Annotated in this window: 102 protein-coding genes, 1 tRNA gene and 1 pseudogene (2 of these 104 cut by a window edge); 53 read left to right on the plus strand and 51 right to left on the minus strand. The window is 64.1% G+C overall.

Features of this window, described 5'->3' with window-relative positions; all coding sequences use genetic code 11:
* Positions 1–46, minus strand: partial view of an ABC transporter ATP-binding protein gene (locus CR105_RS08495; protein WP_099788014.1) — the 5' portion only. 734 nt of this gene lie to the left of the window's left edge; the window shows 46 of its 780 coding nt (coding positions 1–46); the start codon lies at positions 44–46; its stop codon lies beyond the left edge, outside the window.
* 18 nt (positions 47–64) lie between these two features.
* Between CR105_RS08495 and rsxB the strand changes: the two genes are divergently transcribed.
* The 3 genes from rsxB (at position 65) to CR105_RS08510 (ending at position 4,519) form a co-directional block, all read left to right on the plus strand.
* Positions 65–868, plus strand: coding sequence for an electron transport complex subunit RsxB (gene rsxB, locus CR105_RS08500; RefSeq protein ID WP_267873891.1), 804 nt, complete (start codon positions 65–67; stop codon positions 866–868).
* Positions 865–1,512 (plus strand): endonuclease III, encoded by a 648-nt coding sequence (gene nth / locus CR105_RS08505; RefSeq protein ID WP_099788016.1) that lies wholly within the window; start codon positions 865–867, stop codon positions 1,510–1,512. Before rsxB ends, nth begins: the two co-directional genes overlap by 4 nt.
* A gap of 67 nt (positions 1,513–1,579) precedes the next feature.
* Positions 1,580–4,519: a bifunctional diguanylate cyclase/phosphodiesterase gene (locus CR105_RS08510; RefSeq protein ID WP_099788017.1), complete on the plus strand. Its 2,940-nt coding sequence runs from the start codon at positions 1,580–1,582 to the stop codon at positions 4,517–4,519.
* Between the two features lie 15 nt (positions 4,520–4,534).
* Here CR105_RS08510 and proB read toward each other — a convergent pair whose 3' ends face one another.
* The 5 genes from proB to rplU form a co-directional block, all read right to left on the minus strand.
* Entirely contained in the window at positions 4,535–5,653 is a 1,119-nt protein-coding gene (gene proB, locus CR105_RS08515) for a glutamate 5-kinase (RefSeq protein ID WP_099788018.1), read from the minus strand.
* A 16-nt stretch (positions 5,654–5,669) separates the two neighbouring features.
* Positions 5,670–6,047: a DUF4345 family protein gene (locus CR105_RS08520; protein WP_229413760.1), complete on the minus strand. Its 378-nt coding sequence runs from the start codon at positions 6,045–6,047 to the stop codon at positions 5,670–5,672.
* A 10-nt stretch (positions 6,048–6,057) separates the two neighbouring features.
* Positions 6,058–7,170 carry a GTPase ObgE gene (gene obgE, locus CR105_RS08525; protein WP_099788020.1) on the minus strand — a complete coding sequence of 371 codons (1,113 nt, stop codon included), beginning with the start codon at positions 7,168–7,170 and terminating at the stop codon, positions 6,058–6,060.
* Positions 7,171–7,273: 103 nt separating this feature from the next.
* A complete protein-coding gene (gene rpmA / locus CR105_RS08530; RefSeq protein WP_099788021.1) occupies positions 7,274–7,552 on the minus strand; it encodes a 50S ribosomal protein L27 in 279 nt (92 codons plus the stop codon).
* A 40-nt stretch (positions 7,553–7,592) separates the two neighbouring features.
* Positions 7,593–7,904 carry a 50S ribosomal protein L21 gene (gene rplU, locus CR105_RS08535; RefSeq protein WP_099788321.1) on the minus strand — a complete coding sequence of 104 codons (312 nt, stop codon included), beginning with the start codon at positions 7,902–7,904 and terminating at the stop codon, positions 7,593–7,595.
* Positions 7,905–8,166: 262 nt separating this feature from the next.
* Between rplU and ispB the strand changes: the two genes are divergently transcribed.
* The gene (gene ispB, locus CR105_RS08540) at positions 8,167–9,156 is read left to right on the plus strand and encodes an octaprenyl diphosphate synthase (RefSeq protein WP_099788022.1); all 990 of its coding nucleotides are present in this window, start codon (positions 8,167–8,169) and stop codon (positions 9,154–9,156) included.
* 37 nt (positions 9,157–9,193) lie between these two features.
* A tRNA-Pro gene (locus CR105_RS08545) sits at positions 9,194–9,270 on the plus strand.
* A gap of 32 nt (positions 9,271–9,302) precedes the next feature.
* Here CR105_RS08545 and CR105_RS08550 read toward each other — a convergent pair.
* Entirely contained in the window at positions 9,303–9,890 is a 588-nt protein-coding gene (locus CR105_RS08550; RefSeq protein WP_099788023.1) for an SCO family protein, read from the minus strand.
* Positions 9,891–9,916: 26 nt separating this feature from the next.
* A complete protein-coding gene (locus tag CR105_RS08555; RefSeq protein WP_131021663.1) occupies positions 9,917–10,792 on the minus strand; it encodes a multicopper oxidase family protein in 876 nt (291 codons plus the stop codon).
* A 344-nt stretch (positions 10,793–11,136) separates the two neighbouring features.
* Here CR105_RS08555 and CR105_RS27750 point away from each other — a divergent pair, with 344 nt between their 5' ends.
* Positions 11,137–11,595, plus strand: a complete 459-nt coding sequence (locus CR105_RS27750) for a hypothetical protein (RefSeq protein ID WP_131021664.1) — start codon at positions 11,137–11,139, stop codon at positions 11,593–11,595.
* Between the two features lie 101 nt (positions 11,596–11,696).
* On the opposite strand, the gene CR105_RS08560 is transcribed toward CR105_RS27750, so the two are convergent.
* Positions 11,697–12,879 (minus strand): IS3 family transposase gene (locus tag CR105_RS08560; protein WP_218968677.1). Its coding sequence is split into 2 segments (ribosomal slippage): positions 11,697–12,617 and positions 12,619–12,879, totalling 1,182 coding nucleotides; the frame shifts between segments, so codons are not numbered across the junction.
* A 131-nt stretch (positions 12,880–13,010) separates the two neighbouring features.
* Between CR105_RS08560 and CR105_RS08565 the strand changes: the two genes are divergently transcribed.
* Both CR105_RS08565 and CR105_RS08570 read left to right on the plus strand, forming a co-directional pair.
* Positions 13,011–13,457: a hypothetical protein gene (locus tag CR105_RS08565; protein WP_131021665.1), complete on the plus strand. Its 447-nt coding sequence runs from the start codon at positions 13,011–13,013 to the stop codon at positions 13,455–13,457.
* 158 nt (positions 13,458–13,615) lie between these two features.
* On the plus strand, positions 13,616–14,089 hold the full coding sequence (locus CR105_RS08570; RefSeq protein WP_099788027.1) for a hypothetical protein: 474 nt from the start codon (positions 13,616–13,618) through the stop codon (positions 14,087–14,089).
* 161 nt (positions 14,090–14,250) lie between these two features.
* On the opposite strand, the gene CR105_RS08575 is transcribed toward CR105_RS08570, so the two are convergent.
* Positions 14,251–14,949, minus strand: a complete 699-nt coding sequence (locus tag CR105_RS08575; RefSeq protein WP_180288137.1) for a helix-turn-helix domain-containing protein — start codon at positions 14,947–14,949, stop codon at positions 14,251–14,253.
* A gap of 1,562 nt (positions 14,950–16,511) precedes the next feature.
* Here CR105_RS08575 and CR105_RS08580 point away from each other — a divergent pair.
* Together CR105_RS08580 and CR105_RS08585 are read left to right on the plus strand one after the other, a co-directional pair.
* Positions 16,512–16,739 (plus strand): hypothetical protein, encoded by a 228-nt coding sequence (locus CR105_RS08580; RefSeq protein ID WP_218968678.1) that lies wholly within the window; start codon positions 16,512–16,514, stop codon positions 16,737–16,739.
* Positions 16,740–16,892: 153 nt separating this feature from the next.
* Complete coding sequence (locus tag CR105_RS08585; RefSeq protein WP_229413762.1) at positions 16,893–17,099, plus strand: hypothetical protein; 207 nt, start codon at positions 16,893–16,895, stop codon at positions 17,097–17,099.
* Between the two features lie 120 nt (positions 17,100–17,219).
* Here CR105_RS08585 and CR105_RS08590 read toward each other — a convergent pair whose 3' ends face one another.
* Together CR105_RS08590 and CR105_RS28265 are read right to left on the minus strand one after the other, a co-directional pair.
* On the minus strand, positions 17,220–17,399 hold the full coding sequence (locus CR105_RS08590; RefSeq protein ID WP_099788029.1) for a hypothetical protein: 180 nt from the start codon (positions 17,397–17,399) through the stop codon (positions 17,220–17,222).
* A gap of 292 nt (positions 17,400–17,691) precedes the next feature.
* Complete coding sequence (locus CR105_RS28265) at positions 17,692–17,865, minus strand: hypothetical protein (RefSeq protein WP_180288138.1); 174 nt, start codon at positions 17,863–17,865, stop codon at positions 17,692–17,694.
* Positions 17,866–18,339: 474 nt separating this feature from the next.
* On the opposite strand from CR105_RS28265, the gene CR105_RS08595 reads away from it, so the two are divergent.
* Complete coding sequence (locus CR105_RS08595) at positions 18,340–21,174, plus strand: M16 family metallopeptidase (protein ID WP_218968679.1); 2,835 nt, start codon at positions 18,340–18,342, stop codon at positions 21,172–21,174.
* Between the two features lie 68 nt (positions 21,175–21,242).
* Here the strand turns inward: CR105_RS08595 and CR105_RS08600 are convergent, their stop codons facing one another.
* Complete coding sequence (locus CR105_RS08600) at positions 21,243–23,684, minus strand: hybrid sensor histidine kinase/response regulator (protein WP_099788031.1); 2,442 nt, start codon at positions 23,682–23,684, stop codon at positions 21,243–21,245.
* Positions 23,685–23,907: 223 nt separating this feature from the next.
* Here CR105_RS08600 and CR105_RS08605 point away from each other — a divergent pair, with 223 nt between their 5' ends.
* Together CR105_RS08605 and CR105_RS08610 are read left to right on the plus strand one after the other, a co-directional pair.
* Positions 23,908–24,168: a hypothetical protein gene (locus CR105_RS08605; protein WP_131021666.1), complete on the plus strand. Its 261-nt coding sequence runs from the start codon at positions 23,908–23,910 to the stop codon at positions 24,166–24,168.
* 345 nt (positions 24,169–24,513) lie between these two features.
* Complete coding sequence (locus tag CR105_RS08610) at positions 24,514–26,868, plus strand: S9 family peptidase (RefSeq protein WP_099788033.1); 2,355 nt, start codon at positions 24,514–24,516, stop codon at positions 26,866–26,868.
* 81 nt (positions 26,869–26,949) lie between these two features.
* Here CR105_RS08610 and CR105_RS08615 read toward each other — a convergent pair whose 3' ends face one another.
* Positions 26,950–28,515: a catalase gene (locus CR105_RS08615; RefSeq protein ID WP_099788034.1), complete on the minus strand. Its 1,566-nt coding sequence runs from the start codon at positions 28,513–28,515 to the stop codon at positions 26,950–26,952.
* A gap of 353 nt (positions 28,516–28,868) precedes the next feature.
* On the opposite strand from CR105_RS08615, the gene CR105_RS08620 reads away from it, so the two are divergent.
* On the plus strand, positions 28,869–29,618 hold the full coding sequence (locus tag CR105_RS08620; protein WP_099788035.1) for a DUF6345 domain-containing protein: 750 nt from the start codon (positions 28,869–28,871) through the stop codon (positions 29,616–29,618).
* Positions 29,619–29,621: 3 nt separating this feature from the next.
* Positions 29,622–30,287 (plus strand): hypothetical protein, encoded by a 666-nt coding sequence (locus CR105_RS08625; RefSeq protein ID WP_131021667.1) that lies wholly within the window; start codon positions 29,622–29,624, stop codon positions 30,285–30,287.
* A 116-nt stretch (positions 30,288–30,403) separates the two neighbouring features.
* On the opposite strand, the gene CR105_RS08630 is transcribed toward CR105_RS08625, so the two are convergent.
* Complete coding sequence (locus tag CR105_RS08630; protein ID WP_099788037.1) at positions 30,404–31,633, minus strand: M20/M25/M40 family metallo-hydrolase; 1,230 nt, start codon at positions 31,631–31,633, stop codon at positions 30,404–30,406.
* 8 nt (positions 31,634–31,641) lie between these two features.
* The gene (locus CR105_RS08635; protein ID WP_099788038.1) at positions 31,642–32,844 is read right to left on the minus strand and encodes a urate hydroxylase PuuD; all 1,203 of its coding nucleotides are present in this window, start codon (positions 32,842–32,844) and stop codon (positions 31,642–31,644) included.
* Positions 32,845–32,964: 120 nt separating this feature from the next.
* On the opposite strand from CR105_RS08635, the gene CR105_RS08640 reads away from it, so the two are divergent.
* The gene (locus tag CR105_RS08640) at positions 32,965–33,900 is read left to right on the plus strand and encodes a LysR substrate-binding domain-containing protein (protein ID WP_099788039.1); all 936 of its coding nucleotides are present in this window, start codon (positions 32,965–32,967) and stop codon (positions 33,898–33,900) included.
* 37 nt (positions 33,901–33,937) lie between these two features.
* Positions 33,938–35,704, plus strand: coding sequence for an allantoate amidohydrolase (locus CR105_RS08645; RefSeq protein WP_099788040.1), 1,767 nt, complete (start codon positions 33,938–33,940; stop codon positions 35,702–35,704).
* Between the two features lie 36 nt (positions 35,705–35,740).
* Here CR105_RS08645 and CR105_RS08650 read toward each other — a convergent pair whose 3' ends face one another.
* A complete protein-coding gene (locus CR105_RS08650) occupies positions 35,741–36,901 on the minus strand; it encodes a zinc-dependent alcohol dehydrogenase (protein WP_099788041.1) in 1,161 nt (386 codons plus the stop codon).
* A gap of 286 nt (positions 36,902–37,187) precedes the next feature.
* Here CR105_RS08650 and CR105_RS08655 point away from each other — a divergent pair, with 286 nt between their 5' ends.
* The gene (locus CR105_RS08655; RefSeq protein WP_099788042.1) at positions 37,188–38,375 is read left to right on the plus strand and encodes an ammonium transporter; all 1,188 of its coding nucleotides are present in this window, start codon (positions 37,188–37,190) and stop codon (positions 38,373–38,375) included.
* Positions 38,376–38,393: 18 nt separating this feature from the next.
* Here CR105_RS08655 and CR105_RS08660 read toward each other — a convergent pair whose 3' ends face one another.
* The 7 genes from CR105_RS08660 to aptA all read right to left on the minus strand — a co-directional run bounded on the left by CR105_RS08660 (position 38,394) and on the right by aptA (position 48,232).
* The gene (locus tag CR105_RS08660) at positions 38,394–39,635 is read right to left on the minus strand and encodes a Zn-dependent hydrolase (protein WP_180288139.1); all 1,242 of its coding nucleotides are present in this window, start codon (positions 39,633–39,635) and stop codon (positions 38,394–38,396) included.
* Between the two features lie 14 nt (positions 39,636–39,649).
* A complete protein-coding gene (hydA, locus tag CR105_RS08665) occupies positions 39,650–41,050 on the minus strand; it encodes a dihydropyrimidinase (protein WP_099788044.1) in 1,401 nt (466 codons plus the stop codon).
* Positions 41,051–41,070: 20 nt separating this feature from the next.
* The gene (locus tag CR105_RS08670; RefSeq protein ID WP_099788045.1) at positions 41,071–42,549 is read right to left on the minus strand and encodes an NCS1 family nucleobase:cation symporter-1; all 1,479 of its coding nucleotides are present in this window, start codon (positions 42,547–42,549) and stop codon (positions 41,071–41,073) included.
* 138 nt (positions 42,550–42,687) lie between these two features.
* Positions 42,688–43,959, minus strand: coding sequence for an NAD-dependent dihydropyrimidine dehydrogenase subunit PreA (preA, locus tag CR105_RS08675; RefSeq protein ID WP_099788046.1), 1,272 nt, complete (start codon positions 43,957–43,959; stop codon positions 42,688–42,690).
* Positions 43,947–45,323, minus strand: coding sequence for an NAD(P)-dependent oxidoreductase (locus CR105_RS08680; protein WP_099788322.1), 1,377 nt, complete (start codon positions 45,321–45,323; stop codon positions 43,947–43,949). The genes preA and CR105_RS08680 overlap by 13 nt, the downstream gene beginning before the upstream one ends.
* A 76-nt stretch (positions 45,324–45,399) precedes the next feature.
* On the minus strand, positions 45,400–46,902 hold the full coding sequence (locus CR105_RS08685) for a CoA-acylating methylmalonate-semialdehyde dehydrogenase (RefSeq protein ID WP_099788047.1): 1,503 nt from the start codon (positions 46,900–46,902) through the stop codon (positions 45,400–45,402).
* A gap of 13 nt (positions 46,903–46,915) precedes the next feature.
* A complete protein-coding gene (aptA, locus tag CR105_RS08690; RefSeq protein WP_099788048.1) occupies positions 46,916–48,232 on the minus strand; it encodes an omega-aminotransferase AptA in 1,317 nt (438 codons plus the stop codon).
* A 176-nt stretch (positions 48,233–48,408) separates the two neighbouring features.
* Between aptA and CR105_RS08695 the strand changes: the two genes are divergently transcribed.
* The 9 genes from CR105_RS08695 (at position 48,409) to CR105_RS08735 (ending at position 54,450) form a co-directional block, all read left to right on the plus strand.
* Positions 48,409–49,878: an aminotransferase-like domain-containing protein gene (locus CR105_RS08695; RefSeq protein WP_099788323.1), complete on the plus strand. Its 1,470-nt coding sequence runs from the start codon at positions 48,409–48,411 to the stop codon at positions 49,876–49,878.
* A gap of 8 nt (positions 49,879–49,886) precedes the next feature.
* Positions 49,887–50,558, plus strand: coding sequence for a TetR/AcrR family transcriptional regulator (locus tag CR105_RS08700; RefSeq protein WP_099788325.1), 672 nt, complete (start codon positions 49,887–49,889; stop codon positions 50,556–50,558).
* Complete coding sequence (locus CR105_RS08705; RefSeq protein WP_370660677.1) at positions 50,551–51,105, plus strand: GNAT family N-acetyltransferase; 555 nt, start codon at positions 50,551–50,553, stop codon at positions 51,103–51,105. The genes CR105_RS08700 and CR105_RS08705 overlap by 8 nt, the downstream gene beginning before the upstream one ends.
* A 115-nt stretch (positions 51,106–51,220) precedes the next feature.
* Positions 51,221–51,469 carry a hypothetical protein gene (locus tag CR105_RS08710; RefSeq protein WP_099788049.1) on the plus strand — a complete coding sequence of 83 codons (249 nt, stop codon included), beginning with the start codon at positions 51,221–51,223 and terminating at the stop codon, positions 51,467–51,469.
* 2 nt (positions 51,470–51,471) lie between these two features.
* Positions 51,472–52,359, plus strand: coding sequence for a sensor histidine kinase (locus CR105_RS08715; protein ID WP_099788326.1), 888 nt, complete (start codon positions 51,472–51,474; stop codon positions 52,357–52,359).
* Between the two features lies 1 nt (position 52,360).
* On the plus strand, positions 52,361–53,137 hold the full coding sequence (locus CR105_RS08720; protein ID WP_099788050.1) for a LytR/AlgR family response regulator transcription factor: 777 nt from the start codon (positions 52,361–52,363) through the stop codon (positions 53,135–53,137).
* Positions 53,138–53,197: 60 nt separating this feature from the next.
* Complete coding sequence (locus tag CR105_RS08725) at positions 53,198–53,629, plus strand: VOC family protein (protein WP_099788051.1); 432 nt, start codon at positions 53,198–53,200, stop codon at positions 53,627–53,629.
* Between the two features lie 16 nt (positions 53,630–53,645).
* Complete coding sequence (locus CR105_RS08730; RefSeq protein WP_099788052.1) at positions 53,646–54,038, plus strand: VOC family protein; 393 nt, start codon at positions 53,646–53,648, stop codon at positions 54,036–54,038.
* Positions 54,039–54,057: 19 nt separating this feature from the next.
* Positions 54,058–54,450: a YybH family protein gene (locus CR105_RS08735; protein ID WP_099788053.1), complete on the plus strand. Its 393-nt coding sequence runs from the start codon at positions 54,058–54,060 to the stop codon at positions 54,448–54,450.
* On the opposite strand, the gene CR105_RS08740 is transcribed toward CR105_RS08735, so the two are convergent.
* The 7 genes from CR105_RS08740 to xapA form a co-directional block, all read right to left on the minus strand.
* Positions 54,447–55,661: a nucleoside deaminase gene (locus CR105_RS08740; RefSeq protein WP_099788054.1), complete on the minus strand. Its 1,215-nt coding sequence runs from the start codon at positions 55,659–55,661 to the stop codon at positions 54,447–54,449. The genes CR105_RS08735 and CR105_RS08740 overlap by 4 nt on opposite strands.
* Before the next feature lies 1 nt (position 55,662).
* Positions 55,663–56,067, minus strand: a complete 405-nt coding sequence (locus CR105_RS08745) for a cytidine deaminase (protein WP_099788055.1) — start codon at positions 56,065–56,067, stop codon at positions 55,663–55,665.
* 10 nt (positions 56,068–56,077) lie between these two features.
* The gene (gene deoA / locus CR105_RS08750; RefSeq protein ID WP_099788056.1) at positions 56,078–57,400 is read right to left on the minus strand and encodes a thymidine phosphorylase; all 1,323 of its coding nucleotides are present in this window, start codon (positions 57,398–57,400) and stop codon (positions 56,078–56,080) included.
* A 122-nt stretch (positions 57,401–57,522) separates the two neighbouring features.
* The gene (locus CR105_RS08755) at positions 57,523–59,901 is read right to left on the minus strand and encodes an aldehyde dehydrogenase family protein (protein ID WP_370660678.1); all 2,379 of its coding nucleotides are present in this window, start codon (positions 59,899–59,901) and stop codon (positions 57,523–57,525) included.
* Positions 59,902–59,919: 18 nt separating this feature from the next.
* Complete coding sequence (deoC, locus tag CR105_RS08760) at positions 59,920–60,876, minus strand: deoxyribose-phosphate aldolase (protein ID WP_099788058.1); 957 nt, start codon at positions 60,874–60,876, stop codon at positions 59,920–59,922.
* A complete protein-coding gene (locus tag CR105_RS08765) occupies positions 60,873–62,066 on the minus strand; it encodes a phosphopentomutase (protein ID WP_099788059.1) in 1,194 nt (397 codons plus the stop codon). Before CR105_RS08765 ends, deoC begins: the two co-directional genes overlap by 4 nt.
* Before the next feature lie 31 nt (positions 62,067–62,097).
* A complete protein-coding gene (gene xapA / locus CR105_RS08770; protein WP_099788060.1) occupies positions 62,098–62,940 on the minus strand; it encodes a xanthosine phosphorylase in 843 nt (280 codons plus the stop codon).
* Between the two features lie 281 nt (positions 62,941–63,221).
* Between xapA and CR105_RS08775 the strand changes: the two genes are divergently transcribed.
* From CR105_RS08775 to CR105_RS08815, 9 genes are all read left to right on the plus strand, one after another.
* Positions 63,222–64,349, plus strand: coding sequence for a carbohydrate kinase (locus CR105_RS08775; RefSeq protein WP_099788327.1), 1,128 nt, complete (start codon positions 63,222–63,224; stop codon positions 64,347–64,349).
* 2 nt (positions 64,350–64,351) lie between these two features.
* On the plus strand, positions 64,352–65,281 hold the full coding sequence (locus CR105_RS08780; protein WP_099788328.1) for a pseudouridine-5'-phosphate glycosidase: 930 nt from the start codon (positions 64,352–64,354) through the stop codon (positions 65,279–65,281).
* Between the two features lie 24 nt (positions 65,282–65,305).
* The gene (locus tag CR105_RS08785) at positions 65,306–66,211 is read left to right on the plus strand and encodes a LysR family transcriptional regulator (protein WP_099788061.1); all 906 of its coding nucleotides are present in this window, start codon (positions 65,306–65,308) and stop codon (positions 66,209–66,211) included.
* 326 nt (positions 66,212–66,537) lie between these two features.
* A complete protein-coding gene (locus CR105_RS08790; RefSeq protein ID WP_099788062.1) occupies positions 66,538–67,533 on the plus strand; it encodes a BMP family lipoprotein in 996 nt (331 codons plus the stop codon).
* 88 nt (positions 67,534–67,621) lie between these two features.
* On the plus strand, positions 67,622–69,151 hold the full coding sequence (locus tag CR105_RS08795) for an ABC transporter ATP-binding protein (RefSeq protein WP_099788063.1): 1,530 nt from the start codon (positions 67,622–67,624) through the stop codon (positions 69,149–69,151).
* A complete protein-coding gene (locus tag CR105_RS08800) occupies positions 69,148–70,248 on the plus strand; it encodes an ABC transporter permease (RefSeq protein WP_099788064.1) in 1,101 nt (366 codons plus the stop codon). Before CR105_RS08795 ends, CR105_RS08800 begins: the two co-directional genes overlap by 4 nt.
* 3 nt (positions 70,249–70,251) lie before the next feature.
* Positions 70,252–71,217, plus strand: coding sequence for an ABC transporter permease (locus CR105_RS08805; RefSeq protein WP_099788065.1), 966 nt, complete (start codon positions 70,252–70,254; stop codon positions 71,215–71,217).
* A 13-nt stretch (positions 71,218–71,230) separates the two neighbouring features.
* The gene (locus tag CR105_RS08810; RefSeq protein ID WP_229413763.1) at positions 71,231–72,094 is read left to right on the plus strand and encodes a metallophosphoesterase; all 864 of its coding nucleotides are present in this window, start codon (positions 71,231–71,233) and stop codon (positions 72,092–72,094) included.
* Positions 72,082–72,942, plus strand: coding sequence for an alpha/beta hydrolase (locus CR105_RS08815; RefSeq protein WP_099788066.1), 861 nt, complete (start codon positions 72,082–72,084; stop codon positions 72,940–72,942). Before CR105_RS08810 ends, CR105_RS08815 begins: the two co-directional genes overlap by 13 nt.
* 2,341 nt (positions 72,943–75,283) lie before the next feature.
* On the opposite strand, the gene CR105_RS08840 is transcribed toward CR105_RS08815, so the two are convergent.
* The gene (locus tag CR105_RS08840; protein WP_099788071.1) at positions 75,284–75,601 is read right to left on the minus strand and encodes a hypothetical protein; all 318 of its coding nucleotides are present in this window, start codon (positions 75,599–75,601) and stop codon (positions 75,284–75,286) included.
* Between the two features lie 190 nt (positions 75,602–75,791).
* Between CR105_RS08840 and CR105_RS08845 the strand changes: the two genes are divergently transcribed.
* Complete coding sequence (locus CR105_RS08845) at positions 75,792–76,778, plus strand: alpha/beta hydrolase family protein (RefSeq protein ID WP_131021668.1); 987 nt, start codon at positions 75,792–75,794, stop codon at positions 76,776–76,778.
* On the opposite strand, the gene CR105_RS08850 is transcribed toward CR105_RS08845, so the two are convergent.
* The 7 genes from CR105_RS08850 to CR105_RS08880 all read right to left on the minus strand — a co-directional run bounded on the left by CR105_RS08850 (position 76,779) and on the right by CR105_RS08880 (position 86,779).
* Complete coding sequence (locus CR105_RS08850) at positions 76,779–77,849, minus strand: MBL fold metallo-hydrolase (protein ID WP_099788072.1); 1,071 nt, start codon at positions 77,847–77,849, stop codon at positions 76,779–76,781.
* A gap of 101 nt (positions 77,850–77,950) precedes the next feature.
* On the minus strand, positions 77,951–78,523 hold the full coding sequence (locus CR105_RS08855; protein WP_099788073.1) for a TetR/AcrR family transcriptional regulator: 573 nt from the start codon (positions 78,521–78,523) through the stop codon (positions 77,951–77,953).
* Positions 78,524–78,634: 111 nt separating this feature from the next.
* Positions 78,635–79,474 (minus strand): MipA/OmpV family protein, encoded by an 840-nt coding sequence (locus CR105_RS08860; protein ID WP_099788074.1) that lies wholly within the window; start codon positions 79,472–79,474, stop codon positions 78,635–78,637.
* Positions 79,471–80,520, minus strand: coding sequence for a S1/P1 nuclease (locus tag CR105_RS08865; RefSeq protein WP_099788075.1), 1,050 nt, complete (start codon positions 80,518–80,520; stop codon positions 79,471–79,473). Before CR105_RS08865 ends, CR105_RS08860 begins: the two co-directional genes overlap by 4 nt.
* Positions 80,521–80,574: 54 nt before the next feature.
* Positions 80,575–82,272 (minus strand): bifunctional metallophosphatase/5'-nucleotidase, encoded by a 1,698-nt coding sequence (locus CR105_RS08870; protein ID WP_099788076.1) that lies wholly within the window; start codon positions 82,270–82,272, stop codon positions 80,575–80,577.
* 126 nt (positions 82,273–82,398) lie between these two features.
* Positions 82,399–84,783 carry a TonB-dependent receptor gene (locus tag CR105_RS08875; protein WP_099788077.1) on the minus strand — a complete coding sequence of 795 codons (2,385 nt, stop codon included), beginning with the start codon at positions 84,781–84,783 and terminating at the stop codon, positions 82,399–82,401.
* A gap of 496 nt (positions 84,784–85,279) precedes the next feature.
* Positions 85,280–86,779, minus strand: coding sequence for an amidohydrolase family protein (locus CR105_RS08880; RefSeq protein ID WP_099788078.1), 1,500 nt, complete (start codon positions 86,777–86,779; stop codon positions 85,280–85,282).
* Between the two features lie 319 nt (positions 86,780–87,098).
* On the opposite strand from CR105_RS08880, the gene CR105_RS08885 reads away from it, so the two are divergent.
* Complete coding sequence (locus CR105_RS08885) at positions 87,099–87,422, plus strand: hypothetical protein (protein ID WP_099788079.1); 324 nt, start codon at positions 87,099–87,101, stop codon at positions 87,420–87,422.
* Positions 87,423–87,428: 6 nt separating this feature from the next.
* Complete coding sequence (locus CR105_RS08890) at positions 87,429–87,794, plus strand: response regulator (protein ID WP_099788080.1); 366 nt, start codon at positions 87,429–87,431, stop codon at positions 87,792–87,794.
* 366 nt (positions 87,795–88,160) lie between these two features.
* Here CR105_RS08890 and guaD read toward each other — a convergent pair whose 3' ends face one another.
* From guaD to puuE, 5 genes are all read right to left on the minus strand, one after another.
* The gene (gene guaD / locus CR105_RS08895) at positions 88,161–89,483 is read right to left on the minus strand and encodes a guanine deaminase (protein WP_099788081.1); all 1,323 of its coding nucleotides are present in this window, start codon (positions 89,481–89,483) and stop codon (positions 88,161–88,163) included.
* A 28-nt stretch (positions 89,484–89,511) separates the two neighbouring features.
* Positions 89,512–90,510 carry a xanthine dehydrogenase accessory protein XdhC gene (gene xdhC / locus CR105_RS08900; RefSeq protein WP_099788331.1) on the minus strand — a complete coding sequence of 333 codons (999 nt, stop codon included), beginning with the start codon at positions 90,508–90,510 and terminating at the stop codon, positions 89,512–89,514.
* A complete protein-coding gene (gene xdhB, locus CR105_RS08905; RefSeq protein ID WP_099788082.1) occupies positions 90,510–92,849 on the minus strand; it encodes a xanthine dehydrogenase molybdopterin binding subunit in 2,340 nt (779 codons plus the stop codon). Before xdhB ends, xdhC begins: the two co-directional genes overlap by 1 nt.
* Positions 92,846–94,339 (minus strand): xanthine dehydrogenase small subunit, encoded by a 1,494-nt coding sequence (xdhA, locus tag CR105_RS08910; protein ID WP_099788083.1) that lies wholly within the window; start codon positions 94,337–94,339, stop codon positions 92,846–92,848. Before xdhA ends, xdhB begins: the two co-directional genes overlap by 4 nt.
* 76 nt (positions 94,340–94,415) lie before the next feature.
* On the minus strand, positions 94,416–95,366 hold the full coding sequence (gene puuE, locus CR105_RS08915) for an allantoinase PuuE (RefSeq protein WP_099788084.1): 951 nt from the start codon (positions 95,364–95,366) through the stop codon (positions 94,416–94,418).
* Positions 95,367–95,470: 104 nt separating this feature from the next.
* Here puuE and uraH point away from each other — a divergent pair, with 104 nt between their 5' ends.
* The 9 genes from uraH to CR105_RS08960 all read left to right on the plus strand — a co-directional run bounded on the left by uraH (position 95,471) and on the right by CR105_RS08960 (position 105,416).
* Complete coding sequence (uraH, locus tag CR105_RS08920) at positions 95,471–95,824, plus strand: hydroxyisourate hydrolase (protein WP_099788085.1); 354 nt, start codon at positions 95,471–95,473, stop codon at positions 95,822–95,824.
* A gap of 77 nt (positions 95,825–95,901) precedes the next feature.
* On the plus strand, positions 95,902–96,456 hold the full coding sequence (locus tag CR105_RS08925; protein WP_229413771.1) for an ATP-dependent Clp protease proteolytic subunit: 555 nt from the start codon (positions 95,902–95,904) through the stop codon (positions 96,454–96,456).
* Between the two features lie 221 nt (positions 96,457–96,677).
* On the plus strand, positions 96,678–97,931 hold the full coding sequence (locus tag CR105_RS08930) for a porin (protein ID WP_099788087.1): 1,254 nt from the start codon (positions 96,678–96,680) through the stop codon (positions 97,929–97,931).
* Between the two features lie 19 nt (positions 97,932–97,950).
* Positions 97,951–98,349, plus strand: coding sequence for a type 2 periplasmic-binding domain-containing protein (locus tag CR105_RS08935; protein ID WP_180288140.1), 399 nt, complete (start codon positions 97,951–97,953; stop codon positions 98,347–98,349).
* A gap of 88 nt (positions 98,350–98,437) precedes the next feature.
* Complete coding sequence (locus CR105_RS08940) at positions 98,438–99,988, plus strand: methyl-accepting chemotaxis protein (RefSeq protein ID WP_099788089.1); 1,551 nt, start codon at positions 98,438–98,440, stop codon at positions 99,986–99,988.
* Between the two features lie 378 nt (positions 99,989–100,366).
* Positions 100,367–101,656: an HlyC/CorC family transporter gene (locus CR105_RS08945; protein WP_099788090.1), complete on the plus strand. Its 1,290-nt coding sequence runs from the start codon at positions 100,367–100,369 to the stop codon at positions 101,654–101,656.
* A gap of 221 nt (positions 101,657–101,877) precedes the next feature.
* Complete coding sequence (gene pilB / locus CR105_RS08950; RefSeq protein ID WP_229413776.1) at positions 101,878–103,563, plus strand: type IV-A pilus assembly ATPase PilB; 1,686 nt, start codon at positions 101,878–101,880, stop codon at positions 103,561–103,563.
* Positions 103,564–103,574: 11 nt separating this feature from the next.
* Positions 103,575–104,804 carry a type II secretion system F family protein gene (locus tag CR105_RS08955; RefSeq protein ID WP_099788092.1) on the plus strand — a complete coding sequence of 410 codons (1,230 nt, stop codon included), beginning with the start codon at positions 103,575–103,577 and terminating at the stop codon, positions 104,802–104,804.
* A 213-nt stretch (positions 104,805–105,017) separates the two neighbouring features.
* A complete protein-coding gene (locus tag CR105_RS08960; protein ID WP_099788093.1) occupies positions 105,018–105,416 on the plus strand; it encodes a VOC family protein in 399 nt (132 codons plus the stop codon).
* Between the two features lie 19 nt (positions 105,417–105,435).
* Here CR105_RS08960 and CR105_RS08965 read toward each other — a convergent pair whose 3' ends face one another.
* Both CR105_RS08965 and CR105_RS08970 read right to left on the minus strand, forming a co-directional pair.
* Positions 105,436–105,891 carry a universal stress protein gene (locus tag CR105_RS08965; protein WP_099788094.1) on the minus strand — a complete coding sequence of 152 codons (456 nt, stop codon included), beginning with the start codon at positions 105,889–105,891 and terminating at the stop codon, positions 105,436–105,438.
* Positions 105,892–105,900: 9 nt separating this feature from the next.
* Complete coding sequence (locus CR105_RS08970) at positions 105,901–106,728, minus strand: universal stress protein (protein WP_099788095.1); 828 nt, start codon at positions 106,726–106,728, stop codon at positions 105,901–105,903.
* 241 nt (positions 106,729–106,969) lie between these two features.
* Here CR105_RS08970 and CR105_RS08975 point away from each other — a divergent pair, with 241 nt between their 5' ends.
* The 4 genes from CR105_RS08975 to CR105_RS08990 all read left to right on the plus strand — a co-directional run bounded on the left by CR105_RS08975 (position 106,970) and on the right by CR105_RS08990 (position 109,530).
* On the plus strand, positions 106,970–107,839 hold the full coding sequence (locus tag CR105_RS08975; protein ID WP_099788096.1) for a prepilin peptidase: 870 nt from the start codon (positions 106,970–106,972) through the stop codon (positions 107,837–107,839).
* Between the two features lie 25 nt (positions 107,840–107,864).
* Positions 107,865–108,512 carry a dephospho-CoA kinase gene (gene coaE / locus CR105_RS08980; RefSeq protein ID WP_099788097.1) on the plus strand — a complete coding sequence of 216 codons (648 nt, stop codon included), beginning with the start codon at positions 107,865–107,867 and terminating at the stop codon, positions 108,510–108,512.
* A 62-nt stretch (positions 108,513–108,574) separates the two neighbouring features.
* Positions 108,575–109,330, plus strand: coding sequence for a cell division protein ZapD (gene zapD, locus CR105_RS08985; RefSeq protein WP_099788098.1), 756 nt, complete (start codon positions 108,575–108,577; stop codon positions 109,328–109,330).
* A gap of 17 nt (positions 109,331–109,347) precedes the next feature.
* On the plus strand, positions 109,348–109,530 hold the full coding sequence (locus CR105_RS08990; RefSeq protein WP_099788099.1) for a DNA gyrase inhibitor YacG: 183 nt from the start codon (positions 109,348–109,350) through the stop codon (positions 109,528–109,530).
* Between the two features lie 77 nt (positions 109,531–109,607).
* Here the strand turns inward: CR105_RS08990 and CR105_RS08995 are convergent, their stop codons facing one another.
* The 4 genes and pseudogenes from CR105_RS08995 to argJ form a co-directional block, all read right to left on the minus strand.
* Positions 109,608–110,903 (minus strand): D-amino acid dehydrogenase, encoded by a 1,296-nt coding sequence (locus CR105_RS08995; protein ID WP_099788100.1) that lies wholly within the window; start codon positions 110,901–110,903, stop codon positions 109,608–109,610.
* A gap of 106 nt (positions 110,904–111,009) precedes the next feature.
* Positions 111,010–111,411 (minus strand): annotated as a pseudogene (locus CR105_RS09000) (NUDIX domain-containing protein); the annotation flags it as partial.
* The gene (locus CR105_RS09005) at positions 111,404–112,276 is read right to left on the minus strand and encodes an ATP-binding protein (protein WP_099788102.1); all 873 of its coding nucleotides are present in this window, start codon (positions 112,274–112,276) and stop codon (positions 111,404–111,406) included. The gene CR105_RS09005 and the pseudogene CR105_RS09000, both read right to left, overlap by 8 nt.
* A gap of 4 nt (positions 112,277–112,280) precedes the next feature.
* Positions 112,281–113,519: a bifunctional glutamate N-acetyltransferase/amino-acid acetyltransferase ArgJ gene (argJ, locus tag CR105_RS09010; protein WP_099788103.1), complete on the minus strand. Its 1,239-nt coding sequence runs from the start codon at positions 113,517–113,519 to the stop codon at positions 112,281–112,283.
* Positions 113,520–113,745: 226 nt separating this feature from the next.
* Between argJ and CR105_RS09015 the strand changes: the two genes are divergently transcribed.
* Positions 113,746–114,756: an acyltransferase gene (locus tag CR105_RS09015; RefSeq protein ID WP_180288141.1), complete on the plus strand. Its 1,011-nt coding sequence runs from the start codon at positions 113,746–113,748 to the stop codon at positions 114,754–114,756.
* Here the strand turns inward: CR105_RS09015 and CR105_RS09020 are convergent.
* A protein-coding gene (locus CR105_RS09020) for an esterase/lipase family protein (RefSeq protein ID WP_131021669.1) crosses the window boundary here: on the minus strand, positions 114,683–115,343 show its 3' portion. Its footprint extends 407 nt past the window's final position; the window shows 661 of its 1,068 coding nt (coding positions 408–1,068); its start codon lies off the right edge, out of view; the stop codon is at positions 114,683–114,685. The two genes, CR105_RS09015 and CR105_RS09020, sit on opposite strands and share 74 nt — an antisense overlap.

Here is a 115,343-nt window from a genome sequence, read left to right on the forward strand (position 1 = left end):
TCTTCGCCTGGCGGAAGCGCTTGAACAGGTTTTTAACTTCAATCATCGAGTTTTCACCATTGCAATAACGGAAAATAATTATAGCCCAGAGAGCAATCTTTCCAACCAACATCGTTACTTATATGCATTAACTTTTTGCCTTCTCCGCCACATCGGCTTTTGTCGGATAATGGCGTTTTGCGCCGATAGAATCACCGTGACCAAGACCCTCGCCGACCTGATCGAAGACGTACTGCCGCAGACGCAATGCACCAAGTGCGGCTACGCGGCGTGCCGGCCGTATGCCGAAGCGATCGCCATTGGTGCCGCCGACATCAACCAGTGCCCGCCGGGCGGCATCGAGGGCGTGCGCCGCCTGGCCGCCGTCACCGGGCGCGCCGTCATCCCGATCAACCCGGTCAACGGCATCGAGCGTCCGCGCCCGGTCGCCTACATCGACGAGGAGCTGTGCATAGGCTGCACCCTGTGCATCCAGGCCTGTCCGGTCGACGCCATCGTCGGCGCGGCCAAGCAGATGCACACCGTGGTGCCGAGCCTGTGCACCGGCTGCGACCTGTGCGTGGCGCCCTGCCCGGTCGACTGCATCGTCATGTACCCGGTCACGGAGGACCTGACCGGCTGGGACGCCTGGTCGCAGCAGCAGGCCGACGCCGCCCGCGCGCGCCACGACCTGCGCAGCGCACGCTTGCTGCGCGAGCGCGACGAAAACGACGCCCGCCTGGCCGCCAAGGCGGTGGCCAAGATGCGCGACGTGACGGCCGAAGCGACCAACACGCCCGAACAACTGGCCGAGAAGGAGCGCAAGCGCGCCATCATCGCCGCCGCCATTGAACGCGCGCGCCTGAAGGCGCTGCCTTCCGCCGAATGAATCCCGCCAAACGCCTCGAGATCTTCACCCGCTTTCGCGCCGCCAATCCGCATCCGACCACCGAACTCGAATACACCACGCCGTTCGAACTGCTGATCGCGGTGCTGCTGTCGGCCCAGTCGACCGACGTCGGCGTCAACAAGGCCACGCGCAAGCTGTACCCGGTGGCCAATACGCCGGCGCAGATCCTGGCGCTTGGCCTCGACGAACTGAAGACCTACATCGCCACCATCGGCCTGTACAACACCAAGGCGAAGAACGTCATCGCCACCTGCCAGATGCTGGTCGACCTGTACGGCGGCGAAGTGCCGCGCTCGCGCGAGGCGCTCGAAGCGCTGCCCGGGGTCGGCCGCAAGACCGCCAACGTCGTGCTCAACACCGCCTTCGGCGAGCCGACCATGGCGGTCGACACCCATATCTTCCGGGTGTCGAACCGCACCGGCATCGCGCCCGGCAAAACGGTCGAGGTGGTCGAGCACAAGCTGCTCAAGTTCGTGCCGAAGGAGTTTTTGCAGGACGCTCATCACTGGCTGATCCTGCACGGGCGCTATACCTGCATCGCGCGCAAACCGCTGTGCTGGAACTGCCTGATCGCCGACCTGTGCGAATACCGCCAGAAGACGCCGCCGCCGGATGGGCTGTAGCGCCATGAACTAGCCGCCGCCGAACCAGTCTTACAGTATTGCGGTAACAACGGCGTGACCGACCTCCATGCAGGGCTACGACACCATACCGACGGAGCTGGAAAAAGCCTGTGCCCAGGAACCGATTCACCTGCTCGGCACCGTGCAGCCGCACGGCTTTCTGATCGTCGCGCAGATCAGCGACGGGCGCATTGTCCAGGTCTCGAGCGGCATTGCGCGCCATTGGCCCGGGCTCACTGCCGAGTCGATGTTCGGCACGCCGCTGCTCGACTGGATCGAGCGCGGCGCGCCGTTCGACACGCTCGGCCTCGACGCGCTGCCGCCGGTGCGTCCGATGGCGCTGCCGTGGCGCGCGCGTTTCGAGCGCACCGCGCCGGCACAGCAGCAGGCGTCGGACGACTGGGCATGCCTTGGCCATCGCAGCGGCGACGTCGCCGTGCTCGAATGGCTGCCGCAGGCCACCAGCGCCGCGCGGCGCCGCGCCGAAGGCCGTGAGTTCGCCGACATCGCCTCGCTGATCGCGCGGCTGCGCCACGCCGACCGCATCGGCACCTTCCTCGACGATTGTGCCAAGGTGGTGCGCGGCTTTACCGGCTTCGACCGGGTGATGATCTATCGCTTCCTGCCCGACGGTTGCGGCGAAGTCATCGCCGAGCAGTGCGGCGAGCAGTGCGAGCAGCGCTTTGTCGGCCTGCGCTTCCCGGCCAGCGACATCCCGGCCCAGGCGCGCGCGCTGTACCTGACCAACCGGCTGCGCGTGCTGGCCGACGTCGAGGCGCCGGCCGACACACTGGTGCCGCCGCTGCTGCCCGACGGCGCCCTGCTCGACCAGAGCCACTGCCTGCTGCGCGGCCTGTCGCCGGTGCACCTGTCCTACCTGCGCAACATGGGCGTGCGCGCGACGCTGACGATGTCGATCGTCATCGACGCCAAACTGTGGGGCATGATAGCCTGCCATCACCACGCGCCAAAGGCGCCGCCGCACCAGGTACGCGAGGCGCTGCGCCAGCTGTGCGAACTGACGGCCGAAGTGGCCACCATGCGCATCGAAACGCTGACCAAGCTGGAGGCGGTCGACCAGCGCCTGGCGATGGGCAACCTGCTCAGCCAGTTCCACCAGTCGCTGCTGATGGGCGAAGACATCACCGTGCTGCTGCGCCAGCGGCTGCCCGACTTCCTGCAGGCGTTCAGGGCCAACACGCTCGGCGTGTACCTGAACTCGACCCACTGGGTCGGCGGGCCGGGCCGGCGCCACCATCCGGCCCAGCAGACGCTCACCGAGGTGCTCGCGCGGCTCGACCGGACCGGCCATGCGCCGGGGGTGCTGGTGTGGGACGACCTGCTTACGCCCGGCCAGCAGCGCATCGACGCGCTGCCCGAAGCGGCCGGCATGCTGCTGGCGCACCGCTTCGAAGACCATCCAATCTTCTGCTTTGTTACCCGGCCCGAGGTGGTGCAGCTGGTGCGCTGGGCCGGCGAACCGGTAAAAGAGCCAGTCCGCGATGAACCGGACGGGCGCGTCAGGCTCGAGCCGCGCCGCTCGTTTGCCGAATGGCGCCAGCAGGTCAGGGGGCGCAGCGAACCGTGGACCGACGTCGAGGCCGAAGGCCTGCAGTCGCTGCTGCAGATCCTCGCCGAAGTGCACAAGCTGCGGGTCAACCGCACGCTGCACGAGAAGCTGCACTGGCGCGCCCACCACGACCAGTTGACGGGACTGTACAACCGCCGCACGATGGAAGACGAGGTCACCCGGCGCCTGCAGGAAGGCCAGTACGATGCCGCGCTGATGCTGCTCGACCTCGACCACTTCAAGAAGATCAACGACGCCTACGGCCACGCCACCGGCGACCAGGTGCTGCTGCAGTTCGGCCGGCGCCTGGACGCCGTGATCCGCGATTGCGACCTGCTGGCGCGCCTGGGCGGCGACGAATTCATGCTGCTGTTCCAGATGGACCATCCCGATGCCGCCACCGCGCTGATGTTCGCCGAGCGGCTGCACCAGACGGTGACGCAGCCGTTCGACATCAACGGCCAGCAGCTGCGCATGGGCGTCTCGGTCGGCATTGCGCTGCCGCCGGCGCACGGGCGAACCGTCGGCGAGCTGCTGCGCCGCGCCGACTTGGCGCTGTACCACGCCAAGGCGCACGGCCGCGGGCGCAGTTCGGTGTTCGATTTTTCGATGGAGTCCGACCAGCTCGACCAGTACCTGCTCGAGCGCGACCTCGGCGAAGCGATCGAGCAGGACGAGCTGTCGCTGGTGTTTCAGCCCAAGGTCGACCTGGTGACGCGGCGCGTGGTCGGCATGGAGGCGCTGGTGCGCTGGAATCACCCCAGCCGCGGGCAGACGCCGCCGGCGGTGTTCATTCCGCTGGCCGAGCGCAGCGACCAGATCGTGCGCATCGACCGCTGGGTGATGCGCCAGGCGCTGCAGGCGCAGGCGCACTGGCGCGACCAGGGGCTGCCGACGCTGCCGGTATCGGTGAATTTGTCGATGGCCGACATCCTGTCGACCAACGTGGTCGACTACCTCGGCGCCCTGCTCGACGAGTTCAATGTGCCGGCCAGCGCGCTCGAGATCGAGGTGACCGAGTCGGCGGTGATGCGCGAACTGACACGCACCCGCAACGTGCTGGCAGCGCTCAACACGCGCGGCATCGGCACCGCGCTGGACGACTTCGGCACCGGTTTCTCGTCGCTGAGCTACCTGCGCCAGCTGCCGCTGCAGAGCATCAAGATCGACCAGTCGTTCACCCTCAGCATGCTGCAAGATTCGAACGCCGAGACGCTGACCCAGGCCATCGTCGCGATGGGGGTGGCGCTGAAGATGCTGGTGGTGGCCGAGGGGGTCGAGACAGAGCAGCAGATGGACTGGCTGATGGAGCACGGCTGCCACCTGGGCCAGGGATTTTTCTTCAGTCCGCCGGTATCGGGAGACGACATCCACGCCGTCATCCGCAACATCGAGCTGCGCCTGGCAAGCGCAGCGCCCGCCAGTTTAAGTCAGTGACACACCACTATGCGGCTACAGCAGCACCAGGTTGTCGCGATGGATCAGCTCCGGCCCCTCGAGGAAGCCGAGCACCTTCTCGATCTCCGACGACGGCTTGCGCATGATGCGCCGCGCCTCGCTGCTGGTGTAGTTCGACAGCCCGCGCGCGATCGCCACGCCGTCTTCGCCGACGCAGGTAATCACCGCGCCGCGGCCGAATTCACCGGTCACGCCGATCACGCCGATCGGCAGCAGCGACTTGCCCTCGCGGGTGAGCTTCTGCACCGCGCCGGCGTCGAGCACCACCTTGCCGGCCGTGTGCAGGTGATCCGTCATCCACTGCTTGCGCGCGGTCATGCGGCCGGTTTGCGCCGTCAGCTGGGTGCCGATCGCTTCGCCGGCGGCCAGGCGCGTGAGCACGTCGCTGTCGCGTCCCCACGCGATGATGGTGTGCGCGCCCGAGCGCGCGGCGCGCTTGGCGGCCAGGATCTTGGTCAGCATGCCGCCGCGGCCGATGCTGCTGCCGGCGCCGCCGGCCATCGCTTCGAGCGCCGGGTCGCCGGCCGCGCCCTCGGCGATCAGGGTCGCCGCCGGCTCCTTGCGCGGGTCGGCCGAAAACAGTCCGTGCTGGTCGGTCAGGATCACCAGCGCGTCCGCTTCGATCAGGTTCGCCACCAAGGCGCCGAGCGTGTCGTTGTCGCCGAACTTGATCTCGTCGGTGACCACGGTGTCGTTCTCGTTGATGATCGGGACCACGCCCAGGCGCAGCAAGGTGGTCAGGGTCGAGCGCGCGTTGAGGTAGCGCTCACGGTCGGCCAGGTCGGCATGCGTGAGCAGCACCTGCGCGGTGCCCAGGCCGTGCGCGCGAAAGCTCGACTCGTAGATTTGCGCCAGGCCCATTTGCCCTACCGCGGCGCAGGCCTGCAGTTCGTGGATATCGGTCGGGCGCGTGTCGAAGCCGAGGCGCAGCATGCCTTCGGCGATCGCGCCGGAGCTGACCAGCACCACTTCCTTGCCGAGCGCGCGCAAAGCCGATATCTGCGACGCCCAGCGGGCGATGGCGGCGTGATCGAGCCCGCGGCCGTCGTTGGTGACCAGCGACGAGCCGACCTTGATGATGATGCGGGAGGCATTCTGAATGACGGATTTCATCTGGCAGCGGCTCTTATCAACGCGGGCGCAGCGCCAGCAGCGCGATGCCGCCGGCCAGCTCCAACCCGCATACGACTAATAAAGATCCCTGGGGCAGGCCGATCGCGAAGGCCGCGATGAAGCGGCCGACCGGCTGCGCCAGGACGAACAATGCAGTGATATCGCCGAGGACAGGCGGTTCGCCCTGCCTTGCCGCTAACAGCGCCAGGCCCGCGGTAGCGAGCCTGGTGCCGACATAGATGGCGTAGAACTGGCTGTAGCCGTTCACGCCAACGAGAAACAAGCCCATGACGGTGGCCACGCGGTCCGGGTCCAGCATGGCCACGAGCGCGGCCAGCGAACTGGCACAGGCAACCAGTTGCAGCAGCTGCCTGCGCAGCCCTGCCCGCGTCACGGAGACCAACTCAGTCTTCGAGAATCTTGAAGCGTGGATCGTCCGGATCGATCGATGCGATGCCGCGCGCTTCCTCGGTCATCTGCGTCTCTTCGGCGCGGTGCTCCACAGCCTTCTTCGCTTCCAGGTGCTGGTAGATGGCGTTGACCAATTCCGGGCAGCCTTCGTGCGACAGCGCCGAAATCTCGAACACAGGACCCTTCCAGGCCATGCGCTTGACGAAATCCTTGACCAGCTTCTTGCGGTCTTCCGCCGGCACCACGTCCAGCTTGTTAAGCACCAGCCAGCGCGGCTTCTCGACCAGCGACTCGTCGTACTTTTCCAGCTCCTTGACCAGCGCCTTGGCTTCCTTGACCGGATCGACGTTCGTTTCGAACGGCGCCATGTCGACGATGTGCAGCAGCAGGCCAGTGCGCTGCAGGTGGCGCAGGAACTGGTGGCCGAGGCCCGCGCCTTCCGACGCGCCTTCGATCAGGCCGGGAATGTCGGCGATGACGAAGCTCTTCTCGTGCGACACGCGCACCACGCCCAGGTTAGGGTGCAAGGTGGTGAACGGGTAGTCGGCGATCTTCGGCTTGGCGTTCGAGACGGCCGTGATAAAGGTCGACTTGCCGGCGTTCGGCATGCCCAAGAGGCCCACGTCGGCCAGTACCTTCAGCTCCAGGCGCAGTTCGCGGCGTTCGCCTTCCTTGCCCTCGCCTTTTTGGCGCGGCGCGCGGTTGGTCGAGGACTTGAAGTGGATGTTGCCCCAGCCGCCCTCGCCGCCCTTGGCGAGCAGTTCCACCTGGCCGTGTTCGGTCAGGTCGGCAATGATCTCGCCGCTGTTGTTATCGACGATCAAAGTGCCCACCGGCATGCGCATGTGGATGTCGTCGGCGCCCTTGCCATAGCAGTCGGCGCCGCGGCCAGGCTCGCCGTCGCGCGCCTTGTGCATCTTCGAGTAACGGAAGTCGACCAGGGTGTTGATGTTACGGTCGGCCACGGCCCAGATCGAGCCGCCCTTGCCGCCGTCGCCGCCGTCCGGCCCGCCGAATGGACGGAACTTTTCGCGGCAGAACGAGGCGCAGCCATTCCCGCCATCGCCGGCGATGACTTCAATTTTTGCTTCGTCGATAAACTTCATAATTTTGTACCGCCATAAAACTAAAAAGGCCCTACCGTTGGCAGAGCCTTTCGATTGAAGGCTTGCGCCTTACAAAGTGTGCGCCGCAAGCGGCGCGTATTACTTAAGCAGCTACTGCAGCCACTTCGTTCGGGATCACGGTGACGAATTGCTTCGAGCCGGCGCCCTTGACGAGGAATTTTACCTTGCCATCGACCAGCGCGAACAAGGTGTGATCCTTGCCCAGGCCGACGTTTTCGCCTGCGCGCACCGGGGTGCCGCGCTGACGGATGATGATGCCGCCGGCGTTGATGGTCTGGCCGCCGTAAACCTTAACGCCCAAGCGCTTTGATTCTGAGTCGCGGCCGTTACGCGTTGTGCCGCCGCCTTTTTTGTGTGCCATTTATAGCTCCTTGATGACTGGATGTACCGGGCAACAGCGATTAGCCGTTGATCGAAACGATTTGGATTTCGGTGAAATTTTGACGATGGCCTTGGTGTTTCTGGTAGTGCTTACGACGACGCATCTTAAAAATCTTCACTTTATCGTGACGACCGTGTGCCACAACAGAAACGGTAACCGTTGCACCTTCAACCAATGGCGCACCAAACTTGATGGTGTCGCCCGCGCCTACTGCGAGAACTTGATCGATGGTGAGTTCGGAACCAATGTCTGCCGGTATCTGTTCTATTTTAAGTTTTTCGCCAGCGACAACTTTATACTGCTTGCCACCGGTTTTTATGACCGCGTACATGATAGGAAACCTCATCAAATGTTTAAAAGAATTTCTCCCGGCGACATCACGTCGAGCCTGTGCGGAACCGGGGGAACCTGTGATTATACATGGATTGAAATTTCTCGTCAAAAGGATGCACAAGTTCGGCGGTTCGTGGTATGTGCACAACGACAACACTATGCAAGCGCCACGGCGCCGGTGGCAGGCTGCTGTGCGTGCCGGACCGAAACGGCGGGGTTGTCGTATAATCCACGCACTTAACGCCACTCGCAGGTCAGCCTTGTCAGCCGCTATCTTACACGCCCAAACGAACACCATCGCCCATTCGATCGCTGCCGACGTGGAGGCAGTCAACGCGGTTATCCGCGAGCGCCTGCATTCCGAAGTGAGCCTGGTCAACCAGATCGCCGAGTACATCATCAGTGCCGGCGGCAAGCGCATCCGCCCGACCCTGGTGCTGCTGGTGGCGAACGCCTACGGTTACAAGGGCACCGCCCACCATGAACTGGCCGCGGTCGTCGAGTTCATCCACACCGCCACCTTGCTGCACGACGACGTCGTCGACGAGTCGTCGATGCGGCGCGGCCGCCAGACCGCCAACGCGCTGTTCGGCAACGCCGCCTCGGTGCTCGTGGGCGACTTCCTGTACTCGCGCTCGTTCCAGATGATGGTTGGCCTGAACAACATGCGCGTGATGCAGATCCTGTCGGACGCCACCAACGTGATCGCCGAAGGAGAAGTGCTGCAACTGCTGAACATGCATGACCCAGACGTCGGCCAGGACGCCTACCTGAACGTGATCCGCTCCAAGACAGCCAAGCTGTTCGAGGCGGCGGCGCAACTGGGCGCCCTGATCTCCGGCGCCAATGACGACCAGATCGACGCCGCCGGCGAATACGGCCGCTCGCTCGGCACCGCGTTCCAGCTGATCGACGACGTGCTCGACTATGCCGGCGACGCCGCAGCCATCGGCAAGAACGTCGGCGACGACCTGCGCGAAGGCAAGCCGACCTTGCCACTGATCTACCTGATGGAAAACGGCACGCCGGAGCAGCGCGACCTGGTGCGCAACTGCATCGAGAACGGCGACGAGCAGCATTTCGAGGCAGTGCTTGCGGCAGTAACCACCAGCGGCGCGCTCGACTACACGCGGCGCGAGGCCGAAGTTGCCGCCCAGCGCGCAGCGGCCGCCATTGCTGGCCTGCCGGAAAGCGAATTCAAGCGAAGCCTGCTGCAACTGTGCGTGTTCGCGGTTGACAGGGACCATTAAGCTTTTTACACTAAAACCTCACGTGAATCTCTAGCGTCGGGGTGTGGCTCAGCCTGGTAGAGCGCTGCGTTCGGGACGCAGAGGGCGGAGGTTCGAATCCTCTCACCCCGACCACTGGACCCTCAGATCTAGTTGCGGATCGGTACTTAGCTCGCAAGTTCCACAATCGACCTCGCCAGCTTGGCCGGGGTCAGCTGTGACGGCATCATCATCCAGCGGTCCAGTGCATGGTTTTCGATGCGGACCATGCCGGTGTGCTGCATCAGGTCGGCATCGACGTTCGGATCGGGGTCGAAGTACCCGAGCTTCCGCCGTATGGCGTCGATGCCCTGGCGATCCCCGGTAAGGAAGGTCCAACCTGGTCCTACGCCATGGCGCCGGGCATATGCATGCAGGTCGGCCGGCCGGTCGAGATCGGGCTGAAGCGTGAGGGAATAGAAGAATACGTCTCGGCCCATGCGGTGCCTCAACAGCTTCTGGACCTGGAGCAAGCCTGCCGTATTTGGCGGACAGATATTCCGGCAGCTTGCGTACATCATGTTAAATACCAGCACTTTGCTCCCTTTGACCACATCGTCGTAGAAACGCAGCCGTTGTCCCGTGTGCGTTGCCAGCAGCGGGTTCGGAAATTCGTTGGCGTGAAACTTGGCGGCGTACCGGGAAGCACCGGCCGGCAGCACGGGCAATGCCGCCCCAGCGACAGCGGAGGCTATAAAAAATCTTCTGGCAATCATTGCAAGCTCCTCATGGGTGAGGTGGTTCAGGGAACGACATCGAAGCGGATCATCATCGCGTGATCCTCATGCGCCTGCTGGTGGCAGTGCATCATGTAGTTACCCGTAAAGTCGCGAAATTCGACCAGGATTTCCGCCGCATCGCCAGGCAGCAGGGAAAGCACGTCCTTGCGGCCGCGCCATTCTGGCGGCGGTGGCTTGCCGTCGATGGACAGGATGCGGAAGTCGTCCAGGTGTACATGGATCGGGTGCGCCCAGCCGCCGCTATCGCTTTGCAGTTTCCAAATTTCGGGAACGTTCAGCTTGGGAGCCGCGTCGACGCGCTCGGGGTTCCAAAATTTGCCATTGATCGACCATTGCCCGTTGTTTCGCTCGAATCTGAACGATCGTATGATTTTGGCGGCATTGCGATCGATCGGCGTCAACGCCCGCAGGTAAGCCGGGATGACGCTGTTATCAGGCCTGCGCGGCCCAACCTCGAAACGGAGCATGCGGATTCCGGGATTGAGCAGTTTGCCGGTCGGTTTCCTGGGATCGATCTGCTCCAGCCTGTTGACCAGGTAGAGCTTGGTCCCGGGCGGATATTTGGAAAAATCAACGATGATATCGGCGCGCTCGGCCATGCCCAGCAGGATTCTCTGCAGCGTCAATGGCCGCTCGAGCAAATTGCCGTCGCTGGCAATGAAGGTAAAGTTGTGGAAACGATCGCTTTCGTCGCCGAGATACATTTCGAAGTAGCGTGCCAGGCTGCCGTTAATAAGCCGGAAGCGGTATTTGCGACCCTCTGCCTTGAAGTAAGGGTGGACTTTCCCGTTGACGAAGAAGAGGTTGCCGACAAAGCCTTCCGACTCGAACTGGTTATAGCCGAGATTAACGCCCGAATCGAATTTCTTGTCTTGCAAGATGAGCGGGATGTCATACCTGCCGACACCGCTCGGGAGACGCACTCTGCTTGGCGCCGTTGCAGCAAACTGCAACTGCTCATGCAGAAGGGTGTTGAGTGAAAATTACGTTTCATTCCCCTACTTCCGCAGTTCATCGCATCGCTTCGAGGATTCGCGTGCTGGGGCGGTATTGTCGAACAACTGCAGCAAGAACTCTTCGCGCGCACACAAATATCACATCAAGTAAGCGAACGCGCAGGGTGCTCAATGCACGTAATGGTTGCGACACAACCCTATCCTGCTCGCTTAAGTTGAGATTTTCGAATTATTACCTACACAACATTGTGAAAGCGATCTGAGCGATGCAAAAGAAAAACGGACGTTGGCCACTTCAGCTCGGTGGTGTCGTGATATTGGGAGCTGCCATTCTTCACGTAGTAGCACTTTTCTCAGGTCCAGCATTGGTAGAGGCATTGGGATCGCCTCCGAACATTGTGGAGTCAGCGATGCGGGGGACCTGGCTTGCTCCAGTAGTAATCTCGACTATTGCGATACTTCTCTTCATCGTTGGGTTTTCTGCGTTATCCATTGCTGGCAACATTCGCTCGTTACCGTTATCTCGGCCTTTGCTCTACGGCACAGCTGCGGTTCTCATTCTTCGTGCAGCGGCCTTGCCAACTATTCTCGTAATCGCGCCAACAGTGAGAGCACAGCTCAGCATTTTTGAGATAACGACGGCAATCCTGTGCTTCCTGCTGGGCGGACTGTTGTGGGTCGGCTTACGGCGGACCGGGGATCAAGCCGCCACTGTGAATGCTTGAAGCAGTTTCTCGGGAGGCCACAACGGCCGTGAGCTGCTTTAAAGTGAACGGCAGCAGCCGGCCAGAAGCGGTCGCCCAGGAAAGTCCGCTAGCTGCTGTGGTCAAGTAATTTCGGACACGACGATAGGTTCGCGTACTGCCATTTTCCGTTCGTAGACGGCGGGCGACAAATTGCCCAATGCTGAATTGATGCGTTTGCAGTTGTAGAAGCCGACGATGTAGTCGGTGATGTCGGCCTTGGCCTCGGCGTGATTGGCATATTGGCGCTGCCAGACACGTTCCATCTTGAGGTTCAAGAAGAAGCGCTCTGCGACTGCATTGTCCCAACAATTTCCCTTGCGGCTCATGCTGCAAACGAAGCCGTGTTCTGCCAGCAGGTCCTGGTAAAGCTCGCTCGCGTACTGGCTGCCCCGGTCCGAATGGACGACGAGCCCCGGTGCCGACTGCCGCTGTTGAATGGCCATGTTCAACGCGTCGCAGACCAGCTTGGCGGGCATGCTCGGCGCCATGGCCCAGCCGACCACCTTGCGCGCGTAAAGGTCCAGCACGGTGGCCAGGTACAACCATCCCGCGCCGGTGCGAATGTAGGTGATATCGCTGACGTAAGCCAGATTCGGCGCCGTCGGATTGAACTGCCGATTGAGCACGTTGGCGGCGATCGGCAAGTCGTGCTTGCTGTCCGTCGTGTGAACGAATTTGCGCTTCCAGACGGGCTTCAATGCCGCCTTGCGCATCAAACTGCGCACCTTGTAGCGCCCGATGTTGAAGCCTTCGTTGGTCATAGCCGTAACCAACCGACGGCTGCCGTAGCTCTGATGGCTTGCCATGAACGCGGCCTTCAGGTGCACGCTCGCCTTGCAGACGACCGGCTTGGCGGAACGACGCTGTGCCTCGTAAAAGCCGGACCGGCTGACGTCCAGGATGCGGCAGCTGTGCTGGACCGGGATGGCCTCCTTTTGCAGTTGGAGAATGAGCTGATGGATCATTTCATTTCGCGGGCAAAGAAGGCCGAGGCCTTTTTTTTAAGATGGTCACATCCTGTCTAAGTTGCAGATTTTCCGCTTCCAGTTGCCGGATCCTTTGCTGCTCTGCGGTGAGCGGTTTGCCGATACCTGGTTGGCCGCTCTGCTCAGCGCCGTACTGGGTCAGCCAGCGGCGGATCGCGGTCTGACCGATGCTCATGCTTTCGCTGACGTTTTGGATGCTCTGCCCTTGCTCTTTGATCATTCGAACGACTTCCAACTTCAGGATGGGGTCGAATGTCTTCCGTTTTCTTGTTGCCATGTATTACTCCTCAGATGGTGGATTTTCCACCTATTGAGGTGTCCGGGCAAATTAGACCACAGCAAGCAAGTTTTTAGTTTCGCCTTGAAACTCCGCACATCTTTACCTCAAACTTCTTGGTGGCTTGCACGATGAAGAATATCCATGTCCGCTTTACCTTCTTCTCGCTCGCGATTTCCCTGCTCGGCGTCGCAATCCACGTCGCAGCCATCATCGGAGGGCCCGCCTGGTGTGCGTTCTTCGGCGCGCCGCCTCAGGTCCTGGCTTCCGCACAAGACGGTACATGGTTGGCACCCCTCTCCACAGCTGGCATTGCGATTCTGATGGGTATCTGTGCCCTGTATGCCTGTTCGGCCCTCGGATTGGTGCCGCGCTTACCTTTGCTCCGGACGATGCTGGCAGGAATAGCGGCGGTTTGTCTGCTTCGCGCACTCGCACTCGTCCCTTTCGCGTTCATCCATCCTCAGCTGATCAATGTGTTTGAAGTCGTCGCCGCCTTAACCTGGGGAACTGCAGGGATTGGCTTCATCGCCGGATATCTGATGAGCAAAAGCACGCTAGCTGCCTCCCGTGCCTGACTTGCCCTCGGACCGCCAGCTGCGTTTCTCCCGATGGGACGTCGGCTACAGGCCAGTTCTGGTCTCGTCCGCGGCGACACGATCTACAGCGGATAGTTACAATTGAACAGCTGCTTTCGAGCAAACCTCAACTGTTCACCGCATAGGAATCAATAACAATGACAAATCGCAGCCTGCTCTATTCCGCTCTGATCGGCGCCGTCGCAAGCGCGCGCTCGATGACCCCGATGGCCACTATCGCGGCGGCACGGCTTGCCGACCGTCCGACCCCCGGGGGAGTTGTCCTCCTCGACCGCCCACTGTTCAAGTACGGTGCGATGGCCATGGGCGCCGCTGAACTGCTCGGTGACAAAATGAAGTCGGCGCCTGATCGCACCGTATTTCTGGGACTGTTGGCGCGCGTGATGAGCGCTGGCATCGCCGGCGCGGCACTGGCGCCAGCGGGCCGCGAGAAGGCTGGCGCGGCGGTCGCGATCGCAACCGCCGTTCCGCTTGCCTACCTGACACTTGCCGGGCGCAAGCAAGCCATGGCGCGTATCGGCCAGACCCGCAGCGGACTGATTGAAGACGCCCTGATCGTGGCCGCGGGTGCGACGGTCGTGGCGCTGGCAACGCGATCGCGACTCGGTTAGCCCGCGCGCCGGTAACAGCAGGGGTCTGACCGAACTCTGGGTCAGACCGAGGGCCAGACCGCGGATTTGCTGGCGCCACCACGGACTCCGGGGTCTGATACTAATGCCGTTGCGAGCCCCTGATAACGAGATGAGCTTGCCTAACCCGCACCTGCTGCGGTTCACGTTCCGGTCATGCACAACCTCGTGGCATCGACAGCGTTAGTTTTAGGATGCCAAGGCGCCGGTTCAACCGTCGGCGCGTCCCGAGCCACCATAGCTTGGAGAAACGGGCGATCTCGCAGTTCGACCATCCGTCCCTTGATTGATACCGCGCCTTGCTGGTTGAACCGCGCGACGAGCCTGCTGACGCTTGCCAAGGTGGTTCCAAGATAGCTGCCGATATCGCCCCGCGACATCCCTAATCGAAACGACTTATCCGAATACCCGAAGTGCGCATACTTTTCGCCTAGTGTCAGCAAGAAGCTGGCAAAGTGCTCTTCCATCGACGCCGTTGCTAACATGAAAGAACGGTCGTATTCATGGTTGAGCACCTCGCTGATGCGCCGGAAGAATTGACTTTGCATTGCCGGCTCACCACTCGTTACTCCAGCCATCGCCGCAACAGGAATTTCGCAAACCTCGCTATCTTCCAGTGCGGTGAGGCGAAAGCTGTGGCGCCCTGTCGCTATCGCATCCAAGCCCACCAGGTCGCCGGACATATGGAAACCCGCCACGCGACCCTCGCTGAGATCGCCACCGACAAGCTTGAACTGCCCGAAACGAACGACAAACAGCATTCCTAGCTTGTCCCCCCTGCGATACAAGCTCGCGCCGCGCGCGACACGACGCTTCCCTTGCACAAGCTGCTCAAATTCCATCACCTGTCGGGCAGTGAAATTACGAGGCATACATGTCTTGCGTAACGGGCAAGAACCGCAACCGCCACTGGGCGCTGTCTTTGTGTCAGCCTGCAAGAGATTAAACAACGATGTAGGAGTAGCCACATTCATATTCCCTCACAAATATATATACTGCAAGGTGCATTCAATTACCCGTTGACAAGAAGATTTCCTATCAACACTGAATGCACGATAAGTAATCAGATGAAATAGTGCTGGAGTTGGGCTTGGTTTTGCCCAGACGCTACTCGGCAGCACAGCTCTTTATAGGAGTGGCTTGCGTCATGACAAATATAGCGCATAAATACGCACTCTCTATCGCTTAATTGCAGAGGCACCGAAATGAGCGAAAATACAACCAAGTGTTACTATTTTTAACATATGAAGTTGACGCATGTTGGAATATACCCATTGCGAGCGGTTTTATTGCTCCGCGGGAATTTCGATTGTCATAGCCTAAAATTTCGATGCCGGAAAAAACGACATATTACTTTCGCTCAAATGCAGGCGTAATAAATTTGCTCATGGGACTCATAATTCTCGTTAAATTGCGTCTGGTCAAAAAAAATCGAACGTCAGAGCGATAAAATGATCCCCTGCTTGTGAGTAAGAGGAGACAAACAGAATTAACGTCCGCAGAGGCGTTACTACCGGGGCCGGCGGTCGGGAAATATACCGGCACCAACAACTTTATCGAAAAAATTTGCGCAATCCAAAAGTGTGCGCTGCTCGAAACGGGAAAGCGCCGGTATCCTGAATTGGCTCGCCCATTCGCAGCTCTGCCGATCGCGAGAACTATAGGAATACAAAACGCGTATAAAAAACGCGCACCGCTTGAGGCCGATAAATGACAGCATCAGCCGATCCTGCTAGCGAGGCGGCCTCAAGTATTAACTGCAAACTTGAGGTATTTGTTACCCACAATGTCCTCAAACCTGATCCTAATATGTAGGAATGGACTAAAATCTCGCCATTTATCCCCTGCCCCAGTTCCAAAAAACTGATGATGAAATTTTTGAGGCCCTGGTTGATTCCAAACGACTCGATTCCGAGACGGCACATGGTCAGCTTCTGAAACACCTCGCTGCAATTATGCTTTTGAGATCATCATCTGTCTTTTGCACGTTCGCAGGCCAACGGAAAGACGATGACCAGTGCAACAATCAAAGTTATCCGAATTAGTTGTTGTAGGTTGATGAATGGATGCATTTTTACGGTGGGATAGCTGATGTCGCTATTCCGGTAACTTATTACTGTAATGATAAACGGAACGCCGACTTCCAAGCCACGATAACCATTATCGATGCAAGTATCTCGGCAATTGATAATAGTGGCTGCAATTTGATAGCCGACGCGACGTTTACACCTGCATGACTCCTCGCAGCCTGCTTTTCCGCCCTGAACGGTACGGTTGCAAGCGCGCGGTCGATGTGCCGATGGCCACCATCGCCGCGGCTCGGCCATTGGGTCGCTGAATCGCTCGGTGACGAGATAAAGTCGGCGCCCGACCGCACCGTATTTCTCGGGCGTTGGCGCGCTTGATGAGTGCGGGGATCGCTGGCGCGGCACTGGCGCCAGCGGGCCGCGAGAAGGCTGGCGCGGCGGTCGCGATCGCAACCGCCGTTCCGCTTGCCTACCTGACACTTGCCGGTCGCAAGCAAGCCATCGCGCGTATCGGCCAGACCCGCAGCGGACTGGTTGAAGACGCGCTGATCGGGGCCGCGGGTGCGACGGTCGTGGCGCTGGCAACGCGATCGCGACTCGGCTAGCCGGCGCACCGGTAACAGCAGGGGTCTGCCCCGAACTCTGGGCCAGACCCCGGATCTGCTGGCGCTGCCAACTCCGGGTCCGACCCCAAGGGAAGAAACGGGTCAGCCCCCTTCGGCGCCCGGTGTTCCTGGGACTGCTGGCGCGCGTGATGAGTGCTGGAACCGCCGGCGCGGCGCCAAAAGGCCGGCGCAGCGGTCGCGGTAGCAACGGCGGTACCCCTTGCCTACCTGACCGTTGCCGCACGCAAGCAGGCGATGTCGCATATCGGTCAGACCAGGAGCGGCCTGATTGAGGACGCGCTGATCGTCGTCGCCGGCGCGACGGTGGTGGTGCTGGCAACGCGATCAACACTGGGCTAGTGTCCGCGGCGATCGCAGCAAGGCTGCCCGCTCGCAAAACGCCTTGCGATCAGCAGCGGAGGCCGGAAGGACATGGCCCATGTCGGCAGTAAAGCTGTCAGCGTAATTGAGCGCCAGGTTTTACAGCGGGTTACAAAGCATGTCGCGTAGCATGAATTCATACTCCGCCAGTGGGTCCGCGCCAGTGATGACGTCATTCGACTTGAACAAGCCGCCTTTCCAATAAAACCGGCAGAACTCCTCGGCGCCCAGGCCGCCGATGGTGCCGTTGACCTGGCCGATCTCCCCTTGATGCGGCAAGGCGAAAGGATTGGCAATCGTTCACCCTTGTAAGTTGACCGTTGTCGGCACGGTCGGTCTGGTCAGGGCGGTGGTGAATTCTCCCGACGTCACGGTATTGAAATCACGATAGAAGCCGACCGGATTTCCGGTTCCGCAAGTCAGGTCGCCGCCGCAATGCTCACCATTCTTGAAAATGACGTTGTAGAGATACGCAGTATTTTGAAGTCATAATTGAGCGTCGCCACCTGGGAAGCGCCAGTCACTGTGTTGCTTGCGGTGAATTTGTAGTCGCCAACCGGAAACACCGCATTCACCTGAGCTTGCGTACTGTGACGTCGGTACCGATCACGCGCGTAACGCCCAACCCGCCGGTATAGCTTCCACCCGAGTTTAACACCGGCACGATTGGGCGGACGATCGGCGCAGCCTGGCCGGGGATCTGGATCGACACAGTATTGAAATTATCCGCGGCGCGGGTCGCCATTGCAAAATTCAGTCCGGCGCTTCGGAAGGCAAATCCGGAGGCGGTCTGCTAATAGTTCTGGGACGCAGTCATACCGGTATAGACAATTTCCGCGCCGCAGGGGCGCTGGCGAAGAGGCATGCCGACCCTGTCACGGCCGCAATAACGGACAAAGATATTCTTCTCACTTGGATAACTCCCATTAAAAAGCACGCTTGGTGAAATCGCTCTCTGGCGCAGGAATACCCACCACACCGTCGCCGTGCTGTCTTCAAGCAATATTTACACCAGAGTTACATTAGCGATAATTATCAATCAGTTACGATATTACTTTCGATATAGCGCTGTCGGCGTGTAAAGTTCGCCGACAACCGCCGGCCGGATTCGGCAGAGTCACCCCTTCCTTTTGGCGTTGTCCTGATCAAGAAATTCCAATACTATCTGGAACGCTGCGGTCATCGCCGCCCGTCGTTCTACCTCTAAGGATCCGATTGCATGAAGACTGTTCCCTCTTCCCTCGTTCTGGCAGCGTGTATCGCGTCGGCCATGCTGGTGCCCGCCCACGCCGCGCCGGCAAAGGCAGCGCCTAACGCCGTGCTTAAACTGCCGTTCCAGAAATTCACGCTGCCGAACGGCCTCGAGGTGATCTTCCACATCGACCGGTCTGATCCTGTCGTCGCCGTCAACCTGACCGCGCACGTCGGCTCCGCCCGCGAAAAGGCCGGCCGCACCGGCTTCGCCCACTTGTTCGAGCATCTGCTGTTCCTTGAATCGGAAAACCTCGGCAAGGGCGGCCTCGACAAGATGAGCGCGCGCATCGGCGGCTCCGGCGCCAACGGCTCGACCTCGCAGGACCGCACAAACTATCTGCAGACGGTCCCCAAGGACGCGCTGGAAAAAATGATCTGGGCCGAAGCCGACAAGCTCGGCTGGTTCATCAACACCGTCACCGATCCGGTGCTGGCGAAAGAAAAGCAGGTCGTCAAGAACGAGAAGCGCCAAAGCTACGACAACGCGCCGTACGGCCACACGATGTACGTCATCAACAAGGCCTTGTACCCGGTTGACCATCCGTACAACTGGCAAGTCATCGGTTCGCTTGACGACTTGCAGAACGCGAAACTCAACGACGTCACTGAATTTTTCCGCCTCTGGTATGTGCCGAACAATGTGACGCTCGTGCTGGCGGGCGATTTCGATCCGGTGCAGGCGCGCAAGTGGGTCGAGAAGTATTTTTCCGAAATCAAGCGCGGCGAGCCGGTCAAGTCGATGGCCAAGCGTCCTGGCGTCATCAAGCAGACCGTGAAACTCGCGCACGAAGACAATTTCGCCAAGCTGCCGGAACTGACCATGGCCTGGCCAACGGTCGAGGACGTGCACCCGGACTCGTATGCGCTGGAAGTGCTGGCCGAATATTTGTCGGAGACAAAGCGCGCGCCGTTCTACAAGGTGCTGGTGGAAGACAGCAAGCTGACATCGAAAGTGCAGATCGCAAATTACACCTCGGAGCTGGCGGGCCAGTTCATGCTGAAGACGCGCGCTTTCGATGGCAAAACCCTCGACGAAGTCGCCGCCGCGGTCGACAAGGCGTTCGCCAAATTCGAAGCCGAAGGCATTCCGCAAAAGGACCTGAACCGGATCAAGGCGGGCTTGGAAACCAGGTTCTACAGTTCGGTCTCAAGCGTGCTCGGCAAATCGGCGTTGCTGGCCGAGTACAACTATTTGACCGGCAATCCAGGTTACGTCGAAACAAGCGTCAAAAAAACGCTGGCAGTCACCACGGCCGACGTGCGTCGCGTCTACGACACGTATATCAAAGGCAAACCGTTCGTGGCGACCAGCTTTGTTCCGAAAGGCAAACTGGCGCTGGCCTTGACCGGCTCCGGCAAGGCGCAAGTGGTCGAGGAAAAAGTCGTGCAAGGCGCCGAGGACGCAGTTGACCCAAGCGCGAATGCCGCGTACGCCAAGACGCCGTCCACGTTTGACCGCAGCAAGGAGCCCGGCTACGGCGCCTCGCCTACTGTCAAGGTGCCGCTGGTGTGGGACACCACGCTGTCGAACGGCATGCGCGTGCACGGCATCGAGAACAGCGAAGTGCCGCTGGTGCAGTTCGATATAGCGATCGACGGCGGGCAGCTGCTCGACAAGCTCGATAAGGTCGGCGTCGCCAACCTGACGGCACGCATGCTTACGCAAGGCACCGCCAAGCGAACCCCGCAAGAGCTGGAAGAAGCGATCCAGCAACTGGGCGCGACAATTAACGTGTCAGCCAACACTGAAGACGTCCGGGTCAGCGTCACGACGCTGGCGCGCAACTACCAGGCGACGCTCGCGCTGGTCGAGGAAATCCTGTTGCAGCCGCGCTGGGACGAGAAGGAGTTTGCGCTGATCAAACAAAGCGTGCTGAGCCAAATCCGTCAGCAGGAAGCCGATCCGAACATGCTTGCCAGCAGCAACTACAGCGCAATCATCTACGGCAAAGGCAACATCCGCTCGCGAAATATTCTTGGCACCGCCGAGACCGTGAACGCGATCGCCATCGACGACCTGAAGCAGTATTACAGCGCCCACCTGTCGCCGTCGGTGGCGCGCATGCATGTCATCGGGGCATTGCCGAAGGCGGCCATCGCCCGGTCGCTCGCGAACTTGAATCGCGAATGGAAAGCGAAGCCGGTCACGCTGCCGGCCACGGCCGCGGTGGCCGACGCGGTGGCCGCGAAGATCTACTTTGTCGATGTGCCGGATGCAAAGCAATCGGTACTGCGCGTCGGCTACCGCGCGCTTGCCGCGACCGATGCCGACTACTACCCGGCCACGGTGACAAACTACATCCTCGGCGGCGGCGGCTTCGCCTCACGCCTTACGCAGCAACTGCGTGAAGGCAAAGGCTACACCTACGGCATCAGTTCGAATTTCTCGGGCAGCAACAACGCCGGGCCGTTTACCATCGCCAGCGGCGTGCGCAGCAACGTCACGCTCGAGTCCACCCAGTTGGTGAAACAGATCTTGCAGGACTACGCGCCGGCGTACACGGAAGCGGACCTGGAAACCACCAAAAACTACCTAATCAAGAGCAACGCGCGCGCTTTCGAAACGTCCGCCGCCAAACTGGGCATGCTGGAAAACCTCAGCAAATACGGCTGGCGCGCCGATTACGTGAAGGACCGCGAACAGATCGTCAAGGCGATGACGGTGCCGAAGATCCAGTCGCTGTCGCAAAAGTATCTCGATCCGTCGAAGATGGTCTGGCTGGTGGTCGGCGACGCTAAAACACAGTTGCCGCGAATGAAGGAGCTGGGCTTCGGCGAGCCGGTGCTGATCAGCAGGTAAGGCGATCTCGGGGCGCAGAGGCCGGCCGTTGGATCCTCTCGCCCAGCTTGCCTTCAGCGGCGCATGGACTAAGGGGTGATGCCGAGCGCAATCTCGTCGAGCAAGCGGTCGATGGTCGCCCCATCTGCCGGCTTGGTCAGATGATGGTCGAAACCGGCCTGCTTCGACAGGATGCGGTCGCTTTCGTTGCCCCATCCGGTCAACGCAACCAGCACGCTACCCTCCATGCCAGCGAGTGTGCGCATCGCCCGCGCGGTCTCGTAGCCATTCATTTCCGGCATGCCAATATCGAGGAACGCCACCTCGGGCGAGAAATCGCGCGCCATGTCGATCGCCTGTTTGCCGCTGTGCGCCACGCGCGTCATGTGCCCCTGCAGCGCAAACATGGACGCCAGCGATTGCGCCGCGTCGACATTGTCGTCGGCCACGAGCAAGCGCAACTGCCGCCGTGCGGCAGTTGCGAACACCGCTTCCGGCGCCGGCGCGCTGCTGTTGTCGCGCGCCAACGGCAGCCGTACCGTGAAAGTGCTCCCGGCGCCGGCGCCGGCGCTGACCGCAGTGACCGCGCCGCCATGCATTTCCACCAGCCGTCTGACCAGCGACAGCCCGACGCCCAGGCCGCCCTGTGCGCGATGCAAATTGTGACGCACCTGGTTGAACATCAAGAAGATGGTCGACAGCGATTCGGCCGCGATGCCGACGCCGTTATCGGTAATCGACACGGTCACGTCGGCGCCGGCGCGTTGCACCACCACCTCGATATTGCCGCCGAGCGGCGTGTACTTGGCAGCGTTGTTGAGCAGGTTCGACAGCACTTGGGCGATCCGGGTCGGGTCGGCATGCAGCAGCAAAGGCTCGTCCGGCTGCCGAACAAGCAATGTATGGGCGCCGTGCTCGATGAACGGCTGGCTCGTTTCGATCGCCGCCGCCAGCACCGTCTTGATGTCGACCACCGCTTTCTGCAAATCGATCTTGCCGCCGCTGATGCGCGCCACGTCCAGCAGGTCATCGATCAGGCGCACCATCTGGGCGACCTGGCGCTCCATCATGGCGCGGATTTTGCCGACCGCGGCAGCATTGTCGCCACCAAGCTTGAGCACCGCCAGACCGGTGCTGATCGGCGCCAGCGGATTGCGCAGCTCGTGCGCCAGGGTTGCCAGAAATTCCGACTTGCGCTGGTCCGCTTCCGATAGGTCCGACGCGAGCTTGCGCAGGCTTTCTTCAACCTCGCGATCCTTGCTGATGTCGACAACGATGGCGACGATGCCCTCGAATTGCTGAACCGGACTGCGCACCGCGCTGACGCTGCTGCTGGCCCACATCAGTGAGCCGTCGCGGCGCCGGTATTGTTTTTGAACTACGACGCCGGCTTCGCCTGCGCCGACCTTGTCCAACGCCGCGCGGGTCACCCCCATCGATTCGGGCGCGGTGATGTCGCGCATGGTCAGGGCCAGCAGCTCGGCCCTGTCGTAGCCGAGCATGGCGCAGAACTTGTCGTTGACGACCTTGATCCGGCCGTCGGGGTCGACCTGCACCACCCCGGTGGCAGCCTGGCTGACGATTCGCTCGAAGCGCCCGCGGCTTTCCTTCAGTTCCACGTCGGCCATTTTGCGCGCCGTGATGTCGGCGACGACGCCGACAATCAGCGGCGGGGCACCGTCGCGCGGCGCCTGCGCCTTGCCGAAGAAATCGATCCAGCGCATCTCGCCATCGGCGCGGTGCACCCTGGCCTGGAGGTGGAATGCGGCGCCGCTGCGTACGGTCGAGGCGACCGCCTTGGCGAACGCCGCCACATCGTCGCGGTGCAACAGGGCGCGCATGAAGCGCTCGGCGTTGTAGCAGGCGTCGTCCGGCGCCAGTCCGAACATCTCGACGGCGCGGTCGTTTTCCCATGCCACCACGTCGCTGACAGGATCCCAGCTCCACACGCCGAGTCCGGCAGCATCCGTTGCGAGGCGGCTGCGTTCCTGCGCACCGAGCAACTCGGAATGCATGCGCTGCTGCGCGAGCAGCAGCTTGTCCTGCTCGCGCACAATCTTGCGCAATTCGAGCTGCGTCATTACTTGCTGGGCTAGCGTGCGCAAGGCCGCTGCCTGCAAGTCGGTCAAGCCGTGTGGACGCGGCGTGGTGTCGAGCACGCACAAGGTGCCTAGCGGTAAGCCTTCGGCGGATTTCAGCAACTCGCCGGCGTAAAAGCGCAAGCCGGGGGTGCCGGTGACCAGCGGGTTGCAGTTGAATCGCGGGTCGTCGCGGGTGTCGGTGATGACCATGCGCTGCTGTTCGAGCAGCACGAACTTGCAGATGGAGTCGTCCAGCGGCATCTCACGCGTGCCGAGGCCGATTTCAGCCTTGAACCACTGCCGGTGAGCATCGATGAGGTTGACCGCGACAATCGGTGCGCCCAGCAACTGCCCGGTCAGCACGACCAGGTCGTCGAAGGCACTCTCGGGATCTGTGTCGAGAATGCCGTAAGCGTGAAGCGCCGCGAGCCGCTCCGGTTCTGTCCACATCGGAGCTGAGCTCAATTCGGGCACGGGAGTTCACTTAGGAAATTGGATTGGCAAGTGTAGCATTTCGGCGTCTGTACGCAAACGCAGACGAGCGCGTGCGCGTCCGCCTCCGCCTCCGCATTATTCACATTTCATATGGCTGGCATCACAAATCAAAATTTTCTTTATTGGCGTAGGGCACTTATACTGCACTGCAACACGGGATATTAATTAAGGAAAAATGATGACTACCGCCACTTTCAATCAGCCAGCCGGCTCGCTCCGCCACTACTTCACCGACGTCAGCAACGCTGCGCGCGCGTTCGCCGAAGCTTTGTTCGCCGCCCAGGGCCGCCAGTTCGTCGCCCAGGAAGTGCGCTCGGCCAAGGTATCCGAACGCGCCAAGGTCGAAGGCCGCCGCCAGATTTTCGCCCTGGCCAAACAGCACGAGAGCTTGTCGCCGAACCTGGCCGCCGAGCTGCGCTTTTTCGCTTCCAAAGACTAAGTATGGAACTGGCTGAGTACGCCGTTGCAGGACTGTACGGCATCGCCATACTGGCGCGGTTCATCTGGTTCAACTCGGCCGCGTCGCAGCAGTACTAGTATTAAACCGGCCATGTCACCGTGAAGTAGGCGATCCCCTGCTTGACGGTGAAATGGCGCACCCTATCCCTCCGGGGGAGCTGCTCCGACTCCCCTCCCCGACTTGCCGGCCGCGTCCCCCGCGGCGGCAAATGCTTGCTCGCACTCCTCCCCTATTTACCGTTGGCACCGCGCCGCCTGGCTGAGCTAGAATGCCTGCTTGCAACTCTCATACGCAAGCCGATCCCTCCTTCTACTGCCCCTCTCGATGCGACTTTCCGCCCTTTCCTTCCTGGCCGCCGCTTTGCTGGCGCTGCCCGCCGCCGCTTCCACCCCCGTCAGCCTCGACCAGGCGATGGCCCATCCGGACTGGATCGGCGCCGCCGCCGAAACGGCCTGGTGGAGCTGGGATGGCAGGCAGGTGTTCTACAAACAGAAGCGCGCCGGCTCGCCGCTGCGCGACACGTTCGAAGCTGCCGCCGGCGCACCGCGCCTGATCGGCGACACCGAGCTGGCCAACCTCGATAGCGCCACCGTGGTCTACAACCGCGCGCGCACGCGCAGCATCCTGCTGCGTAACGGCGACCTGTTCGAGCGCGACCTCACCACCGGCACGCTGACGCAGGTCACGCGCGGCGCCAATGCGGTGGCGGCGCCGCAGTATTCGGCCGATGGCGGCAGCATCCAGTTCCGCGTCGGCCACGAGTGGCTGACCTGGAACCGCGCCGACCGCCTGCTCTCGCCACTGGCGATGGCGCGCGCGGCGAAAGACCCGGCCGCGCCGCCGGACGACGACACCATGCGCAGCGACCAGCTGCGCCTGATCGCCACGCTGCAGCGCCAGAAGGACGAGCGCGACGCCGGCCGCACGCGCGCCGAGCAGGAACGCCGCGCCGACGCCACCCGCGCGCCGGCGCCGATCTACCTCGGCGACAAGGTCGTCATCGACGGCAGCGCGATGTCGCCGAACGGGCGCTATCTGCTGCTGGCAACGGCGCCAAAGGCCGGCGAAAAGGGCCGCATCGGCAAGCTGCCGCGCTACGTCACCGAATCGGGCTACGAGGAATTCGACGACCAGCGCACCCGCGTCGGGCGCAACATGCCGGCGCCGCACACGCTCAAGCTGGTCGACCTTTCCACCGGCAAGGTGCGCGACCTGTCGTTCGACAGCCTGCCCGGCATCGGCACCGATCCGCTGGCGGCGCTGCGCGTGGCGCGCAAGATCGATCCGCTCAAGGGCAGCCGCGCGGTGCGCGTCGACGACGACGGCGCCGCCATCCAGTGGAGCGAGAACGGCGCGCGGGCCGCCGTGATGGTGCGCTCGGTCGACAACAAGGACCGCTGGATCGCCACCGTCGACCTCGATGGCGGCAAACTCAAGCCGCTACACCGCCAGACCGACACGGCCTGGATCAACAACGGCAACAACGATTTTGGCTGGATGCTTGATAACAGCACCCTGTGGTACCAGTCCGAAGAGAGCGGCTACGCGCACCTGTATACGATGAGCGCCGACGGCAAATCGCGCGCGCTCACGCAGGGCAAATGGGAAGCGACCAATATCGCCTGGTCGTCCGACGGCGCCACCGCGTACATGCTGTGCAACCGCCGCATGCCGGGCGATTACGAAGTGTGCGCCGTGTCTGCGCGCGATGGCGCCGTCCGTGAAGTGACGTCGCTCGGCGGCGTCGAGCGCTTTGCGCTGTCGCCGGACCAGGCCAGGCTGCTGGTGCACTACTCGTCGAGCTACGTGCCGGCGCAGCTGGCGACGGTGCCGGCGCGCGGCGGCGCGGCGGTAGTGCTGACCGACAGCCGCAGCGCCGCCTTCAAGGCGCGCCAGTGGATCGAGCCGCAATACGTGGCGGTGCCGTCGACCCACGGCGCCGGCACCATCTGGGCCAAGATGTACCGCCCGGCGCAGCTCGAACCGGGCAAGAAATATCCGATCGTGATGTTCGTGCATGGCGCCGGCTATCTGCAAAACGTCAGCAAGCGCTATCCGGTGTACTTCCGCGAGCAGATGTTCCACAACCTGCTGGTCCAGCGCGGCTACATCGTGCTCGACATGGACTACCGCGCCTCGAAAGGCTACGGGCGCGACTGGCGCACGGCGATCTACCGCCAGATGGGCTATCCGGAGCTGGAGGACTACATCGACGGCGTCAACTGGATGGTGGCCCACCAGCAGGGCGACATCAAGAACGTCGGCGTGTACGGCGGCAGCTACGGCGGCTTCATGACGTTCATGGCGCTGATGCGCGCGCCGGACATGTTCAAGTCGGGCGCCGCGCTGCGCCCGGTCACCGACTGGACCACCTACAACCACGACTACACCGCCAACATCCTCAACACGCCGGAACTCGACCCCGAGGCATACCGCAAGTCGTCGCCGATCGAGTACGCCGACCAGCTGCGCGGCAACCTGCTGATCGCGCACGGCATGATCGACGACAACGTGTTCTACCAGGACTCGGTGCGCCTCGCGCAGCGCCTGATCGAACTGAAAAAGGACAACTGGGAACTGGCCAGCTACCCGCTCGAAAAGCATGCCTTCGTGCAGCCGGAAAGCTGGTACGACCAGTACCGGCGCATCTATCAGCTGTTCGAACGAACGCTGAAATAATACTGACTACGGCGCCCGCCGGCAGATGCAAAACGGGGCGGCCTGGCCGCCCCGTTTTCGTTGCCCCCTTTACTGCTGCCTTTACTCCTTCAATGCCGCCGCCAGCGCAGCGACCTTGCCGGGGTTGGCGCCGACCGCTTTCACCAGACGGTTGCCGTAGTCGGCGTCGGCCTTCCAGAAGTGCGACAGCATCGTATCGAGACTGTCGACGTTCTTGACCGCCTTCAGGTCGCCCGACAGGTTGGCAATCAGGTCGTCGCGTTCCTGCGCGCTCAGCGAGCGGTAGAACTCGCCGGCCTGGCGGAAGTTCAGCGTCTTGGCGATGCGCGCCTGCTGGGTAGTGCCGGTCAGTGGCAAGTTGCTGCTGCGTGCCCGCGGGTCTTCCTTGAGCGGCGCCAGGCGGCTCGGCTCGTAGTTCACCAGGCCTTTGCGGTTACCGGTGCTCGCCGCACCGTCGATGTGATTGTTGTTCACGGCCACCAGCGGCTTGTTGATCGACAGCGACTGGAAGTTCGCGCCGAGGCGGTGGTGCTGGGTGTCGACGTAAGAGAACAGACGGCCCTGCAGCATGCGGTCTTCCGACGCTTCGATGCCCGGCACCAGGTTACCCGGCGCCATCGCGACCTGCTCGGTCGCCTCGAAGAAGTTTTCCGGCACCTTGTTAAGCACCATCGTGCCGACCTTGCGCTCGGGGATGCCCGGCCAGATCTTGGTCGCGTCGAGCGGATCGAAATCGAACTTGCCGAGGTCCTCCAGCTTGAGCACCTGCACCGTCAGGTCCCACTGCGGGAACTTGCCGGCATTGATCGCGCCGTACAGGTCGACGGTGGCGTGGCTGGTGTTCTTGCCCTGGATGGCCGGGATCTCCTGCGGGCGCAGGTTGCGCTCTCCCTGGCGCGAATTCCACGCGAATTTGGCGTACACGTAGTCGCCGCGAGCGTTGACGAGCTTCAAAGCATGCACGCTGCTGCCGTTCATTTCGCGGTAGGTCGCCGGCGTGCCGTAGTTCGAATACACGCGGGTGAGCATGTGGGTCGCCTCCGGTACGTGCGAGAAGAAATCGAAGACGCGCTCGGGCTCCTGCACGTTCGAGATCGGCGACGGTTTCAGCGCATGAATCATGTCCGGGAATTTAATGGCGTCGCGGATGAAGAAGATCGGCAGGTTGTTACCGACCAGGTCCCAGTTGCCTTCCTGGGTATAGAACTTGGTAGCGAAGCCGCGCGGGTCACGCGTGGTCTCGGCGCCGGAGCGGCTCGGGATCACGGTCGAGAAACGCACGAAGACCGGCGTTTTGGTGTTCTTGGCAAAGAGCTTCGCTTTGGACAAATCCGACAGGTCGTCGGTGACGGTAAATTCGCCATGGGCGCCCGTGCCGGTCGCGTGCACCACGCGCTCCGGAATGCGTTCGCGGTCAAAGCGCTGCAGCTTTTGCACCAAATGCACGTCTTGCAGCAGGGTCGGGCCGCCGGGACCGGCCGTCTGGCTGTTCTGGTTGTCGCCAACAGGGGCGCCATTATCTTTGGTAAGCGTTTGGGTCTGGGCCGGCGCCTGGGCCAGCACATCCTGCGAGAGGGCGATGACGCCGGAAGCCAGCGTTAAGGCGCAAGTGGTAAAGCGGCCGATGGCGTGCAATGACACATTCATAGTTATTCCCTATCTAAGTTTCTGATTGAATAGCTATCCTATCCGCCGGGTTTGCATACGGGAAATTAATTATCACTATGCAATTAATAGGTTTTGTCCATGCGGAAGCAAAATTGGCCGCTTTTACTCCGTTGAAATGAAGAGCAAGGCTTAAAGCACCGGTGCCCTTTTTTACCCCCAACGCGTGCGCCACAATGCCTAAAAGAACATCGCGCCCAATCGCCTCCTCCCTGTTCTACAGCAGAGTCCGAGACACCTGCGCCGATACTGTTAAGGCTGCTTCGCACGTGCCGGCGATCTGTACCATTGACCAGCAGCATGTGCGTTCACCGATGTCTGAACCGGAGAATGCAATGGCACGCTTTGGGGTGGAAGGGATACGATATTTCAATCATGCACGCGCGGCCGGCGTCAGTACCGCCGGCGACCTGACGTACACGTTCAACCGCGCGAACGGCATCGACGGCAAGCTGCGCTCGGCCGGCCACGCGCGCGCGTTCTACTGGTCCAATACGAATGCCTGGGAAACCGACATCCGCGACGCCGACAAGGGCGGCGACGATGTCAACTGGGTCGACGACGTCGACCTGTTCTGGATCGAGACGCACGGCAACCACGAGGCCGACGGCCGCGCGCGCCTGCTGTACGACACGGCGCAGACCAACTGGCGCACGTTCTCGGACCAGTGGCAGCTGGGCGAAAACTGGAACGCCGAATGGGTGATGGCGTATTCGCGTGACACGGTCGACCTGAACCGCGTCACCGGCCTGTGGAACATCTTTGCGCGCCTGCACATCTACTGCGACGCGTGGGGCACGATGTGGGACGGCACCACCACAGATGAATGCGGCGAGGACGTCGGCGACAGCCTGATCCACGGCGACTCCGTCAGCCACGCCTGGCACGACGGCGTGTCCGACTGGTGGGTCGAGAATCACCCGATCACCGTGTGCGTCGGCGATGCTGCGACCTGGAACAAGGGCAACATCCGCTGGGACCGCAGCACCTTGAACCGCGATCATTTCTGGGGCCACGGCAGCGTCGATCCGGATCGCGCACCTGCCCAGCAGGCCTGCATCTTGTGGTATTGGACGGAGGGTTGAACCATGGACGCACAACTTTTGATACAAGGCCTGATGGCCGACGCCGTCGACATCCCCGCCACTGCCGACATCATCGCGGTCCAGCAGTTTTCGCTCGACGAGCTCAAGTCGCGCACCCGCCACCTGCTGGCCAGTGTCGCGGCCACGCGCGAGGACGACTGCGCCAGCGGCCACGGCGACTGGGTGTCGACCGACGCGCAGACCGTGGTGCGCCTGGCGCAAGGCGCGCGCGCTAGGCTGTACCACGCGTCCGGCGCGATGCAATACGTCTCGGCGCTGGCGCCGCTGCAGTCGCTGTTCAAGGAGGTTGCCGACAAGGAGACGCTGACGCGCCAGGTCAATGAAGTGGCCAGGAAGCTCAACATCGCCGAATGGGCGGGCGACCAGGGCAGCATCGCGTTCGAGCGCCTGTGGCAGATGAAGGCGCAAGGCGCCGACCCTGCCGGCAAGGTCTCTGAGCCGGTCCTGAGCCGCATCGTCGGCGCGTACCGCCACTCGGTGGCCGGCATTCCGGTGCTCGGGGCCGCGTCGGTGGCGCTGCGGCTGGTGCGCCATAAGCTCGAGCGGCAAGCTTACGTGCTGGCGGTGCAGACAACCGAAAAGACCTACCTGCCGATCTGTTCGCGCGGTGACGACGGGCTGGCCACCGGCACGCGAGGACGCTGCTAGCAACGCGCCAAAATCGGGAACGACGAGCTAAACTGACGCACATTGCAACGTCGTTCCCGCGCAGGCGAATCGCCTGCCATGCCAGCCCGGTGAAGACCAGTGCTGGAAATCGTGCCCTACACGGCCAAAAAATCGAGCAGCGTCAGTGCCACCACCTTGGTCGCCTTGCGCAAGTCGTCCAGCGCCAGCTTCTCGTCGGCCTTCTTCGCGTTCGACTCCGGCACCGTGCGCGGTCCGGCGCCGTACAGCACCGCCGGTATCCCGTGCTCGCCGTACAGGCGTGCGTCCGCATACAGCGGCGTGCCTTGCGCGGTGATCTCCTCGCCCATCACCTGCCGGCCGTTCTTCTGCAGGCTCGCCACCAGCTTCTCGGAACCCTCCAGCGGCCGCAACGCGTGCGACAGCAGCAGGCGCCGGATCTCGACGCGGATGCCCGGCACGCCGCGCACCGCATCCTCGATCAGCGCGCGCACCTGCGCTTCCACCGCCACCGGATCCTCTTCGGGAATCATGCGGCGGTCCATCTTCAGCACCACTTTGCCCGGCACGACGTTGGTGTTGGTGCCGCCGTCGATGCGTCCCACCAGCATGGTCGGCGAATCGATGCCCGCCACTTTCGACTTGATCTTCTTCAGTTCAGGCAGCTGGCCGTAGATCGCATTCAGGATGCGCGTGGCCGCCTGCAAGGCATCGACGCCGGTCTCCGGCATCGCGCCATGGCCTGACTTGCCGTGCACCGTCACTTCCAGCTGCAGGCAGGCATTGTGGGCGGTGACGATGTTGTAGCTGAAGCCGGCCGCGATGACAAAATCCGGCCTGGTCAGCTTTTGCTCGAGCAGCCAGCCAGGGCCGAGCAGCCCGCCGAATTCCTCGTCGTACGTGAAGTGCAGCTCGACCCCGCCCTTCAGCGCGACACCTGCCGCCTCAAGCGCGCGCACGGCAAAGATGAAGGTCGCAAAATCGCACTTCGATACCGCCGCCGCGCGCCCGTAGATGAAGCCGTCCTCGATGACGCCGCCGTATGGTGGCCTGGTCCAGCCTTCGCCTGGCGGCACCACGTCGCCGTGCGCGTTGAGCGCGATGGTCGGCCCGCCCGCCTGGTAAGGCCGGCGCACGATCAGGTTGGTGATGCTCTCCATGCCGTAGTCGCGCACCGCTTGTGCCGGCACCGCGTGCTTCTCGGCGCTCCAGCCGAAACCGGCGACCATGTCGGCCACCGCGTCGGCGTGCGGTGCGTTGTTGCCCGGCGGGGTATCGGTTGGAATCGCGATGACCCGCTGCAGGAAGGCGACTTCCTCGTCGAAATGGGCGTCGATCCAGCTGGTGAGCTTTTCTTGGGTTTGCATGTGAGTCCTTATTTGGCGCCGGCTTCGAACCAGGCGCCGACCTGCGCGCGTTCGGCGTCCGTCATGTTGGTCAGGTTCGCGATCGGCATCGCCTTCAGTTGCACTGTCTGCTGGTAGACCTTCGCCGCATTCTGCCGCACCAGGTCAGGCGTGTGCAGCATGATGCCGGCCGGCGCCGCCGCAAAGCCAGGCTGGGTCGGATGGTCGGAGTGGCATGACACGCAGCGCTGCGTGACGATCGCCTGCACCTGGGCGAACGACACCGCCGGCGCCACCACCGGCGCCTTCGGCGCGATCGCCACCGCCAGCGCCAGCAGCACCGCCACGCCGGCAACCGGATAGCGCCACTCCGTGCGGCCGCGGTGGCGCAGGTTGAAGAAGTGGCGAATCAACACGCCGGCCGCCATCATTGCCGCCAGCACCGCCCACGCGTGCTGATGGCGGTAGGTCATCGCGTAGTGGTTGCTGATCATGATGAACAGCACCGGCAAGGTGAAGTAGTTGTTGTGGACGCTGCGCTGTTTGGCGCGCTGGCCGTGGATCGGATCGGGTTTGCCGCCGGCCGCCATCGCCGCCACCATCTTGCGCTGGCCGGGAATGATCAGCATCAGCACATTGGCCACCATGATGGTGCCGATCATCGCGCCGACGTGGATGTAGGCGGCGCGCCCGCTCAGGTAGTTACTCAGCACCCATGCGCTCAGCACCAGGAAGGCGAACATGACTACGCCGAACGCGAGGTCGTGCTGGCCCAGCTTCGAGCGGCACAGCAGGTCGTAGACCGTCCACCCGACGACAAGGCTGCCGATGCCGATGCCGACCGCCTGCCAGGTCGACAGGTCGGCCACCGCTTTGTCGATCATCATCGCCTGCGCGTTGAAGTAGTAGGCGATGGTCAGCAGCGCGAAGCCGGACAGCCAGGTGGCGTAAGCCTCCCATTTGAACCAGTGCAGTTCCTTCGGCAGTTCGCTTGGGGCCACCAGGTATTTTTGCGGATTGTAGAAGCCGCCGCCGTGCACCGCCCACAGTTCGCCCGACACACCCTTCTTCGCCAGCTCGGACCCTGGCGCCGGCGGGCGGATCGTGTTGTCCAGCCAGACGAAGTAGAACGACGCGCCGATCCAGGCGATGCCGGTGATGACGTGCAGCCAGCGCAGCAGTAAATTGAACCAGTCCAGCGCGTACGGGATCAGATAGTCGAAAACTTCCATGGGGTTCCTAGGTGCGGGCGCAGCAGACGCAGCGGCGCCAGTGTACGAAGATAGCCTGATTCGCTGCCGATGACATGAAAAATCAAGTATATTCGACATATTCGTTTTCATATACTCAACATGGCCAGCCTCCCCGTCCACCTCGACCTGCACCTGATCCGCATCCTGTACCTGCTGCTGGTCGAAAAAAACGTCTCGCGGGTGGCGCTCAAGCTCAATCAGCCGCAGCCCTCGATCTCGGCGTCGCTGCGCAAGCTGCGCGAGCTGACCGGCGACCCGCTGCTGGTGCGCGGCGCGCGCGGCATGGTGCCGACCCAGCACGGCGAGAGCTTGCTCAAGCCGGCCAAGCGCATCCTCGACGAAACCGAGAGCCTGTTCATCAAGAAGTCGCCGTTCGTGCCGCAGGAAGAAGCGCGCACCTTCCGCATCGCCGCGCCCGACTACCTCGACAGCCAATTCCTGCCCAACGTGGTGGCGGCGCTGCGGCGCGGCTCGCCCAACAGCCGCGTGGTGATCCACAGCCTCGGCGCCGGCATCGACTACACGCGCATGCTGTCCGACGGCGACATGGACCTGGTGATCGCCAACTGGGACGAGCCGCCGGCGCACCTGCACATTTCGAAGCTGTTCGAAGACCCGATCGTGTGCACCATGCGCGCCGACTGCCCGTACGCCAAGCGCACCGCCAGCGACGCCATGACGGTGGAAGACTACCTGGCGCTGCCGCACGTGGCGCCGTCGCAGATGGTGCCGGGGAACCTGGGCGTGATCGACGCCTTCCTCGAACGCCAGGGCATGGCCCGCAACGTCGCGGTGGAGTCGCCCTACTTCGGCCTGATTCCGTACATGCTGACGCAAACGGACCTGGTGCTCACCACCGGCCGCCAGTTCATGCGTTATTACGAAAAGACGCTGCCGCTCAAGAGCTTTGCCGTGCCGGTCAAGTTCCCGCCGATGCGCTTCTACCAGTTGTGGCACGAGCGCGTGCACCAGGCGCCTGAGCACAAGTGGCTGCGCGACCAGGTCAGCGCCGCGGCGCGGGCATTGCCGAAGTAAGCTTGTCATCACACTATCCATAGCAGACAATATCGCCATGACGACACTATCGGAATTGAACTGCTGCCGCGAAGCCGACTTCGCCGACGCGCTGCACGGCATCTACGAACACTCGCGCTGGATCCCGCAACGCGCCGCGCACAAGCGCCCATTCGCCACCGTCGCCGCGCTCAAGCTGGCGCTGCAGGATGCGGTCGCCGCGGCCACCGAAGACGAGCAGCTTGGCCTGATCCGCGCCCACCCCGAACTGGCCGGCAAGGCGGCGATCGCCGGTGAGCTGACGCCCGAATCGGCCAGCGAGCAGGCAAAGTCCGGACTGAACCTGTGCAGCGCGGAAGAATACGCGACCCTGCACCGGCTCAACGCCGACTACAACATGAAGTTCAGCTTCCCCTTCATCCTCGCGGTGAAGGGTGCGGACGGCCGCGGCCTGCCGCGCCAGGCCATCATCGACACCTTCACGCGACGGCTTAAAAACCAGCGCGCTGGCGAGATGGCCGAGTGCCTGCGCCAGATCCACCGCATCGCCGAACTGCGCCTCAACGACCTGCTGCACGTGCAGCTCGATTTCGGTCCGGCGGTGATGTACTGGTCGGAAGTGATCGGCGCCTGGAGCGATGCCGAGGACGGCCTGACCTGTTCCTACATGACGCCGGCCCACCAGCGCACCGCCGGCCAGCTGGCCGAATGGATGCGCGAGGCCGGCATGGAAGCGCACATCGACGCGGTCGGCAACGTGGTCGGCCGTTATGCCTGCGGGCGGCCGGGCGCCAAAACGCTGATCACCGGCTCGCACTACGACACCGTGCGCGACGGCGGCAAGTACGACGGCCGGCTTGGCATCCTGCTGCCGCTGGCGATCGTGCGCCACCTGCGCCAGCACGGCGAGCGGCTGCCGTTCGACCTCGAGATCATCGGTTTCGCCGAAGAGGAAGGGGTGCGCTTCAAGAGCACTTTCCTCGGCAGTAACGCCGTCGCCGGGCAGTTCGACATGGCGCAGCTCGATGCGGTCGATGCCGACGGCGTCACGATGCGCGCGGCGCTGGCCGACGCGGGGCACGATGTCGGCGCGATTGCCGCCATTGCGCGCAATCCGGCGGACGTGCTGGGGTTTGTCGAGGTGCATATCGAGCAGGGCCCGGTGCTGCTCGAGCACGGCCTTGCGGTTGGCGTGGTCACCGCCATTGCCGGCAGCTCGCGCTACCTGGTGGACCTGACCGGCCTGGCCAGCCATGCCGGCACCACGCCGATGCACATGCGCCAGGACGCTGCCGCGGCAGCCGCCGAAATCGTGCTCATGGTCGAGCGCCGCTGCGGCCAGGCCGCTTCGTTGGTTGGCACGGTGGGCCAGCTGCAGGTACCGAATGGGTCGGTGAACGTGATTCCGGGCCACTGCAATCTGTCGCTCGACATCCGCGCGGCCGACGACGCTGTACGGCTGGCGGCGGTGGCGGACGTCCTCGATGCGATCGCGCAAATCTGCGCGCGGCGCCAGGTGCAGTCGAGCATTCGGCAGGTAGTGTCGGCATCGGCGGCGCCTTGTGCGCCCTGGCTGATGGACCAGCTGGGCGCCGCGGTCGGACGGGCCGGCCTGCCGCGCTTCGACCTGCCGTCAGGCGCCGGCCACGACGCGATGGCGATGGCGAAGATGACGGATGTGGCGATGCTGTTTACGCGCTGCGGCAACGGCGGCATCAGCCATAACCGGCTCGAGACGATGACGGCCGATGACGCCGATGTAGCGGCGCGCGTGCTGCTCGACTTCTTCCGCAATTTCAAGCCGCGCGAAGCAGCCGGGGTCTGACGGGGACGCCAGTCCCCAGGCACAGACCCCGACAAGTTACGGCGTGAGCACAACCTTCCTGCAGTTGTCCTCTTTTTTGTCGAACATCTTGTAGGCCTCGGCAGCCTGCTCGAGCTTCATGCGATGCGAGATGATCGCGTTCGGATGCAGCTTGCCCTCCTCGATCGCCTTCAGCAGTTCCGGCATGTGCTTCTGCACGTGCGTCTGGCCGGCCTTGATGCCGATGCCCTTCTCGAAGATGTCGCCGAACAGGAAGCCGTGGATGAAGCCCGCGTACACACCAGGGACGCTGATCATGCCGCCGCGCCGCACCGCCGCGATGCACTGGCGCAGCGCCTTGCCGCTGCTGCCTTCGAGCTTCAGGTCGGTCAGCACCGTCTCGATCTTGCTGCCTTTGGCCTCGAAGCCGACGGCGTCGATCACGCCATCGACGCCGCGTCCGTCGGTGGCCTGCAGGATGAATTCGGCGGCGTCGCCATCATCGAAATTGAACGGCACCACGCCATAGGTTTCGGTGGCGAAGTCGAGCCGGTACTTGTGATGGTCGACCATGAAGATGCGGTCGATTCCCATCATCTTGGCGCTGGCCGCCGCCATCTGGCCGACCGGCCCGGCGCCAAAAATGGCCAGCGAGCCGCCCTTGGTGACGCCGGTGTTGAGCACTGCCTGGTAACCGGTCGGCAGGATATCGGAGAGGAACAGCACCTGTTCATCGGCCAGGTTGGTCGGGATCTTGATCGGGCCGACGTTCGCCTTTGGCACCCGCACATACTCCGCCTGCCCGCCCGGCACGCCACCGTACAGGTGGCTGAAGCCAAACAGCGCGGCGCCGGAACGCAGGCTCTTCTTGTTCATGATCGAACCGCGATCCGGATTGGTCGTCTCGCAGGCCGAGTACAGATCCATGTCGCAGAAAAAGCAGCTGCCGCACGCAATCACGAACGGCACCACCACGCGGTCGCCTTTTTGCAGCGCGGTCACTTTTGGTCCGGCGTCGACCACTTCACCCATGAATTCGTGGCCGAGAATGTCGCCACTCTTCATGGCCGGGATTTTGCCGCGGTACATGTGCAAGTCCGAGCCGCAGATGGCCGTCGCGGTAATCTTCAGGATGACGTCATCCTGCTCTTGCAATATTGGATCGGGGACAGTATCGACTTTAACTTCGTGGCTGCCATGGTAAGTGAGCGCTCGCATTGCTTTCTCCTGATGTGGTTGCCCGGTGTTCTATGCGGGATGTATGGCAAGCCTAGCAATATTGTCACGCGCATCTTGTCAGCGGATCACTGTTGTGGCGGTAGGTATTTGCCTACAGTGGAATGACAGGCAGGAGGCACTATCGCGGTGCACTACCGCGCCCTGGTGGTGCGCGTCGCATTTGCAGGCGAGAAAACGGCACTGAATCGCCGCACTGGAATGGCACGTTTTTTGCTCAGCGTTAATGCACGGGCGAATAACCGCACGATTTCAGGGAGTTTTAGTAATGAACAGTCACACAAATGGGGCAGACGCGCTCTTCATCATGCTCGGCGGCATAATGATCCTGGCGATGCACGCCGGCTTCGCATTCCTCGAACTGGGCACCGTCCGCAAGAAAAACCAGGTCAATGCGCTGGTCAAGATCCTGGTCGATTTCGCCATCTCGACGATCGCCTACTTCTTCGTCGGCTACAGCATCGCCTACGGCATCAACTTCTTCGGCGCGACCGAGACGCTGATCGAAAAGAACGGCTATGAACTGGTCAAGTTCTTCTTCCTGCTGACGTTTGCCGCCGCGATTCCGGCCATCGTCTCGGGCGGCATCGCCGAACGGGCCAAGTTTTACCCGCAGCTGATGGCCACCGCGCTGCTGGTCGGGATCATCTATCCGCTGTTCGAGGGGATCGCGTGGAATCACCGCTTCGGCGTGCAGGCCGCGTTGCAGTCATGGTTCGGCCACCAGTTCCACGACTTCGCCGGCTCGGTCGTCGTCCACGCGGTCGGCGGCTGGGTGGCGCTGCCGGCGATCCTGCTGCTTGGCGCGCGGCGCGGGCGCTATCACAAGGACGGCGGCATGGCCGCGCATCCGCCGTCGAGCATTCCGTTCCTGGCGCTTGGCGCGTGGATCCTGACCATCGGCTGGTTCGGCTTCAACGTGATGAGCGCCCAGACGCTCGACAAGATGAATGGCCTGGTCGCCGTCAATTCGCTCATGGCGCTGGTCGGCGGCACCCTCACCGCGCTGGTGATGGGCCGGAACGACCCGGGATTTGTCTACAACGGCCCGCTGGCAGGCCTGGTGGCGATCTGCGCGGGCTCGGACCTGATGCATCCGCTCGGTGCGCTGGCCACCGGCGCCGTCGCCGGCGTGATTTTTGTGGCGATGTTCACGTGGACGCAAAACAAGTGGAAGATCGACGACGTGCTGGGCGTGTGGCCGCTGCACGGCCTGTGCGGCGCGTGGGGTGGCATCGCTGCCGGAATCTTCGGCAGCAAGGCGCTGGGCGGGCTTGGCGGCGTGTCGTTCTTGTCGCAGCTGGCCGGCACCGTGCTGGGGATTGTGATCGCCTCCGTGGGCGGGTTGGCCGTGTATGGGTTGCTGAAGGCGACGGTCGGCTTGCGCCTCGACCCGGAGGACGAGTTCGATGGCGCCGACCTGTCCGTCCACAAGATCAGCGCAACGCCGGAATAACAGTTCTCACCACACTGGCTAGCTGGCGACGACCTTTGCTCGCTCCAGCATCGCGTGCAGCAGCACGTTGCAGCCGGCTTCCAGGTGATCCGACTTCGCATCCTCGATCTCGTTGTGGCTGATGCCGTCCTTGCACGGCACGAAGATCATCCCGGCCGGCGCCAGCCGCGCGGCGTAGATGGCGTCGTGGCCGGCGCCGGAGACGACATCCATCGTCGAGTAGCCGAGCTTTTCGGTCGCCGCCCGCACCGCGCCGACGCAATCGGGATGGAACGGACAAGGCGGATAGTACGACACGCGCTCGATGCTGACCGCAAGGCCGCTTTCCGCGCGCGTCTTGTCGATAAACGCCAGCATCTCGTCGTGCATGGTGCCCAGCAGCTCGTCGCTCACGTTGCGCAGGTCGATGCTGAATTTGACTTCGCCGGGAATCACGTTGCGGCTGTTCGGGAACAGCTGCACCATGCCGACCGTGCCACGTCCGTATGGCGGATAGCGGTTCGCGATCTGCACCACTTCCTGCATGATTCGCGTCGATACCTGCAGCGCGTCCTTGCGCAGCGCCATCGGCGTGGGACCGGCGTGCGCCTCCATGCCGGTCACCACGCAGTCGTACCACGACAGGCCCATCACCGCGGGCACAACGCCGATCACCTTGTCGGCGTCTTCCAGCACCGGGCCCTGCTCGATATGCGTCTCGAAATAGGCGCCGATCGGATGCTGGCCCGGCACCTGGTCGCCCATGTAGCCGATGCGCGCCAGCTCGTCCCTGACCGTCTTGCCTTCGGTGTCCTTGGCGGCGTACGCAGTCTCGAGGCTGAACGCGCCGCAGAAAACGCCCGAGCCCATCATCACCGGCACGAAGCGAGAGCCCTCCTCGTTGGTCCAGAATGCCACTTCGATCGGCGCCTCGGTGGTGATGTTCAGGTCGTTCAGCGTGCGCACCACTTCCAGGCCGGCCAGCACGCCGTAGTTGCCGTCGAATTTTCCGCCGGTCGGCTGCGTGTCGATATGGCTGCCCGTGACGATCGGCGCCAGCGCCGGGTTGCTGCCTTCGCGGCGCATGAACACATTGCCGATCTGGTCGACGGTGATCGACAGGCCCGCTTCGCGCGCCCAGCCCACCACCAGGTCACGCCCCTGCCGCTCGAGGTCAGTGAGCGCCAGGCGCTTGACGCCGCCCTTCGGCGTGGCGCCAATCTTTGCCAGTTCCATCAGCGACGCCCACAGGCGCCCACCATCGATTCGCAGTTCGTTCATTGTGCTCTCCATGGTCATGCTGCGGCCGCGCTGGTGGCGGTGAATGCGGGACGGTCGACGTGGCGCCCGGCGCCTTCGACCGCGCGCAGGTCGCCGCGCTCGAACACCAGACGGCCGGCGGCGAGCGTGTGCGAAACAATGCCGCGCACGGTGCGGCCCTCGAACACGTTAAAGCCGCCCTTGGCGAACTGCGTCCTGGCCGATATGGTGCGGCTGCCTTCCGGATCCCACACGATGATGTCGGCATCGGCGCCCGCAGCGACGATGCCCTTGCGCGGATACATGTTGAAGATCTGCGCCGCGTTGGTCGACGTGACGCGCACGAATTCGGATGGCGTCAGCAAGCCGCTATTGACGCCGGCGTCCCACACCACCGACATGCGGTCCTCGACGCCGCCGCAGCCGTTGGGAATTTTCGTGAAGTCGTCCTGGCCGGCCGCCTTTTGCTCGGCGCAGAAGGTGCAGTGGTCGGTCGCGGTGGTGTGCAGGTTACCGCCGCGCAGGCCCTGCCACAGCGCGGCCTGGTGGTGCTTGCCGCGAAACGGCGGGCTCATCACGTGGGCGCGCGCGTATTCGAGGTCGGCGCTCTGGTACACGCTGTCGTCGATGACCAGGTGGCCGGCCAGCGCCTCGCCATACACGCGCTGCCCCTTGGCGCGCGCGCGTGTAATTGCCTCGAGCGATTCGGCGCACGACACGTGGACGATGTACACGGGCGTGCCGAGAACGTTGGCGATCGCGATCGCGCGGTTGGCCGCCTCGGCCTCCACTTCCGGTGGGCGCGACAATGGATGCGCGCTGGGTCCCCGGATGCCTTTTTTCAGCAAGTCCTGCTGCAGCTGGAATACCAGCTCGCCGTTCTCGGCATGCACCGTCGGGATCGCGCCAAGTTCGAGCGCGCGGCTGAAGCTCTTCACCAGCGTCTCGTCGTCGGCCATGATGGCGTTCTTGTACGCCATGAAGTGCTTGAAGCTGTTGACGCCATGCCTGCGTACCAGCGTGCCCATGTCGGCGTGCACCGAGTCGTCCCACCAGGTGACGGCGACGTGGAAAGTGTAGTCGCCGGCCGACTTGGCGGCCCAGCCGCGCCACATGTGATACGCCTCGAGCAGCGACTGCTTCGGATCGGGGATCACGAAGTCCATGATGGTGGTGGTGCCTCCGGCCAGGCCTGCCGCGGTGCCGGTAAAGAAATCGTCGGCGGTGACGGTGCCCATGAACGGCAGCTGCATGTGGGTGTGGGTGTCGATCCCGCCGGGCATGACGTATTGGCCGCGCGCGTCGACCACGGTGGCGTGCGGCGGCGCGTCTAGGTTTTCGCCGACGGCGATGATCTTGTCGCCGAAGCAGACCACATCGGCCTTGAAGGCGCGATCGGCGTTGACGACGGTACCGCCGCGGATAAAGATACTCATTTGGTTCTCCTGGTGGTGTTCTAGCGGTGCGCGGCGGCCAAGGCGGGGCTGGAGCGCCCGTTCATCATGACGCCGTAGACGAGGGCGGAAATGGCGACACCGACGAACCATGCGTAGGTATATACGAGCTTGAAGCCGGCACCGACATCCGGGAACGATTGCGGGAAGGCGGCATTCAGGAAGCCGGGAATGTTCGGCAGCACGCCGGCGGCAAACGCCACCACGGCGGCCATGTTCCAGCCGTTACCGTACGAGTAGATGCCGTCGTGGCGGTACAGCTGGTCGACATCGAGCTCGGTCTTGCGGATAAAGTAGTAGTCGATGATCAGGATGCCGGCGATGGGTCCCAGCAGCGCCGAGTAGCCGATCAGCCACGTGAAGATGTAGCCCTGGGTCGTCTCGAGGATCTTCCACGGCATCATCACCAGCGCGATGCCGGCGGTGATGTAGCCGCCGGTACGGTACGAAATATGCTTTGGCGCCAGCGCCGAAAAGTCGTAGGCCGGGCCAACCAGGTTGGCCGCCAGGTTGACGCTGACGGTATCGATCAGCAGCACGATCAGCGCGATCAGCACGGCGATGCCGGTCATGCGGCTGGCCAGGTCGACCGGATCCCAGATCGCCTTGCCGTACAAGACCACGGTGGCCGAGGTGACGATCACCGCCAGCATCGCCAGCAAACCCATTGGCACAGGCAGGCCGACGGTCTGGCCGATGACCTGGTCGCGCTGGGTCTTGGCGAAGCGGGTGAAGTCCGGGATGTTGAGCGCCAGCGTGGCCCAGAAGCCGACCATTGCGGTGAGCGACGGCCAGAATGTGCTCCAGAACTGGCCGGCCTTCTTGCCGCCTTCGACAAACTGCGACGGCTGATCGAGCAGCGGGCCGAAGCCGCCGGCCTTGTTGTGCACCCACGCCAGCAGCACGAAGCAGATCAGGATCTTCAGCGGCGCGGTGTAGGTTTCGAGTTTGCGGATCGATTCCATGCCGTGCACGATGTAGTAGAACTGGATGGCCCAGAAGGCGAGGAAGCACGCCAGCTGGGCGAGGTTGATGCCGAGGCCCGGCAGCTTGTCGCCGCCGATTTCGTGGCCGAGCATCACGCCGAGCAGCGTGTAGATCATGCTGCCGCCAAACCAGGTCTGGATGCCGTACCAGCCGCAGGCGACGATCGCGCGCATCAGCGCCGGGATGCGCGCGCCGGTGGTGCCGAACGACGAACGCGCCAGCACCGCGTAAGGGATGCCGTACTTGGTGCCGGCGTGGCCGATCAGCAGCATCGGCAGCAGCACGATGGTGTTCGCGATGAACACCGTCATCACCGCCTGGTAGCCGGACATGCCGCCTTCGATCAGGCTGGCCGACAGGGTGTAGGCCGGAATGCACATGACCATGCCGACCCACAGCGCGGCGAAGTGATACCAGCGCCAGGTGCGCTGCGCCGCCGTGGTGGGGGCGAGATCGGCGTTCCACAGGTCGGTGGCTGACAGTTCTTTACTCATGCTGGGTGACTCCATCGGTTGATAGACGGGGTGAGTGTAGCAGGGGTCAGACCCGTTTTTTCAGTTAGGGTCTGACCCCGGTTTGAGTTGGCGTGCGAACACCCGGGTCAGACCCTATAAGAAAAAACGGGTCTGACCCTAGGCCGCGCGCCGCGGATTGCGCGGATCCTGCGTCCAGTTCATGTACGCCTTGCCGCTCTCCTGCGGCACCATCGTGATGCAGGCTTCCACCGGGCAGGTGATCTCGCACAGGTTGCAACCCACGCACTCGGACTCGATCACTTCGTATGTGCGCACGCCGGCCGCATCGATCAGCTGCGCGATCGACTGGTGCGACGTGTCCTCGCAGGCGACGTAGCACTTGCCGCACTTGATGCACTTTTCCTGGTCGATCTGGGCGATCACCTGGTAGTTCATGTCCAGGTACTTCCAGTCGGTGGTATTGGCCACCGCCTTGCCCTGGAAGTCGGCGATGCTGGCGTAGCCCTTCGCGTCCATCCAGCGCGACAGCCCGTCCTTCATCTCTTCGACGATGCGAAAGCCGTGCAGCATGGCCGCGGTGCACACCTGCACCGAACCGGAGCCGAGCGCGATGAATTCGGCCGCGTCACGCCAGTTGCCGATGCCGCCGATGCCGGAAATCGGCAAGCCGTGCGTGGCCGGGTCGCGCGCGATCTCGGCCACCATGTTCAGCGCAATCGGCTTGACGGCCGAACCGCAGTAACCGCCGTGGGTGCTGGCGTTGCCGACGATCGGAAACGCCACCATGCGGTCAAGGTCGAGGTGGGTGATCGAGTTGATCGTGTTGATCAGCGAGACCGCATCGGCGCCGCCGGCCTTGGCGGCGCGCGCCGGGCCGCGCACGTCGGTGATGTTGGGCGTGAGCTTGACGATCACCGGCAGCTTCGAGTGCTTCTTGCACCAGCTGGTGACCATCTCGACGTACTCCGGCACCTGGCCGACCGCGGCGCCCATGCCGCGCTCGGGCATGCCGTGCGGGCAGCCGAAATTGAGCTCGATGCCGTCGGCGCCGGTCGCCTCGACCAGCGGCAGGATCGCCGCCCACAAGGGCTCCTCGCACGGCAGCATCAGCGAGACGATCATCGCGCGGTCCGGCCAGTCCTTCTTGACCTGGGTGATCTCGCGCAGGTTGATTTCCAGGCTGCGGTCGGTGATCAGTTCGATGTTGTTGAAGCCTAGGACCTCGCGGTTCTTGCCGTAGTGCGCCGAATAGCGCGACGACACGTTGACCGCGGCCGGGTCTTCGCCGAGCGTCTTCCACACCACGCCGCCCCACCCTGCTTCGAACGCGCGCACGACGTTGTAGGCCTTGTCGGTCGGCGGCGCGGACGCCAGCCAGAACGGGTTGGGCGATTTGATGCCGCAGAAATCGATGCTCAGGTCGGCCATGCTGCCCCCGCTTTGGTTTGGATGTCGTTGTGGATTGCGTGCGCGGCGAGCTTGCCGTGCTGGACCGCCTCGACCGTCAGGTCCTGGCCGGGCGAGACGCAGTCGCCGCCGGCATAGATGCCCGGCAGCGCGGTGCGGAACTGGGCGTCGACGTGCAGCTTGTCGCCTTTGCGCTCGAGCTGCTGGGCCATCGGGTCGGACAGGCCGGCGGTATCGAGGCTCTGGCCGATCGCCTTGAACACGGCGTCGGCGGCGATCTCGATGAAGGCGCCGGTGCCGAGCAAGCGGCCGCCGTCCAGACGGGTCTCTTCGAAGCGCATGCCGCGCACGCGGCCGTCGTCGTCGAGCAGCACTTCGAGCGGCGCGGCCCACGTCTTCATGCGCACGTAGTTGGCCTTGGCGATGTCCTGCTCGTGGTGCGTCGCGCTCATCGACTCGAAGCCGCGGCGGTACACCAGGGTCACGTCCTCGGCGCCCATGCGCTTGATCTGTACCGCCATGTCGATCGCGGTGTTGCCGGCGCCGATGACGATGGCGCGGCGCGGCACCGGCAGCGCCGACAGGTCGTCGGCCTGGCGCAGCGCCGCGATGTAGTCGACCGCCGCCATCAGGCCCGGCGCGTCCTCGCCCGTCAGCCCGAGCGTGCGGCAGGCGCTCAGGCCGAGCGACAGGAACACGGCATCGTACTGGGCGTGCAGTTCGCGCAAGGTGAGATTGTCGCCCAGCGTCTGGCCGTGCCGCACCTCGATGCCGCCGATCGACAGCAGGAACTCGACTTCGTCCTGCGCGAAGCTGCCGGTCAGCTTGTACTTGGCGATGCCGTATTCATTCAGGCCGCCCGGTTTTTCGCGCGACTCGAAAATGACGACGTCGTTGCCGAGCATCGCCAGGCGGTGCGCGCACGACAGGCCGGCCGGGCCCGCGCCGACCACCGCGATGATCTTGCCGGTCGCCGGCGCGCGCTGGAACGGGTGGGCGTCGAATTTGGCGTGATCGAGCGCGTGGCGCTGCAACAGGCCAATCTTGACCGGCTGGCCTTCGGCGTCGTGATTGCGCACGCAGGCGTCCTCGCACAGGATCTCGGTCGGGCATACACGCGCGCAGCTGCCGCCAAGGATATTCTGCTTGAGGATGCCGACGGCGGCGCCGTTGATGTTGTGGTCGTGGATATTGCGGATGAAGCTGGCCACGTCGATGTCCGACGGGCAGATGCGCGTGCACGGCGCGTCGTAGCAGTACAGGCAGCGCGCCGCTTCGATGGCGGCCTGGCGTTCCGTCAGCGGCGGCGCCAGGTCGGTGAACTGCTGCGCCAACGCGTCCGCAGACCCGACAGACCTTGGCAGGTGTTTGAGAGAATCGATCATGTGCATCCCTGGTAGGTATTCTTGTATGGCGACACACGGGGAGCGGGCCGCAGCTCCCCGATTCAAAGCGACTGCGTTACTTCATCTGCGGGAAAGCGAATTCGGCGCCGGCACTGGCGGTGTTGGGCCAGCGCTGCATCACGGCCTTGTGGCGCGTGTAGAAGCGCACGCCTTCGGGGCCGTAGGCGTGGTGGTCGCCGAACATGCTCTTCTTCCAGCCGCCGAAGCTGTTGAAGGCCATCGGCACCGGCAGCGGCACATTGACGCCGACCATGCCGACCTGGATCTGGCGCACGAACTCGCGCGCCACGCCGCCGTCGCGCGTGTAGATGGCGACGCCGTTGCCGTATTCGTTGGCGTTGATCAGCTTGACCGCGCTCGCGACGTCGGGCGAGCGCATCACGCACAGCACCGGCCCGAAGATCTCTTCCTTGTAGATCGTCATGTCGGCGGTGACGTGGTCGAACAGGGTGCCGCCGACGAAAAAGCCGTTCTCGCGGCCCGGCACCTTGAAGTTGCGCCCGTCCACCATCAGGGTGGCGCCCTGCTCGACGCCTTCGCCGATCAGTTTTTCGATGCGCTGCTTGGCCGCGCTGGTGACCACCGGTCCCATTTCGGCGCCGATCTCCATGCCGTCGTTGACGATCAGCGCGGCGGCTCGGCTGGCCAGCGCCCCCACCAGCTTGTCGCCGGCGTCGCCGACCGCGACCACCACCGAGATGGCCATGCAGCGCTCGCCGGCGGAACCGTAGGCGGCGCCCATCAGCGCGTCGATCGTCATCTCCATGTCGGCGTCGGGCATGACTACCATGTGGTTCTTGGCGCCGCCCAAGGCCTGCACGCGCTTGCCGGCGGCGCTGCCGCGGGCGTAGATGTATTGGGCGATCGGGGTCGAGCCGACGAAGCTAATGGCCTGCACGTCAGGATGGTCGAGCAGCGCATCGACGGTGACCTTGTCGCCCTGGATGACGTTGAAGACGCCGTCCGGCAGGCCGGCTTCCTTGAGCAGCCTGGCGTGCAGCAGCGCCGGCGACGGATCGCGCTCGGAAGGTTTGAGGATGAACGTGTTACCGCATGCCAGCGCCACCGGGAACATCCACATCGGCACCATCACCGGGAAGTTGAACGGGGTGATGCCGGCCACCACGCCAAGCGGCTGGCGCATCGACCAGGCGTCGATGCCGCGCGCGATCTGGTCGGTGAATTCGCCTTTCAGCAGGTTCGGGATGCCGACCGCGAACTCGACAATCTCGATGCCGCGCGCGACTTCGCCCCTGGCGTCGTCGAAGGTCTTGCCATGCTCGCGGGTGATCATCGCGGCGAAGTCGTCGGTGTGCTGCTGGCACAGTTGCAGGTACTTGAACAATACCCGCGCGCGCCCCAGCGGCGGCGTGTTCGACCAGGACGGGAAAGCGGCCGATGCGGCCGCGACGGCGGCGCCCACTTCATCGGCAGTGCCGAGAGCGACGCGCGCGCAAGGCTCGCCAACGGCCGGGTTGAAGACGTCGGCGTAACGGCCGCTGGTTGTGTCGACCTTCTGGCCGTTGATGAAATGGGTAATGGTATCGAGCGTATTCATGTAAGGCTTTCGGTCAGTCGAGGTGTGTGAGTACGGTGGCAAGCTTGCCGAACAATTCGTCGATGTGCTTCTTTTCGAGCACCAGCGGCGGCGACAGCGCGATGATGTCGCCGGTGGTGCGGATCAGCACGCCGTCGGCGAACGCCTTCTTGAACGCGCCGAATGCGCGCACGCCAGGCTTACCGGGAATCGATTCGAGCTCGATGCCGGCGATCAGGCCAATGGTGCGCAGGTCGGTCACGTACGGCATGCCCTTGAGCGAGTGTACCGCGTCTTCCCAGTAGCCCTGCATCTCCTGCGCGTGCGCCAGGATGTTCTGCTCCTTGAACACCTCGAGCGTGGCGATCGCGGCGGCGCAGGCGACCGGGTGGCCGGAATAGGTATAGCCGTGGAACAGCTCGATGCCGGCCGGCGCCTCCATGAAGGCGTCGTGGATGTGCTTTTTGCTGAACACGGCGCCCATCGGGATGACGCCGTTGGTGAGGCCCTTGGCGGTGGTCATCAGGTCCGGCTCGACGTCGAAATAGTCGGCGGCGAACGGCGTGGCGAGGCGGCCGAAGCCGGTGATGACTTCATCGAAAATGAGCAGGATGCCGTGCTTGGTGCACAGCTCGCGCAGGCGCTTCAGATACCCTTTTGGCGGAATCAGCACGCCGGTGGAGCCGGCCACCGGCTCGACGATGACGGCAGCGATGTTGGAGGCGTCGTGCAGCGTGACGAGGCGTTCGAGTTCGTCGGCCAGGTGGGTGCCGTATTCGGGCTCGCCGCGGGTGTAGGCGTTCTTGTCGAGGTCATGGGTGTGCGGCAGGTGGTCGACGCCCGGCAGCAGCGGGCCGAAGCTCTTGCGGTTGCCGCCGATGCCGCCGACCGACAGGCCGCCGAAGCCGACGCCGTGGTAGCCGCGCTCGCGGCCGATCAGGCGCGTGCGGGTGCCCTCGCCGCGCGCGCGGTGGTACGCCAGCGCCATCTTCAGCGCGGTGTCGACCGCTTCGGAGCCGGAGTTGGTGTAGAAGACGTGGCCGAACTTGTGGCCGGCGTATTCCATCAGCTGCTCGGCCAGGTCGAACGCGGCCGGGTGGCCCATCTGGAAGGTCGGCGCGAAGTCGAGCTGGCCGACCATTTCGCGCACGGCGCTGACGATCTTCGGCTGGGCGTGGCCGCATGGCACGCACCACAGGCCGGCGGTGCCATCGAGCACGCTGTTGCCGTCGACGTCCTTGTAGTACATGCCTTCGGCCGACACCAGCAGGCGCGGATTGGCCTTGAAGTCGCGGTTATTGGTAAACGGCATCCAAAATGAGGACATCGATGCTGGCCTGGATTGATTCATGCGGCTCTCCGAGAAATTTTTACGGCTAAAAAAAGTTTTTTACCAGTTGGCAAAATGATGGTGCAATAATAGACATCGAGACAACGATCACACATATACACAAACGGCAAAACCGGCCAACCGTATCGGTGGCGGAAACAGTACAGTTTGGCGCGGCGCAGCAAAAGGAGCTGTGGATGGACGAGACAGCAGCAACGACTGAAAATATTCCTGTTGGTAACGGCGCCGCGGACTGGCCGGTGCTGGCGATCGACCGCACCAAACGCGGCAGCCTGGTCGATCAGATTGTGGCAGCGATCGCGCAGATGGTAAACCAGCGGGAATTACGGGTTGGTACAAAAATGCCATCGGTGCGACAATTCGCAAAATGTAATGGTGTGAGCACCTTCACGGTGGTGGAGTCGTATGACCGGCTCCTGAATGTTGGACTGCTGTCGTCGCGCCGCGGTTCCGGCTTTTTTGTCGCGCGCAGCGATATCGCGGCGGCGCCGATACCGGCGCTGGCGGCCACGCCGATCGCCATCGACGCCCTCACCCCCGACCTGTATTCGGGCACCTCGGATGCGCTGCCGGTGGGCGCCGGCTGGCTGCCGCCGGAGTGGTATGGCGAGACCACCATCCTCGACGCCGTGCGCCACGCGATGAAGATCCCGGCTTCGCGGCTGCGCGGCTACGGCCATCCGCTGGGCTTTCCTACCTTGCGCCAGCACCTGGCGGCGACGCTGGCCGAGGACCTGTTCGCGGCCGAGCCGGACCAGGTGCTGCTGACGCACGGCGCCACCCACGCCTTCGACCTGATCCTGCGTACGCTGACCAAGCCTGGCGACACGGTGTTCGTCGAAGACCCCGGCTACAGCAACCTGACGTCGCTGATCCGCCACCATGGCTGCATCGCGGTCGGCATTCCGCGCGGCGAAGCGGGGCTCGATTTCGAGGTGCTGCTGGCGCAGGCGGCGGCCACCCAGCCCAAGCTCATGTTCGTCAACACGGTGCTGCAAAACCCGCTCGGCACGTCGCTGACGCAGGCGCAGGCGCACCGGCTGCTGGGCGTGGCCGAGCAGTTCGACTTCTGGCTGGTGGAAGACGACATCTACCGCGAACTGGCGGCGCGCGGCGAGGCGTCGCTGGCGGCGATGGACGGACTGCGGCGGGTGATCCGGGTCGGCAGCTTTTCGAAGACCCTGTCGCCGGTGCTGCGGGTCGGCTCGATCTGCGCGTCCAATTCGCTGGTACCGGAACTGCTGCGGGTGAAGATGCTGGCCGGCCTGACGACATCCGAAATCAACGAGCGCGCGGTGTACCACGCGGTGTCGGCGCGGCCGTACAAGCGGATGGTCGAGAAGCTGGCAAGCCGGCTCGAAACCGGGCGTGAACGCACCATCGAACGGCTGCTTGAGGCCGGCATGGCGCCGATCGCCAGGCCGCGCGGCGGCATGTTCGTCAGCGCCGGCTGGCAGGTCGCGCCGACGGCTGAGTGGAACGGCAAGGTGATCGCCGACCTGGCGCTGAAAGCGGGCATCCTGCTGTCGCCGAACGAGTTTTTCATGCTGCGCCCTTCCAGTTCGATCTGGTTCCGCTTCAACGTCGCCTACGCGGCCGAGTCGCCGGCGCTGATCGACTTCCTGCGGCCGTTTGCGCCTCGTTGAAAGCGACCATGGCCATTACCAAGACCGTCAACGCGATCCGCACAGCCACCGTCAAGCGCCGGGTGATCAACCGCGACAAGCTGGAAGCGGACATCGCCTTCGAGGCGGTGCGGGTGTTTGCCGAAAGCGGCTACGAAGGCGCCTCGGTGGCCACCGTGGCCGACAACGCCGGCCTGTCGAAGCAGAACCTGATGTACTACTTCCCGACCAAGCAGGCGCTGTACCAGCGCGTGCTCGACGACGTGCTCGACGAATGGCTGGCGCGGATGGACACGCTGGCCGACCCGAGCCAGGAGCCGCGCGACATGCTGCGCGCGTACGTCCAGGCCAAGCTGCGTTTCTCGCGCGAGCATCCGCTCGGTTCGCGCGTGTATGCGATGGAGGTGATCAGCGGCGCGGCGCTGTACGGCGAGCAGATTCGCGAACGCGTGGTGCCACTGGTGCGCAAGGACATCGAGGTGTTCGAACGGTGGATCGAACAGGGCCGCATCGCGCCGGTCAATGCCACGCACCTGTTGTTCGCGATCTGGGCGATGACGCAGTCGTACGCGGACTTTTCGGCGCAGATGGAACTGGTCTTGAACCGCAAGCTGACCGCGGACGATTTTGCCGACGCCGAGAAGCTCATCACCGACATGGTACTGTGTGCGGTTGCCATTCCAGGATCTGCAGATGTTTGAAACGACCACCTTCACCACCGAGCGGCTGCGGATGCGGCCATTGACCGCGCTTGACGCCGCGGCGCTGTTCGAGGTGTTTTCCGACCCCGAAGTGATGCGCTACTGGAGCTGCGCGCCGTGGACGGAGCTCAAGCAGGCCGACGAATACATCGACAACGCCACGCAGGACCTGGCCGCAGGCAGCATGCTGCGCGTTGCGATCGAAGTGGCGGCTAGCGGCAAGGTGGTCGGCCAGCTTGCGCTGCACCACTTCGACGAGCAGAACCGGCGCTGCGAGATCGGTTACGCACTCGGGCGCGCAGCGTGGGGCAAGGGCTACATGACCGAGGCGATAACGTCCATGCTCGATCACGCTTTCGCCGAGCTGCCGCTGAACCGGATCGAGGCCGACGTCGACCCGCGCAACGCCGCCTCCATGCAGGCGCTCGCGCGGCTCGGCTTTGTCCATGAAGGCCTGCTGCGCGAGCGTTGGATCGTCGCCGGCGAAGTGTGCGACACCGCTTTCTACGGTTTGCTGAAAAGCGACTGGGACGCGCGCCCCCGTTAATCGCGCCTGACGACCGGTTATCCCACCGTTTGCGCGCTTCGTCGGACGCGCATGGCATCGTGGCGGCGTGCTTGCTACAGTGACCTCATCGACAACCGCCCCTCAGGAGCACTGCATGAAAAACGTTACCTTCTCATCGATCTCGACGCTGCTGGAAGAAATGGGCCGCGCCTTTGCGCAAGCGTTCCGTTACGGCGCGCGCGCCATCGCCACCATGTCGGTGCCGCAGACGATCGCCGCCTGCATTGGCCTGGCGCTGCTGATCACCATCCTGCCGCTGGCCTTCTTCCTGTTCATGGTCTTCCTGATCGTCAAGCTGGCGGTGGCGGCGATCGTGCTCAACGCGCGGCGCCAGAAGGAATGAATGTGAGCGCGTCGCAACTGAACCGCGCCGCCGACGTCGTGCGCGAAGCGGCCGAAGTGGTGAAGACCACGTGGTGGCGATTCGTCGACTGGCTGGCGGTGATCGAGTGGCGCCGCCTGTTCATCATCTGGGTGCTGGTGCTGGCCACCGGCGGCATGACGCAAACGCCTGAGCCGGCAATCTGGTTCCTGCTCATTTCGTTCGGCGTCAAGGTGCTCGCCGGCGGCAAGCGCAAGGCGGAGCTGGACGCGGCCGCGGCGAGCCGCCAGGCCGACGTCGCCACGCTCGAGCGCAAGCTGACGGAAGCGCAGATGGCGGCGCTGCAGGCGCAGGTCGAGCCGCACTTCCTGTTCAACACGCTGGCGCTGATTGGGCAGCTGATCGAAACCGATCCGCCGGAAGCGGCGCGCATCCACGCGCACCTGATCGGCTACCTGCGTTCGACCTTGCCGCAGATGCGCGCGGCCGGCGGCGCCACGCTGGGCAAGCAGGTCGAGCTGTCGCGCGCCTACCTGGCCATCATGCAGGCGCGCATGAAGGAACGGCTGACCGTGCAATTCGAGGTGCCCGATTTTCTCGGCAGCGCGCCGTTCCCGCCGATGATGCTGCAGATGCTGATCGAAAACGCCATCAAGCACGGCCTGGAGCCGAAGATCGCCGGCGGGCGCATCGACGTCTCGGCCAAAGTGGTCGGCGCCACGCTGCAGGTCGACGTGCGCGACAACGGCGCCGGCTTCGACATGACATCCGACGACGGCGTCGGCCTGGCGAATATCCGCGAACGCCTGTTTCTCCTGTACGGCAAGTACGCCGAACTGGTGATCGAGGCGCCGGCCGAAGGCGGCGCGCTGGCGTCGATCCGACTCCCCTACAAGATGATGGCGGACTGACATGGCGCATGGGGCAAGCACGGTCAGTGCGCTGATCGTCGACGACGAGGCGCCGATGCGCGACCAGCTGCGCGCGCGGCTTGGCGAAGCGTGGCCGGCGCTCGACATCGTTGGTGAAGCGGCCAACGGCGTCGAGGCGGTGGCGATGGCCGCCGAGCACAAGCCGGACATCGTGTTCCTCGACATCCGCATGCCGGGCCAGAGCGGCATCGAGGCGGCGCGCCAGCTGTACGGCAGCTGCCACATCGTGTTCGTCACCGCCTACGACCAGTACGCGCTCGACGCGTTCGAACAGGGCGCGATGGACTACCTGCTCAAACCGGTGACGGCAGAGCGGCTGGCGACGACCTGTGCGCGGCTGCGCCAGCGGCTGGCGGCGCCGCCCGAGGACATCGGCCAGAAGCTGGCGCAGCTGGCGGCGGCGCTGGAGCACGGCCGCGCAGCGCGGCCATCGTACCTGCGCTGGATCCAGGCCCAGGTCGGCGGCAGCCTGCGCATGATCAGCACGCGCGAGGTGCTGTTCTTCCGCTCCGACGAAAAATACACGCGGGTGCAGACGGCGCAGGCCGAACTGCTGATCCGCAAGACGCTGAAGGAACTGGCGGACGAACTCGATCCGGACGAGTTCTGGCGCATCCACCGCTCGACCCTGGTGCGGGTCGACGCGATCGCCGCGGTCACGCGCGACATGCGCGGGCGGCAGATGCTGAAAGTGCACGGGATGACCGAGGAGCTGGAGGTCAGCCGCAACCACGCCTACCTGTTCCAGCAAATGTAGGCAGTAAATACAAAATCGACTACCATATCATTTCGATCATGCTTTCGAGAGGTATGCGCCATGTCAGACCATCCTGCCTATGCCGGCTCCAGCGTCATCCCCTGCCTGCGCTACCGCGACGCGCCGCGCGCCATCGACTGGCTGTGCAGCGTATTCGGCTTTGTCCGCCACCTGGTGGTCGAGGGCGAAAACGGCGCCATCGCTCACGCGCAGCTGAACAGCGGCAGCGGCATGATCATGCTCGGCTCGGTCAGCAATGAAGGCGCCTACGGCAAGCTGCTGGTGCAGCCGGAAGACATCGGCGGCGCCCAGACGCAAACGACTTACCTGGTGGTGGCCGATGCCGATGCCGTCTACGGCCGCGTACTGGAAGCGGGCGCGGCGATCGTGATCGACATCGTCGACGAGGAATACGGCGGGCGCGGCTTCACCTGCCGCGACCTCGAAGGCCACATCTGGAGCATCGGTACCTACGACCCCTGGCAGCAATAAACCCCAAGGAGAGACCATGGCACGCCCAATGCACTTCGAAATCCAGGCGTCGAATCCGCCTGTGCTGATGGATTTTTATTCCCAACTGTTCGGCTGGACCTTCAACAAATGGGAAGCCGGAGAGTACTGGATGATTCACACCGGGCCGGACGACCAGCCGGGCATCAACGGCGGCCTGCTGCCGCGCCAGGGACCGCCGCCGGTCGACATGGCGGCGGTGAATGCCTCTGTTCTCACCATCATCGTCGACGACCTCGATGCGACGCTGGCGAAGCTGGGCAGCATCGGCGGCGGCGCCAAGGTGGCAGTGCCGAAGATGGCGGTGCCGTCGATCGGCTGGCTGGCCTACATCAAGGACCCGGACGGCAATTTCTTCGGCATGATGCAGCCGGACACCCGCGCCGCCTGAACCCGACCGGACGACAAACATGAACACTGACGAACAGGCTATACGCGAATCGATCGGCACCTGGATGCATGCCACGCGCGACGGCGATGTCGAGGCGGTGCTCGACCTGATGACACAAGACGTGGTGTTTCAGGTGCCGGGGCAGCCGCCGATGCAAGGACGCGAGGCGTTCGAACTGAGCCTGCGCGGCGTGCTGGCCAACCATGCGATCGAGTCTTCCAGCGAGATCGAGGAGATCGTCGTGGCGGGCGACTTCGCCTATTCGCGCACCCGACTGTCGGTGACGATCATTTCGAAGCACGGCAAGCTGCCGATGGCGCGCGCCGGCAGCACGCTGTCGATCTGGCGCAGATGCGAGGACGGCAAGTGGCGCCTGTCGCGCGACGCCAACCTGCTCGGCGCGCCCGGCTAGCTTAGCGCCTCGACCAGCGCGCGGTCGGCAACCTGGACGGGCCGGATGCGGATGGTGTCGCGGTACAGCGGCGGCATCGCCGCGCACAGCGCGCTGAGCGCCGCTTCGTCAATGCGCGGCAGCACGTACTGGAACTGCGCCGGATTGGTCGCCGGCAGCGGCCCTTCCATCGTCGAGCCGTAGGCACCCAGGTCCATGACGCTGTGGGCGCCGGCGCCCGGTCCGCGCGCGAACACGAAGGTGCCCTGCTTCGGATGGGCCAGGAAGCGCCGCACCAAATCGCGCATGTCCGCGTCGGCGCCCAGCATCAGCTGGTAGCGCAGCTGGGCGTACTGGCGGGTGCATTCCATGAACGCGGTGCAGATCGCCGATTGCGCGCGCCGCCCCGGCACGCACAGCAGCAGGTTGCCGAAGCCGTCGAGCAGCGCGGCGGCATCGCCGTCGCCGCCCTGGCGCCGGTCCTTTTCCATCGCCGCCAGCAGGAACGGCGCCAGGCCGGCGTCGGGTGCGTGCGGCGCGCAGCGGTAGGACAAGGCTTGCGGATACAGCGACTTGAGTTTGCGGACGATCAGGTCGCTGCCCGCCAGCGTGGCCAGATCGCGCAACTGCTCCTGCGCCAGGTCGCTGGTGAGGAAGGCCTGCACCTTGTCGGAAGTCGCCTCCAGCGCCAGCGAGCACAGGGCCTGGGTCGGCTCGGCGATGGTCTTGCCGATGAACAGAGAGCGCGGCGGCGCGCCGGTGGCCTCGCGCGCGTAGCCGGAGGTGCCCAGCACGGCGGGATAGAAGAAGCTGGCGACGGCCTGCGCGCGCAGGGGTTCGGGCAGCGACAGGAAGGCGCCGCTGCGGTCGTAATTGACGCCGGCCTTCGGGTCGTTGGCAGCCACCACCACGTTGAAACCGGCGGCCAGGATGGCGCCGGCGCACATCGCGCATGGGTCGAGCGAGGTGACGAGGGTGATGTCGTGCGGCGCCGGCAGGTCGCGGCCCCTGGCGCGCTCGGCGAAATACCAGTCGATCAGCTGGCGCTCGCCGTGCGCGGTGGGGTCGAAGATGAGTTCATCGCGCACCACGTTGTTGGGCAGCGACTTGAGCACGTTGCCGTGCTGGTCGAGCAGCACGCCGCCGACGCCGAAGGTTCCCTGCGACTTGGCGGCGATGGCTTCGGCGGCGGCGATTGCCACCGCGGCCTGCACGTCGATCGTTTTCTTCAACTTACTTCTTCAGGTCCCAGCCGCCAAACGCGTTGGGCAGCTGGCCGGCGGCGGTGGTCTCGAGCATGTCGCCCTTGAGATTGGTGAGGATCACCGGCAGGTCGTTGCCGCCCAATTCGAGCACCACCTGGCGGCAGGCGCCGCACGGCGCGATCGGGCCGTCGGTCGAGCCGATGACGGCCAGCGCGGCAAAGTCGCCCGGCTTGTAGCCGTGCGCGATGGCGCTGAAAAAGGCGGTGCGCTCGGCGCAGTTGCACAAGCCGTAGGATGCGTTTTCGATGTTACAGCCGCGGAAGACGCGGCCGTCCTTGCATTGCAGGGCGGCGCCGACCTGGAAGTTCGAGTACGGCACGTAGGCCAGTTCGCGCGCGGCGCGCGCTTCGTCGATCAGTTTTTCGTAGTTCATGCTGTTCTCTTTACGGACGAATGGTGCGATAGGTGACCGGGTTCGGCGCAGCCGCTGCGGCGCCGATCTGGTAGGCGGCCTGCACTTCGCGGATCGCCTGCTGCGCGGCCGCTTCGGTGCGCGCGTGGACCATCGCCAGCGGCTGGCCGACGGCGACCTGCGCGCCCAGTTCGACCATGCCGGCCAGGCCGACGGCGAAGTCGATGGCGTCTTCCGGACGACGGCGTCCGCCGCCCAGGCTGACCACGGCCAGGCCGAGCGAGCGGCAATCGGTGGCGGTGGCGAAACCGGCCTGCAGCGCCGGCGCCGGCACGATGATCGGCGCCTGCTCCAGGTAGGCGTCGGGACGCTCGAGCAGGTCGGCCGGGCCGCCCAGCGCCGTGACCATGCGGGCGAAGCGTTCGGCCGCTTCACCGGAGTCGAGGCCTGCCTGCAGCTTGGCGCGCGCTTCGGTGTCGGTGGTAGCCAGGCCGCCGAGGATCAGCATTTCGGCGCACAGCGCCATCGTCACTTCGTGCAAGCGCGCCGGGCGCGAACGGCCGGCCAGGTAGTCCATCGCCAGGCGCACTTCGAGCGCGTTGCCGGCGACCGGGCCGAGCGACTCGTTCATGTCGGTCAGGATGGCGGAGGTGCGGGTGCCGGCGCCGTTACCGACGGCGACGATGCTTTCGGCCAGTTCGACCGACTTGTCGAAGCTCGGCATGAAGGCGCCGCTGCCGACCTTGACGTCCATGACGAGCGCGTCGAGCCCTGCCGACAGCTTCTTCGACAGGATCGAGCCGGTGATCATGGCGACCGATTCGACCGTGGCGGTGGTGTCGCGGATGCTGTAGAAGCGCTTGTCGGCGGGCGCGAGTTCAGCGGTCTGGCCGATGATGGCGACGCCGACTTCACGCACCACCTTGCGAAACAGCGCCGGGTCGGGCACGGTGCAGTAGCCGGGGATCGAATCGAACTTGTCGAGCGTGCCGCCGGTGTGGCCAAGGCCGCGGCCGGAAATCATCGGCACGAAGCCGCCGCACGCGGCGATCATGGGTCCGAGCATCAGCGAGACGACGTCGCCGACGCCGCCGGTGGAGTGCTTGTCGACGACCGGACCGGGCAGGTCGAGCGAGCGCCATTCCATGACCTGGCCCGAATCGCGCATCGCCAGCGTGAAGGCGACGCGTTCGTCCATCGTCATGTCCTTGAAGTAGACGGCCATCGCGAGCGCGGCGATCTGGCCTTCGGTGGTGCCGCCGGTGGTGATGCCGGCGACGAAAAACTGGATCTCCGCTGCGCTCAAGGCTTCGCCGTTGCGCTTCTTGCGGATGATTTCCTGGTTCAAAAACATATGCTGCCTTTTTTAGAAACGTCATTCCCGCGGAGGCGGGAATCCATACTTCGCTTGCGGAGCGCAGGTGCTATGGATTCCCGCCTGCGCGGGAGTAACGGTTTTGCGGGTGCGGGTTCTTATCAAACGCCGTATGGGATCCAGACGTTTTTGACCTGGCTGGCGTGAGCCAGCACGGCGCGGCCACCGGCCTGTTTCGTGTCGTACCAGTCGCGGCCCTTGCCGCCGCCAACCCAGGTGCGCTTGAGCGAGCCGGCCGACAGGCGCTCGACTTCGGCGCAGCCCTCGGCCGAACCGTCGTGGCGCCATACCGCGTCGACGTCCGAGTGCGACGCCAGCGTGCGCGCCAGCTCGTCGGCGCTGCCGGTGACGATGTTGAGCGCGCCGCCCGGCAGGTCGGAAGTGTCGAGCACCTGGTACAGATCGGTCGCGGCCAGCGGATACGCTTCCGACGGCACCGCGATGACGCGGTTACCCAGCGCCAGCGCCGGCGCCACCAGCGAGATGAAGCCGAGCAGCGGCGACTCGTTCGGGCAGATGATGCCGATCACGCCAACCGGCTCGTTAAGCGCGACGGTGATGCCGTGCATCGGCGGCTGGTGCGCCAGGCCGTCGTACTTGTCGGCCCAGGCGGCGTAGTAGAACAGGCGCTCGATCGAGGCCTGCACTTCCTTCTCGGGATTCTTCGCGCCGGTCATCGCTGCCAGGCGGGCGGCGAATTCGTCGGCGCGGATGGCCAGGTTTTCGGCGATGTAGTACAGCACCTGCGCGCGGTTGTGCGCGGTGGCCTTGGCCCAGCCGGACGCCTTGTGCGCCGCTTCGACGGCGTTGCGGATGTCCTTGCGGTTGCCTTCGCCAACGTCGCCGAGGAAAGCGCCGCCGGCGCCGTTGATGGCGCGGCTGTAGGCGCCGTCAGGGCGGGCTTGCTTGCCACCGATGTACAGCTTGGCGGTGCGGTCGATGCCGAACACGCTGCCCGATTCAGACGAACTGACTTTGCCCTTCGCTTCGACGACAGGCAGCGCCGGACGCGCGTCTTCCGACAGCGCCGTCATGTACTCGTACATGCCTTCCTTGCCGCCTTCGCGTCCGAAGCCGGACTCGCGGTAGCCGCCGAAGCCGCAGGCAGCATCGAACTGATTGGCGGTATTGATCCATACGACGCCGGCCTTGATCTGCGGCGCGATATCGAGAGCCAGGCTGATCGACTCGGACCACACGCAGGCGGCCAGGCCGTAGACGGTGTTGTTGGCCAGCTGGACTGCTTCGGCCGGCGTGCGGAAACTCATGGCGACCAGCACCGGTCCGAAGATCTCGGCTTGCGCGACGGCGGCCGAGGTGGAGGCGCCGGTGATCAGGGTCGGCAGGAACCACGAGCCGGTGGCCGGCAATTCGCAGTTCGGCTGCCAGATGGTGCAGCCTTCTGCACGCGCCGATTCGACCAGGCCGTGGATGCGCTGCTGCTGCACCGGATCGACCAGTGCGCCGACGTCCATCGACTTGTCGAGCGGGGAACCGAGGCGCAGGTTTTCCATGCGCGCGCGGACCTTGGCGAGGAAGCGCTCCTCGACCGATTCCTGGATCAGCAGGCGCGAACCGGCGCAGCAGACCTGGCCCTGGTTGAACCAGATCGAATCGACCAGGCCTTCGACGGCGGCATCGAGATCGGCGTCTTCGAACACGATGAACGGCGACTTGCCGCCCAATTCGAGCGACAGCTTCTTGCCGGTGCCGGCGGTGGCCTTGCGGATCAGGCGCCCTACTTCGGTCGAGCCGGTAAAGGCGATCTTGTCGATGCCGGCATGGTTGACGATCGCTTCGCCGACACGGCCGTCGCCGGTGACGATGTTGACGACGCCGGGCGGTACGCCAGCCTGCTGGCAGATCTCGGCAAACAGCAATGCGGACAGCGAGGTGAATTCGGCCGGCTTGAAGACGACGGTGTTACCGGCGGCGAGCGCCGGGGCGATTTTCCAGGCCAGCATCAGCAGCGGGAAGTTCCAGGGGACGATCTGACCCACCACGCCGACGGCGCGGTAGTCGGCGAATTCTTCCGACTGCAGCTGGGCCCAGCCGGCGTGATGGTAGAAGTGGCGCGCGGCCAGCGGCAGGTCGGCGTCGCGCGTTTCGCGGATCGTCTTGCCGTTGTCGAGCGTCTCGATGACGGCGAACAGGCGCGCGTGGCGCTGCAGCAGGCGCGCCAGCGCGTACATCACGCGCGCGCGGCCATGGCCGCCCATCGCGACCCAGCCCGGCTGGGCGCGGCGCGCCGCAGCCACGGCGCGGTCGATGTCGTCGCTACCGGCCTGCGTCAGCTGCGCGAGCTCCTTGCCGTCGGCAGGATTGGTCGAGGCGAAGGTGTCGGATGCCGGCGTCCACGCATTGTCGATGAACAGGCCGAAACGGCGCTCGTGGCCATCGAGCCACGCTTGCGCTTCTTTGGTGCTTTCGGGGGCTGGGCCGTAATCCATGGTGGTGAGAATCTCGTTAATAGTTGGCATGACGAATCCGATGACTTTTTATGGTTGCGCGTGGCGGTGGTTCGCCGAGTAATTGCCGGTGACGTAGTGTTCGAGCTGGCGTTCGATGTCGGTCAGCAGGCTCGATGCGCCGATGCGGAACAGGTGCGGCTCGAGCCATTCGCGGCCGAGTTCTTCCTTCATCAGCGACAGGTACTGCAGCGCGCTCTTGGCCGAACTGACGCCGCCGGCCGGCTTGAAACCGACCTGAAAGCCCGTCTGCTGGTGGTATTCGCGGATCGCGCGCACCATCGTCAGCGCGACCGGGATGGTGGCGTTGACGCCTTCCTTGCCGGTCGAGGTCTTGATGAAGTCGGAGCCGGCCATCATGCATACCCACGACGCCTTGGCGACGTTTTCCAGCGTGGTCAGGTCGCCGGTGGCGAGAATCGCCTTGACGTGGGCGTCGCCGCAGGCCTGGCGGTAGGCGACCATCTCGTCGTACAGCGCCTGCCAGTTACCGTTGAGGACATGCTGGCGGGTGATGACGATGTCGATCTCGGTGGCGCCGGCGGCGACCGACAGTTCGATCTCGCGCACCTTGGTTTCCATGCTGGCCAGGCCCGCCGGGAACGCGGTCGATACCGCCGCGATCGGCAGGCGGCCTTGCAGGATTTTGCCGGCCGGGGCGATCATCTCGTGGTACACGCAGACGGCGCCGGTCGACAGCGTGGTCAGGCCGAGAGCTTCCATCAGGTCCGAGCGCAGCGGGCGCATCGCCTTCATGCACAGGCGCTCGACGCGGCCTGGCGTATCGTCGCCGCCGAGGGTGGTCAGGTCGATGCACTTGATCGCCTGGACCAGCCACGCGGCCTGGTACTCCTTCTTTACCGTGCGGCGGTTCGCCAGGCTGGCGGCGCGGCGGTCGGCGGCGTTGCGGTTGACCTTGATCTGGTTGACCCAGCCCAGATCGAGGCCGGAGGCTTCATTGCGTTTGAATGCGGTAGGTTGGGTCATAGCAGAGGTGTTCCGTTGGAGAGAGGTTTGACGCCCAGGTGTTTGGCCAGGGTGGCGCCGATGTCGGAGAACGTGTCGGAGATCGGCAGCGCGCGCGGCGCCACGCCGGGACCGAAGAAGATCATCGGGATGTGTTCGCGCGTGTGATCCGACCCCGGCCAGCTCGGGTCGCAACCATGATCGGCGGTGATCACAACCAGGTCGCCCTCCTTCAGTTTGACCATGAATTCGGGCAGGCGTTCATCGAGTTGGTGCAGCGCGTTGGCGTAGCCGGCGATGTCGCGGCGGTGGCCGAAGGCCTGGTCGAAGTCGACGAAGTTGACGAACGTGAGGGACTTGTCGCCCGCTTCTTCTTCGACCTTGAGCAGCGCGTCGAACAGCGCCATGTTGTCGACGCCCTTGACGACGCGCGAGACGCCCTGGGTGGCGAAGATGTCGCTGATTTTTCCGAGGGCGATCACCTCGCCGCCCGCATCCTTGACGTGGTCGAGCAGGGTCGCGCTTGGCGGCGGCACGGCGTAGTCGTGGCGGTTGCTGGTGCGGCGGTAGTTGCCGTTCTCGCCGAGGAAAGGACGCGCAATCACGCGGCCGATGTTGTATGGCTTGACCAGTTCGAACGCCGCCTCGCACATCGCGTACAGGCGCTCGAGGCCGAAGTGCTCTTCGTGGGCGGCGATCTGCATCACCGAGTCGCCCGACGTGTAGAGGATCACCTTGCCGGTGGCGACATGCTCGTCGCCGTGCTTGTTGATGATTTCGGTGCCCGACGCGTGGCAGTTGCCGAGGAAACCAGGCACGCCGGTGAGTTCCTGCAGCTTGTCGGTGACCGCGGCCGGAATCGACGGCACGTCGCGCGGGAAGTAGCCCCAGTCGAACAGCACCGGCACGCCGGCGATTTCCCAGTGGCCGCTTTGGGTGTCCTTGCCGGTCGACTGCTCGCGCGCGGCGCCGTAGGCGCCGGTGAAGCCGTCGCGCATTGCGAAACCAGGCGCCCACTCGCCGCTGGCGTCGTGTGCGGCGGCGGCGAGGCCGAGGCGCTCGAGGTTCGGGAGCGACATCGGCTTGCCGCTATCGGCGGCCCAGCTGGCGATGTGGCCGAAGGTGTTGGCGCCGGTGTCGCCGAAGGCTGCCGCATCAGGCGCAGCGCCGAGGCCGAAGGAATCAAGCAAAAGGATGAATGCGCGTGACATGGTGTTGGCTCGTTTGAAAAGGTGTGTGGACTCAGGCTTTCGCGCGGGGGGTGGCGGCGACGCCTTCGAGAAAGGCGAGGATCAGCTTGACCAGGTCCTTGGCGCCAATGGCGGCGTACTTCAATGTCTGCTCGTGCGACAGCGCAAACGGCGACATGCCTTCGGCCAGGTTGGTGATGACCGATACGCCGGTGACCTTCAGGCCGCAATGGCGCGCTGAGATCACTTCCGGCACCACCGACATGCCGACGACGTCGGCGCCGAGCTTGGCCATCATGCGGATTTCGGCGGCGGTTTCAAAGTTCGGGCCCGGGTAGGCGACGAACACGCCTTCGTGCAGCGTGATGCCGTTGGCGGCCGCGGTGTCCAATACCTGCTTGCGGATGTCGCTGTCATAGGCGTTGGCCATGCTGAAGAAGCGCGGACCGAAACGATCGTCGTTCGGGCCGATCATCGGGGTACCCGGCAGCAGGTTGATATGGTCGGTCAGCGCGACCAGGCTGCCGGCATCGACGTCAGGACGCAGCGAGCCGGCTGCATTGGTCACGAACAGCATCTCGCAGCCGAGCAGCTTGAGGGTGCGCACGGCGGACGTCATCACGCCCATGCCGTAACCTTCGTAGAAGTGGCCGCGGCCCTTCATGCACACCACTTCGACACCGGCCAGGGTGCCCAGTACCAGTTCGCCGGCGTGGCCGTGCACAGTGCTGATCGGGAAGCCTGGCAGTTCGTCGAAGCCGATCGACACCGCGCCGGTCATCTGCTCGGCCAACACGCCCAGGCCGGAACCGAGGATCAGCGCCACGCGGGGCGCAAAACCTGGCTTGCGTGCGCGGATCAGGTCGGCGGCTTCGAATGGCGTGTTATTGGACATGCGGGTTTCCTTGTTCGGTGAGGATGAGGTGAAATCTGGGGCAAAACGGCCGGGAGCGCGTTCGGAGGCGAACCGGGCGGCCTAGTATTATAACTATGCATCAATCGGGATATGTATTGCAAATACCCATTTTCTTCCTTATTTATATTAAGATCGTATAAATTGAATCGTTGTTGAGCATGCCTGGCTCTTCAGGGCGCAAGAGCGAAGTACAGCGACCGATTGACAGCGAATGAACAAGTGTTTACTCTTTCAGACAATTGTTTGTTAATGGCGAAAATGTGAACGATCTGCCCAAGAAAGATCAGTTGTACGAACTGATTCGTGCAAACCCCTTCATCTCCCAGCAGGAGCTGGCCGATCAGTTGCGCCTGTCGCGTTCAGCCGTGGCCGGACACATCGCCAGCCTGATCCGCGATCGGCGCCTGCTCGGGCGCGCGTACGTGCTGCCAGGCGCGCGCCCGATCGCCTGCATCGGCGCGGCCAACATCGACCGCAAGCTGCGCCCGGAGGCGCCGCTGGTGATGGGCACGTCGAATCCGGCGCGCCAGCACGAATCGTTCGGCGGCGTGGCACGCAATATCGCCGAGAACCTGGCGCGCCTTGGCGCACCGGTGAGCCTGACGACGGCAATTGGCGACGATGCGTCCGGACGCGCGCTGCTGGCCGATGCCGAGGCGGCCGGCATCGACACCGGCGGCGCCGTGAAAGTGGCCAGCGCTTGCAGCGGCACCTACACCGCGGTGCTCGATGCAGCCGGCGAAATGGTCGTCGCGCTGGCCGACATGGCCCTGTACGACGTGCTGACGCCGGCCCTGATGGCCAGCCGGCGGCGCGCTGCCGCGGCGTTGACGGTGGCTGACCTGAACCTGCCGGCCGACACGGTGGCGGCCTTGCTGGCCGAGGCGCGCGTCGACGGCGCCACGCTGGTGCTGGTGGCGGTGTCGCAGCCAAAGATGGCGCGCCTGCCGCAAGACCTGCACGGCCTGCGCCTGCTGATCCTCAACGAAGGCGAACTGGCCGCGCGCGCCGGCGCCCCGGTCGACAGCGAAGGTGCGCTGGCCGCCGCCTGCGCGGCGCTGCAGGCGCAGGGAGCGCGCGACGTCATCGTCACGCGTGGCGGTGGGGGTGTGTGCTTCACCAGCGGCGGCAGCGTCAGGCACCTGGCTGCCGCGCCGGCGCACATCGTCGACGTCACCGGCGCCGGCGACGCTTTCGCCGCGGCCGTTTGCTGGTCGCTGTTCCAGGGCGATGATGACCTTGAACTGGCGTGCCGGCGTGGCCTGAAGCTGTCGGCCATGACGCTCGCGTGCGACCAGACGGTCTGCCCTACCCTCGACGCCGACAGCCTGCTCGACGTCGGCGCGGCCGACGCGCCGCAACCATTTAACGCTCTTTACCAGGAATGACCATGCAGCAGTTTCTCTTGTTCTCGCCAGAAGTGGCCGCCGCGCGCGCGGCCGGCACCCCGGTCGTCGCGCTCGAATCGACGATCATCTCGCACGGCATGCCGTACCCGCAGAACGTGACGATGGCGCGCGAAGTCGAGCAGATCATCCGCGACGCCGGCGCCGTGCCGGCAACCATCGCGATCATGGACGGCAAGATCTGCATCGGCTTGTCCGACGAGCAGCTCGAGCTGCTGGGCACTTCGCCCGACGCGATGAAGGTGAGCCGGCGCGACCTGCCGTTCGTCGTCGCGCAGAAGCGCCTCGGCGCGACCACGGTGGCGGCGACGATGATCTGCGCGCAGCTGGCCGGCATTGCGGTATTCGTCACCGGCGGCATCGGCGGCGTGCACCGCGGCGCCGAGACCAGCTTCGACATTTCGGCCGACCTGCAGGAACTGGCGCAGACCAACGTGGCGGTGGTGTGCGCCGGGGTCAAGTCGATCCTCGACATCGGCCTGACGCTCGAATACCTGGAGACGCACGGCGTGCCGGTGATCGGCGTCGGCCAGGCGGGCTTCCCGGCGTTCTTCACGCGCGAGAGCGGTTTCAATGCCGACTTCCAGCTCGACAGCCCGCTGGAGCAGGCGGCGTTCATTCACACCAAATGGGCGCTCGGCTTGCGCGGCGGCGTGGTGGTGAGTAATCCGGTGCCGGCCGAAGCGGCGATGCAAAAAGAAGAGATCGACCGCATCACCTCCCAGGCGCTGGCGGAAGCGCACCAGCGCGGCGTGACCGGCAAGTCGGTGACGCCGTTCCTGTTAGGTCGCATCAAGGAGCTGACCTGCGGCCGCAGCCTGGCCACCAACATCGCGCTGGTCAAGCACAATGCGGTGGTGGGCGCGCGGCTGGCGCTGGCATTGCACGATTTTCCCGGCACCCAGCCGGTCTGACCTGAACCGCTAGAAAAGGGCGCCATGTCCATCGACCTGAAACAGCTGAAGTACTTCCTTGCGGTTGCCGAAGAAAAGAGCTTCAGCCGCGCCGCCGAGCGGCTGCACATCTCGCAGCCGCCGCTGTCGCAGCAGATCATGAAGCTCGAGAGCGAGCTTGGGGTCAAGCTGTTCGCGCGCACCACGCGCACGTTCGAGCTGACGGTGGCCGGCAAGGCGCTGATGGCGGAGGCGTCGGAGCTGCTGGCGAAGATGCGCATGACGATCGACACCATCCGCCAGATCGACCGCGGCGAAGTCGGGCGCCTGCGGGTGGGCATCGTCGGTTCGGCGATGTGGGGACCGATCCCCAGCCTGCTGGAAGAATTCCAGACCAAGTACCCGCGCGTGACGTGGACGCTGCACGAGTCGGGGCCGAACGTGCAGTACGAGGCGCTGCGGGCCAAGCAAATCGACGTCGGCTTCTGGCGCGAGCCCAAGCTCAACGAGGACGAACTCAAGCACGACAACCTGCGCCAGGAGCTGTGCTTCCGCGAAAACGTGTGCGTGGCGGTAAACGAACACAATCCGCTGGCCAGCAAGGGGCATGTGGAGCTGATCGACATCGCCGACCAGCCGATGCTGACGCTGGCGCTGGACAAGTCGGCGTTCCCGCGCTATCTGATCCAGTGCTGCGTCGACGCGGGGTTTCAGCCAACGATCTTCCAGGAGGCGACCGAGCCGCAGACGCTGCTGGCAATGGTCGGCGCGGGCCTGGGCGTGGCGCTGATGCCGGAGACGACCAGCCGGATCGGCTGGCCGGGCGTGATCTTCTTGCCGATCAAGACTGCTGCGCCGTCAGCCAACCTGTACATCGCCTACACTACGCAGGACGATGCGCCGGTTGTGCGCGCCTTCCTGAACATCCTCAACCCTGCCGCCGCCGAATAAGCGACGCCGGCACCGCGCCCACCATCGGGGTCAGACCCAGGTCTGACCCCGAAGTCCTCATATATACGGTAAAAATATAAATCGGCAAGTTAAAACGTATTTGCCATACATATTGTCGATGATGCATAGTTCTGCAGCGGCAGCCTTTCTCCCCCGAGAATCGATCTCGATACAATCGGTAACGACATGTTCTGTGCAGACCTGACACTATGCGGCTGGGCATGCACGGAATTGCTGGCTTTGCCTGTTTAGTTACTATTAAGCTACACAGTCGTTCCCATTGCGGACGTTGCGCCGGGTACAATATCGATATTCCAGGAGCCTTCATGAAATTTAAGCAACTCAGCATCTCGATCGCGGCGCTGCTCGTCGCCGCCGGCGCATCGGCGGCCGACCCGAAACTGGGCATCGTGTACGACGCCGGCGGCAAGTTCGACAAGTCCTTCAACCAGTCCGCGTTCGAAGGCGCCAACCGCTTCAAGGCCGAAACCAAGATCGGCTACATCGAGGCGCAAGCGAGCAGCGATACCCAGGCCGAGCAGGTGCTGCGCGGCCTGGCGCGCAAAAAGCTCGACCTGATCGCGGCGGTCGGCTTCTCGCAGACGCAGGCGGTGCAGAAGGTCGCGGCGGAATTTCCGAACGTGAAGTTCGTGCTGATCGATAGTGTGGCCAAGGGCAACAACGTCAACTCGATCCTGTTCCGCGAAGAAGAAGGCTCGTACCTGGTCGGCGTGGCCGCGTCGATGGCATCGAAATCGAAGAAGCTCGGTTTTGTCGGCGGCATGGACATCCCGCTGATCCGCGCTTTTGCGTGCGGCTACAGCCAGGGCGCCAAAGCGAACAACGCCAAAGTCGAAGTGCTGCAGAATATGGTCGGCACCACCAGCGCGGCCTGGAACGATCCGGCCAAGGGCGGCGAACTGGCGCGCGCGCAGTTCGACCGCGGCGCCGACGTGGTGTTCGCCGTCGCCGGCGGCAGCGGCATGGGCACGCTGCAAACGGCGAAGGAAAAGGGCAAGCTGGCGATCGGCGTCGACTCGAACCAGAACTACCTGCATCCGGGTACCATGCTGACCTCGATGGTCAAGCGGGTCGACGGCGCCGTGTACGACTCGTTCATGGCGGTCAAGAACGGCACCTGGAAACCGGGCGTGAGCTACCGCGGCCTGAGAGAAGGCGGCGTCGATTGGGCGCTCGACAAGGACAACCGCAAGGTCGTCTCGCCGGAGATGGAAAAGAAGGTCAATGAAGCGAAGGCCGGCATCATCAGCGGCAAGATCAAAGTCATCGACTACCGCGTCGGCAGCAGCTGCCCGGTCTGATTTTCACAGCACCACCTGAGAGCGCGCCGCACCGGTTTTTCCGGTCCGGCGCGCTTTTGAATGCATCCACCTTGACTACTGATTCGCTATGCAGCCAGCCGTAGAATTTCGCAACATATGCAAGGCCTTCGGCCCGGTGCAGGCGAACGCCGACGTCAGCTTCGCCATCGCCAAGGGCTCGATCCACGGCGTGATCGGCGAGAACGGCGCCGGCAAGTCGACCCTGATGAGCATCCTGTACGGCTACTACAAAGCCGACAGCGGCCAGCTGCTGCTCGACGGCCAGGCGCACGCGATCCGCACCAGCCACGAAGCGATCGCGCTCGGCATCGGCATGGTGCACCAGCACTTCATGCTGGTCGAGAACATGACGGTGCTCGACAACGTCATGCTCGGCACCGAAGGCGGCTTTCGGCTGGCCGCCAAGCGCGCGGATACGGAAGCGAAGCTGCGCGAAATCTGCAAGCGCTACCGGCTCGACGTCGATCCGCTGGCGGTCGTCTCGACCCTGTCGGTCGGCGCCCAGCAGCGCGTCGAGATCCTCAAGCAGATCTACCGCAGCGCCAATATCCTGATTCTCGACGAGCCGACCGCGGTGCTGACGGCGCAGGAAACGGCGTCGCTGTTCGAGATCCTGCGCCTGTTCAAGGAGCAGGGAAAAACCATCATCCTGATCACCCACAAGCTCGGCGAAATCATGGAGATCACCGACCAGGTGACGGTGATGCGCGCCGGCCGCGTGGTCGGCGCGGTGGCAACCGACGGCACGTCGAAAGAAGAGCTGGCCAACATGATGGTCGGCCGCCCGATCCAGAGCGAGCTGCCGCGCGCCCCGTTCAACCCCGGCGCAGCGGTGCTGAAGGTCGAGAATCTGCAGCTGAACGACGCGGCCGGCGTGCGCCTGCTGGCCAACATCGGCTTCACCCTGCGCGCCGGCGAAATCGTCGCGATCGCGGGGGTGTCGGGCAACGGCCAGAGCGAACTGCTGGAGATCTTGTCGGGCATGCGCCTGCCGAGCGCCGGCAAGGTCGAGATGATGGGCAAGGCGCTGCCGTTCGCCGGCCGCTCCGACGCCGACGGCCTGCCGGCCACGTTCCGCCAGATGGGCATCGGTCACATTCCGGAAGACCGCCTGCGCGACGGCGTGATCAAGGATTTCTCGGTGATGCAGAACACCGTGTTCGGCTACCAGGACCGGGTCAAGAATCGCTGGGGCCTGTTCGACTTCGCGGCCATCGCCAAGCGCTGCGCGCACCTGCTTACCGCATTCGACGTGCGCCCGTCCGATCCGGACATCCGCATTGGCCTGCTCTCGGGCGGCAACCAGCAGAAGGTGGTGATCGCGCGCGAAGTGTCGGCGGCGCCGAAGCTGATGCTGGTCGGCCAGCCGACCCGCGGGGTCGACATCGGCACCATCGAAAGCATCCATACGCAGTTGCTCAAAATGCGCGACGACGGCGTCGCGATCCTGCTGGTGTCGGTCGAACTGGAGGAAGTGCGGGCGCTGGCCGACCGCATCATCGTCATGTCGGGCGGGCGCATCACCGGCGAATTGAACATCGAAGAATTTGACACCACCCGCATTGGCCTGCTGATGGGCGGGATGCACACATCATGAAAAAGACCGAACTTCCCCGCTGGGCCACCGCCGTGGTGCTGCCCCTCCTGAACCTGGTGTCGGCGCTGCTGGTGGCCGCGCTGGTAATCCACCTGCTCGGCGAGAGCCCGACCGAATCGATGGGCATCCTGATCAACAGCGCCATCATCAATCCTGAAGGCCTGTCGTACACGCTGTTCTACGCCTCGACGTTCATCTTCACCGGATTGTCGGTGTCGATCGCGATGAAGGCGGGCCTGTTCAACATCGGCGGCGAAGGCCAGATGTACCTCGGCGGCCTGGGCCTGACGATGGCGATGCTGGCGTTCGACGCGACGCTGCCGGCGTGGCTCCTGATCCCGGTGGCGATGATCGGCGCGGCGCTGTTCGGCGCCCTGTGGGCCTTCATTCCCGGCTACCTGCAGGCCAGGCGCGGCAGCCACGTGGTGGTCACCACCATCATGTTCAACTTCATCGCCGCCAGCCTGATGAACTTCATCATCGTCAAATACATGATCCCGGAAGGCCAGCAAAATCCGGCCAGCCGCGTGTTTGCCGCCGCCGGCGAGATGCCGCGCCTGAACCAGTGGTTCCCGATCCTCGGCGACACCCCGCTCAATGTCAGCTTCCTGGTGGCGATCGTCGCGCTGGTGATCTACGGCGTGATGGTATGGCGCTCGTCGTGGGGTTACCAGCTGCGCGCAACGGGCCTGAACCAGCACGCCGCCCACTACGCCGGCGTGTCGATCAGCCGCATGATCATCGTCGCGATGCTGATCTCCGGCGCGCTGGCCGGCCTGGCCGCGGTCAATTCGGTGATGGGCTCGACCCACTACCTGTCGCTCAATTTCCCGGCCGGCGCCGGCTTCGTCGGCATCGCGATCGCCCTGATGGGCCGCCAGCACCCGGTCGGCATCTTCCTGTCGGCGGTGCTGTTCGGCGCGCTGATCCAGGGCGGCTTCGACCTGTCGCTGGAAAAACCGAACATCCCGCAAGAGACCTTCATTTTCATCCAGGGCCTGATCATCCTGTTCTGCGGCGCGATGGAGAATTTCTACGCTCCCGCGGTCCTGAAGCTGATCAACCTGCGCGCCACGCCAGTGCCGGCGAAAGGATAAGCCATGGAAGAATTCAACTTAGCCAGCATCCTGGTGTCGACCATTCGCAATGCGCCGGTGCTGATGTTCGCCGCGATGGCCGGCCTGTTCGCCGAACGCAGCGGCGTGATCGACCTCGCGCTCGAGGGCAAGATCCTGGCCAGCGCGTTCGCTTCGGCCGCGGTGGCGTTCACCACCCAAAACGTCTGGTACGGCATCTCGGCCGGCATCGCCGTGTCGGCCGCGCTGGCGCTGCTGCAAGGGTATGTCAGCATCACGCAAAAGGGCAACCAGTTGGTGGGCGGCATCGCCATCAACATCGCCATGAGCGGCCTGACGTTCGTGCTGGCGCAGTTTTTCTACCAGCAGGGCGGACGCACGCCGGACCTCGGCCAGGCGCGCCTGTTCGACATCGTCTTGCCAGGCACCGCCGCCCTGGAAGGCATCCCGTTTATCGGCTGGTTCTACGGCCACGTGATCGGCGGCCATTCGCTGCTGGTGTACCTGGCGTTCGCGCTGGTGCCGGTGGTGCACTGGGTGGTGTACCACAGCCGCTTCGGCCTGCGCCTGCGCGCCTGCGGCGAGAACCCGCATGCGGCCGATGCGGCCGGCGTCAACGTCGAGGCGACGCGCTACATGGCGATGCTGATCGCCGGCGTGCTGTGCTCCTTTTCGGGCGCCTACCTGGCGATCGTGCAGAGCGGCTTCTTCCTGCGCGACATGTCGGCCGGCGCCGGCTACCTGGCCCTGACCGCGCTGGTGTTCGGCAACTGGCGCCCGCTGTACACGGCGCTCGGCTGCATCATGTTCGGCTTCTTCTCGGCGGTGCAGATCCAGATGGAAGGCGTCGACCTGCCGCTGGTGGGCCGGATTCCCGGCTCGCTGATCCAGATGATCCCGTACATCGTCACGGTGATCGTGCTGGCCGGCCTGATGGCCAAGTCGGTGGCGCCAAAGGCGATCGGCAAACCGTTCGTCAAGTCGCGCTAACGAAAGGCGACGAGTGACGCAGCACCGCGGCACTCACAACTATCGCTGGCGGCGCTTCAGCGAAGTGCTGCTCGCCACGCTGATGCGCGGCGGGCACCTGGCGCGCATCAGCTACCGCTGCGGCCTGCACGGGCGCCTTGGCGTCACGCGCCACGACGTCATGCTGCCTGCGGGCCGCGCGCTACAGCGCCCGCTGCGGATTGCCTTCGCCTCCGATTTTCACGCCGGGCCGACTACCGCCCCCGCCCTCTTCGACCTGCTGTTCGACCTGATCGCGCACGAGCAGCCCGACGTGCTGCTGCTGGGCGGCGACTTCGTCTCCGGACACGCGCGCAATGCCGAGGCGCTGGCCGACGGACTGGCGCGCTGCAAGGCGCCATTGGGCAAGTTCGCGGTGATGGGCAACCACGACCTGTGGACCGACGACCGCCTGATACGCCAAGTGCTGGCGGCGGCCGGCGTCGAGGTGCTGGTCAACCGCAACCTGGTGCTGGGCGCGCCGTTCGAATCGGTCTCGCTGTGCGGGATGGACGACCCGTGGACCGGCCGGCCGGATGCGGCGCCGACGTTCGCCGGCGCGCAAGAGACCCGCATCCTGATGATCCATTCGCCGGACGGCCTGCTGCTCACCGGCAGCCATCGCTTCGACCTGGCGCTGGCCGGCCACACGCACGGCGGCCAAGTCGCGCTGCCGGGCGGACGGCCGATCATCGTGCCGAGCGGGCCGCTGTGCCGCGAGTTCTGCTACGGGCGCTTCGATGTGAAGGACAACGGCGTGATGCTGGTCAGCCGCGGCATCGGTTGCAGCACGATCCCGGTGCGGCTCAACGCCAATCCCGAACTGGTGATCTGCACGCTGCTGCCATGCGCGGCCTGATCGCACTGGCGCTGACGGCACTGGCGGCGCTGGCGGCGCTGCTGATGGTCGGCCACAGCCTCAGCGCGCCATCGCCCGGCGCGGTCGGCTCGCCGCCGGAGGATCTGCCCGCGGTCACGGTGCGCATCGCCACGCGATCGGGCTACGTTGCGGGCTGGCTGGCGACCGGCAAGCCGCACGGCGGCGCCGTGCTCCTAATGCACGGCTTGCGCGCCAGCCGGCTGCAGATGCTCGAGCGCGCGCGCTTTCTGTGGAAGGCTGGTTACACGGTGCTGCTGATCGACCTTGCGTCGCATGGCGAGAGCAGCGGCACGCGCATCACGTTCGGCGCCCACGAGAAGGAAGGCGCCAGCAGCGCGCTGGCCTTCCTGGCGCAGCAGTTCCCCGGCGAGCGGATTGGCGTGATCGGCGTGTCGCTCGGCGCGGCGTCGCTGGTGCTGTCGACGCCGCGGCCGGCGCCGGCGGCGGTGGTACTCGAATCGATGTATCCGACCATCGGCGAAGCGGTGGCGAACCGGCTGCGGATGCGCCTGGGCGCGCCGGGAGCCTGGCTGGCGCCGCTGCTGATGTACCAGCTGCCGCTACTGGCCGGGGCGTCGCCACGCGAACTGCGGCCGGTTGAACAGGCCGCGGCGCTGCATAGCCCTACGCTGGTCATTTCCGGCGCCGTCGACCTGCACACGCCGGCCGCCGAAACGCGCCGCATTTACGCTGCGCTGCCGGGACCGAAGGAGCTGTGGCTGATCGAGGGCGCGGCGCATGTCGACCTGCACGCGGTCGCGCCGGCCGAGTACGAACGCCGGGTGGGTGCATTCTTCGCCACCCATCTGCATCCGCCGCAACGCTGACGATTGCTCGCTACATCTCCCACTGCAGTTTGAACGTCAGGGTCTTGTCGAGCACATCCGGATTGCGGGTGCGGTCGGCGGACCAGGCAAGCGACATCGAGCGGCCGTGCTGCCACAGGTGGCGGTATAACAACGAACGGTGCAGCTGGCGGTCGGCGTAGGCATCGATCCCGGCGCGGTTGTCGATTCGGCGCGCGTAGGCCGTGTTCTGCGCCAGCAGGCGCAGCGAGTCGCGCGGGCTGAAGTGCAGCATGGCCAGCCAACGCCAGCCGGTGTCGGCAAACGCGGCGGCCGTCGCCGGCGTCGACCCAGGTGCGGTTGAGGCGATGATCGAGCTCGGTGGCCCAGCCGAACGGCAAGCCGAAGCGCAGCTTGAGGATGCCCAGCACTTCGCCGCCGCGGCCGACCCGGTCCGCCTCCACGTCAAGCCTGCGCCCGACCGCCAGCTCGCCGCCAAGATGGGCGATCCACGCGATCGGCTTGGTTTCGAAGCCCGCATGCATGGCCGGGACCTCATGCAGCTTGCCATCGCGCTTTCCGCGCAGGCGATCTGACCCGTACTCGGCCCATAGCCGGGTCTGGCGCGGCCCGTACATCCATACACCCGGATGGATGGCGCTCGATACCGTCTCGCCGCCGCGCTGGCCATTGACCGGATCGGAAAGGGTAGCGACCTGGTGGAGACGCACATAGGCTTCCGATTCATACAGCTTGATGCCGATGTCCTGCTCGCCGAGGCGCCTGGCAAGGTTGAGCCGGGCCTCGGCGATGCCGGCTTGCGGCACGAAGCCGTTATCGTTGACAAACCCTGGCGAGATGACCTGCAATTCCAGATCGTTGATCCAGTCGTCGGAATTGTGCTTGAACTGGCTCCACAAATAAGCGCCGCGCCGTGCCGGCGTCAACGCGGCGCCGGCATCGCCAAAGCCGGCGGTGGTGCGCGAGTGCATGGCAACCCACGCGGCCTGGTTACCGCCGCCAAGATCAAGCTGGCCGTCTACGCCCGCCACTACATTGCCGCCGGCAGCGCTGTAGTCGCGCATGGAGGCGAAAGCGCCGACGACGCCCCGTTCGAGGTGCCAGCGCGTGCGCGCGAAACTGGCCAGCGTCTGGTGGCGCTGCACATAGGCTGCCGTTTCATAGGCGCCGCCGCGCAGCACGACGCCGCCGTCGCGGTCGCGCAGGCTCATCGCCGTGGCATCGGCCCCGGCCGAGCGCCATGTCGCGCGCACGCCCCAGGCCGGATCGGCCACTGTACGCGAATAGAACGGCGCCAACGGCAGCCCGAGCACATCGGCGCTCTCGAGGAAAAAGCCGCGCTTTTCCGGCAGACTCAATGCGATGCGGCTGGCGCTGCTGACCGGTTCATCGATCTCGACCTGCGAAAAGTCGGGATTGAGCGTGGCGTTGAGCACCCAGTCGGCGCGCGGCCGGGCGTTGACTTCGACCCCGAGGCTGGGCCCTTTGCCGCTGCGCACCGTCAGCTCCGGGCGCACGTCGACGAAGCGGCGATCGCGCACCGCCGCGACCGTCCGGTCCATTCCCGCGACCGGCGCCATGTCGGCCAGGTAATTGCCGCCGCCGGTTTTCAGCGGCACACTCAGCAGCAATTTGCCACCATCGTGCGGCACACTGCGTTCGATCATCACGCGCCAGGGCTTGCCGTCACGGTAAGGAAAGCGCAGGCTCGACAGCGGCCAGCGCACTTCCATGCTGTAGCCGTCGGGCAGGACCTTGACCGCGGCATCGATCGGGTAGTCGGGACCGAGGTCGTCGTCGGCATTGCGGCGGCTGATGCCGTCGGTGAGCACGCCGGCGATATTGACGCGCACAAATTGCGCTGACTGTCCTTGCCCGGTTGGGTCGATCCAGATGCCGATGAAGTCCTGATCGGTGCCCACCTTGTCGCGCCGCCCCAGCGAACCTTGCATGCGGGCGGCCTGGTTGTCCCAGGCGCGGATGCCAAACACGAGGGCGTGCTCGTCGACCAGCAGCTTGACGCTGGTGCGCAGGTGGTCAGGGGCCCGGGCGCCGTTGCTCGGTTCGTACTCGACAAAGTGCTCAAGCGCCGGCGCGTCAGTCCATTGCGATTCGGTCAGCGCGCCGTCGACAATGACGGCGGGCGCCGCGCCGTTGGGCGTGGCAGTGAGCGACTGGGCGTGGAGCGGCCCACCGACAAGCGCCGCTGCCGCGAAGGTGACAATGGGTACGAACATTCTGGCGACTCATAGGGACGGGGCCAGATTCTACATGAAAATCTTGCGAAAAATGTAAGCGTTGAAGGACGGGAGGCGAGAAAGGGAACAGCCATGAGCTGCTGCCTCGGCTAGATCAACCGCGTCTAGGCACCGGGTCCCTCCCGAAGGCCATAGCGCGCCAGCAGCCCTACCGCATAGTCGCGCTGGCTGGCGTTGGCCGGGGCGACCGTCAACATGCACAGGCCGCGGTGGGTCGTGTTGGCGAAGGTGTGCTTGTAGGCTTCGCCGCCGGCCACTGCCGGGTTGTCGCCGACGGTGAAGTTGCCTTGCACCGGGCCGGCCTCGTCGTCGCGCACCTCCAGATTGACGGCGGGCGCGGCAAAGCCAAACTCGATGAGCTCCTCGCGCGCACGCTCGGCAGCGTCGAAGTCGTCGAAAATATAGATTAGCGGGTTTTCCATGGCGGCTCCATCAGGGTTTCGATGACCGTACCAGAAACCGGCGCCGCGCGGCGTCCGGTCGGGTGGGCGGGCGCATTTCGCGCTGTCCTGGCGCACCTCGCGCACCTCCTTGCCGCCTGGTCGCATGGCGACCCGGCGCCTGATGGCTGCCGCTAGAGTGATGTCCATTGTCAATCAAAGGGAGACCACCATGAAAATCATCCAAACGCTAGTTTGCGCTGCACTGTTTGCGGTCGTCCACGCCGGCGCCGCGGGCGCCGGCTTCCAATCGATCAGTATTCCAAGTCCAAATGGAGCGCCAATGCAAGTCGACATTTGGTACCCGAGCCCAGCGCCGGTAGCAACTCGGAATATGGGCGTGATTACGCAAGATGTCGCTATCGGCGCTGCGGTCGAAGGAAGCAGACTGCCGCTCATCGTCTTTTCGCACGGCACGGGAGGATTCGGACTGAGTCACTACGATACTGCGCTGGCATTGGCGAACGCCGGATTTGTTGTCGCCGCTTTAACGCATCCGGGCGATAACTATGCCGATCGAAGCCGATCCGTCGATATCATGGCGCGCCCAAAACACGTTTCCGGCGCAATCGACTACATGCTCGGCACGTGGCAAGGCCGTACCAGCCTGGCGCCCGGTCGCATAGGCATTTTGGGCCATTCCGCCGGGGCTTTTACGGCACTCGTCAATATCGGCGGCATCCCGGATCTGACGCTGATCTCGACGCATTGCAAAGCGCATCCATCGGACTTCGCCTGCACTTTGCTGTCACAGAACAAAGACCAACTTCCGCAGATTTCAACGGTGCCCACCAAAGCGCTGCATGACGTTCGCATCGGCGCGGCAGTCATTGCAGCGCCGGCCCTGGGATTCACCTTTGGCGCCACAGGGTTACATGGCGTCGACGTACCCGTCCAACTATGGCGCGCCGAAGACGATGTGCTCCTCCCGCACCCCTGGTATGCAGAGGCTGTTCGAACGTCTTTGCCGAAACAACCGGACTACCACTCAGTCGCCAAGGCGGGGCATTTCGATTTCCTGGCTCCTTGCAGCGCAAAGTTGTCAAGCCTTGCGCCACAAATATGCACTAACGGCAATGGGTTCGATCGCGAACTTTTTCATCGCCGCTTCAACTCTGATGTCGTGTCGTTTTTTACCAAAGCACTGAGCCCGGGTTAATCACTTGAGGGCGCGCCACCACGCGGTTCCCGCATGCGGCTTCCTGAGGTCGAGCGGCTCGCCCATTTCCGGCGTCGTCATCGACACACCGCGCTCTTGCGCCAATGCGGCGATGCGGTCGAACGGCTCGCGCCACGGATGCAGGCCGAGGTCGAACGTGCCGTTGTGGACCGGCAGCAGCCAGGCAGCCTTGACATCGAGGAAGGCCTGCATCGTCTCTTCGGGCTGCATGTGAACGTCGGGCCACTGCTTGTCGTAGGCGCCCGTCTCCATCAAGGCGACATCGAAAGGGCCATACTTGGCGCCGATTTCCTTGAAGCCGGCGAAGTAGCCGGTGTCGCCGCTGAAAAAGATGCGCAGGTCGTCGTGCTCGATCACCCACGATGTCCACAAGGTCGAATTACCGTCGCGCAGGCCGCGGCCGGAGAAATGCTGCGCCGGCGTGGAGACGAAGCGTACGCCGCCCAGTTTGACTTCCTGCCACCAGTCGAGCTGGCGCACCTTGGCCTTGTCGACGCCCCACTCGACCAGGCGGTCGCCGACGCCGAGCGGCGTGAGGAACTGCGTCGTCCTGGCCGCCAGCGCCACGATCGACGCGTGATCAAGGTGATCGTAGTGGTCGTGCGAGAGGATGACGGCCTTGATCGGCGGCAGCTCTTCGATGCTGATCGGCGGCGCATGGAAGCGCGCCGGGCCGGCCCATTGCACCGGCGAGGCGCGTTTCGAAAACACCGGATCGGTCAAGTAGAACTCGCCGGCCAGCTTGATCAGCATGGTGGAATGGCCCAGGCGATACAGCGTATTGTTGGGCGCCGCGAGCAGCTCGCTTTTGGTCAGGGTGCGCACAGGGATCGCCTGCTCGGGCGTGGTGCCGGCCGGCTTATCGAAAAGGAAGATCCAGGCCAGGCGCGCGATCTGGCCGGCGCTTTGCTTGTACATCGGGACCGGGTTACGGAACTTGCCGTCGTGCGCTTGCGGGGAATCGGCGGCGCGCGGCGGTGCGGAAGCAACGGTGCAGTAGGTCATGGTCGACAGGATTGCGAAGATGAGCGAAGCGTAAAGGAGGCGCATGGAGGTGGCAGGTCAAGGAGTCGGTTAATCAGGCGCCAACCAGCGGCGCATCTTAAAATGAGCGTGTGCCCACTCATTTAATCATGACAAAAAAAAGCTGCTCATGCGCAGCCGACGGCGCGCCAGAAGGCGTCGAATCCAGCATCGGTCAACAAGGAAGCATGCGCCGGATCCTGGGCCACCGCCTCGGTGGTGGTCTCGGCCATCGCGCCCATCAGCGAGGCGACGAACGAGATCGGCACCGCGTGCATCGGGCTCGCGCTGAGCACTTCGCCAAGCAGCACCGCAAACGTGGCGAACGCCCTCGCGCCGGCGGCTTTACTGTCCTCTGTGACCCGGCCCGACAGCGCCAGCACGTTCATCACGCGCCGCTTGGTCGGGTTCTTCCCGCCCCAGGCGATCAAGGTGCGCCAGGTGTGCAGCGCGCGGTCACGCGGTGCAGCGGTCAGCGGATAGCCGGGCAGCATGGCGTCGCGCAGTTCGGTCTTGATGTGCAGGTACAGCTCGTTGAGGAGCGCGTCCTTGCTGGGGAAATAGGTAAACAGGCTGCCTTCGGCTACTCCCGCCTGTTTGGCGATGAGCGAGGTCGGCGCCTCGGTGCCCAGCCTGGCCACCACATCGTTGGCGGCCAGCAGGATGGCATTGCGTTTTTGTTCGCTTTTTGGTCGCGCCATGGTGCAGGTCAATAAATGAGTAATCACTCAGTATTACCGCAAACCGCTCGCAGGGCAAGCAGATTGTCACCGGGATGGCGCCACCGCAGTCGCGGCGGCGCCCTGCTCTTCTTACTGAGCGCTGCGCGCGGCCGTCTTCGAGCGGCCCAGCGTCCAGGCGAATCCGACGCCGGCCGATGCGTCGTTATCCTTCTTCATCAATGGACTGTCGCGGTTGGCCGCGCCCGAGTAGCTCTCGAGGCGCACGAAGCCGAACAGGCGCACGTCGTCGTTGAACTTGTACGACGTCGACAGGCCGAGGCGCACCAGCATCAGGCCGGCGTCGGCCTGGTACGCAGGGCGCGCCGCGGTGGCATACTGCGGCGCCACCTCATAGAAGTAGCGGTTGATGCGGCTGTCGCCGATTACCAGGCCGAGGTTGGCGTCGTAGCTCCACGGGCTGCCGGGCTGGCGCGTTTCGTATACCAGGCGCGGCTCGAAGGTCGTGCCCTGGCGGCGCACGCCGTCGCGGAACTCGATCACCGCGCGCAGCGGCAGGTCCAGGCGCAGCCGGCTGGTCGGCGTCGGATTGGTCAGGAAGACCTTCACGCGCGGACCGAATTCGCCAAGGAAGCCAAGGTCCGGCATGCCCGCACGGGCGGCGCCGGAGTCGGAACGGGCAGGCAGCGAAGCGGCAAAGCCGATGTCGAATTCGACGCGGTCGGTGCGCACCAGGCGCGCGCCGATGCCGCCGCCGTCGGCGCGCAGCACTTCGCCGCGGTAGATAAAGAACGGTACCGCCAGCACGCGCCCGGAGCGGCTGTCGGCGCCGGGATAGGCAGGCGTCGAGGCGGCGAAACCGCCGACGCCGGCTTCCCACAACGGCAGCGTGGTTTGCTGCGCGGCGGCCGGCAGCGCGAAGGCCAACGCGGCCAACGCCAGCGCGCCCGGTATCAGCTTGCGCGCGCTCATGGGAAGATCGCCTGCAGCAGCGACGCCAGGTTATAGCCGCCCTTGATCAGCTGGGTCTTGGCGATGGCGGAACTGGGCACCGGATAGTTGGCCGGCACTTCGAGGTTCCAGTTATAGTAAATCTCGCCCTTCTTGCTGGTCTGCTGGATGCCGGGGCCGAACGTGACGTCGGCATAGGCCAGCTTGGCGGCCACCAGCGAATCGTCGGCCCACTGGTAAGGCCAGGTGACCGGGTCGCCGGCGTTCTTGGCCACGTCCGGCTTGGTGGCGATGACGGCCTGGGCAAACTGTTCGGGGGTGCGGGTGCTGATGCGGCGCATCGCGTAGTCGACCGTCGTGCTGTCCCAGTACGAGTGGAACGGCTTGGTCAGCGCCTTCGGCACGCCTTCGCGTTCAGGCTTGTTCTGGCCCGGGATCTGGCTCGCGCCCATGGCGGCGACCTTGTCGTCGTTCATCAGCAGGTTGTTGCCGCCGCGCGAATCGAAGATGCTGACGGTGTCGATATCGGCGTGCTTGTTCGGCACGACGAACTTGCCATCCTTGCCGATGAAGGCGGCGCCGACGTGCAGCGGCTGGTGGATGTCGCCGGTCATGTGGGTGATCAGCAGCAGCGCCTGGCGCTTGGAGAAACCGTGCGGGTTCAGCGCCGCATCGGTCTTGCCCTGCAAGACGGCGATGGCCTGCTTGAGGGTCTGGACGATGTCGTCCGGGTCGGTGCCAACGTCATTGTCGTGGTAGTGGTCCTTCTGGAACGGCACGTCGGTGTAGTGGTACACGCTGGCCTTCGGATTGGCGCTGACGTAGGTGACCATCTCCGGCGTCTGCGGCCCGCACCAGTTGCCCTTGACGCAGTCGGCCCACACCGAGATCGATTCGAGGCTCTCGCCAGGCAGCAGCAGCGCGGCGACCTGCTTTTCGGCGTTGCTGCCCTTGAGCAGTTTGTCGGCGATGGCGCCGACCGCGCGGTGGCCATCGTTGCCCCAAGCGAGTGCTTCAGTCGACAGGAAGGCGCCCGTCAACGCAAGTACGCAAGCTAGTTTTTTCATGTTTGTTTTTCCTTGGTTTGAACGTTATATGCCGCCCTTGGGCGGCCGGGGATGTCAGTTGATCCGGTCGATGCGCGGACGCGGCGCGGCCGGCGCGGCCAACGCGGCGCTGCCAGGCTGATTGCGCGCGAGGTAGCCGACGAAGGCGTCGAGGTCGAGGATCTGGGTGTCGACCTTGTTGGCCGCCTGCTTGAATACCGGATAGCCGTCGCCACCTTCGGCGAGGAAGTTGTTGGCCACCACCCGGTACGTCTTCGCGTCGTCGAGCGGGGCGCCGTCGATGCGGATACTGCCCGGCACCACGCGCTGGCCGTCCGGTCTGGCGTTGTCCCACTTGTAGTAGAACGAGCGCGAAACCTGCAGCATCGAGCGTCCGCCCGAAGCGCGCAGCCACTGGTTTTCGAGCAGTGCGCGCAGCTGTGCGCCGGTCATGTCCATCACCACCAGCGTGTTCGAGAACGGCAGCACGGCCTGGGCCTGGCCGAACGTGGCGGTAAGGTTGTCGGCGACGTCGAAGTCGCTGCGCAAGCCGCCCATGTTCATGAAGCCGACCTGCACGCCCTGGGCGCGGGTCGCTTCGACGACGGCATCGGCGACCAGGCCGCCGAGTGCCGATTCGCCGGCCTCGTTCATCTTGCGCGCGGTGCTGCGCTGCGCCACACGGGCGATCGGACGGGCCAGCGCGGCCGCGCTTTGCGCCTTGACACGGGCCAGGTAGCCGGCCACTTTCGGGTCGGCCGGATACTCGCCTGGCTTGACCGGGACGTTGCGCACGGCGACGTCAAGCACGCTGCCGGTGGCAGGGTCGATCGACAGCTTGATACGCGAGAGCACATGGCCGCCCATCTGCGCCTGGGTGATGGTGCGCCCGCCGGCCTTGCACTGGAAGCCGGTGTGCGAGTGGCCGCTGATGACGAGGCGGATGGCCGGATCGAGCCGCTCGGCGATGCCGACCACCGGGCCTTTCAGGCTGGTGCAGTCGGGCTGATCGAACGGCTCGGTGGTGTGGCCGCCTTCGTGGATCAGCACGACGAAGGCGGTGGCGCCTTGCGCGCGCGCCTGCGGCAGCGCCTTGTTGATGGCGTCGGCTTCGTCGGTGAAGGCGAGGCCGGCGATGCCGGAGGCGAGCACCACCGACGGCGTGTTTTTCAACACGGCGCCGATGAAGGCGACCTTGACGCCCTTGACCTGCTCGATGGCGAACGCCGGCAGCAGCGGCTGGCCGGTGACCTTGTCGATGACGTTGGCGGCCAGGTAGCTGAAGGCGGCACCGCTAAAGTCGGGCGCGAACTTGCAGGCGTTGACGCTCAAGGTCGGCTTGCAGCCGCCGCGCTGCTTGCGCAGCAGTTCGGCGCGGCCCTGGTCGAATTCGTGGTTGCCCACGGAGCTGAATTTCATGCCGAGCATGCTCAGCGCGACAATGCTGGGCTCGTCGCCCCACATCGACGACAGCGCCGGCGTGCCGCCGACCAGGTCGCCGGCACCGACGAGCAGCAAGTCCTTGTCTTCGACGCGGTAGGCCTGCAGCGCGGCGGCGAGGTTGTCGATGCCGCCGGCCATCATGGTGTTTTCCTTGCCCTCGCGCGCGCTGGTGTAGACGAACTTGGTCGCTTCGAGGTGCCCGTGGAAGTCGTTCAGCGCGACGAGGTTGATGTCGATGGGCGCGGCGGGCGCCGGCGCGCGCGCGGCGCAGCCGGCCAGCGCCAGGGCCAGGCTCAGGACGGTCGGGACTAGGAAGGGAGCAAGTTTCATCGTTATAAGAATTCCGGGTAGGTACTGCAGTGAGCGGACGAAAAAACAGGCCCGAGGGCCTGTTCGATTATGCACCTTTTCCGCTCCGCTGCAGGGTGTACTCTGCAACGGACCGGGTGGAACTATTTAGATGTCCATCGAGAGGGTGACCGACGCAAAGCGTGGCGCGCCCAGGTAGTAACGCAGGGTGCCGGCCGAAATACCAGGGTAAGCCGTGGTATTGGTGACGCTGGTCGACGACGCATTGCGGTACTGCTTGTTGGTGATGTTGCTCCAGTTGAAGGTCAGCTTAGGGCGCTTCAGGATGCCGTAGTTAGGAAACGTGTAGCCGGCGTCAAAGCCGAACACGGTGTAACCCGGCGACTTTTCGTCGTTGACCAGCGTCGACTGCTGCTCGCTGGTGGCCTTTGCCTTCACACGCGCCCAGAACGATTTTTGCGAGTACTCGAGCGACAGGCCACCCTTCAGGCGTGGCGTGTTCGGCAGTTCCTTGCCGCCCAGCGGCAGAGTTGCGGTCGACGTTACGCGCAGGTCGTCCTGGATTTCGCTCTTGATGTATCCGACCGAACCGTACAGCGACCAGCCGTTGATTGGCATGTTGTTCGCTTCGATTTCGAAACCGCGCGTCTTGACGTCGCCGACGTTGGTGTAGCTGTTGGCGTTGGCGATCGGATCGAACCCGCTTGCCTGGCGGTTCTTGAATGACACGCCGAACGCCGTGAAGGTGGCGATGAAGCGGCTATCCTGGTGGCGGTAACCGATGTCGGTATTCCACGACGTCTCTTCCTTGACGTCGCCGGCCAGCTGCACGACGCCCGGGCTGATGATCTTGACGTTGGTGCCGACGTTCGAAAACACGAAGTTAGGCGGCGCCTTCATGTTTTTGGCAATGCTGATGAAGATCTGGTCGTCGTTGGTGATCTTGTAACGTGCGCCGAACTGCGGCAGCACGGCCTTATAGGTGCGCGCGATCTGGTAAGTCGCGTTGCGGTTCGCTTCGCTGGAGTAGTTGGTGAAATCACGCTTGATGAAAGGCGTGCGCACCCCGATGTTGATCAGTGCTTTGCCGTCCAACATGCTGATCGTATCCTGCACGAATGCCTGGTATCCGGTCGACAGAGTGCGGTTGTCGCGGCTGATGTTGACCTGGCTGCCGTCGGCTCGCAAGATTCTTCCGTCCTGCAGATACACGTCGACCGGATTGCCTTCGTCGGTGACGCGCACCATCGGGCTGGTCTGACGGTGGGTTGCCTTCTCGTACCAGCCGCCGGCGAGGATCTCGTGGTTGCCGATCGTGTGGGTGACCGACGCCGTCACGCCTGGGCGCTGGGTGCGGGTGACCGATGCGTTGGCGACGATGACGGTGTCGAGGGTGTCGCCGTCACCGTTGAGGTCGATAGCGGCAGTGTTCGCCAACGTGGTGGTGTTCAGGAAGCCGCTACCTTCATTCTGCGAGCGTTGCTGCAGGCCGCCGTTGCCGAAACCGTACCAGTAATAAGGGATGATCTTGATGTCGGTGTTTTCGCCGACACGGAATTTCGCGGTGGCCGAGAAAATCGCGTTCTTGAACGGGTTCAGGTACAGGCCATAGTACAACGGCGACGGCACGGTATCGCGCTGGGCGGTGCCGCCCACTGGCTTGACGTGGCCAGGGAAGGTTGGCGACGTGTCGTAGTAGTAGCCGAAGTTCTTCAGTTCGGTCAGCGTCAGGTTGTTGATGCTGTTGTTGGTTGCCTGGTTGTACAGCAGCGTCGCGTGCACGTAGTTAAAGCGATCCCAGTCGTAGTTAAAGCCGGCATCGACGTGGTCGCGGTTGGCGCCGCCCAGACCCTTCCACTTGTCTGCCTGTGCATTCGAGAACGAAATGAACGCCTTCGAACGCTTGTCGGAAAAATAGCCCGTGTCGTAACGGACGAAGGTCTTGTGCATTGCCAATTGGCCGATGGTTTGTGCGATGCGCACGCGGCTCTTGTTTTCTGGTTTGCAGGTGACGATGCCGAAGTTGCCGCCCGAGGCGCCCACTTGCGGCGAGTCGACGTCGGTCGAACCCTGGGTCACGAACTGCGAGCAGGTGTTTTCCTGGTCGACGTACTCTTGTGGGTAGACAGCGAAGTTGCCCGAGTCGTTGACCGGCACGCCGTTGATGGTGGCGCCGATCTGATCGCTGTTGAAACCGCGCAGGCTCATGCCGCCGCCGAACAGGCCGGTGGCGTCATGGTTGTAGCTGTTTACCGACGGCAGCATTTCGAGAGCTTCATATGCGTTGCCCGTTGGGCGCTGCTTTTCCAATTCCTCAGCGGTGATGGTCGAACGCGCTTTTGGCGCATCTTCGGTAACCATCAGGCCCATACCGATTTTCTTACCGGTAATGACAACTTCAGCTCGCGGCGCCGATGCAGCGACTTCTGGCGTCGTCTGCGCGTACGCCGACACGCTCAGGCACGCGAGCTGGCAGGCCAGAGCGATCAGGCTCAGGCGCAGCTTAGGTTGTTGAATAAAAGCGGATTGCATTGAGAACTCCCTAGAGTGTTATTGTAAAAACGACATCTGCAAGTGACACACTTGCGGCAAAAAAATGGTTTCGGCACCGTGACCCCGGACCGCACTGCGGCAGCTTATAGGGGCCGCGTGACATTGACATGACATCAACGCGTATATGGAGAAGTTGCCAAAAAATACAAAATAGGCAAGTTCTTGGTCAACTATGCATTAAGGCTACATTGCTGACAAATACCATTTCGTTTCGGCATTTATACGATAAAAATATATATGCGCAAAAGAAAAAGTCTGGAAAGTCTCGTGCCATTCGCCAAAGGATTGCTGCGTATCAAGGCGCGATTATAAAGGAGGCGCTGAAGGCAGAATTCCTTTCGGGGGGAATTTTGATAAAGCCGAGTCGGATGGGGAGATTGTGTAGCGAGATGACCACAAAGATGGCGAAAACGTAATGACATTGCCGCTTGCGGGCGGTCTGGCGGCGTGGCGCCGCCAGAGGTCGTGGCGGCGGTTAACGCGCGCGAACGGCCGGCTTGTGCGCGCCGAACGCCGCGATGGCCGCCTCGAAACGGGCAAAACGCTGGTCCAGCTGGCGCGTCAGCCGTTGTTTTTGCGCATCAGGCAGGAAAGCGTAGCGCACGCTGTTGTAGGACACCTTCTTCACTTCGGCATAGTCGGGCTTGTAGCGGCTGGCAAACAGCACGTACTCCTGTGCCAGGGTATGGCGGGTCACGCCGGCGTCGTCGGTCGAGATGACAAACGGCACGCCATGCTTGCGGTACAAGGTGATCGGGTGATTTTCGCCGCGCACGCCGTTGATGAAATCGTTGCTCGTCAGGTTGATCTCGACCGGCACGTCGGCCTCGCGCAGCTTTTTCATGATGGCGAAGATGTTGCTTTCGTGGGCCAGGTCGATGCCGTGACCGATGCGGTTGGCGCCGGCCACGTTGAGCGCATGGTCGATGTGGAACTTCAGCCCTTCGGGGGCAACGTCGCCGAGCGCCAGTTCGCCGGCATGCAGCGCGATTTTCACCTTCGGGTACTGCGCTTTGAGGAACCGGAACATCTTCATGTGCAGCGCGTAGTCGCGCATCGACACGGCCTGACTCTCCTGGCCGACGATGTTGACGCCGACGATCAGGTCGCTCTGGCTGGCGGCCTTGAAGCCGGCCACCATCGACGAGAACACCTGCGACGGCGCCAGCAGGCGCAGCACGTAGGCCTGGTAGCGCATGGTGAAGTTGTCGTCGTCGATGTTGGCGGCGGCGGCGTGGATCTTGGCGACGTAATCGGCGATGTTGCGGCCGAACGCGGCGTCCTGCTCGAGATTGGCCAGCTGGCCGCGCATCAGTTCGGTGAAGGCGGCGTCGTCCAGGCCGACCTGCGCGGCCCTGGTGTCGAAGCCGGCGTGCAAGGTAAACGGCGCCAGTTTGAACATCGTCTCTATATAGCTGACGTTTTCGGCGATGGCGCGCTGCTTGAGCGTTTGCAGGCCTTCGGCAAAATTGGCGTTCGATACCGGCCCGAAGTAGCCGAAGGTCTGGAAGAACTGGCGGTCCGGCGGCGGCTGGTTGGCGCCATGGTTGTGGAAGTCCTTGCTCGACCAGCGCTGCAGCAATTCGCGCCAGGTGAAGTCGTCGGCGAACAGCTCGCTGCCGGACAGGCAGGTGCGCTGGGCCGGCGGCAGCGCGCGCTCGGCATCGATGACGGCCTTGTTGGTTTCGATGCGGTAGGTCAGCTTGTTGGCGCAATAGCCCTGCTTGTCGAGGAACTCGACGTACTGCTCGGCGTACAGCGAGCCCGAATAGTGGTGGTGCAGGTCGCCGCCCTTCGGCATTTGCGTGAAGAACATCGTCAGTTCGGCCAGGCGCGCATCGTGGCCGCCAACCAGGCTGGCCAGATAGCGGGCGGTCGCCGCTTCGTTGCCTTTTGGCAGCGGCTCCTTGGCGCCCGCGCCGGCCGTGACGCCGGCCAGGGCCAGGGCGATCATCAGGCTGAGTGTCTTCTGCATGCGTGTTTCTCTCTTGTCGATTGTTGGGCGGCGCGCCAGCGTCCGCGGCGCCTTTTCCTGCGCGCTACTTTATAGGCTTCATACCTCGTTTGCAATAACGTGGCGAAAGCGCAAAGCCGCGGGCTTTCGACTATTGCTTTTCGGCACTTTTCTCATGCAGGCGGTTATAATGGCCGCTGATCCTGTCAGCAATGGGCGGGTGGAAATCGTCCAATCCTTGACCCCAACGGGTTGACTAGGGACAACACATCATATCTACTGTGGAGTGCGCAGCCCAGCGGCGCACTTTCATTTTCGTCATTACATCGGGGCTTTATTCATGCCGAAGGCCAAGTTCCTCAGTGCGGAGCTGTACAACGCAGTCAAGCGCGATGTGTCCAAGCACATCAAGAAAAAGCTGCGGGGCATGGAAATCGACGTCACCGACATGGAGCTGCATAATTCCTCGCAGACGAAGACGCTGCGCGTGTATGTCACGCTCAGCCGCACGACCAACCTGAAGGCGCTGTACCTGGCCGAGTCGATGATCTGCAAGGAGCTGCAGGACGAGTTCGACATGCAGCCGCACGCGTTTTACTGGCGCTACCTGCCAGAAGAAAAAGCGGCGGAAGAAGCCGCGCCGCTCCCGACACCTGACTCCTGAAACGCCATGCCTAGTCAAAAAATACTTATAGTCGACGATTCGCTGTCGCAGCGGCTGGTTTTAAACGCCCTGCTGACCAAGGAAGGTCACACCGTCATCATGGCCAACGATGGCGAGGAAGCGGTCGCCAAGGCCAAGAGCGAGCTGCCCGACCTGATCATCATGGACATCGTCATGCCGGGCCTGAACGGTTTCCAGGCCACGCGGGCCATCACCAACGACGAGACCACCTGGCACATTCCGGTGATCCTGCTCACCAGCAAGGACATGGATTCGGACCGCATCTGGGCGCTGCGCCAGGGCGCCACCGCCTTCCTCAACAAGCCGCTCGACCACGTCGCGCTCATCTCGTTGATCGAGACGCTGGCCTAAGAATGCTGGGGTCAGGTCTGACATTCGGACATTTTGCTGGGGTCAGGTCTGACATTCGGACATTTTGCCGGGGTCAGGTCTGACATTCGGACAAATCCCGCTTGCGGTCTCGCCTTGGGATGCGATCCACGACAGAGTTTTTCCCGCTGGAACACGTCCACCACAAAAAAAGCGTGAAAAATGTCCGATTGTCAGACCTGACCCCAGCTATTTGTCCGGTTGCCAGACCTGACCCCAGCTATTTGTCCCAAAAAAAGCGTGAAAAATGTCCGATTGTCAGACCTGACCCCAGCTATTTGTCCGGTTGTCAGACCTGACCCCAGCTATTTGTCCGAATGTCAGACCTGACCCCAGTGTTTCCAAAGATTATCGGGCGGGCGGGCGCTCGTGCACCAGACGGCCGGCTGAATAGGTGGCGCGGATGGCGCGGTCGTCGCCCAGCAGCGCCAGCGCAAACAACAACTCTTCCAGGCTGTCGCAGGCGCCGGTGCGGCGCGCCAGCAGCGGCGTCGCCTGCGGATCGAGCACGACGAAGTCGGCCTCGGCGCCAGGCGCGAAACTGCCGATCGCCCCTTCCAGGCGCATGCTGCGCGCCGCCCCCAGCGTGGCCAGGTAGAACATGCGCAGCGCCGGCAGGTAGCTGCCTTTCATGCGCGCGACCTTGTACGCTTCGTTCATCGTGCCGAGCATGCAGAAGTCGGTGCCGGCGCCAACGTCGGACGCCAGCGACAGCGCCACCCCGGCGGCATCGGCGCGCTCGAAGTCGAACAAACCGCTGCCAAGGAACAGGTTGGAGGTCGGGCACACCGCGACCGCCGCGCCGCTTTCCGCCATGCGGGCGAAATCGCGCTGGTCGCACCAGATGCAGTGGCCGAAGACGGCGCGCGGACGCAGCAGGCCGTGGCGGTCGTACACGTCAAGGTAGCTGCGCGCGCCAGGAAACAGCGACTTGACCCACGCGCACTCGTCCTCGTTTTCGGACAAATGGGTCTGGATGAAGGTGCCCGGATGGGCGGCCGCCAGTTCGCCGGCCAGCTGCAGCTGCGCCTCGCTCGACGTCGGCGCGAAGCGCGGCGTGATGGCGTACAGCGCGCGGCCACGCCCGTGCCAGCGGCCGATCAGCTCCTCGCTGTCGCGGGTGCCGCTTTCGGCGGTGTCGGCCAGGAAGTCGGGACAGTTGCGGTCCATCAGCACTTTGCCGGCCACCATGCGCAAGCCGCGCGCTTCGCTCGCCTCGAAAAACGCATCGACCGATTGCTTGTGCACGGTGCAGTAGACCATCGCGGTGGTGGTGCCGGCGCGCAGCAGCTCGCCGAGGAAGAAGTCGGCCACCTCGCGCGCGTGCACAGGGTCGGCGAATTTGCTCTCGGTCGGGAAGGTGTAGCGCTCCAGCCAGGGCAGCAGGCCAGGCGCCGGCGAGGCGATCATGTCGGTCTGCGGGAAATGGACGTGGGTGTCGATGAAGCCGGGCACGATCAGCTTGCCGCGGTAGTCGATGACGTCGACGCCGGCCGGCAGCGCCGGCGCCAGCTGCGCGTAGTCGCCGGCGGCGTGGATGCGTTCGCCGTCGACCAGCAACAGGCCGTCCTCATGCCAGGAATAGGCATGATCGGCAAACGCCGGATCGGCGTGGAAATGCAGCAAGCTGGCTCGGTAGGCCCTCAGGTGTTCAGGTGTTGCTATCGACATCAGTTTCTTTCTGTCTTACTTGTTGCGCTCAGCACGAGCCTACCAGCCTAATCGGGGGCGCGCCAGCGCCGGCGCGGGACGCCGCTTCCCACTGCATCAACAGTTGCGCCGATACCGAGGCGGCAATCACCGCAGGCTCCTTGCTCGTGATTCCAGGCAAGCCGATCGGGCATGCCATCGCGTCGATGCGGGCAGCATCGACGCCGCGCTCGCGCAGCCGGTGCTCGAACTGCTTGCGCTTGGTGTGGGAGCCGATCAGGCCAAACCAGCCGACCGCCGGCCGCGCCAGGATGGCGCAAGCGAGGCGCTGGTCGAGCGCGTGGCTGTGGGTCATGACGAGGTAGCTGGCGCCGTCGGGCGCGCCGGCCACCAGGTCTTCCGGCGAGTCGGTCGCTTCGACGCACACATTGTCGGGCACCCGCGGCGGGAACATGTCTTCGCGCTCGTCCACCCACGTCACCGTGCACGGCAGGTGCGCCATCGCGCGCACCACGGCGGCGCCGACGTGGCCGGCGCCGAACAGCATCACGTGCGCGCGCGGCGCGGCCACCTGCGCGACGAGCCAGCGGCGCCCGTCCTGCTCCTGCATGACGTGGGTACCGCGGCCGCGCGCAAATACCGGCGCGGGCGCGCCGTGCAGCTGGCTGCCGGCGCCGTCGAACAGCGCGCTGTCGGCGGCGCCGTCAAGCGCGGCCAGGCGCCAGCTGTCGGCGCCGCGGCGCTCGGCCAGCAGCGCAGCCTGGGCCGGCTCGATCAGCTCGAACGCGAGGTGCACGACACCGCCGCAGCATTGGCCGAGGCTGGGCCCGAGCGCGAAGCGTTCGACGTGGCGCGGCGGGGCATTGCGCAGCATCGCGCGCGCCGTCTCGATGGCGCGCAGCTCGAGGTGGCCGCCGCCGATGGTGCCGGCCACCTGCGTGGCAGCGACGAACATGCGCGCGCCTGGCTCGCGAGGGACCGAGCCCTCGGCAATGGCGACGGTGACCAGCACCGCCGGCGCGCGCGAGGCGATGGCCCATTCGTTCATCATGCGCCTTGCGCCACCGCCGCTTCGACGGCGGCGATGGCGTTGAGGATTTCTTCGCTGGTGGCCGGCGCGTTCAGCGGCGGGTTGACCTTGTGCCCGCCCACCGACGACACGGCGTCGCGGATCGCGAAGAACACCGAGAACGGCAGCAGCAGCGGCGGCTCGCCGACAGCCTTGGAGCGGTGGATGCTGTCGGTGGCGTTGCTGTTGTTGTACAGCGCGACGCGGAAATCGTCCGGGCAGTCGGAGACGCCGGGGATCTTGTAGGTCGACGGTGCATGCGTCATCAGCTTGCCTCCTTCGTTCCACCACAGTTCTTCGGTGGTCATCCAGCCCATGCCCTGGATGAAGGCGCCTTCGACCTGGCCAATGTCGATGGCCGGGTTGAGCGAGCGGCCGGCGTCGTACAGCACGTCGGCGCGCAGCAGCTTGAATTCGCCGGTGAGCGTATCGACCACCACTTCGGACACCGCCGCGCCATAGACGAAGTACGAGAACGGATTGCCGCTCATGGTGACCGGATCCCAGTGCAGGCCCGGGGTGGCGTAGTAACCGTCGGACCACAGCTGCACGCGCGCCAGGTACGCTTTTTGCACCAGCTCCGGAAAGCGCACCTCGTGGCCATTGACGAACACCATGTCGGCAGCAAAGCGCACTGCCTCCACGTCCCCTCCATACAGTTTGACCGCGTAGGCGGCCAGGCGTTCACGGATCTGGCGGGCGGCGTCCTGCGCGGCCTTGCCGTTCAGGTCCGCGCCGGTCGACGCCGCGGTGGCGGAGGTATTGGCCACCTTGCTGGTGTCGGTGGCGGTGGCGCGCACGTGCGCCATGTCGACGCCCAGTTCGTGCGCCACCACCTGCATCACCTTGGTGTTAATGCCCTGCCCCATTTCGGTGCCGCCGTGGTTGACGAGGATCGAGCCGTCGACGTACACGTGCACCAGCGCGCCGGCCTGGTTCAGGTGGGTGACGTTGAAGGCGATGCCGAACTTGACCGGCGTGAGCGCCAGGCCTTTCCTCAGCACCGGACTGGCGCGGTTGAAGGCAGCTACGTCTTCGCGACGGGCGCGGTAGTCGCTGCTCGCTTCCAGTTCGGCCACCAGGGCGCCGATGACGTTGTCGATGACGACCTGGCCATAGGGCGTGACGTTGCGGCCTTCGCCGCCGTAGAAATTGAGGCGCCGGATGTCGAGCGGATCGCGGCCGAGGTTGCGGGCGATTTCATCGATGACGTATTCGATCGCAATGGCGCCTTGCGGTCCGCCGAAGCCGCGAAACGCGGTGTTCGACTGCGTGTTGGTCTTGCCGCAGGCGGCCAGGATCTCGACGTCGGACAGGTAGTAGGTGTTGTCGAAGTGGCAGACGGCGCGCGTGGCGACGGGGCCCGACAGGTCGGCCGAGTAGCCGGCGCGGGTGACCATGTCGACACGGGCGGCGGCGATCCTGCCGTCGCCGTCGTAACCGACTTCGTAGTCGTAATGGAAGCAGTGGCGCTTGCCGGTGACGAGCATGTCGTCGTCGCGGTCGGCGCGCAGCTTGACCGGGCGCTTCAGCTTGAAGGCGGCGATGGCCGCCGCCGCGCACCACAGCGCGGACTGCGATTCCTTGCCGCCGAAGCCGCCGCCCATGCGCCGGCATTCGACGACGATGTTGTGCGAATGCAGTCCCAGCGCGTGGGCGACGACGTGCTGCATTTCGCTCGGGTGCTGGGTCGAGCACAGGACCAGCATGCCCTTGTCTTCCTTCGGCACGGCGTAGGCGATCTGGCCTTCGAGGTAGAAATGCTCCTGGCCGCCGACATACAGCTCGCCCTTGACCTTGTGCGGCGCCTGCTCGAACGCCTGCCTGAATTCGCCGCGCGCAAGGCGCATCGGCGGCAGCACGTACGATTGCGCGGCCTTGGCCGCCTGCGGCGTCAGGATGGCGGGCAGCTCTTCGTAGACGATGTCGGCCAGGCGCGCGGCGCGGCGGGCCTGGTCGTGTGTTTCGGCGACGACGATGAAAATCGGCTGACCGACGTACATGACGACGCCGTCGGCAAAGACCGGGTCGTCGTGGATGATCGGGCCGCAGTCGTTCAGGCCGGGGATGTCGCCGACGGCGTACACGGCCAGCACGCCGGCGGCGGCGCGCACGCGGGCAAAATCGGTCGAGACGATGCGCGCATGGGCCTTGCCAGATAGGCCGAGCGCGCCATGCACGGTGCCCTGCAATTCCGGGATGTCGTCGGTGTAGGTGGCCTGGCCGAGCACGTGCAGCGCGGCCGATTCATGCGCGCGCGGCACGCCGACGGCGCGCCATGCGGCTTCTTTCAGGACGGGGACGCCGGCGTCGTTCATGCCGATGCTCCTTGAATGCGCCTGGCAAAGGCGTTGACGTCGGCAGGCGCCAGCGGGTTCTCGGTGCGCGTCTCGAACCAGAAGCGGCGCAGCAGGTTTTGCGCGGCCTTCATGCGGTAGCCGCTGGAGGCGCGCATGTCCGACAGCGGCGCGTAGTCGACGGCCAGCATCGCCATCGCTTCGCGCAGCGTCGCTTCGCTCCACTGGCGTCCCTGCAGCAGTGCCTCGGTGCGGGCGGCGCGTTGCGGGGTGGCGGCCATGCCGCCGAAGGCGATGCGGGCGTGGGCGACAACGCCGCCGTCGATGCGAAGCGCAAAAGCGGCGCACACCGCCGAGATGTCCTGGTCGAAGCGCTTGGCCAGCTTGTAGGTGCGGAACTGGACGCCGGCGCGCGGCATCGGCACGCGTACCGCCTGGACGAATTCACCGGCCTGCAGGTCCTTCTTCTGGTAGCCGAGATAAAACGCTTCGAGCGGCATGGCGCGCACGCCGGCCGGGCCGCGCAGCACCAGTTCGGCGCCGAGCGCGATCAGCCACGGCATCGAGTCGCCGATCGGCGAGCCGTTGGCGACGTTGCCGCCCAAGGTGCCGGCATTGCGGATCGGCAGCGAGGCGAAGCGCTGCCACATTTCGGACAGCTGATCGGGATAGTGCTTGCAGACGGCGCGGTAGGCGTCTTCCAGCGTGACGCCGGCGCCGATGTCGATGAAGCCGGCGGCCTCGGTGACCGCCTTGAGCGCATCGACGTGGCCGAGGTAGATGATGTCGCCGATCTCGCGCAGCTGCTTGGTGACCCACAGGCCGATGTCGGTGGAGCCGGCCAGCAGCAGCGCGGCCGGATGGGCGGCGCGCACCTCTGTCAGTTCGTCCAGCGTGCGCGGGGCGAAGAAGCTGGCGCCGCCGGCGCTGTAGGTGGCCATGCTGTCGCGGCGCAGTTCGAGCAGCTGGGCGGCGAGCGCTGCGCGGTCGAAGGCGACCGGCGGCAGCTCGCCCATGCGGCGGGCGGCGTCGATGATCGGGCGGTAGCCGGTGCAACGGCACAGGTTGCCCGAGAGCGCGTCGTCGACCTGGCGGCGGCTCGGCTGCGCATTTTCCTGCATGAGGTCCTGCTTCAGGTACATGCCCCACAGCGACATGACGAAGCCTGGCGTGCAGAAGCCGCACTGGGAGCCGTGGCATTCGACCATCGCCTGCTGCACCGGGTGCAGCGCGCCGTCGGGCTGCTGCAGGTCCTCGACCGAGAACAGCGCCTTGCCGTCGAGCGTGGCGGCAAACTGGATGCAGGAATTGACGGCCTTCAGTTCGAGCGCGCCGTTTTCCAGCGAGCCGATGACGACCGTGCAGGCGCCGCAGTCGCCTTCGGCGCAGCCTTCCTTGGTGCCGGTGCAGTGCAGATCCTCGCGCAAATGCTGCAGCACGGTGCGGGTCGGCGCCACGCCGTCGAGCTGGCGAACCTTGCCTTGAAAATAGAAACGAATTGGATCTGACATGCTTGCCTCGGTTTTCTCCCAGCTTGCCAGGTTAACACCGTGGGCCGCACCAACTATACGATATTAATGATGTTGCTTATATCGACTCGACAATACTGAACGGATGGGTTGCGCGCCAGTGATCGGCAATGTCGATGCGGCGCGCGATCCAAACCTGGTCGTGCTGCTGGACGTAATCGAGGAAGCGCGCCAGCGCCGCGGCGCGACCTGGCCGGCCGACGATGCGGCAGTGCAGCCCGATCGACAGCATCTTCGGCCGGTTCAGGCCGGCAGGGTCGCCTTCGGCGTACAGCGTGTCGAAGGAGTCTTTCAGGTAGTCGAAGAACTGGGTGCCGGAATTGAAGCCCTGCATGGCTGCGAAGCGCATGTCGTTGCTGTCGAGCGTGTACGGCACGATCAGTTGCGGCTTGACGCCGGCGGCGGTTTCCACCTGCTGCCAGAACGGCAGGTCGTCGCCGTAATGGTCGGCATCGTAGGCGAAGCCGCCGTGCTCGACGACCAGCTTGCGCGTGTTGGGCGAATCGCGCCCGGTGTACCAGCCGCGCGGCGCGGCGCCGGTCAGCTCGCCGATGATCTGCACCGCTTCGGCCATGTGGGCGCGCTCGGTCGCCTCGTCGATGTTCTGGTACGAAATCCACTTCAGGCCATGGCAGGCGATCTCGTGGCCGAGCTCGGTGAAGGCGGCCACGGCTTCCGGATGGCGCTTGAGTGCCATGGCCACGCCAAACACGGTCAGCGGCATGCGGCGCTCTTCGAACAGGCGCAGCACGCGCCACAGGCCGGCGCGCGAACCGTATTCGTACAGCGACTCCATGCTCATGTGGCGCATCGGAAACGGGGCCGCGCCGATGATTTCGGACAGGAAGGTTTCCGATGCAGCGTCGCCGTGCAGCACATTGTTTTCGCCGCCCTCCTCGTAATTGAGGACAAATTGCAGCGCGATGCGCGCCTGCCCCGGCCAAGCCGGATGAGGCGGGTTGCGGCCATAGCCGGCCAGGTCGCGCGGATAGTTGTCGTAGGTGCTCATGGGTGGCTTCGGCAAGGTCAGTATATTTGTCATCATATATTGATCGCAACAGTTGGGGTTATGATCTGCGCGACAGGCCAAACAACGACCGCATAGGAACCACGATGGGAAAACTTAGTACGCACGTGCTCGACACGACCCAGGGCAAGCCCGGCGCCGGCGTGCGCATCGCGCTGTACGTTGTCGGCGCGCAGGGGCGCAGCTTGCTCAAGACCGACGTCACCAACGCCGACGGACGCTGCGGCGCGCCGCTGCTGGAGGGTGAGGCCATGCAGCCGGGCCGCTACGAACTGGTGTTTGCCGCCGGCGACTATTTCGCCGCCCAGGGCGTGGCGCTGGCGGAGCCGCGCTTCATCGACGAAGTGACGATTGCGTTCGGCATCGCCAGCGCCGAGCAGAACTACCATGTGCCGCTGGTCGTCACGCCGTGGTCGTATTCGACCTATCGGGGCAGCTAGGCAAGTTCAGCGAACGGGGGCCGGCGCGCAATGTTTGGTATTCTTGGTGCAGAGAAGCGTCAGGAGAGCAGATGGCCATGCATATCGTTCACTTCATCGGCCCGATCAACCACAGCGCGGTGTGTACTGTCCGCAACTTGTGCCTGCAGGCGCTGCAAAGCGGGGCCACCGAAATCGAGCTGCACATGTCGACCGAAGGCGGCAACATGACCGCCGGCTTCGCGCTGTACTTCTTCCTCAAGTCGCTGCCGATTCCCTTGTCCACTCACAACATCGGCAGCGTCGAATCGATCGGCGTCGTCATTTTTCTTGCCGGCGCCAAACGCTACGCCTGTCCCGGCACCCGCTTCCTGGTGCATCCGCTGCACTGGGGCTTCGGCAACCTCGTCGCGGCCGACCATTCGCGCGTCAGCGAATGGCGAGAATGCCTCGACTTCGATGCCGAGCGCTACGCGTCCATCTACGAGGAAGCGACCGCCGGCGCCGGCGAGCCGGACGACATCCGCACCCACCTGTTCGGCAACGCCCGCCTCTTCGACGCCAACCAGGCGCGGGCGGCCGGCATCACGCATGAAACGCAGCAGACGCGCCTGCCAACGTCGGGCGAAACGTCGCACTGGTGGAACGGCTAGGTCCATTTCACCCTGTTGAGTAAGTGCACGAACGTTCCTTTTACGCCACAAAAACTTGATCGATGTCAACAATTTCCACCGGGAACGATAAATTGCTTGTGAAAATTTCGCGCAATTGACTAAAATCAAACCTCAACTTCGCGCAACGGCCCAACAACTGCCGCGGCGTCACTATTCCACCCCAGACATTCCCCTATGTTGCAAACGCTACAGGCATTCCTATGAACAAACGTTTTATCGCTACCCTTTTGGCCCTTCCACTAGCGGTCTCCAGCGCGTTTGCGCAGGATTCGGGCACCGCGCCGACCGTCAAGATCAGCGGCTTCGGCACCGGCGCGCTGACCTGGACCAATACCGATGACGCCGAATTCGCCCGGCCGAACCAAGCCAGCGGCGTGCGCAAGGATCCGCGCACCGGCGTCGATTCGAACCTCGGCCTGCAAGCGTCGGTCGACGTCAACAATTGGCTGTCGGGCACCGTTCAGGGCCTGGTGCGCAAAGATGCCGATGAAGGTTACGGCGCGGACCTGTCGTGGGCATTCGTCAAAATGAAGGTATCGGACCGTTTCAGCGTGCGCGTCGGCCGCATGGGCTTGCCAGTGTTCATGATTTCCGACTACCGCAACGTCGGCTACGCCAACACGATGGTGCGGCCATCGGCGGAAGTGTATTCCCAGGTGCCGTTCGACACCATCGACGGCATCGATGGCACGTTTCAGCACAGCATCGGCGACACCACCCTGACCACCCAGCTGGCAGTGGGCAAGACCAGGCCTGCGCTCGGTCCAGCCGTGCATCTCGAGACCGACCTGCTGACGGCGCTGAATCTGGTGGCCGAGCACGGTCCGTTGACGGTGCGCATCGGCCACGCCCGCGCCAAAGTGTCGATCGATGACTCGGCCTCGCTGAACACGCTGCTGAGCGGGCTGCGCGGCGCCGGCGCCGGTTACAAGTTCCCTCAACTGCCAATCCTTGCCGATGCGCTTTCCGTGCAAAAGAAGCAAACCTCGTTCAGCTCGGCAGGCGCGATCCTCGACTGGAACAACGTACTGGTGCAGACCGAGTATGCCAAACGCAAGACCGACAGCTACATCAACGACACCAGCTCGTGGTACCTGATGGCCGGCTACCGCATCGGCAAATTTCTGCCGTACGCCAGCCACGCCAGCCTGAAACGCGATGGCATCGTCACTAACACCGTGCCGGCTGCCTGCCCGCCCGGCTACCCGGCCGCGTGCACGCCAACGTTGCAGGCGCTGTCGGCCGGCGTGACGCGCCTGTCGACCACAGGCGCCCAAGGCCAGCAGCAGACCAACACCATTGGCGTGCGCTGGGACTTCCACCGCTCGGCCGCACTGAAAGTACAGATCGACCGCGTCAAGCCGCAGCATGGCCAGGGACTGTTGCTCACCCCTGCCGCCAGTTTCACCGGCCCGGTCACCGTCGGCGCCGTTGCCGTCGACTTCGTTTTCTAAGGATTTTTCGATGCACTCCATGTTAAAAGCCACACTGGCCGCCGCACTCATTTCGGCTGGCGTTCCCTCGTTCGCGGAAGTGGTCGCCGTGGTCGGCGCCAAGAGCCCGGCCACTACCATGACCAACGAGCAGGTCGCCCAGTTTTTTCTCGGTAAATCGTCGTCGATGACGCCGATCGACCAGCCGGAGAGCTCGCCGATCCGCAACGAGTTCTACAAGAAGGTCGCCGACAAGGAAGCGTCGCAGGCCAAGGCGCTGTGGTCGAAGCTGGTGTTTACCGGCAAGGCCACGTTGCCGAAGGAAGTTGCCGGCAGCGCCGAAGTAAAGAAAGCCGTCGCCGCCGATTCGAAGGCGATCGGCTACATCGAAAAGAGCGCCGTCGACGCCACCGTCAAGGTCGTGCTGACTGCGCCGTAATTTGCCTCAAGCCAGTTCCATCTAGCAGTACCGGGCCTGTCCCGCCGCGTCCGCGGCGCGGCGGGCCCGTTCCAACTCAGGAAGCAAGATGAATATCAAGCGCAGGATTTGGGCACTACCGGTCATCTCGACCATCATTTTCGGCCTCGGCGTAGCGGCCAGTGCGACCATCGCGACCGGCGCGCTGGGGTCGATTCGCATGACGGAACAAGTCGATTATCCAGTGCTCGACGCGGCCAAGACCATCACGCTCGACGTCGGCGCGGTGGCCGATGCATTGCGCGACGCCGTCAGCGAAGGCGACAAGGCGCGTATCGCCCAGGTCGGCGAGCAGGCCGGCAAGCTGCGCGCCAAGATTGCCGCGTTCGGCAAGATCGACGGCCAGGCCGGCAATGGCGAACGGCTGACCAAGGAATTCGACGCCTATTACGCACCGGCGCTGTCGGCCGCGAAGATCATGCTGGAAATGGAAGAAGGCGACCCGCAAGCGACCGTCGCCCGCATGCAGAGCACGCTGGCGACCTTGAATGCCGACCTGGCAAAGACCAATGCGGCGGCGCAGCAGCAGTTCAAGGCCGGCATCGCCAACAGCGAGGCGAGCGTGCGCAAGGTTGTCAGCGCGATGGTGCTGACCGCGCTGGTGGTAGTGGCGAGCCTGGCGCTGGTGTCGTTTTTCGTCGTGCGCGCCATCTGGCAGCAGCTCGGCGGCGAACCGGAATATGCGCGCCAGATCGCGCGCGCGGTGGCCGACGGCGACCTGTCGATGGAGATCGCGACCGATGCGGGCGACCGCAGCAGCCTGCTGGCGGCTTTGAAAGAAATGCGCGCGCGGCTCGGCACGATGGTGGCCGAGATCAAGCTGTCGGCCGAGACGATCCAGACCGCCAGCGCGGAAATTGCCAGCGGCAACGCCGACCTGGCCAGCCGCACCGAATCGCAAGCGGGCAGCCTGGACCAGACGTCGCGGGCGATCGAAGCGCTGAGCGGCACCGTGCGCCAGAATGCCGGCAACGCCAGCCAGGCCAACCAGCTGGTGATCGATGCGTCCAGCATCGCTACCCGCGGCGGCCAGGTCGTCAGCGGCGTGGTGACGACGATGGGCGACATCAATACATCGGCGAAAAAAATTGTCGACATCATTTCGGTGATCGACGGTATCGCCTTCCAGACCAACATCCTGGCGCTCAATGCCGCGGTCGAGGCGGCGCGTGCCGGCGAGCAGGGACGCGGCTTTGCGGTGGTGGCGGCGGAAGTGCGCAACCTGGCCCAGCGCAGTGCCGGCGCCGCCAAGGAAATCAAGGAGCTGATCGGCGACTCTGTTGCCAAGGTCAATGCCGGCAGCGCGCTGGTCGACCAGGCCGGCCTGACGATGGGGCAGATCGTGGAATCGGTGCGCAAGGTTGCCGACATCATGGCCGAGATCAGCGCGGCGAGCCAGGCCCAAAGTGCCGGCATCGACGAGATCGGCCGCGCGGTCGTCAGCATGGACGAGATGACGCAGCAGAACTCGGCCCTGGTGGAAGAAGCGTCGGCCGCGGCCGAATCGCTGACCGACCAGACCAACCAGCTCAGCGTCGCGTTGAACGTGTTCAAGCTGACCGGCGCCGGGGCGACAGTGCCGGCGCTGACCTACGGCTAAGCTCGCCCCTGGCACCCTGGGGTCAGGTCTGACAAACGGACAAATTGGCAGGGTCAGGTCTGACAAACGGACAAATCCAGCTGGTCTCGCGTGCGACGCGCATGTTCATGCTACAAGGCCGCCCTTCCGCGGACTGGGCAGCGGGCAAAGTCAACCGAAGTGTCCGAATGTCAGACCTGACCCCGGCAAAATGTCCGAATGTCAGACCTGACCCCGGCTTTTGCGCCGCGCGCGCTCGTACACTGGTCAAACTTGCAAGTGGCGCGCGGGTGCCTTAAAATCAAAAGCTCTGCGGCCGCCGACCGGCGCCGAACCATTCTGGGCTTGGCCCACCGCGATGCCCCCTGCTTTTTCATGCTGTTTTGCTGTCGGTGAGCCTTGAGTACCGTGCCCATCTGGGCGCTGGTCATCGCGCTCAGCATCCTCATCCTGTGCTCGGCTTTTTTCGCCATGGCGGAAACGGCGCTGATGGCGGCCAACAAGTATCGGCTGCGCCACCTGGCCAAGCGCGCTCACCGTGGCGCCATCACGACCCTGTGGCTGCTGGAACGCACCGATAAGCTGTTGTCGGTGATCCTCATCGCCAATACCCTGATCAACGCGATGGCCACCGCGCTGGTCATCGCCATCGCCATCCTGCACTTCGGCCCCGAGGAAACCGTGCTCGTGATCGCTACCGCGGTGGTGGCCTTCCTGCTGATCGTGTTCGCCGAAGTGTCGCCAAAAGTGATCGGCGCCACTTATCCCGAGAAAATCGCGCTGGCCAGCAGCGTGGTGCTCAAGCCGCTGATGACGGCGTTGCAGCCGGTGGTGTGGTTCGTCAACCTGTTCGTCACCACGGTGCTCAAGCTGCTGCGCATCAAGTCGGGCGGCAATGCCGACGAGCACCGCGTCTCGCCCGACGAGCTGCGCTCGATCGTGATGGAAGGCGGTAACTTCATTCCACAGAAGCACAAGAGCATCCTGCTCAACCTGTTCGACCTGGAAACCATCTCGGTCGAGGACATCATGACCCCGCGCGCGCAGATCGAGGCGCTGAACCTGGCGGTGCCGGTCGACGAGATCAAGCACCAGCTGACGACCTGCTATCACAACAAGCTGCTGGTCTACGAAGGCGAAATCAACCAGATCGTCGGCGTGCTGCACGTGCGCAAGGCGGTCGCGCTGCTGAACGAGGAGGAAGAACTCACCGTCGAGCATTTCCGCGAACTGCTCAGCGAGCCCTATTTCATCCCGCAAGAAACCGGCGTGTTCACGCAATTACAGTATTTTCAGGAAAACAAGGAGCGACTCGGCATCATCGTCGACGAGTACGGCGAAGTGCAGGGCCTGGTGACGCTGGAAGACATCATCGAGGAAATGATCGGCGAATTCACGACATCGGTGCCGGGCGCGGCGCGCAGCGAATCGTTCGGCTGGGATGCGAATGGCGAATGCCTGCTGGAAGGATCGACCCCGCTGCGCGACATCAACAAGCGGCTCGGCCTGGACTTCCCGGTGGACGGCCCGAAGACCCTGAACGGCCTGCTGCTGGAAGAGCTACAGGAAATACCGGAGGCCGCAATCAGTGTCAAAATCGGCAACTGTGTTATCGAAGTGATACAGGCGCAAAATCAGTCGATCAAGGTCGTCAAGCTGACCCGGCCACCCGGCAAGCGCCCGGCCTGACCTGGCAACGTCCCGTCATCCGGCAGCATGCCATTTTGTCTACGTGGTATGCATGCCTCTTTCCTGCGACAAACCCTTTACAAAAATGATGCCCGGAGGCATGATCTGATGCAGTTGCGCCGAAACCGTCCATGGCGGACCGGTGAATTTTTGTCCATCCTCCCTCCCAACCCCGCGCGCATATGGCAGCAGTGATCCCCAACACGGCTTCAGGCACTCCGATGTCGGGATTGGCGCGCGCGCTCACGCAAGCCGGGCGCCTCACCGCGGCGCAGGCCGACGCGCTGCAAAAGAAGGCGGTGGCCGACAAGGTGCTGTTCATCGACACCCTCGTTACCAGCGGCCTGATCGACTCGCGCGGGCTGGCAGTGTTCTGCGGCGAAACGTTCGGCTATCCGATCATGGACCTGGCCAGCTTCAACGTGTCGCTGCTGCCGCCGAAGGTGATCGACGACAAGCTGATGCAGGCGCAGCGGGTCATCGCGCTGGCCAAGCGCGGCAACAAGATGTCGGTGGCAATCTCGGACCCGACCAACAACCAGGCGCTCGACCAGATCAAGTTCCAGAGCGAAGCGTCGGTCGAACCGGTGATCGTGCCGCACGACGCCCTGCTGGCCTTGCTGGCAACGCTGGGCAAGAGCGCCGAGCAGAGCCTGCAGGACCTGGCCGGCGACGAGCAGGACATCGAGTTTGCCGACGACACGCCGGCCGCGGCGGCGCCCGAAGCCGGCAACGACATCGAAGACGCGCCGATCGTCAAGTTCCTCAACAAGATCCTGATGGACGCGATCAACCTTGGCGCGTCCGACATCCACTTCGAGCCGTTCGAAAAGTTCTACCGGATTCGCCTGCGCGTCGACGGCGTGCTGCGCGAACACGCCCAGCCGCCGATCACCATCCGCGACAAGCTGGTGTCGCGCATCAAGGTGCTCGCCAAGCTCGACATCTCGGAAAAGCGCGTGCCGCAGGACGGCCGCATGCGCCTGGTGCTGTCGCCGGTGAAGACGATCGACTTCCGCGTCAGCACCTTGCCGACCTTGTTCGGCGAGAAAACCGTCATGCGTATTCTCGACGCCACGCAGGCGCAGATGGGCATCGACGCGCTCGGCTACGACCCGGACCAGAAAGAACTGCTGATGGAGGCGATCCAGCGGCCGTACGGCATGGTGCTGGTGACCGGCCCGACCGGTTCGGGCAAGACGGTGTCGCTGTACACCTGCCTGAACGTCATCAACAAGCCTGGCATTAACATCTCTACCGCGGAAGATCCGGCCGAGATCAACCTGCCGGGCGTAAACCAGGTCAACGTCAACGACCGCGCCGGCCTGACTTTCCCGGTCGCGCTCAAATCGTTCCTGCGCCAGGATCCGGACATCATCATGGTCGGCGAGATCCGCGACCTCGAGACGGCCGACATCGCCATCAAGGCGGCGCAGACGGGCCACATGGTGTTTTCCACGCTGCACACGAACGACGCGCCGTCGACCTTGACGCGCCTGATGAACATGGGCGTAGCGCCGTTTAACATCGCCTCGTCGGTCATCATGATCACCGCGCAGCGCCTGACGCGCCGCCTGTGCACCTGCAAGCAGCCGGTCGACACGAGCCGCGAGATCCTGCTGGCAGCCGGGTTCCGCCCGGAGGAACTGGAAGGCGGCTGGAAAGCGTACGGCCCGGTCGGCTGCGACCGCTGCCTCGGCGGTGGCTACAAGGGCCGCGTCGGCATCTACCAGATCATGCCGATCACGCCGGCCATCGAAAAAATCATTCTCGCCAATGGCAATTCGATGCAAATCGCGGCCCAGTCGGAACTGGAGGGTGTCAAGTCGCTGCGCCGTTCCGGCCTGATGAAAGTCAAGCAGGGGCTCACCAGCCTCGAGGAAGTGCTTGGCTGCACAAACGAATAGGAAAAATCATCATGGCAATCTCGACATCGAAAGCCGGCTCGGCGCAGATCAAGGAATCGGTCTACTCCTGGGAAGGCAAAGACAAGTCCGGCAAGACAGTGCGCGGCGAACTGCGCGCCGGCGGCGAAGCCATTGTCAACGTCACCTTACGCCGCCAGGGCGTGATGGTCACCAAGATCAAGAAGAAGGTCTACCGCAGCGGCAAGAAAATCACCGGCAAGGACATCGCCCTGTTTACCCGCCAGCTGGCGACGATGATGAAGGCCGGCGTACCGCTGCTGCAATCATTCGACATCGTCGGCAAGGGCCACGCCAATCCGTCGATGTCGAAGCTGATCATGGACTTGCGCTCGGACATCGAGACCGGCACCAGCCTGAACAACGCCTTCCGCAAGTACCCGCTGTATTTCGACCCGCTGTTTTGCAACCTGGTCGGCGCCGGCGAGCAGGCCGGTATCCTGGAAGACCTGCTGACGCGCCTGGCCATCTACAAAGAGAAGACGCTGGCCATCAAGGCGAAGATCAAGTCGGCGCTGATGTATCCGGTGTCGATCCTGGCGATCGCGTTCGTGGTGACTGCCGTCATCATGATCTGGGTGGTGCCGGCGTTTAAATCGGTGTTTGCCAGCTTCGGCGCCAACCTGCCGGCGCCAACGCTGGTGGTGATGGGCATTTCCGAATTCTTCGTGCAGTGGTGGTGGGCCATTTTCGGCACCATCGGCGGCACCATCTACTTCTTCTTCCAGGCCTGGCAGCGCTCGCTGAAGGTGCAGCGTTTCATGGATATCGCGCTGCTGAAGGCGCCGATTTTCGGCACCGTGATCCGCAAGGCGGCGATCGCGCGCTGGACGCGAACCCTGGCAACCATGTTTGCTGCCGGCGTGCCGCTGGTCGAAGCGCTCGACTCGGTCGGCGGCGCCGCCGGCAACGCGGTCTACCTCGACGCCACGCGCAAGATCCAGAACGAAGTGTCGACCGGCACCAGCCTGACGGTGGCGATGCAGAACGCCAACGTGTTCCCGAACCTGGTGACGCAGATGGTGGCGATCGGCGAAGAGTCGGGCGCGCTCGATTCAATGCTGAGCAAGGTTGCCGACTTCTTCGAAGAGGAAGTCGACGAAGCCGTCGCCGCCTTGTCGTCGCTGATGGAGCCGCTGATCATGGTCATTCTCGGCGTGCTGATCGGCGGCTTGGTGATCGCGATGTACCTGCCTATCTTCAAGCTCGGCTCGGTGGTTTAAAAATTGTAAATCGCCTCGGACTTAGCAAAAACGCGCCGCGATGGCGCGTTTTTCTTTTGCTGCGTGACCGTTCGCACCGTCCACTTTCGTCACCAAACCAATTGGACTTGCGCTGACAGCCGCTGTCCGATGATTTAAAGTCGTGATGGGCATCAGTCAACGAGCAGCGGACATCTGAATTAGAAATAATTCGAAAGAATCCAAGGAGACGCCATGAACAAACAGATCATCCTCAACCTGCCCGTGAAGGACCTGGACAAATCGAAGGCTTTCTTTTCCGCTCTCGGCTTTACCTTCGTTGCCCGATTTAGCGGAGAGAACGCAGCTTTCATGAACATCGTCGATGGCACCATCCAGGCCATGCTGACGTCCGAACCCTTCTTTCAGTCCCTGATCGACAAGCCGGTCGCGAATGCACGAGAAGCAAATGAAGTCGTCATTTGCCTGAGTTGTGAAAGCCGGGAAGAGGTGGACAGCCTGATCGCCAAGGCCGTTGCCGCGGGTGGCCGCATCCCACATCCTCCCGAGGACCATGGCATCATGTATGACCAGGGCTTCGAGGATATCGATGGCCACCTGTGGAACTTGGTCTGGACGGCGCCAGAAGCCTGATCAGCGACAGCGGCAACCTTCAATCCACCGGCAACGCCGGCCGGAACACCACCACCGGCACCTTTGCATACGCCAGCACCTTCTGCGTCTGGCTGCCGGCGATCAGTTTGCTCAGCCCGCGCCGTCCGTGCGATGCCATGAAGATTGCATCGCAGCCGTACTCCTCGGCGGCGCGGATGATTTCCTCGTACGGCAGGAACGACAGCGAGGTGTGCGTCTCGCACTTCACGCCGGCCGCCCGCGCCACACTGGCGACCGCGTCGACCGTCTCCTGTGCCATCCGCTGCATCTCGGCGCTGTCGATCGCCGGATCGATCAGCATCGCGCCGTCGACGGCCGGCAGCAGCGGATACGGCTGCGCCACCGAGAACGCCACCAGGGTCGCGCCGGCCACGCGCGCATAGTCGACGGCCTCGGCGATCGCCTTGCCGGCCAACTCCGAGCCGTCGGTCGGTACCAGGATTTTCTTCCACATGATCTGCTCCTAATGGGACATCAAGACCGGGATGGTCATCGCCGCCAGCACGGTCTGAGTGGCCCCGCCAAGCAGCACTTCGCGAAAGCGGGTGTGGCCGTAGCCGCCCATCACCATCAGGTCGGCGCCGAGGTCGGCCGCCAGCGACAGCAGCGCGTTGCCGACATCGATGTTGGTCTCGCCGGCGCGCACCTCGACATTGACGTCATGACGCGCAAGATACAGCGCGATGTCGGCGCCGGCCAGGCGCGGCTCGTCGCCGGCGTTGAACACGGCCAGCGTCGTTTTGCGGGCACGCCGCAGCAGCGGCAGGCTGTTCGCTACCGCCCGGCTGGCCGGCAGGCTCTCGTCCCACGCCACCAGGGCATGCTCGCCGAAGGTCGCAGCGGCGTTGGCGTAGGGCACCACCAGCAGCGGGCAGGCGCTGTTGAGCATCACGTATGCGGGCAATTCGGAGTCGAGGCGAGCGACCGGATCGTCGCGATCGAACTGGCTTACCACGACCAGGTCGGCATAGCGCGCCTGCTGCACCAGCGCGCCGGCGGCGTCGTCGTGGACCAGGCGCCGCTCGAACGACAGGCCGGCGATGGCCCCGGCGATGGCGTCGAAGCGCGCCAGCGCGTCGTTGGCCTTGTCGACCAGCACGTCGACCTGGGCGGCCAGCACGGTGCGCGCCAGGTCAACCGTGGCGCCATGATAAATAAAGCGCGAAATGCCAGTCATGGCCGCGCCGATCAGGTGAGCGTTGTTGTCGGCGGCAATCCTTGCGGCGAGCGCGATGCGGGCCGGGGCATGCGCTGAATGGTCCACATGGACGAGGATAGTTTTGTACGACATGCGACTCCCTGTTGTTGGATGGGCAACCAAGTCCATTGCCAATACTTGCAGTTTGTCAGTTCGACACCACGATATCCTTGATGCACGTCAAGCCAATGCGGGCATTCTTCGTATGCGACTCAAAGCGAGATAGTCCAGGTTTCAGCGCTTTGATTTGCCATACGACGGGGATCGCGTCTATGATAAGTTATTCCTGCGATGCAACATGCATGGCAGCGCTATCCCCCTATTTTGGAGTGTTATGCTTCCGGAAACTCTTTTGTTCGCAGCGCCCGGTTCGCTCGGAGCCACCCTTGCGGCCGGCCTGTTCGGGCTACTGATCGGCAGCTTCCTGAACGTCGTCATCTACCGGATCCCGAAGATGATGCAGCGCGAATCGGACAACTACGTGGCGCACGAAAGCGGCAAGGAATTGCCGCACCAGGACAAGTTCAACCTGATGGTGCCGCGTTCGGCCTGCCCGCATTGCGGCCACCAGATCACGGCGCTGGAGAACATCCCTGTGATCAGCTACCTGGCACTCGGCGGCAAGTGCAGTGCCTGCAAGGCGCCGATCTCGATGCGCTACCCGGCCATCGAAGTCGTCAGCGCCCTGCTGTCGGCGCTGCTGGTGTGGAAGTTCGGCAGCGGCTGGGCCGGCCTGGCCACGCTCGGCTTCGGCTACGCATTGCTGGCGATGACGGCGATCGACTTCGACACCCAGCTGCTGCCCGACGACCTGACGTTCCCGCTGCTGTGGGCAGGCCTGCTGATCAACCTGAACGGCACCTTCGCGCCGCTGCACGAGGCCGTCATCGGCGCCGCCGCCGGCTACCTGGTGCTGTGGGCAATCTACTGGCTGTTCAAGCTGGCGACCGGCAAGGAAGGAATGGGCTATGGTGATTTCAAGCTGCTGGCAGCGCTCGGCGCGTGGCTCGGCTGGACCATGCTGCCAACCATCATCTTGATTTCATCGGCGGTCGGCGCGGTGGTCGGCATCTGCCTGATCGTATTTACCAAGCATGGTCGCGAGAAGCCGATTCCATTCGGGCCTTACCTGGCGGCGGCCGGCCTGATCGCGCTGCTGTACGGCGCGCCGATCGCCGCCTACACCAACCGCCTCATCGGCTAAGGCGATGCGGGCCGCCGAGGAACACATGGACACACGGCACGCTCCGCTGTTGCACATCGGCCTGACCGGCGGCATCGGCTGCGGCAAGACCACCGTCGCCAACATGTTCGCCGCGCTCGGCGCGACCATCGTCGACACCGACCTGATCGCCCATTCGATGACGGTGCCTGGCGGGCCGGCGATGGCCGCCATCGGCGCCGCATTTGGCGAGCAATACATTACGCCCGACGGCGCGCTCGACCGCGCCGCCATGCGCGCGCTGGTGTTCTCGGACCCGGCCGCCAAGCTGCGCTTGGAGGGCATCCTGCACCCGCTGATCCGCGCCGCCGCCGAGGCTGAAGCGGCCGCGGCGCAAGGTGCATACGTCATTTTCGTCGTGCCGCTGTTGATCGAATCGGGCAGCTGGCAAGGGCGGGTGGCGCGCGTGCTGGCGATCGACTGCTCGGAGGCAACGCAAATATCGCGCGTGATGGCCCGCAATGGCTTGCAAGAAGCGCAAGTGAAGGCCATCATGGCGGCACAGGTCACGCGGCAGCAACGGCTGGCGGCGGCCGACGATGTCATCGTCAACGACGACGGCATCGCCGCCCTAGCCCCCCAGGTAGAGGCCTTGCACCAGGTTTATATGGCAATTTCGGCCGGAATGGCCGGAATACCAATGGAGCGTTTGTAATTTTGCGCCGCTTGGGTCAGAATCACGTGATTCTTCGCCAGCCTAAATAAAGGGATGTCATTTTGATCGTCTACGAATACCCTTTCAACGAGCGCATACGCACGTTGTTACGGCTGGAAGACTTGTACGAAAAATTTAAGTTCTTTGTCCATCAAGAACATGCGATGCAACACCACGTCGCCTTGTCCACTATTTTCGACATGCTCGAAGTGGCTGGCCGCGCCGACCTCAAATCGGACCTGCTGCAAGAACTCGAGCGGCAGAAGCAAAGCCTGCTGGGCTACCGCTCGAATCCGAACGTGGCCGCCGAGATGCTCGACGCCGTGCTCGCCGAACTTGACGGCGTCAGCGCCAGCCTGGTATCGGCGCAAGGCAAGACGGGCCAGAACGTGCGCGACAACGAGTGGCTGATGAGCATCCGCGGCCGCACCATCATCCCTGGCGGCGCCTGCGAATTCGATTTACCCTCTTATTACGCCTGGCAGAAGCGTCCGGCCGAGCAGCGCTACAACGACATCGTCACGTGGTTCGCGCCGCTGGCGCCGCTGTTCGACGCGCTGGCGCTGGTGCTGCGCCTGCTGCGCGACTCCGGCGGCCCGGTCAAGATGATCGCCAGCGCCGGCAGCTATCAGCAAATGCTGCAGGGAAAGGTGTACCAGATGCTGCGCCTGACGCTCGATGAAAGCCTCGGCGCCATCCCCGAAATATCGGCCAATAAATACATGTTGTGGGTTCGCTTTACGACCCAGGACGGCGACCTGAAGCCGAAGCCGCTGGAAGACGACGTACCGTTCGAACTCACGCTGTGCAACTTTTAAGATGTGAGTGAATTGCCATGACCGTAGTAGCCTGCCCCACCTGTGCCAAAAAAGTCGAATGGACTGAGGCCAACAAGTACCGCCCGTTTTGTTCCGAGCGTTGCAAGCAGATCGACCTGGGCGCCTGGGCCGAAGAGAAATTCGTGATCCCCGGCGGCGCGCCCACCGATCCGCTGGACGATCCGCTGGCGGACCACTAACCGCTGGGGTCAGGTCTGACATTCGAACATTTGAAAACCCAAATGTCCGAATATCAGACCTGACCCCGACGGCGACCTTACGCGGTCACGCCCTGCGGCACGAAGATCGGCTTGTTCGAGCGGCCATAGCGGTCCATGAACAGCCCTTCGAGCCCGATCTCAGGCTGCTTGCCCGACACCAGGTCGGCCAGCACGCGTCCGGAGCCGCACGCCATCGTCCAGCCGAGCGTACCGTGGCCGGTGTTGAGGAAAAGGTTGCGAAACGGCGTTGGCCCCATCACCGGCGTGCCGTCCGGCGTCATCGGCCGCAGGCCGCACCAGAACTCGGCCTTCGACGTGTCGCCGCCCTTCGGGAACAAGTCGCTCACCGAGTGCTCCAGCGTGTCGCGCCGCGCCTGGTGCAAGCGCAGATCGTAGCCGGCGATTTCGGCGGTGCCGCCAACACGGATGCGGTCGCCCAGGCGCGTGATCGCCACCTTGAACGTCTCGTCCATCACCGTCGATTCCGGCGCGCCGGCAGCGTCGACGATTGGGATCGTGATCGAATAGCCCTTCACCGGATAGACCGGAATGCGGATGCCGACCTGGCGCAGCAGCAGCGGCGAATAGCTGCCCAGCGCCAGCACGAACGAATCGGCTTTGAGTTCGCCCTTGTCGGTCACCACGCCGGTGATGCGGTCGCCGTCGACGACCAGGCGCTGGATGTCAACGCCCTGGCGGAACTTGACGCCGAGGCCTTCGGCCATCTGCGCCAGCCGCTGCGTAAATTTGAAGCAGTCGCCGGTCTCGTCGCCGGGCAGCTGCAGGCCGCCGACAAATTTTCCGCGCACGTTCGATAGCGCCGGCTCGACCTGTTCGCAGCCGGCCGGGTCGAGCAGCGAATACGGCACGCCGTAGCGCTTGAGCACCGCGATGTCGGCGGCCGATCCGTCGAGCTGCTTCTGGGTGCGAAACAGCTGCAAGGTGCCCTGCGAGCGCTCGTCGTAGGCGATGCCGGTGTCGGCACGCAGCTGAACGAGGCAATCGCGCGAGTACTCGGCCAGGCGCACCATGCGGCCCTTGTTGATCTCGTAGCTCTTCTGGTTGCAGTTGGCCAGCATCTGGAACATCCAGCGCCACATTTCGGGGTCGAACGCCGGGCGCACCACCAGCGGGCTATGCTGCATCAGCAGCCATTTGACGGCCTTCATCGGCACGCCGGGACCGGCCCACGGCGCCGAATAGCCAGGCGAGACTTCGCCGGCGTTGGCGAAACTGGTTTCCATGCCGGCGGCCGGCTGGCGGTCGATGACGGTCACTTCATGGCCGGCCTTGGCCAGGTAATAGGCCGACGTGGTGCCGATGACGCCACTACCCAAGACGATAATTTTCACTAAAATTCCTTGTACAAATTTAGAGAGCGGACGAGGCGGATGCCGGCGGGATCGCCGCCGGGGTATCGGGTGCATCGTCCGACGCGATCACCGACGGATAAGCCGGATAGCGCACCTGGTCCAGCCATTCCAGCAAGGGGATCGTTGCCGGCAGCAGCGGCGCCACGCCGACCGCGCCCTGCCACGCAAAGGCCTGCCCCTCCATACTTTGCGGCTCGCCGCGCCAGGCGCGGCTGATGAAGAAATGCAGACGCACGTGGGCGTGTTCGTACACGTGTTCGACGCCGCACCACTCGTCGGCGCTGATGACCTCTAACCCCAGCTCCTCGACAAATTCACGCTGCAGCGCGGCGAACAAGTCCTCGCCCGCCTCGACTTTCCCGCCCGGGAACTCCCAGTAGCCGGCGTACGGTTTGCCGGCCGGGCGCTGGCCGAGCAGCACGTCGCCGTTCGGCTGCATCAGGATGCCGACGACCACATCGATCGGGCCGGCCTTGGCCTCATGCATCGGGCAGCTTCCCGGCGTGGTCCTTGGCGAACTGCCAGGCGACCCGGCCCGAACGCGAGCCGCGTTGCAGGGCCCAGCGCAGCGCATCGGCGCGCGCCGCCTCGATCTGCGCGGTGTCGCAGCCAAACGTGCCGAGCCAGTGGGCGACGATGTCGAGGTAGTCGTCCTGCTTGAACGGGTAGAACGACAGCCACAGGCCGAAGCGCTCCGACAGCGAGATTTTTTCCTCCACCGTTTCGCCCGGATGCAGGTCGCCGTTGTCGTCCGACTTGTAGCTGGCGTTGTCGCTCATCCGCTCCGGCATCAAGTGGCGCCGGTTGGACGTCGCGTAAATGAGCACGTTGTCCGACTGCGCCGAGATCGAGCCGTCCAGCGCGACTTTCAACGCCTTGTAGCCGCTCTCGCCCTCTTCGAACGACAGGTCGTCGCAGAAGATGATGAAGCGCTCAGGGCGGCCGGCGACCAGGTCGACGATGTCGGTCAGCTCGGCCAGGTCGGCCTTGTCGACTTCGATCAGGCGCAGGCCGTCGCCGGCGAACTGGTTCAGGCAGGCCTTGATCAGCGACGACTTGCCGGTGCCGCGCGCGCCGGTCAGCAGCACGTTGTTGGCCGGACGCTTCTGCACGAACTGGCGCGTGTTCTGCTCGATCTGCTGCTTCTGGTTGCCGATGTTGTGCAGGTCCGACAGCGTGATGGTCGACGCATGCATGACCGGCTGCAGGAAGCCGCTGCCGCCGCGCTTTTTCCAGCGGAACGCGAAGCTGCGCTTCCAGTCCGGCTCGCGCGGGATGGCCGGCGGCAGCACGCCTTCGACGCGCAGCAGCAGCGCCTCGGCGCGCAGCAAGAACTGTTCGAGCGGCGTCATGATGTTACGAGCGGTAGTCCGCGTTGATCGTGACGTATTCGTGCGACAGGTCGCACGTCCACACGGTGGCGGCAGCGTCGCCGCGGCCGAGCGTTACGCGCACCGTGATTTCGCTTTGCTTCATCACGCGCTGGCCGTCCGCTTCCTGGTAGTCGGGATTGCGCCCGCCATTCTTGGCCACCCAGACGTCATCGAGGTACATATCGAGCTTGGACACATCGAGGTCGTCGACGCCGGCGTAGCCGATCGCCGCCAGGATGCGGCCCAGGTTCGGATCGGAGGCGAAGAACGCGGTCTTGACCAGCGGCGAGTGGGCGATCGAGTAGGCGATTCTCCGGCACTCGTCGACGCTGCTGCCCTCTTCCACCGTGATGGTGATGAACTTGGTGGCGCCTTCGCCGTCGCGGATGATCTGCTGCGCCAGGTTGCGAGCGATATCGGTGACGGCGTCGCGCAGCACGGCGTAGTGCGGCGAGGCGACGTCGTCGACTTCGAGGTTACCGGCGCCGGTGGCGATCAGCATGAACGAATCGTTGGTCGAGGTGTCGCCGTCGATGGTGATGCAGTTGAACGACTGGTCGGCGGCGTGGCGCACCAGCTGGTCGAGCACCGGCTGCGCCACCTTGGCGTCGAACGCCAGGTAGCCGAGCATGGTGGCCATGTTCGGCTTGATCATGCCGGCGCCCTTGCTGATGCCGGTCATGGTGACGGTGTGGCCGCCGATGGTGACGGTGCGCGACGCAGCTTTTGGCTGGGTATCGGTGGTCATGATCGCTTCGGCGGCGTTGAACCAGTTATCCTGCTTCAGGTTCGCGATCGCGGCCGGCAGACCGGCGACGATTTTCTCGACCGGCAGCGGCTCGAGGATCACGCCGGTGGAGAACGGCAGCACCTGCTGCGGCTCGCAGCCGAGCAGCTTTGCCAGCGCGGCGCAGGTCTCGTGCGCTTTCGCCAGGCCCGATTCGCCGGTGCCGGCGTTGGCGTTGCCGGTGTTGACCACCAGCGCGCGGATCGGCGCGCCGCCGGCCGTCACCGCCGCCAGGTTCGCCTTGCTGACCTGGACCGGCGCGGCGCAGAAGCGGTTCTTGGTGAACACGCCGGCGACGGTGGCGGTGGCGGCCAGCGTCATCACCAGCACATCCTTGCGGTTCGGCTTCTTGATGCCGGCTTGGGCGAAGCCGATGTCGATGCCGGCGACCGGTTTCAGATCGGCGGCGACGGGCAGAGGGGAATTGACGGCCATGGCGGGTATCCAACGGTTAAATTCGAAGCCGCTATTGTACCGCCTGCATTCGCAAAGGCCAGCGACGCTTGTTCTTATGGTCATCACTTTCGCGCGCTGCCAATTAACCCTGGCGAATGGATGGCGCCGCCACAGAAAAGCTGGGATCGATTGCTTATCACAAGGCAAGGCCCGTCCGATTTGTCGTAGCAAAATCGGCAACAGGCGGCTACCGAGAACGGCGATCATGACCTGGCTGGATAACTCGAGAATACTGGCGATCTTCGCGGTGATGTTTCTGCACGTGGCGGCCATCGTCGTCACCGGCACCGAGATCGGCTCGCTGTACTGGTGGGCCGGCAACCTGTACGACTCGGCGCTGCGCTGGTGCGTGCCGGTGTTCGTCATGATCAGCGGCGCCCTGCTGCTCGATCCGGCCAAGGCGGAGGACATGAAAACCTTCTACGCCAAGCGCGCCTCGCGCATCAGCGCGCCGCTTGTGTTCTGGTCGCTGGTGTACCTGGCGTGGAACGCGTTCAAGACCGTCATGGCCGGTAACCAGTTCGCGCCAATGTCTCTGCTGCGCGGGCTGGCGTCGGGCAAACCGCACTACCACATGTGGTTCCTCTACATGCTCGTGGTGCTGTACCTGTTCACGCCGTTCTTCAGGATGATTGCGCGCTCGGCCACGCGCGCCGAAATCGGCACCATCACGTTCCTGTCGTTCGCCATCGCCGCGCTCAACTCGGTAGTCACCGCGTTGTACCCGTCGGGGCCCAGCCTGTTCGTCAACTGGTTCCTGTCGTATATCCCCTATTATTTCCTCGGCTACCTGATCACCATCACCGACGTGCGGGCCCCGCGCGCGATGCCGTGGACCGCGCTGGCGCTATCGATCGCCGCCACCGCGGTCGGCTGCCGGCTGCTGGCGCGCTACCAGTCGCTCGACGCCGGCCTGTATTTCTATAACTACCTGAGCATCACCGTCATCCCGACGTCGATCTGCGTGATGTTCCTGCTGAAAGAGTGGAACAAGCCGTTCATCAGCAGCAAAGCGGCGCGCACGCTGTCGCGCCTGACCCTCGGCGTGTACCTGATCCACCCGATCATTTTCGAGACGCTGAGCGACTTCGTCGTCACGCCGTTCGACTACCAGCCGGCGCTGGCGGTGCCGCTGCTGACCATCACGGTGTATGCGAGCTCGCTGGCGGTCGCATGGGCGATCGCGAAAACGCCGTGGATGAATCGGACGATATGAGCCTCGCCTGGGCAATGCGCACCGCCGCCTCGACCAGATGCGCACGCGGAAAATCGTTGCGGTTCACTCCCAGCAGCCCCGCCGCGGGCAGCGCCAGCGCGACCGCGAAATGATCGGCGTTGGCGTAGGCGAGCAACGCGCCGCGCGGCAGGATGGCGTCGGAGTAGATCAACTGGCCATCGTTGCGGCGGTCGATCGGCGCCAGGCGGCGCTGGAAAACCGAAAACACCGACGACATGCGCGCCGGCGTCGGTAGCCCGACAATCGAAAAATACAGCGGCTCGTCGGGCAGCCGGTGCGTCGCCAACCAGTTGGTGCGGTATTCGCGCGTCAGGGTGCGCACGGCGCCGCCATCACTTTGCGCACACCGGTTTACCGGCAGGCGCGCGGCGGTGGCGCCGTACAGCCACACCATGCGGTCGGCCGCATGCGAACCCTTGACCACGCCGGCGACGCTGATGAAGGCGCCGACACTGTCGGCCAGTTCCGGATAGGCTACCAGCGCGGTCATCGTATCGGCGACACCCTTCGAGTAGGCGACAATCACCAGCGGCAACGCAGGCATGGCGGCTCGCTCGCCGGCGACG

Source organism: Massilia eurypsychrophila (assembly GCF_002760655.1).
Classification (GTDB): domain Bacteria; phylum Pseudomonadota; class Gammaproteobacteria; order Burkholderiales; family Burkholderiaceae_D; genus JAFCUW01.

What these genes read in the sequence shown, in the direction of transcription:
- nth (WP_099788016.1), top strand. Translation starts at nt 865, where the DNA reads ATGAATCCCGCCAAACGCCTCGAGATCTTCACCCGCTTTCGCGCCGCC.
- CR105_RS08510 (WP_099788017.1), top strand. Translation starts at nt 1,580, where the DNA reads ATGCAGGGCTACGACACCATACCGACGGAGCTGGAAAAAGCCTGTGCC.
- proB (WP_099788018.1), bottom strand. Translation starts at nt 5,653, where the DNA reads ATGAAATCCGTCATTCAGAATGCCTCCCGCATCATCATCAAGGTCGGC.
- obgE (WP_099788020.1), bottom strand. Translation starts at nt 7,170, where the DNA reads ATGAAGTTTATCGACGAAGCAAAAATTGAAGTCATCGCCGGCGATGGC.
- rpmA (WP_099788021.1), bottom strand. Translation starts at nt 7,552, where the DNA reads ATGGCACACAAAAAAGGCGGCGGCACAACGCGTAACGGCCGCGACTCA.
- rplU (WP_099788321.1), bottom strand. Translation starts at nt 7,904, where the DNA reads ATGTACGCGGTCATAAAAACCGGTGGCAAGCAGTATAAAGTTGTCGCT.
- CR105_RS08550 (WP_099788023.1), bottom strand. Translation starts at nt 9,890, where the DNA reads ATGATTGCCAGAAGATTTTTTATAGCCTCCGCTGTCGCTGGGGCGGCA.
- CR105_RS27750 (WP_131021664.1), top strand. Translation starts at nt 11,137, where the DNA reads ATGCAAAAGAAAAACGGACGTTGGCCACTTCAGCTCGGTGGTGTCGTG.
- CR105_RS08565 (WP_131021665.1), top strand. Translation starts at nt 13,011, where the DNA reads ATGAAGAATATCCATGTCCGCTTTACCTTCTTCTCGCTCGCGATTTCC.
- CR105_RS08570 (WP_099788027.1), top strand. Translation starts at nt 13,616, where the DNA reads ATGACAAATCGCAGCCTGCTCTATTCCGCTCTGATCGGCGCCGTCGCA.
- CR105_RS08575 (WP_180288137.1), bottom strand. Translation starts at nt 14,949, where the DNA reads ATGGAATTTGAGCAGCTTGTGCAAGGGAAGCGTCGTGTCGCGCGCGGC.
- CR105_RS08580 (WP_218968678.1), top strand. Translation starts at nt 16,512, where the DNA reads ATGAGTGCGGGGATCGCTGGCGCGGCACTGGCGCCAGCGGGCCGCGAG.
- CR105_RS28265 (WP_180288138.1), bottom strand. Translation starts at nt 17,865, where the DNA reads ATGGCGACCCGCGCCGCGGATAATTTCAATACTGTGTCGATCCAGATC.
- CR105_RS08595 (WP_218968679.1), top strand. Translation starts at nt 18,340, where the DNA reads ATGAAGACTGTTCCCTCTTCCCTCGTTCTGGCAGCGTGTATCGCGTCG.
- CR105_RS08600 (WP_099788031.1), bottom strand. Translation starts at nt 23,684, where the DNA reads ATGTGGACAGAACCGGAGCGGCTCGCGGCGCTTCACGCTTACGGCATT.
- CR105_RS08605 (WP_131021666.1), top strand. Translation starts at nt 23,908, where the DNA reads ATGACTACCGCCACTTTCAATCAGCCAGCCGGCTCGCTCCGCCACTAC.
- CR105_RS08610 (WP_099788033.1), top strand. Translation starts at nt 24,514, where the DNA reads ATGCGACTTTCCGCCCTTTCCTTCCTGGCCGCCGCTTTGCTGGCGCTG.
- CR105_RS08615 (WP_099788034.1), bottom strand. Translation starts at nt 28,515, where the DNA reads ATGAATGTGTCATTGCACGCCATCGGCCGCTTTACCACTTGCGCCTTA.
- CR105_RS08620 (WP_099788035.1), top strand. Translation starts at nt 28,869, where the DNA reads ATGGCACGCTTTGGGGTGGAAGGGATACGATATTTCAATCATGCACGC.
- CR105_RS08625 (WP_131021667.1), top strand. Translation starts at nt 29,622, where the DNA reads ATGGACGCACAACTTTTGATACAAGGCCTGATGGCCGACGCCGTCGAC.
- CR105_RS08630 (WP_099788037.1), bottom strand. Translation starts at nt 31,633, where the DNA reads ATGCAAACCCAAGAAAAGCTCACCAGCTGGATCGACGCCCATTTCGAC.
- CR105_RS08635 (WP_099788038.1), bottom strand. Translation starts at nt 32,844, where the DNA reads ATGGAAGTTTTCGACTATCTGATCCCGTACGCGCTGGACTGGTTCAAT.
- CR105_RS08640 (WP_099788039.1), top strand. Translation starts at nt 32,965, where the DNA reads ATGGCCAGCCTCCCCGTCCACCTCGACCTGCACCTGATCCGCATCCTG.
- CR105_RS08645 (WP_099788040.1), top strand. Translation starts at nt 33,938, where the DNA reads ATGACGACACTATCGGAATTGAACTGCTGCCGCGAAGCCGACTTCGCC.
- CR105_RS08650 (WP_099788041.1), bottom strand. Translation starts at nt 36,901, where the DNA reads ATGCGAGCGCTCACTTACCATGGCAGCCACGAAGTTAAAGTCGATACT.
- CR105_RS08655 (WP_099788042.1), top strand. Translation starts at nt 37,188, where the DNA reads ATGAACAGTCACACAAATGGGGCAGACGCGCTCTTCATCATGCTCGGC.
- CR105_RS08660 (WP_180288139.1), bottom strand. Translation starts at nt 39,635, where the DNA reads ATGAACGAACTGCGAATCGATGGTGGGCGCCTGTGGGCGTCGCTGATG.
- hydA (WP_099788044.1), bottom strand. Translation starts at nt 41,050, where the DNA reads ATGAGTATCTTTATCCGCGGCGGTACCGTCGTCAACGCCGATCGCGCC.
- CR105_RS08670 (WP_099788045.1), bottom strand. Translation starts at nt 42,549, where the DNA reads ATGAGTAAAGAACTGTCAGCCACCGACCTGTGGAACGCCGATCTCGCC.
- preA (WP_099788046.1), bottom strand. Translation starts at nt 43,959, where the DNA reads ATGGCCGACCTGAGCATCGATTTCTGCGGCATCAAATCGCCCAACCCG.
- CR105_RS08680 (WP_099788322.1), bottom strand. Translation starts at nt 45,323, where the DNA reads ATGATCGATTCTCTCAAACACCTGCCAAGGTCTGTCGGGTCTGCGGAC.
- CR105_RS08685 (WP_099788047.1), bottom strand. Translation starts at nt 46,902, where the DNA reads ATGAATACGCTCGATACCATTACCCATTTCATCAACGGCCAGAAGGTC.
- aptA (WP_099788048.1), bottom strand. Translation starts at nt 48,232, where the DNA reads ATGAATCAATCCAGGCCAGCATCGATGTCCTCATTTTGGATGCCGTTT.
- CR105_RS08695 (WP_099788323.1), top strand. Translation starts at nt 48,409, where the DNA reads ATGGACGAGACAGCAGCAACGACTGAAAATATTCCTGTTGGTAACGGC.
- CR105_RS08700 (WP_099788325.1), top strand. Translation starts at nt 49,887, where the DNA reads ATGGCCATTACCAAGACCGTCAACGCGATCCGCACAGCCACCGTCAAG.
- CR105_RS08705 (WP_370660677.1), top strand. Translation starts at nt 50,551, where the DNA reads ATGTTTGAAACGACCACCTTCACCACCGAGCGGCTGCGGATGCGGCCA.
- CR105_RS08710 (WP_099788049.1), top strand. Translation starts at nt 51,221, where the DNA reads ATGAAAAACGTTACCTTCTCATCGATCTCGACGCTGCTGGAAGAAATG.
- CR105_RS08720 (WP_099788050.1), top strand. Translation starts at nt 52,361, where the DNA reads ATGGCGCATGGGGCAAGCACGGTCAGTGCGCTGATCGTCGACGACGAG.
- CR105_RS08725 (WP_099788051.1), top strand. Translation starts at nt 53,198, where the DNA reads ATGTCAGACCATCCTGCCTATGCCGGCTCCAGCGTCATCCCCTGCCTG.
- CR105_RS08730 (WP_099788052.1), top strand. Translation starts at nt 53,646, where the DNA reads ATGGCACGCCCAATGCACTTCGAAATCCAGGCGTCGAATCCGCCTGTG.
- CR105_RS08735 (WP_099788053.1), top strand. Translation starts at nt 54,058, where the DNA reads ATGAACACTGACGAACAGGCTATACGCGAATCGATCGGCACCTGGATG.
- CR105_RS08745 (WP_099788055.1), bottom strand. Translation starts at nt 56,067, where the DNA reads ATGAACTACGAAAAACTGATCGACGAAGCGCGCGCCGCGCGCGAACTG.
- deoA (WP_099788056.1), bottom strand. Translation starts at nt 57,400, where the DNA reads ATGTTTTTGAACCAGGAAATCATCCGCAAGAAGCGCAACGGCGAAGCC.
- CR105_RS08755 (WP_370660678.1), bottom strand. Translation starts at nt 59,901, where the DNA reads ATGCCAACTATTAACGAGATTCTCACCACCATGGATTACGGCCCAGCC.
- deoC (WP_099788058.1), bottom strand. Translation starts at nt 60,876, where the DNA reads ATGACCCAACCTACCGCATTCAAACGCAATGAAGCCTCCGGCCTCGAT.
- CR105_RS08765 (WP_099788059.1), bottom strand. Translation starts at nt 62,066, where the DNA reads ATGTCACGCGCATTCATCCTTTTGCTTGATTCCTTCGGCCTCGGCGCT.
- xapA (WP_099788060.1), bottom strand. Translation starts at nt 62,940, where the DNA reads ATGTCCAATAACACGCCATTCGAAGCCGCCGACCTGATCCGCGCACGC.
- CR105_RS08780 (WP_099788328.1), top strand. Translation starts at nt 64,352, where the DNA reads ATGCAGCAGTTTCTCTTGTTCTCGCCAGAAGTGGCCGCCGCGCGCGCG.
- CR105_RS08785 (WP_099788061.1), top strand. Translation starts at nt 65,306, where the DNA reads ATGTCCATCGACCTGAAACAGCTGAAGTACTTCCTTGCGGTTGCCGAA.
- CR105_RS08790 (WP_099788062.1), top strand. Translation starts at nt 66,538, where the DNA reads ATGAAATTTAAGCAACTCAGCATCTCGATCGCGGCGCTGCTCGTCGCC.
- CR105_RS08795 (WP_099788063.1), top strand. Translation starts at nt 67,622, where the DNA reads ATGCAGCCAGCCGTAGAATTTCGCAACATATGCAAGGCCTTCGGCCCG.
- CR105_RS08800 (WP_099788064.1), top strand. Translation starts at nt 69,148, where the DNA reads ATGAAAAAGACCGAACTTCCCCGCTGGGCCACCGCCGTGGTGCTGCCC.
- CR105_RS08805 (WP_099788065.1), top strand. Translation starts at nt 70,252, where the DNA reads ATGGAAGAATTCAACTTAGCCAGCATCCTGGTGTCGACCATTCGCAAT.
- CR105_RS08815 (WP_099788066.1), top strand. Translation starts at nt 72,082, where the DNA reads ATGCGCGGCCTGATCGCACTGGCGCTGACGGCACTGGCGGCGCTGGCG.
- CR105_RS08840 (WP_099788071.1), bottom strand. Translation starts at nt 75,601, where the DNA reads ATGGAAAACCCGCTAATCTATATTTTCGACGACTTCGACGCTGCCGAG.
- CR105_RS08845 (WP_131021668.1), top strand. Translation starts at nt 75,792, where the DNA reads ATGAAAATCATCCAAACGCTAGTTTGCGCTGCACTGTTTGCGGTCGTC.
- CR105_RS08850 (WP_099788072.1), bottom strand. Translation starts at nt 77,849, where the DNA reads ATGCGCCTCCTTTACGCTTCGCTCATCTTCGCAATCCTGTCGACCATG.
- CR105_RS08855 (WP_099788073.1), bottom strand. Translation starts at nt 78,523, where the DNA reads ATGGCGCGACCAAAAAGCGAACAAAAACGCAATGCCATCCTGCTGGCC.
- CR105_RS08860 (WP_099788074.1), bottom strand. Translation starts at nt 79,474, where the DNA reads ATGAGCGCGCGCAAGCTGATACCGGGCGCGCTGGCGTTGGCCGCGTTG.
- CR105_RS08865 (WP_099788075.1), bottom strand. Translation starts at nt 80,520, where the DNA reads ATGAAAAAACTAGCTTGCGTACTTGCGTTGACGGGCGCCTTCCTGTCG.
- CR105_RS08870 (WP_099788076.1), bottom strand. Translation starts at nt 82,272, where the DNA reads ATGAAACTTGCTCCCTTCCTAGTCCCGACCGTCCTGAGCCTGGCCCTG.
- CR105_RS08875 (WP_099788077.1), bottom strand. Translation starts at nt 84,783, where the DNA reads ATGCAATCCGCTTTTATTCAACAACCTAAGCTGCGCCTGAGCCTGATC.
- CR105_RS08880 (WP_099788078.1), bottom strand. Translation starts at nt 86,779, where the DNA reads ATGCAGAAGACACTCAGCCTGATGATCGCCCTGGCCCTGGCCGGCGTC.
- CR105_RS08885 (WP_099788079.1), top strand. Translation starts at nt 87,099, where the DNA reads ATGCCGAAGGCCAAGTTCCTCAGTGCGGAGCTGTACAACGCAGTCAAG.
- CR105_RS08890 (WP_099788080.1), top strand. Translation starts at nt 87,429, where the DNA reads ATGCCTAGTCAAAAAATACTTATAGTCGACGATTCGCTGTCGCAGCGG.
- guaD (WP_099788081.1), bottom strand. Translation starts at nt 89,483, where the DNA reads ATGTCGATAGCAACACCTGAACACCTGAGGGCCTACCGAGCCAGCTTG.
- xdhC (WP_099788331.1), bottom strand. Translation starts at nt 90,510, where the DNA reads ATGAACGAATGGGCCATCGCCTCGCGCGCGCCGGCGGTGCTGGTCACC.
- xdhB (WP_099788082.1), bottom strand. Translation starts at nt 92,849, where the DNA reads ATGAACGACGCCGGCGTCCCCGTCCTGAAAGAAGCCGCATGGCGCGCC.
- xdhA (WP_099788083.1), bottom strand. Translation starts at nt 94,339, where the DNA reads ATGTCAGATCCAATTCGTTTCTATTTTCAAGGCAAGGTTCGCCAGCTC.
- puuE (WP_099788084.1), bottom strand. Translation starts at nt 95,366, where the DNA reads ATGAGCACCTACGACAACTATCCGCGCGACCTGGCCGGCTATGGCCGC.
- uraH (WP_099788085.1), top strand. Translation starts at nt 95,471, where the DNA reads ATGGGAAAACTTAGTACGCACGTGCTCGACACGACCCAGGGCAAGCCC.
- CR105_RS08925 (WP_229413771.1), top strand. Translation starts at nt 95,902, where the DNA reads ATGCATATCGTTCACTTCATCGGCCCGATCAACCACAGCGCGGTGTGT.
- CR105_RS08930 (WP_099788087.1), top strand. Translation starts at nt 96,678, where the DNA reads ATGAACAAACGTTTTATCGCTACCCTTTTGGCCCTTCCACTAGCGGTC.
- CR105_RS08935 (WP_180288140.1), top strand. Translation starts at nt 97,951, where the DNA reads ATGTTAAAAGCCACACTGGCCGCCGCACTCATTTCGGCTGGCGTTCCC.
- CR105_RS08940 (WP_099788089.1), top strand. Translation starts at nt 98,438, where the DNA reads ATGAATATCAAGCGCAGGATTTGGGCACTACCGGTCATCTCGACCATC.
- pilB (WP_229413776.1), top strand. Translation starts at nt 101,878, where the DNA reads ATGTCGGGATTGGCGCGCGCGCTCACGCAAGCCGGGCGCCTCACCGCG.
- CR105_RS08955 (WP_099788092.1), top strand. Translation starts at nt 103,575, where the DNA reads ATGGCAATCTCGACATCGAAAGCCGGCTCGGCGCAGATCAAGGAATCG.
- CR105_RS08960 (WP_099788093.1), top strand. Translation starts at nt 105,018, where the DNA reads ATGAACAAACAGATCATCCTCAACCTGCCCGTGAAGGACCTGGACAAA.
- CR105_RS08965 (WP_099788094.1), bottom strand. Translation starts at nt 105,891, where the DNA reads ATGTGGAAGAAAATCCTGGTACCGACCGACGGCTCGGAGTTGGCCGGC.
- CR105_RS08970 (WP_099788095.1), bottom strand. Translation starts at nt 106,728, where the DNA reads ATGTCGTACAAAACTATCCTCGTCCATGTGGACCATTCAGCGCATGCC.
- CR105_RS08975 (WP_099788096.1), top strand. Translation starts at nt 106,970, where the DNA reads ATGCTTCCGGAAACTCTTTTGTTCGCAGCGCCCGGTTCGCTCGGAGCC.
- coaE (WP_099788097.1), top strand. Translation starts at nt 107,865, where the DNA reads ATGGACACACGGCACGCTCCGCTGTTGCACATCGGCCTGACCGGCGGC.
- CR105_RS08990 (WP_099788099.1), top strand. Translation starts at nt 109,348, where the DNA reads ATGACCGTAGTAGCCTGCCCCACCTGTGCCAAAAAAGTCGAATGGACT.
- CR105_RS09005 (WP_099788102.1), bottom strand. Translation starts at nt 112,276, where the DNA reads ATGACGCCGCTCGAACAGTTCTTGCTGCGCGCCGAGGCGCTGCTGCTG.
- argJ (WP_099788103.1), bottom strand. Translation starts at nt 113,519, where the DNA reads ATGGCCGTCAATTCCCCTCTGCCCGTCGCCGCCGATCTGAAACCGGTC.
- CR105_RS09015 (WP_180288141.1), top strand. Translation starts at nt 113,746, where the DNA reads ATGACCTGGCTGGATAACTCGAGAATACTGGCGATCTTCGCGGTGATG.